The sequence below is a fragment of the Paraburkholderia sp. FW306-02-B genome (assembly GCF_058782725.1).
In genome coordinates this window covers 4,290,159-4,403,706 of the sequence record NZ_JBYSXZ010000001.1, presented here as the reverse complement: position 1 = coordinate 4,403,706, position 113,548 = coordinate 4,290,159, and the positions used below count along the sequence as shown (strand labels likewise).

General features: G+C 60.9%; 96 protein-coding genes, 6 tRNA genes, 3 rRNA genes, 2 pseudogenes and 1 riboswitch (2 of these 108 only partly in view). Of the genes and pseudogenes, 70 read left to right on the top strand and 37 right to left on the bottom strand.

Features of this window, described 5'->3' with window-relative positions:
• On the top strand, positions 1-473 hold the 3' portion of the coding sequence (locus tag AC3WOG_RS19820; RefSeq protein ID WP_492579497.1) for an LrgB family protein. Its footprint begins 250 nt before the window's first position; only the last 473 of its 723 coding nucleotides appear in the window; the start codon falls outside the window, past its left edge; its stop codon occupies positions 471-473.
• A 329-nt stretch (positions 474-802) separates the two neighbouring features.
• Here the strand turns inward: AC3WOG_RS19820 and AC3WOG_RS19815 are convergent, their stop codons facing one another.
• Genes AC3WOG_RS19815 through AC3WOG_RS19805 form a run of 3 tightly spaced genes read right to left on the bottom strand, consistent with a single transcriptional unit; the run spans position 803 to position 3,887 of the window.
• Complete coding sequence (locus AC3WOG_RS19815; protein WP_492579496.1) at positions 803-1,621, bottom strand: ankyrin repeat domain-containing protein; 819 nt, start codon at positions 1,619-1,621, stop codon at positions 803-805.
• A 10-nt stretch (positions 1,622-1,631) separates the two neighbouring features.
• Positions 1,632-2,447: an ankyrin repeat domain-containing protein gene (locus tag AC3WOG_RS19810; RefSeq protein WP_492579495.1), complete on the bottom strand. Its 816-nt coding sequence runs from the start codon at positions 2,445-2,447 to the stop codon at positions 1,632-1,634.
• Positions 2,448-2,450: 3 nt separating this feature from the next.
• Positions 2,451-3,887, bottom strand: coding sequence for a Tle-like phospholipase domain-containing protein (locus tag AC3WOG_RS19805; protein WP_492579494.1), 1,437 nt, complete (start codon positions 3,885-3,887; stop codon positions 2,451-2,453).
• A 410-nt stretch (positions 3,888-4,297) separates the two neighbouring features.
• Between AC3WOG_RS19805 and AC3WOG_RS19800 the strand changes: the two are divergent.
• The 11 genes and pseudogenes from AC3WOG_RS19800 to AC3WOG_RS19750 all read left to right on the top strand — a co-directional run.
• Positions 4,298-4,345, top strand: a pseudogene (locus AC3WOG_RS19800) (hypothetical protein); the annotation flags it as partial.
• Between the two features lie 143 nt (positions 4,346-4,488).
• Positions 4,489-4,625, top strand: a riboswitch (S-adenosyl-L-homocysteine riboswitch).
• A 33-nt stretch (positions 4,626-4,658) separates the two neighbouring features.
• Positions 4,659-6,080, top strand: a complete 1,422-nt coding sequence (gene ahcY, locus AC3WOG_RS19795; protein WP_492579493.1) for an adenosylhomocysteinase — start codon at positions 4,659-4,661, stop codon at positions 6,078-6,080.
• Positions 6,081-6,189: 109 nt separating this feature from the next.
• A complete protein-coding gene (locus AC3WOG_RS19790) occupies positions 6,190-6,543 on the top strand; it encodes a phage holin family protein (protein WP_492579492.1) in 354 nt (117 codons plus the stop codon).
• Between the two features lie 11 nt (positions 6,544-6,554).
• Positions 6,555-7,385 carry a methylenetetrahydrofolate reductase [NAD(P)H] gene (metF, locus tag AC3WOG_RS19785; protein ID WP_492579491.1) on the top strand — a complete coding sequence of 277 codons (831 nt, stop codon included), beginning with the start codon at positions 6,555-6,557 and terminating at the stop codon, positions 7,383-7,385.
• Positions 7,386-7,593: 208 nt separating this feature from the next.
• The gene (locus tag AC3WOG_RS19780) at positions 7,594-9,237 is read left to right on the top strand and encodes an ABC transporter substrate-binding protein (protein WP_492579490.1); all 1,644 of its coding nucleotides are present in this window, start codon (positions 7,594-7,596) and stop codon (positions 9,235-9,237) included.
• A gap of 194 nt (positions 9,238-9,431) precedes the next feature.
• Positions 9,432-11,060, top strand: coding sequence for an ABC transporter substrate-binding protein (locus tag AC3WOG_RS19775; RefSeq protein ID WP_492579489.1), 1,629 nt, complete (start codon positions 9,432-9,434; stop codon positions 11,058-11,060).
• A gap of 127 nt (positions 11,061-11,187) precedes the next feature.
• A complete protein-coding gene (locus AC3WOG_RS19770; protein WP_492579488.1) occupies positions 11,188-12,198 on the top strand; it encodes an ABC transporter permease subunit in 1,011 nt (336 codons plus the stop codon).
• A gap of 7 nt (positions 12,199-12,205) precedes the next feature.
• Positions 12,206-13,123, top strand: a complete 918-nt coding sequence (locus AC3WOG_RS19765) for an ABC transporter permease subunit (protein WP_341313983.1) — start codon at positions 12,206-12,208, stop codon at positions 13,121-13,123.
• Positions 13,124-13,217: 94 nt separating this feature from the next.
• Positions 13,218-14,210 (top strand): ABC transporter ATP-binding protein, encoded by a 993-nt coding sequence (locus tag AC3WOG_RS19760; RefSeq protein ID WP_492579844.1) that lies wholly within the window; start codon positions 13,218-13,220, stop codon positions 14,208-14,210.
• Positions 14,207-15,226, top strand: a complete 1,020-nt coding sequence (locus AC3WOG_RS19755) for a peptide ABC transporter ATP-binding protein (RefSeq protein WP_492579487.1) — start codon at positions 14,207-14,209, stop codon at positions 15,224-15,226. The genes AC3WOG_RS19760 and AC3WOG_RS19755 overlap by 4 nt, the downstream gene beginning before the upstream one ends.
• Positions 15,219-16,367: a TraB/GumN family protein gene (locus AC3WOG_RS19750; RefSeq protein ID WP_492579486.1), complete on the top strand. Its 1,149-nt coding sequence runs from the start codon at positions 15,219-15,221 to the stop codon at positions 16,365-16,367. Before AC3WOG_RS19755 ends, AC3WOG_RS19750 begins: the two co-directional genes overlap by 8 nt.
• Positions 16,368-16,444: 77 nt before the next feature.
• On the opposite strand, the gene AC3WOG_RS19745 is transcribed toward AC3WOG_RS19750, so the two are convergent.
• The 5 genes from AC3WOG_RS19745 to pxpB form a co-directional block, all read right to left on the bottom strand.
• The gene (locus AC3WOG_RS19745; protein ID WP_492579485.1) at positions 16,445-17,401 is read right to left on the bottom strand and encodes a DUF979 domain-containing protein; all 957 of its coding nucleotides are present in this window, start codon (positions 17,399-17,401) and stop codon (positions 16,445-16,447) included.
• Complete coding sequence (locus tag AC3WOG_RS19740; RefSeq protein WP_492579484.1) at positions 17,398-18,147, bottom strand: DUF969 domain-containing protein; 750 nt, start codon at positions 18,145-18,147, stop codon at positions 17,398-17,400. The genes AC3WOG_RS19745 and AC3WOG_RS19740 overlap by 4 nt, the downstream gene beginning before the upstream one ends.
• A 271-nt stretch (positions 18,148-18,418) precedes the next feature.
• A complete protein-coding gene (gene pxpA, locus AC3WOG_RS19735) occupies positions 18,419-19,171 on the bottom strand; it encodes a 5-oxoprolinase subunit PxpA (RefSeq protein WP_492579483.1) in 753 nt (250 codons plus the stop codon).
• 19 nt (positions 19,172-19,190) lie between these two features.
• Positions 19,191-20,243 carry a 5-oxoprolinase subunit C family protein gene (locus AC3WOG_RS19730; protein WP_492579482.1) on the bottom strand — a complete coding sequence of 351 codons (1,053 nt, stop codon included), beginning with the start codon at positions 20,241-20,243 and terminating at the stop codon, positions 19,191-19,193.
• Complete coding sequence (gene pxpB / locus AC3WOG_RS19725; RefSeq protein ID WP_492579481.1) at positions 20,240-20,893, bottom strand: 5-oxoprolinase subunit PxpB; 654 nt, start codon at positions 20,891-20,893, stop codon at positions 20,240-20,242. The genes AC3WOG_RS19730 and pxpB overlap by 4 nt, the downstream gene beginning before the upstream one ends.
• Before the next feature lie 205 nt (positions 20,894-21,098).
• Here pxpB and AC3WOG_RS19720 point away from each other — a divergent pair, with 205 nt between their 5' ends.
• Positions 21,099-21,611: a winged helix DNA-binding protein gene (locus AC3WOG_RS19720; protein ID WP_007179899.1), complete on the top strand. Its 513-nt coding sequence runs from the start codon at positions 21,099-21,101 to the stop codon at positions 21,609-21,611.
• A 59-nt stretch (positions 21,612-21,670) separates the two neighbouring features.
• Here AC3WOG_RS19720 and AC3WOG_RS19715 read toward each other — a convergent pair whose 3' ends face one another.
• On the bottom strand, positions 21,671-22,213 hold the full coding sequence (locus tag AC3WOG_RS19715; RefSeq protein WP_492579480.1) for a 5-formyltetrahydrofolate cyclo-ligase: 543 nt from the start codon (positions 22,211-22,213) through the stop codon (positions 21,671-21,673).
• A gap of 77 nt (positions 22,214-22,290) precedes the next feature.
• Between AC3WOG_RS19715 and AC3WOG_RS19710 the strand changes: the two genes are divergently transcribed.
• From AC3WOG_RS19710 to AC3WOG_RS19695, 4 genes are all read left to right on the top strand, one after another.
• Positions 22,291-24,258 carry a lytic transglycosylase domain-containing protein gene (locus AC3WOG_RS19710; protein WP_492579479.1) on the top strand — a complete coding sequence of 656 codons (1,968 nt, stop codon included), beginning with the start codon at positions 22,291-22,293 and terminating at the stop codon, positions 24,256-24,258.
• A gap of 80 nt (positions 24,259-24,338) precedes the next feature.
• Positions 24,339-25,292 carry a complex I NDUFA9 subunit family protein gene (locus AC3WOG_RS19705; protein ID WP_492579478.1) on the top strand — a complete coding sequence of 318 codons (954 nt, stop codon included), beginning with the start codon at positions 24,339-24,341 and terminating at the stop codon, positions 25,290-25,292.
• Between the two features lie 43 nt (positions 25,293-25,335).
• Complete coding sequence (locus AC3WOG_RS19700) at positions 25,336-25,989, top strand: glutathione S-transferase family protein (protein ID WP_492579477.1); 654 nt, start codon at positions 25,336-25,338, stop codon at positions 25,987-25,989.
• On the top strand, positions 25,986-27,218 hold the full coding sequence (locus AC3WOG_RS19695; protein WP_492579476.1) for a multifunctional CCA addition/repair protein: 1,233 nt from the start codon (positions 25,986-25,988) through the stop codon (positions 27,216-27,218). The genes AC3WOG_RS19700 and AC3WOG_RS19695 overlap by 4 nt, the downstream gene beginning before the upstream one ends.
• 896 nt (positions 27,219-28,114) lie before the next feature.
• Here AC3WOG_RS19695 and AC3WOG_RS19690 read toward each other — a convergent pair.
• Both AC3WOG_RS19690 and AC3WOG_RS19685 read right to left on the bottom strand, forming a co-directional pair.
• The gene (locus AC3WOG_RS19690) at positions 28,115-28,309 is read right to left on the bottom strand and encodes a DUF2905 domain-containing protein (RefSeq protein WP_492579475.1); all 195 of its coding nucleotides are present in this window, start codon (positions 28,307-28,309) and stop codon (positions 28,115-28,117) included.
• A gap of 22 nt (positions 28,310-28,331) precedes the next feature.
• A complete protein-coding gene (locus AC3WOG_RS19685) occupies positions 28,332-29,522 on the bottom strand; it encodes a class I SAM-dependent methyltransferase (RefSeq protein WP_492579474.1) in 1,191 nt (396 codons plus the stop codon).
• A gap of 13 nt (positions 29,523-29,535) precedes the next feature.
• Here AC3WOG_RS19685 and AC3WOG_RS19680 point away from each other — a divergent pair, with 13 nt between their 5' ends.
• The 5 genes from AC3WOG_RS19680 (at position 29,536) to glmS (ending at position 35,214) form a co-directional block, all read left to right on the top strand.
• Complete coding sequence (locus tag AC3WOG_RS19680; protein WP_492579473.1) at positions 29,536-30,354, top strand: SDR family oxidoreductase; 819 nt, start codon at positions 29,536-29,538, stop codon at positions 30,352-30,354.
• Positions 30,355-30,442: 88 nt separating this feature from the next.
• Positions 30,443-30,838, top strand: a complete 396-nt coding sequence (locus tag AC3WOG_RS19675) for a dihydroneopterin aldolase (protein WP_492579472.1) — start codon at positions 30,443-30,445, stop codon at positions 30,836-30,838.
• Positions 30,839-30,841: 3 nt separating this feature from the next.
• Positions 30,842-31,831 carry a tRNA 2-thiocytidine(32) synthetase TtcA gene (ttcA, locus tag AC3WOG_RS19670; protein WP_492579471.1) on the top strand — a complete coding sequence of 330 codons (990 nt, stop codon included), beginning with the start codon at positions 30,842-30,844 and terminating at the stop codon, positions 31,829-31,831.
• Positions 31,832-31,976: 145 nt separating this feature from the next.
• A complete protein-coding gene (glmU, locus tag AC3WOG_RS19665) occupies positions 31,977-33,338 on the top strand; it encodes a bifunctional UDP-N-acetylglucosamine diphosphorylase/glucosamine-1-phosphate N-acetyltransferase GlmU (RefSeq protein ID WP_492579470.1) in 1,362 nt (453 codons plus the stop codon).
• Between the two features lie 58 nt (positions 33,339-33,396).
• The gene (gene glmS / locus AC3WOG_RS19660) at positions 33,397-35,214 is read left to right on the top strand and encodes a glutamine--fructose-6-phosphate transaminase (isomerizing) (protein WP_492579469.1); all 1,818 of its coding nucleotides are present in this window, start codon (positions 33,397-33,399) and stop codon (positions 35,212-35,214) included.
• A 360-nt stretch (positions 35,215-35,574) separates the two neighbouring features.
• Here glmS and AC3WOG_RS19655 read toward each other — a convergent pair whose 3' ends face one another.
• From AC3WOG_RS19655 to AC3WOG_RS19645, 3 genes are all read right to left on the bottom strand, one after another.
• Entirely contained in the window at positions 35,575-36,309 is a 735-nt protein-coding gene (locus tag AC3WOG_RS19655; protein ID WP_492579468.1) for a hypothetical protein, read from the bottom strand.
• Positions 36,310-36,390: 81 nt separating this feature from the next.
• Positions 36,391-37,041 carry a DUF429 domain-containing protein gene (locus AC3WOG_RS19650; protein WP_492579467.1) on the bottom strand — a complete coding sequence of 217 codons (651 nt, stop codon included), beginning with the start codon at positions 37,039-37,041 and terminating at the stop codon, positions 36,391-36,393.
• Positions 37,042-37,630: 589 nt separating this feature from the next.
• The gene (locus AC3WOG_RS19645; protein WP_492579466.1) at positions 37,631-38,686 is read right to left on the bottom strand and encodes a LacI family DNA-binding transcriptional regulator; all 1,056 of its coding nucleotides are present in this window, start codon (positions 38,684-38,686) and stop codon (positions 37,631-37,633) included.
• Positions 38,687-38,909: 223 nt separating this feature from the next.
• On the opposite strand from AC3WOG_RS19645, the gene AC3WOG_RS19640 reads away from it, so the two are divergent.
• From AC3WOG_RS19640 to AC3WOG_RS19610, 7 genes are all read left to right on the top strand, one after another.
• Positions 38,910-39,902, top strand: coding sequence for a substrate-binding domain-containing protein (locus AC3WOG_RS19640; protein ID WP_492579465.1), 993 nt, complete (start codon positions 38,910-38,912; stop codon positions 39,900-39,902).
• Positions 39,903-40,018: 116 nt separating this feature from the next.
• Positions 40,019-41,587: a sugar ABC transporter ATP-binding protein gene (locus tag AC3WOG_RS19635; RefSeq protein WP_492579464.1), complete on the top strand. Its 1,569-nt coding sequence runs from the start codon at positions 40,019-40,021 to the stop codon at positions 41,585-41,587.
• Positions 41,580-42,593 (top strand): ABC transporter permease, encoded by a 1,014-nt coding sequence (locus tag AC3WOG_RS19630; protein ID WP_492579463.1) that lies wholly within the window; start codon positions 41,580-41,582, stop codon positions 42,591-42,593. The genes AC3WOG_RS19635 and AC3WOG_RS19630 overlap by 8 nt, the downstream gene beginning before the upstream one ends.
• Positions 42,590-43,621, top strand: coding sequence for an ABC transporter permease (locus AC3WOG_RS19625; RefSeq protein WP_492579462.1), 1,032 nt, complete (start codon positions 42,590-42,592; stop codon positions 43,619-43,621). The genes AC3WOG_RS19630 and AC3WOG_RS19625 overlap by 4 nt, the downstream gene beginning before the upstream one ends.
• On the top strand, positions 43,618-44,493 hold the full coding sequence (locus tag AC3WOG_RS19620) for a sugar phosphate isomerase/epimerase family protein (RefSeq protein ID WP_492579461.1): 876 nt from the start codon (positions 43,618-43,620) through the stop codon (positions 44,491-44,493). Before AC3WOG_RS19625 ends, AC3WOG_RS19620 begins: the two co-directional genes overlap by 4 nt.
• A gap of 136 nt (positions 44,494-44,629) precedes the next feature.
• Entirely contained in the window at positions 44,630-45,250 is a 621-nt protein-coding gene (locus AC3WOG_RS19615; protein ID WP_492579460.1) for a nucleoside/nucleotide kinase family protein, read from the top strand.
• A gap of 98 nt (positions 45,251-45,348) precedes the next feature.
• Positions 45,349-46,329: a hypothetical protein gene (locus tag AC3WOG_RS19610; RefSeq protein ID WP_492579459.1), complete on the top strand. Its 981-nt coding sequence runs from the start codon at positions 45,349-45,351 to the stop codon at positions 46,327-46,329.
• A 144-nt stretch (positions 46,330-46,473) separates the two neighbouring features.
• Here AC3WOG_RS19610 and chrA read toward each other — a convergent pair whose 3' ends face one another.
• From chrA to AC3WOG_RS19595, 3 genes are all read right to left on the bottom strand, one after another.
• The gene (gene chrA, locus AC3WOG_RS19605) at positions 46,474-47,826 is read right to left on the bottom strand and encodes a chromate efflux transporter (RefSeq protein WP_492579458.1); all 1,353 of its coding nucleotides are present in this window, start codon (positions 47,824-47,826) and stop codon (positions 46,474-46,476) included.
• Positions 47,827-47,945: 119 nt separating this feature from the next.
• On the bottom strand, positions 47,946-48,206 hold the full coding sequence (locus tag AC3WOG_RS19600) for a DUF6723 family protein (protein WP_492579457.1): 261 nt from the start codon (positions 48,204-48,206) through the stop codon (positions 47,946-47,948).
• A gap of 168 nt (positions 48,207-48,374) precedes the next feature.
• Complete coding sequence (locus AC3WOG_RS19595; RefSeq protein WP_492579456.1) at positions 48,375-49,022, bottom strand: glutathione S-transferase family protein; 648 nt, start codon at positions 49,020-49,022, stop codon at positions 48,375-48,377.
• Between the two features lie 117 nt (positions 49,023-49,139).
• Here AC3WOG_RS19595 and AC3WOG_RS19590 point away from each other — a divergent pair, with 117 nt between their 5' ends.
• From AC3WOG_RS19590 to AC3WOG_RS19570, 5 genes are all read left to right on the top strand, one after another.
• Positions 49,140-50,105: a helix-turn-helix transcriptional regulator gene (locus AC3WOG_RS19590; protein ID WP_492579455.1), complete on the top strand. Its 966-nt coding sequence runs from the start codon at positions 49,140-49,142 to the stop codon at positions 50,103-50,105.
• Positions 50,106-50,218: 113 nt separating this feature from the next.
• Positions 50,219-50,626 (top strand): hypothetical protein, encoded by a 408-nt coding sequence (locus AC3WOG_RS19585; RefSeq protein ID WP_492579454.1) that lies wholly within the window; start codon positions 50,219-50,221, stop codon positions 50,624-50,626.
• The gene (locus tag AC3WOG_RS19580; protein WP_492579453.1) at positions 50,623-51,273 is read left to right on the top strand and encodes a lytic transglycosylase domain-containing protein; all 651 of its coding nucleotides are present in this window, start codon (positions 50,623-50,625) and stop codon (positions 51,271-51,273) included. Before AC3WOG_RS19585 ends, AC3WOG_RS19580 begins: the two co-directional genes overlap by 4 nt.
• A 177-nt stretch (positions 51,274-51,450) precedes the next feature.
• Positions 51,451-52,134, top strand: coding sequence for a DUF2242 domain-containing protein (locus AC3WOG_RS19575; RefSeq protein ID WP_492579452.1), 684 nt, complete (start codon positions 51,451-51,453; stop codon positions 52,132-52,134).
• 786 nt (positions 52,135-52,920) lie between these two features.
• Complete coding sequence (locus AC3WOG_RS19570) at positions 52,921-53,172, top strand: hypothetical protein (protein WP_492579451.1); 252 nt, start codon at positions 52,921-52,923, stop codon at positions 53,170-53,172.
• Between the two features lie 115 nt (positions 53,173-53,287).
• On the opposite strand, the pseudogene AC3WOG_RS19565 reads toward AC3WOG_RS19570, so the two are convergent.
• A pseudogene (locus AC3WOG_RS19565) lies at positions 53,288-53,704 on the bottom strand (DMT family transporter); the annotation flags it as partial.
• A 240-nt stretch (positions 53,705-53,944) separates the two neighbouring features.
• Between AC3WOG_RS19565 and AC3WOG_RS19560 the strand changes: the two are divergent.
• The 3 genes from AC3WOG_RS19560 to AC3WOG_RS19550 all read left to right on the top strand — a co-directional run bounded on the left by AC3WOG_RS19560 (position 53,945) and on the right by AC3WOG_RS19550 (position 56,018).
• On the top strand, positions 53,945-54,676 hold the full coding sequence (locus tag AC3WOG_RS19560) for an SDR family oxidoreductase (protein ID WP_492579450.1): 732 nt from the start codon (positions 53,945-53,947) through the stop codon (positions 54,674-54,676).
• Positions 54,677-54,825: 149 nt separating this feature from the next.
• On the top strand, positions 54,826-55,578 hold the full coding sequence (locus AC3WOG_RS19555; RefSeq protein ID WP_492579449.1) for an IclR family transcriptional regulator domain-containing protein: 753 nt from the start codon (positions 54,826-54,828) through the stop codon (positions 55,576-55,578).
• Positions 55,579-55,805: 227 nt separating this feature from the next.
• Positions 55,806-56,018: a hypothetical protein gene (locus AC3WOG_RS19550; protein WP_492579448.1), complete on the top strand. Its 213-nt coding sequence runs from the start codon at positions 55,806-55,808 to the stop codon at positions 56,016-56,018.
• 193 nt (positions 56,019-56,211) lie between these two features.
• Here the strand turns inward: AC3WOG_RS19550 and AC3WOG_RS19545 are convergent, their stop codons facing one another.
• Both AC3WOG_RS19545 and AC3WOG_RS19540 read right to left on the bottom strand, forming a co-directional pair.
• Positions 56,212-56,490: a hypothetical protein gene (locus AC3WOG_RS19545; protein WP_434107582.1), complete on the bottom strand. Its 279-nt coding sequence runs from the start codon at positions 56,488-56,490 to the stop codon at positions 56,212-56,214.
• 67 nt (positions 56,491-56,557) lie between these two features.
• Positions 56,558-57,349, bottom strand: coding sequence for a Mut7-C RNAse domain-containing protein (locus tag AC3WOG_RS19540; protein ID WP_492579447.1), 792 nt, complete (start codon positions 57,347-57,349; stop codon positions 56,558-56,560).
• A 94-nt stretch (positions 57,350-57,443) separates the two neighbouring features.
• On the opposite strand from AC3WOG_RS19540, the gene AC3WOG_RS19535 reads away from it, so the two are divergent.
• Together AC3WOG_RS19535 and AC3WOG_RS19530 are read left to right on the top strand one after the other, a co-directional pair.
• The gene (locus tag AC3WOG_RS19535; protein WP_492579446.1) at positions 57,444-58,313 is read left to right on the top strand and encodes an NAD(P)-dependent oxidoreductase; all 870 of its coding nucleotides are present in this window, start codon (positions 57,444-57,446) and stop codon (positions 58,311-58,313) included.
• Between the two features lie 180 nt (positions 58,314-58,493).
• Complete coding sequence (locus tag AC3WOG_RS19530) at positions 58,494-59,129, top strand: LysE family translocator (RefSeq protein ID WP_492579445.1); 636 nt, start codon at positions 58,494-58,496, stop codon at positions 59,127-59,129.
• Positions 59,130-59,412: 283 nt separating this feature from the next.
• Here AC3WOG_RS19530 and AC3WOG_RS19525 read toward each other — a convergent pair whose 3' ends face one another.
• The 6 genes from AC3WOG_RS19525 to AC3WOG_RS19500 form a co-directional block, all read right to left on the bottom strand.
• On the bottom strand, positions 59,413-60,237 hold the full coding sequence (locus tag AC3WOG_RS19525) for an OmpW/AlkL family protein (protein WP_492579444.1): 825 nt from the start codon (positions 60,235-60,237) through the stop codon (positions 59,413-59,415).
• Between the two features lie 174 nt (positions 60,238-60,411).
• Positions 60,412-61,659: a DUF2957 domain-containing protein gene (locus tag AC3WOG_RS19520; RefSeq protein WP_492579443.1), complete on the bottom strand. Its 1,248-nt coding sequence runs from the start codon at positions 61,657-61,659 to the stop codon at positions 60,412-60,414.
• Between the two features lie 100 nt (positions 61,660-61,759).
• Positions 61,760-63,193: a DUF2957 domain-containing protein gene (locus AC3WOG_RS19515; protein ID WP_492579442.1), complete on the bottom strand. Its 1,434-nt coding sequence runs from the start codon at positions 63,191-63,193 to the stop codon at positions 61,760-61,762.
• A gap of 487 nt (positions 63,194-63,680) precedes the next feature.
• Complete coding sequence (gene argC, locus AC3WOG_RS19510) at positions 63,681-64,628, bottom strand: N-acetyl-gamma-glutamyl-phosphate reductase (protein ID WP_492579441.1); 948 nt, start codon at positions 64,626-64,628, stop codon at positions 63,681-63,683.
• A gap of 315 nt (positions 64,629-64,943) precedes the next feature.
• The gene (locus tag AC3WOG_RS19505; protein WP_341314073.1) at positions 64,944-65,513 is read right to left on the bottom strand and encodes a flavodoxin family protein; all 570 of its coding nucleotides are present in this window, start codon (positions 65,511-65,513) and stop codon (positions 64,944-64,946) included.
• 219 nt (positions 65,514-65,732) lie between these two features.
• Positions 65,733-66,335, bottom strand: coding sequence for a YbhB/YbcL family Raf kinase inhibitor-like protein (locus AC3WOG_RS19500; RefSeq protein WP_492579440.1), 603 nt, complete (start codon positions 66,333-66,335; stop codon positions 65,733-65,735).
• A 268-nt stretch (positions 66,336-66,603) separates the two neighbouring features.
• Here AC3WOG_RS19500 and AC3WOG_RS19495 point away from each other — a divergent pair, with 268 nt between their 5' ends.
• The gene (locus AC3WOG_RS19495) at positions 66,604-67,293 is read left to right on the top strand and encodes a response regulator (RefSeq protein ID WP_492579439.1); all 690 of its coding nucleotides are present in this window, start codon (positions 66,604-66,606) and stop codon (positions 67,291-67,293) included.
• 109 nt (positions 67,294-67,402) lie between these two features.
• Here AC3WOG_RS19495 and AC3WOG_RS19490 read toward each other — a convergent pair whose 3' ends face one another.
• Positions 67,403-68,089 carry an orotate phosphoribosyltransferase gene (locus AC3WOG_RS19490; RefSeq protein WP_341314076.1) on the bottom strand — a complete coding sequence of 229 codons (687 nt, stop codon included), beginning with the start codon at positions 68,087-68,089 and terminating at the stop codon, positions 67,403-67,405.
• 377 nt (positions 68,090-68,466) lie between these two features.
• On the opposite strand from AC3WOG_RS19490, the gene AC3WOG_RS19485 reads away from it, so the two are divergent.
• Together AC3WOG_RS19485 and AC3WOG_RS19480 are read left to right on the top strand one after the other, a co-directional pair.
• Positions 68,467-69,699, top strand: coding sequence for an MFS transporter (locus AC3WOG_RS19485; protein WP_492579438.1), 1,233 nt, complete (start codon positions 68,467-68,469; stop codon positions 69,697-69,699).
• Positions 69,700-69,990: 291 nt separating this feature from the next.
• On the top strand, positions 69,991-72,273 hold the full coding sequence (locus tag AC3WOG_RS19480) for an NADP-dependent malic enzyme (protein ID WP_492579437.1): 2,283 nt from the start codon (positions 69,991-69,993) through the stop codon (positions 72,271-72,273).
• A 130-nt stretch (positions 72,274-72,403) separates the two neighbouring features.
• On the opposite strand, the gene AC3WOG_RS19475 is transcribed toward AC3WOG_RS19480, so the two are convergent.
• Positions 72,404-76,003, bottom strand: a complete 3,600-nt coding sequence (locus AC3WOG_RS19475; RefSeq protein ID WP_492579436.1) for an indolepyruvate ferredoxin oxidoreductase family protein — start codon at positions 76,001-76,003, stop codon at positions 72,404-72,406.
• A gap of 358 nt (positions 76,004-76,361) precedes the next feature.
• On the opposite strand from AC3WOG_RS19475, the gene AC3WOG_RS19470 reads away from it, so the two are divergent.
• The gene (locus AC3WOG_RS19470; protein ID WP_492579435.1) at positions 76,362-76,559 is read left to right on the top strand and encodes a hypothetical protein; all 198 of its coding nucleotides are present in this window, start codon (positions 76,362-76,364) and stop codon (positions 76,557-76,559) included.
• A 135-nt stretch (positions 76,560-76,694) separates the two neighbouring features.
• On the opposite strand, the gene hppD is transcribed toward AC3WOG_RS19470, so the two are convergent.
• Positions 76,695-77,792 carry a 4-hydroxyphenylpyruvate dioxygenase gene (gene hppD / locus AC3WOG_RS19465; RefSeq protein WP_492579434.1) on the bottom strand — a complete coding sequence of 366 codons (1,098 nt, stop codon included), beginning with the start codon at positions 77,790-77,792 and terminating at the stop codon, positions 76,695-76,697.
• Between the two features lie 199 nt (positions 77,793-77,991).
• Here hppD and AC3WOG_RS19460 point away from each other — a divergent pair, with 199 nt between their 5' ends.
• Positions 77,992-78,489 (top strand): Lrp/AsnC family transcriptional regulator, encoded by a 498-nt coding sequence (locus AC3WOG_RS19460; protein ID WP_341314082.1) that lies wholly within the window; start codon positions 77,992-77,994, stop codon positions 78,487-78,489.
• 82 nt (positions 78,490-78,571) lie between these two features.
• Here AC3WOG_RS19460 and AC3WOG_RS19455 read toward each other — a convergent pair whose 3' ends face one another.
• The 8 genes from AC3WOG_RS19455 to paaA form a co-directional block, all read right to left on the bottom strand.
• Positions 78,572-79,240: a GNAT family N-acetyltransferase gene (locus tag AC3WOG_RS19455; protein ID WP_492579433.1), complete on the bottom strand. Its 669-nt coding sequence runs from the start codon at positions 79,238-79,240 to the stop codon at positions 78,572-78,574.
• Positions 79,241-79,472: 232 nt separating this feature from the next.
• Entirely contained in the window at positions 79,473-80,081 is a 609-nt protein-coding gene (locus AC3WOG_RS19450) for a TetR/AcrR family transcriptional regulator (RefSeq protein ID WP_492579432.1), read from the bottom strand.
• A gap of 14 nt (positions 80,082-80,095) precedes the next feature.
• Complete coding sequence (locus AC3WOG_RS19445; RefSeq protein WP_492579431.1) at positions 80,096-80,908, bottom strand: DUF1835 domain-containing protein; 813 nt, start codon at positions 80,906-80,908, stop codon at positions 80,096-80,098.
• 149 nt (positions 80,909-81,057) lie between these two features.
• Complete coding sequence (paaE, locus tag AC3WOG_RS19440; RefSeq protein WP_492579430.1) at positions 81,058-82,146, bottom strand: 1,2-phenylacetyl-CoA epoxidase subunit PaaE; 1,089 nt, start codon at positions 82,144-82,146, stop codon at positions 81,058-81,060.
• A 1-nt stretch (position 82,147) separates the two neighbouring features.
• Entirely contained in the window at positions 82,148-82,690 is a 543-nt protein-coding gene (gene paaD / locus AC3WOG_RS19435; protein ID WP_492579429.1) for a 1,2-phenylacetyl-CoA epoxidase subunit PaaD, read from the bottom strand.
• A 21-nt stretch (positions 82,691-82,711) separates the two neighbouring features.
• Positions 82,712-83,515, bottom strand: a complete 804-nt coding sequence (gene paaC, locus AC3WOG_RS19430; RefSeq protein WP_492579428.1) for a 1,2-phenylacetyl-CoA epoxidase subunit PaaC — start codon at positions 83,513-83,515, stop codon at positions 82,712-82,714.
• Between the two features lie 8 nt (positions 83,516-83,523).
• Positions 83,524-83,808, bottom strand: a complete 285-nt coding sequence (gene paaB / locus AC3WOG_RS19425) for a 1,2-phenylacetyl-CoA epoxidase subunit PaaB (RefSeq protein WP_007179854.1) — start codon at positions 83,806-83,808, stop codon at positions 83,524-83,526.
• Between the two features lie 38 nt (positions 83,809-83,846).
• The gene (paaA, locus tag AC3WOG_RS19420) at positions 83,847-84,845 is read right to left on the bottom strand and encodes a 1,2-phenylacetyl-CoA epoxidase subunit PaaA (protein ID WP_492579427.1); all 999 of its coding nucleotides are present in this window, start codon (positions 84,843-84,845) and stop codon (positions 83,847-83,849) included.
• A gap of 216 nt (positions 84,846-85,061) precedes the next feature.
• Between paaA and AC3WOG_RS19415 the strand changes: the two genes are divergently transcribed.
• The 26 genes from AC3WOG_RS19415 to fusA form a co-directional block, all read left to right on the top strand.
• On the top strand, positions 85,062-86,687 hold the full coding sequence (locus tag AC3WOG_RS19415) for an NAD(P)/FAD-dependent oxidoreductase (protein ID WP_492579426.1): 1,626 nt from the start codon (positions 85,062-85,064) through the stop codon (positions 86,685-86,687).
• Positions 86,688-86,759: 72 nt separating this feature from the next.
• A complete protein-coding gene (locus AC3WOG_RS19410) occupies positions 86,760-88,028 on the top strand; it encodes an SGNH/GDSL hydrolase family protein (protein WP_492579425.1) in 1,269 nt (422 codons plus the stop codon).
• A gap of 503 nt (positions 88,029-88,531) precedes the next feature.
• Positions 88,532-90,060, top strand: a 16S ribosomal RNA gene (locus tag AC3WOG_RS19405).
• A 76-nt stretch (positions 90,061-90,136) separates the two neighbouring features.
• A tRNA-Ile gene (locus AC3WOG_RS19400) sits at positions 90,137-90,213 on the top strand.
• 67 nt (positions 90,214-90,280) lie between these two features.
• Positions 90,281-90,356 (top strand) — tRNA-Ala (locus tag AC3WOG_RS19395).
• Between the two features lie 372 nt (positions 90,357-90,728).
• Positions 90,729-93,634, top strand: a 23S ribosomal RNA gene (locus AC3WOG_RS19390).
• Positions 93,635-93,904: 270 nt separating this feature from the next.
• Positions 93,905-94,017 (top strand): 5S ribosomal RNA (rrf, locus tag AC3WOG_RS19385).
• The 16S, 23S and 5S rRNA genes sit together here with 5 tRNA genes alongside, the layout of an rRNA operon.
• A gap of 155 nt (positions 94,018-94,172) precedes the next feature.
• Positions 94,173-94,258: transfer RNA gene (locus AC3WOG_RS19380), tRNA-Tyr, on the top strand.
• A gap of 41 nt (positions 94,259-94,299) precedes the next feature.
• Positions 94,300-94,373 (top strand) — tRNA-Gly (locus AC3WOG_RS19375).
• Positions 94,374-94,389: 16 nt separating this feature from the next.
• A tRNA-Thr gene (locus AC3WOG_RS19370) sits at positions 94,390-94,464 on the top strand.
• Between the two features lie 63 nt (positions 94,465-94,527).
• Complete coding sequence (gene tuf, locus AC3WOG_RS19365) at positions 94,528-95,718, top strand: elongation factor Tu (protein WP_063497539.1); 1,191 nt, start codon at positions 94,528-94,530, stop codon at positions 95,716-95,718.
• 65 nt (positions 95,719-95,783) lie between these two features.
• Positions 95,784-95,859: transfer RNA gene (locus AC3WOG_RS19360), tRNA-Trp, on the top strand.
• Between the two features lie 36 nt (positions 95,860-95,895).
• Positions 95,896-96,276, top strand: a complete 381-nt coding sequence (gene secE / locus AC3WOG_RS19355; protein WP_492579424.1) for a preprotein translocase subunit SecE — start codon at positions 95,896-95,898, stop codon at positions 96,274-96,276.
• A 1-nt stretch (position 96,277) separates the two neighbouring features.
• On the top strand, positions 96,278-96,835 hold the full coding sequence (nusG, locus tag AC3WOG_RS19350; RefSeq protein WP_007180147.1) for a transcription termination/antitermination protein NusG: 558 nt from the start codon (positions 96,278-96,280) through the stop codon (positions 96,833-96,835).
• Positions 96,836-97,000: 165 nt separating this feature from the next.
• Positions 97,001-97,432 (top strand): 50S ribosomal protein L11, encoded by a 432-nt coding sequence (rplK, locus tag AC3WOG_RS19345; RefSeq protein WP_111932936.1) that lies wholly within the window; start codon positions 97,001-97,003, stop codon positions 97,430-97,432.
• The gene (gene rplA / locus AC3WOG_RS19340; RefSeq protein ID WP_410838303.1) at positions 97,433-98,131 is read left to right on the top strand and encodes a 50S ribosomal protein L1; all 699 of its coding nucleotides are present in this window, start codon (positions 97,433-97,435) and stop codon (positions 98,129-98,131) included.
• Positions 98,132-98,433: 302 nt separating this feature from the next.
• Complete coding sequence (gene rplJ, locus AC3WOG_RS19335) at positions 98,434-98,937, top strand: 50S ribosomal protein L10 (RefSeq protein WP_492579423.1); 504 nt, start codon at positions 98,434-98,436, stop codon at positions 98,935-98,937.
• A 63-nt stretch (positions 98,938-99,000) separates the two neighbouring features.
• Positions 99,001-99,375, top strand: coding sequence for a 50S ribosomal protein L7/L12 (gene rplL / locus AC3WOG_RS19330; RefSeq protein ID WP_054043372.1), 375 nt, complete (start codon positions 99,001-99,003; stop codon positions 99,373-99,375).
• A 369-nt stretch (positions 99,376-99,744) separates the two neighbouring features.
• Entirely contained in the window at positions 99,745-103,851 is a 4,107-nt protein-coding gene (gene rpoB / locus AC3WOG_RS19325) for a DNA-directed RNA polymerase subunit beta (RefSeq protein WP_410838305.1), read from the top strand.
• 21 nt (positions 103,852-103,872) lie between these two features.
• On the top strand, positions 103,873-108,111 hold the full coding sequence (rpoC, locus tag AC3WOG_RS19320) for a DNA-directed RNA polymerase subunit beta' (protein WP_410838306.1): 4,239 nt from the start codon (positions 103,873-103,875) through the stop codon (positions 108,109-108,111).
• Positions 108,112-108,749: 638 nt separating this feature from the next.
• Positions 108,750-109,211, top strand: a complete 462-nt coding sequence (locus tag AC3WOG_RS19315; protein WP_492579422.1) for a BPSL0067 family protein — start codon at positions 108,750-108,752, stop codon at positions 109,209-109,211.
• On the top strand, positions 109,132-109,575 hold the full coding sequence (locus tag AC3WOG_RS19310) for an STY0301 family protein (protein ID WP_492579421.1): 444 nt from the start codon (positions 109,132-109,134) through the stop codon (positions 109,573-109,575). The genes AC3WOG_RS19315 and AC3WOG_RS19310 overlap by 80 nt, the downstream gene beginning before the upstream one ends.
• Positions 109,576-109,815: 240 nt before the next feature.
• Positions 109,816-111,663 (top strand): DNA helicase RecQ, encoded by a 1,848-nt coding sequence (gene recQ, locus AC3WOG_RS19305; protein ID WP_492579420.1) that lies wholly within the window; start codon positions 109,816-109,818, stop codon positions 111,661-111,663.
• Positions 111,664-111,872: 209 nt separating this feature from the next.
• A complete protein-coding gene (gene rpsL / locus AC3WOG_RS19300; protein ID WP_006998493.1) occupies positions 111,873-112,253 on the top strand; it encodes a 30S ribosomal protein S12 in 381 nt (126 codons plus the stop codon).
• Positions 112,254-112,432: 179 nt separating this feature from the next.
• Positions 112,433-112,903 carry a 30S ribosomal protein S7 gene (gene rpsG / locus AC3WOG_RS19295; RefSeq protein WP_006053291.1) on the top strand — a complete coding sequence of 157 codons (471 nt, stop codon included), beginning with the start codon at positions 112,433-112,435 and terminating at the stop codon, positions 112,901-112,903.
• A gap of 133 nt (positions 112,904-113,036) precedes the next feature.
• On the top strand, positions 113,037-113,548 hold the 5' end (the start) of the coding sequence (gene fusA / locus AC3WOG_RS19290) for an elongation factor G (RefSeq protein ID WP_492579419.1). 1,591 nt of this gene lie beyond the right edge of the window; only the first 512 of its 2,103 coding nucleotides appear in the window; it begins with the start codon at positions 113,037-113,039; the stop codon falls past the right edge of the window.

Here is a 113,548-nt window from a genome sequence, read left to right as displayed (position 1 = left end):
TCGCCTTCGCCGTGCCTATTTATGAATACCGCGAGTTGCTCAAACGGCACTGGATTTCGCTGACGGTCGGTGTGACGGTGGGCATTGTGGTGGCGGTCGGCGGCTCGCTAATGCTGGCGAAACTGCTGCATCTGTCGCCGGAATTGCAACGCAGTCTGATGACCCGCTCGGTATCGACGCCGTTTGCGCTGGCCGTCTCCGACAGGATTCACGCGCCGAAGGATCTGACCGCGCTGTTCGTGATCGCGACGGGCGTCTGCGGGATGCTGTTCGGCGAACTGGTGCTGGGCCTCGTGCCGCTGCGCACGCGGCTCGCGCGCGGCGCATTGTTCGGCGCGGCGGCGCACGGCGTGGGCACCGCGAAAGCGCGTGAACTCGGCAGCGAGGAAGGCGTGGTCGCCAGTTTGACGATGATGATCGCCGGCGTGGTGATGGTGCTGCTTGCACCGATGCTGGGGCTGTTGCCGATCTGACACGAGGGCGGCTTTCCGTGGGGCGGCCTTCCGGGGGCACAAGCCCCGTTTCTGATGGATGTCGCGGAATCGTTCCGGCTCTCTGGAGCGTTTGTCGAAACCCGCGGGCAGGCACGACGGAGTTGCGCATGGTGAGCGCGCTGCCTGCGCAGTAGGCGGTCCACGAACCGGCGACTGCCAGAAGCCGTACAACCTGCCAGCCGCCGGATGCAGGGACGCCCGGTCGCGAAAATTCACGAACACTTGCGTGCGGGCGCACGGGTTCACAATCAATCCGCGCATTGCACTACATGTCCTTTGATAGGAAACGTGGGTCGAAGCCTGTGTTTTCACCGAATGTGCCGGCTGTCGTCCACCCACCCGTCGGCATCGCCCCAGCGGGCGATCACCTGCTCTGGTGAGTCGGGTGGCCATTGCACCCCCATGCTGACAATGCGGTCGCGGATTTCGACCAGCTTCCTGTAGGTGAGCGAGTCGGGGGCCGAGGCGTTGATGTTGATGTCGTCCGATAGCACGAGCGGAAAGGACACGCCGTTGATATTCCAGGTGTTCGGGTTGGCGCCGTGATCGAGCAGGTAGTCGATCTGGTCCAGGGCATTGTGCATCAACGCCTGGTAAAGCGGCGTGTTGCGCAGGGAATCGCGTTTGTTGACGTCCGCGCCGCGCACGACCAGCAGCTCGAGCGACTCGAAGTTTTCTTCTGTCGTTACCTCGAAAACGATGGGTGTGTCCCCATAAAGTATCGTATTGGGATCAACACCAACATCAAGCAAGGCACGCAAGAAATCGGGTGACGGCGTATTCAGCGCCGCACCCAGCACGCTGGCGAAATCCGGCACACGCTGTTGCGGGTCGGCCCCCGCCCGGACAAGCTCCCCCATGATCGCAAGCTGCGTAGGATCGCGCCCGAGCGCCTCTTGGAGCGCGAAGAACAGGAGCGTCATCTTTTCGCGCCCAGGTGTGTTGAGGTCGGTCCTTGGGGCCAGGGCTCGCACCTGTGCGAGGTCGCCGCGCTCGATCGCCTGGGCCAGTACAAGCTGTGAGCCGGAAAAGAAATCGGTAGCGGGAAATTTTTTCATCGTGCAGCCGGGCGCAGCGGCCAGTAATAGGGTGAGCAACAGAAAGGCGGAGCGGATGAATCGGCCCATGTGTCATGCCTCACCGAATGTGCCGGCTGTCGTCCACCCACCCGTCGGCATCGCCCCAGCGGGCGATCACCTGCTCCGGCGAGTCGGGCGGCCATTGCACCCCCATGCCGACAATGCGGTCGCGGATTTCGACCAGCTTCCTGTAGGTGAGCGAGTCGGGGGCCGAGGCGTTGGTGTTGATGTCGTCCGATAGCACGAGCGGAAAGGACACGCCGTTGATATTCCAGGTGTCCGGGTTGGCACCTTGATCGAGCAGGTAGTCGATCTGGTCCAGGGCGTTGTTCATCAATGCCTCGTAGAGCGGCGTGTTGCGCAATGGGCTCCGTTTGTTGACGTCCGCGCCGCGCGCGACCAGCAGCTTGAGCGACTCGAAGTTTTCTTCTGTTGTCACGTCGAAAATGATCGGACGTCCGTCAAGGGTTATGTTGGGATCCACGCCTGCATCAAGCAAAGCCCGTAAAAATTCCGTCTGCGTAGCTGCCAGGGCGACACCTAGCACGCTGCCGAAATCCGGCACACGCTGTTGCGGGTCGGCCCCCGCCCGGACAAGCTCCTTCATGATTGCCAGTTGCGTCGGATCCCGCCCCACTGCCTTCTGAAACGCGAAGAACAGGAGCGTTATCTTTTCGCGCCCAGGCGTGTTGAGGTCGGTCCCTGGGGCCAGGGCTCGCACCTGGGCAAGGTCGCCATGCTCGACCGCCTGGGCCAGCGCAAGCTGTGAGCCGGAGAAGAAATCGGCAGCGGGAAATTTTTTCATCGTGCAGGCGGGCGCGGCGGCCAGTAATAGGGTGAGCAACAGAAAGGCGGAGCGGATGAATCGGCCCATGTGTCATATCTCTCTGAGCGAGGCGGACCATTTCCGTAAGGTCGACATGTCCTCCTCCTTCTGTTTTTCGATGCCGTCGATGACCTGATCGATGCGGTGCCGGCTGAGCGGCGAGCCTTCGCCCGGCAGCGGATAGGGGGTGCCCATCGCCTCCGGCAGGGCAGTCTGGCGCTGGATCGCGGTCAGGGCCTCGTCCTGGACGTGGTACGCATAAACACGGGCGGGTTGCGGAGTGCCGCCGTAGCGGACCACCGTCTCCGGATGGAGCCCGGCAGCGTTGAAGCTCCAGCAGTCCTTGCCGCTTGTGCTCGAGGCGGCGGAGCATAGTCCGCCCCCGAGCGAGTGGCCGGCCACGTCAACGGGCAAGGTGTCACGCCGCAGTTTCTTGCCGATATTTACCGCTATTCGGTAATACGCTGAATCCAGATTCAGCGCCTGGAAACCATTGTTTGCCCAATCCATCAGGCTGGTCATCTCCGTCCCCTTGAACAGCACCGTCGGCTTCATATCGTTGCCGAAGACGGCGCGCTCCGGCGCATAAAACTGAACACGGAAATCCGTACCTTGACTCGTGAAATCACGCACTTCAAATCCATACCGCTTAAGCACCGCAGCATCCCCGCTCACATTCCTCCACCCCTCGGGCACCGGCTGCGCCGGGTCATAAATGTGCTTTGCGAGCCGCGCCTTCTCCACCGCCACGTTATTGCGCGCGAGCCGCCCGGCCGCCTGCTTCGGACGGGGGGCCGCAGCGCCCCGCCCCCGGGCGATCAGCGCCTTGCGCTCCCGCCAGCGCTGCGCCTTGGTCAGCGCCGCGGGCTTCGGCCCAGCGCCCGGGCCGGCCACCTGCACGCCCGGCAACGGCTCATCGAATTGCGCCCGAAACGGCTCCCCCGACAACGGCGTCGTGCGCGCCATCGCCGGGCGCCGCCGATACACCGCGTCCAGCTGCCACCGCAACGCCCCGCCGATTTGCGATCTTTCCCCCTCGAGATTGACCTGCCAGCGGCCACCGTCCGGCAGCGCGGGATCGTCCACCCAGTCAACCAGCCCATTGCCCATGGTGAAACGTGATGAACGCAGCACGACCCAGCGGCCCCGCTCAATCTCATGGCGTAATGCTTCGAGCTGGTTATGATGAATCAGGCCATGAGCCGGTGCATCACGCCAGCACCGCGCGCCGAGCACGTCGTCCATGAATTCCGCAAGCTGAGAGCCGCTCACGTGATCCGGCTCGTAAGGGATGTTCATGTGGCCCAATCCCGCGCTGGCTTTTGTCTCTATCGCGCCCCACGCGAACAGCGGGTGGAGGACCCGGGGCGCCTGCTCCGGCGTCAACTCCCCCATGCGCAACAATGCTGGAGTCTCGTAGGCATCCGCCAGCAAACCCCGGCGGGCGTGGCCGGAATCGCGGGCGTTCGACCTTTCCCCCCCGCTCATCGGGCACACCGCCGGCAAGACGGGAGGGCGACATGGCGTCGAAACGGCCGGGCTTCAGCGAGCCGGATCGTGAACGGGTGTGTCGTGCGTTGTTTTGCGTTGTTCGGCGTGCGCATCCTCTCTCGTTCTCCTGTGATTGAACACCTCGGGGAACACAGCGTGGCCGAGAGGTTGTCAAGGAGATATAGGAGTAAGCCTAAATGTGATTATTGTTTCAAGATCGCTCAGTGCGATTGCATAAAACGTTACAGATGGTGTCGGAATCGTTGTAAACGCGGCGGAATGCGCATTTGCTGCAGCCTTTAATTCCTGGAAGAGGCGATGCAGGAAGACGTGCTGAGTATCGAAGAGGCGTTTGGCGATTTGCGCGATCCGCGCAGCCGCACGCGCCAGCTCATGATCTGACGGAGATGCTGGTGGTGGCGCTATGTGCGGTCCTGTCGGGCGCCGATAGCTGGGTGGCGATCCAGACAAGGGCCGAAGCGAAGCTGGACTGGCTCCAGGCCTTTATTCATGCCCTCTTCACGCGCAAGCCCTGCCCCCTGCTCCCTGCACCGAACCTGCACCCCGAAGCCATCTCGATTTGCTACAATCGCCGTTCGTCTTCGAGGAGCGTTGCGACGGGTACCGCGAATCAGCATATTCGCCGGCCGCCCGCCAGGCTCGAAGGCTTCAATCGGAGGGGCCGGATGCGCTTTGCGCTTTCCCATCCACCGCATCGAACCGCGCTCACGTCAAATTTCTAGTCAATTTCTTAGAAAGGAGGGCGTGATGAACGCCGCAGTTATCGATTCCCAAGCTTCCCAGGATTTCATCGTTGCCGACATGTCGCTTGCCGACTGGGGCCGCAAGGAACTCAACATCGCCGAGACGGAAATGCCCGGCCTCGTGCAAACGCGTGAAGAGTACAAGGCGCAGCAGCCGCTGAAGGGCGCGCGCATTGCAGGTTCGCTGCACATGACGATCCAGACCGGCGTGCTGATCGAAACGCTGACCGCGCTCGGCGCCGACGTCCGCTGGGCCTCGTGCAACATCTTCTCGACGCAGGACCATGCTGCCGCTGCGATCGCCAAGGCCGGCACGCCGGTGTTTGCATTCAAGGGCGAATCACTCGACGAATACTGGGAATTCTCGCACCGCATTTTCGAATGGCCGAACGGCGAATTCGCCAACATGATCCTCGACGACGGCGGCGACGCCACGTTGCTGCTGATCCTCGGCTCGAAGGCCGAGAAAGACCGCTCGGTGATCTCGAAGCCGACCAATGAAGAAGAGGTCGCACTGTATAAGTCGATCGCGTCGCACCTCGACGCGGATCCGGTCTGGTACTCGACGCGCCTCGCGCACATCAAGGGCGTGACCGAAGAAACCACGACCGGCGTGCACCGTCTGTATCAGATGGAAAAGGAAGGCCGTCTGCCGTTCCCGGCGATCAACGTCAACGACTCGGTCACCAAGTCGAAGTTCGACAACCTGTATGGCTGCCGTGAGTCGCTGGTCGACGGTATCAAGCGCGCGACCGACGTGATGATCGCGGGCAAGATCGCGGTCGTTGCCGGCTACGGCGACGTGGGCAAAGGCTGCGCGCAATCGCTGCGCGGTCTGGGTGCGACGGTATGGGTCACGGAAATCGATCCGATCTGCGCACTGCAAGCGGCCATGGAAGGTTACCGCGTCGTGACGATGGAATACGCGGCCGACAAGGCCGACATCTTCGTGACGGCGACCGGCAACTACCACGTGATCGGCCACGATCACATGAAGGCGATGCGCCACAACGCAATCGTCTGCAACATCGGTCACTTCGATTCGGAAATCGACGTCGCGTCGACCCGTCAGTACCAGTGGGACAACATCAAGCCGCAAGTCGACCACATCATTTTCCCGGACGGCAAGCGCGTGATCCTGCTGGCTGAAGGGCGTCTCGTGAACCTGGGTTGCGCGACGGGCCACCCGTCGTTCGTGATGTCGAACTCGTTCACCAACCAGACGCTCGCGCAGATCGAACTGTTTACGCAAGGCAACAAGTACGAGAACAAGGTGTACGTACTGCCGAAGCATCTCGACGAGAAGGTCGCACGCCTGCATCTGGCGCGCATCGGCGCGAATCTGACGGTGTTGTCCGACGCGCAGGCCGGCTACATCGGCGTCGACAAGAACGGTCCGTTCAAGCCGAACCACTACCGCTATTAAGCACGCGGGCGGTCTGACAGCATGAGCCAGGGTGGCGCACAAGGCGCCGCCTGGCTCAGCATGGCCGCCTCTTTCGTTCAACGGACATCCTGCTTACAAGGAGCTCTACATGACCGTGCTGCTGACCTGGCTGATCAACGCGCTTGCGCTCCTGATCATCACCTACCTCGTACCGTCGATTCATATCCGCAGTTTCGGCACCGCATTGATCGTCGCGGTGGTGCTCGGGTTGATCAATACGATCTTGCGACCGGTGCTGATCCTGTTGACGCTGCCCGTGACGATCCTCACGCTTGGAGTCTTCATTCTGGTGGTCAATGCGCTGTGTTTCTGGCTGTGCGCGTCGCTCCTGAAGGGCTTCGAAGTGTCGGGTTTCTGGTCGGCGTTCTTCGGCTCGATTCTGTACAGCATCGTTTCGTGGCTGCTGTCCGCGCTTGTTTTCGGCAACCGCAATATCGGTTGATCTACTGAACCATGAACCCGATCGAACTTTCATTCGAATTCTTCCCGCCGAAGACGCAGGAAGGTGTCGACAAGCTGCGCGCCACCCGTGCGCAGCTCGTGAAGCTCAAACCCAAGTTCGTATCCGTCACGTTCGGTGCGGGCGGCTCGACGCAACAGGGCACGCTCGATACCGTCGTCGAGATGGCGAAGGAAGGGCTCGAGGCAGCGCCGCACGTGTCGTGCATCGGCTCGTCGAAAGAGAGCCTGCGCGCGATTCTCAACGAGTACCGCGCGCACGGCATCCGCCATATCGTCGCGCTGCGCGGCGATCTGCCGTCCGGCATGGGCGAAGTCGGCGAACTGCGCTACGCGTCGGAGCTGGTGAGCTTTATCCGCGCCGAGTTCGGCGACTGGTTCTGGATCGAGGTGGCCGGCTATCCGGAGTACCACCCGCAGTCGCGCTCGCCGCGTCAAGATCTGGAAAACTTCGCCCGCAAGGTGAAGGCCGGCGCCAATTCGGCGATCACGCAGTATTTCTTCAACGGGGACGCGTATTTCCGTTTCGTCGAGGATGCAAGGAAGCTCGGCGTCGATGTGCCGATCGTGCCGGGCATCATGCCGATCACGAACTTTTCGCAGCTGATGCGTTTCTCGGAGATGTGCGGGGCGGAAGTGCCGCGCTGGGTCGCGCGCCGTCTGGAGAGCTTCGGCGACGACCGTGAGTCGATTCGCGCGTTCGGACTGGATGTGGTGACCGACCTGTGCGGACGCCTGATCGAAGCGAAAGTGCCGGGCCTGCATTTCTACACGCTGAACGGCGCTGCGGCAACCAAGGCGATCTGCGAGCGGCTGGGCGTTTAATACCGCTGACACCGCCGACGTGTTGTACGGAAACCGCACGGCTCATCCGGCCGCGCGGTTTTTTTTCGCCCGGTGAAAACCGTTGCTGCATTGCAACGGTGCGTGCCCTTGAGTATCTTGCTTGCGGCGTGTAAGCCCGCATTGAACCCGATTTTTGTGCTGTCTATGATCAAAGCGCAGCTGACGTGGCTGCTGTGCGGAGAACGTTATGACAGTATCCAAGTTGCTGTTTGCGGTTCGCCATGCCTGTCTTCCAGCCTTGAGCGCGTGTGCCGTTCTGGCTGCCGGCCTTTTGCCCGCCGCGGCCCAGTCGGCCACGCTGCCCGACAAAACCCTCGTGTTCTGCTCAGAGGGCAGCCCGGCGGGTTTCGACACCGCGCAATACACCACCAGCGTCGAGTTCAGCGCCGGCTCGTACACGGTCTATAACCGGCTCGTGGAGTTTGCGCACGGCAGCACCGATATCGAACCGGGCCTCGCTGAGAAATGGGATGTGTCGCAGGACGGGTTGCAATACACCTTTTATCTGCGCCACGGCGTGAAGTTTCAGACCACCTCGTTCTTCAAGCCGACGCGCGAATTCAACGCGGACGACGTCGTCTTCACCTATCAGCGGATGCTCGATCCGGAGCAGCCGTTCCGCAAGGCATACTCGGTGCCGTTTCCGTATTTCACCGACCTCGGCCTCGCGAAGAACATCACCAAGATCGAGAAGCTCGATCCCTACACGGTGCGTTTCACGCTGAAGGAAGTCGACGCGCCGTTTTTGCAGCAGATCGCGATGCCTTTCGCGTCGGTTCTGTCAGCCGAATACGGCGATCAGTTACTGAAAGCGGGTAAAGCGTCCGATATCAACCAATTTCCGGTCGGTACCGGCCCGTTTATTTTCCGCAGCTATACGAAAGACGACACGATTCGTTTCGACGGCAATCCCGATTACTGGAAACCGGGTGTCGTTAAAGTGAGCAAGCTGATATTCGCGATTACCGTCGACCCTGCAGTGCGGCTGCAAAAATTGAAGCGCGGCGAGTGCCAGGTGATGGCGTATCCGCGTCCCGCCGATATTCCCGCAGTCAAAGCCGATGCATCGCTCGCCATGCCGAGCCAAGTCGGTTTCAATCTCGGCTATATCGCTTACAACAACACCAGGAAGCCACTCGACAATGTGATGGTGCGCCGCGCGCTCGATATGTCGATCAATAAGAAAGCGATTATCGACTCGGTGTATCAGGGCGCCGGCCAGGCGGCGACCAATCCCATGCCGCCGACGCAATGGGGCTACGACAAGAATCTGAAGGACGCCCCGTACGACGTCGACAAAGCGAAAGCGCTGCTCAAGCAAGCGGGCTATCCCGACGGCTTCGATTTAACGCTGTGGGCCATGCCGGTTCAACGGCCTTATAACCCGAACGCGCGTCTGATGGCGGAAATGCTGCAAGCCGATTGGGCGAAGATCGGCGTCAAGGTGAAGATCGCCACCTATGAATGGGGTGAATATATTCGCCGTGGCCATTCGGGCGAGCATGAGGCAATGCTTATCGGCTGGACCGGCGATTATGGCGACCCGGATAACTGGTTGGGCGTATTGCTTGGCTGCGATGCAGTGAACGGCAGTAATTTTTCCAAATGGTGCTACAAGCCTTACGACGATTTGATCCGCAAAGGCCGCAGCACGACCGATCTTGCCGAGCGCACCAAGGCTTATACGGAAGCCCAGGAAATCTTCAAAGACCAGGTCCCGTTCACGCCGATCGCCCACTCCACGGTGTATCAGCCCATCAGCAAGCGCGTCACGGGCTTCAAGATCGACCCGTTCGGCCCGACGCAATTCATGAATGTCGGACTGAAATAACGGCAAACTGGCCGTTTTTGCCGAGCCCGCCCTCTAAAGCCGCACGCTCCGGCCAGCGCCGGCGTGCGGCTTTTTGTATGCCCAAATGGTTTCCGATCGTCAACAGAGGGAATTTCCTCCGCTTGTTGGTGTTAGCCAAGCTCAAGTAATATCGCGCTACGCCGGCGGGAGCCGGCTCCGAACCTGGAGGAAACATGAAGCAAAACAACCTGTTGCGCGCCGCGCGTGTTACGACGCTCGTCGCAGCTGCAGCGGCATCGATGCTGGGCGCTACGAGCGCGCATGCCGAGATTCCGAACAAAACACTCGTCTACTGCTCAGAAGGCAGTCCCGCGGGTTTCGATCCAGCCCAATACACGACTGGTGTCGACTTCACGGCTAACACGTTCACCGTCTATAACCGCCTCGTCGAATTCGAACGCGGCGGCACGAAAGTCGAACCGGGCCTCGCAGAAAAATGGGACGTCTCGCCGGACGGCAAGACCTACACGTTCCATTTGCGGCACGGCGTGAAGTTCCAGACCACCTCGTTCTTCAAGCCGACCCGCGAATTCAACGCGGACGACGTCGTGTTCACGTTCCAGCGCATGCTGGATACGAACCAGCCGTTCCGTAAGGCCTACCCGGTGCAGTTCCCGTACTTCACCGACATGGGCCTCGACAAGCTGATTACCAGCGTCGAAAGGGTCGATCCGTACACGGTCAAGTTCACGCTGAAGGAAGTCAACGCGCCGTTCATCCAGAATCTGGCGATGGAATACGCGTCGATTCTGTCGGGTGAATACGCGGACCAGCTGCTGAAGGCCGGCAAGGCCGCCGACATCAACCAGTTCCCGGTCGGCACGGGCCCGTTCATTTTCCGCAGCTATACGAAGGACGCGACGATCCGCTTCGACGGCAATCCGGATTACTGGAAGCCGAACACGGTGAAGATCTCGAAGCTGATCTTCTCGATTACGCCGGACGCCGGCGTGCGCGTGCAGAAGATCAAGCGCGACGAATGCCAGGTGATGAGCTATCCGCGTCCGGCCGACATCGCGCCGCTGAAGGCTGAAGCGAACATCGCGATGCCGTCGCAGCCGGGCTTCAACCTCGGCTACCTCGCGTACAACGTGACGCACAAGCCGGTCGACAAGGTCGAAGTGCGTCAGGCGCTCGATATGGCGATCAACAAGAAGGCGATCATCGAGTCGGTGTATCAGGGCGCGGGCCAGGCCGCGACGAATCCGATGCCGCCGACGCAATGGTCGTACGACAAGAACCTGAAGAACGCATCCTTCGACACGGACAAGGCCAAGGCGCTGCTGGCGAAGGCCGGCTATCCGAACGGCTTCGACATCACACTGTGGGCGATGCCGGTGCAACGCGCGTACAACCCGAACGCCCGTCTGATGGCGGAAATGATCCAGGCCGACTGGGCCAAGATCGGTGTGAAGGCGAAGATCGTCACGTATGAATGGGGCGAGTACATCAAGCGCGCGCACGCAGGCGAAGACGACACGATGCTGATCGGCTGGACCGGCGACAACGGCGATCCGGACAACTGGCTCGGCACGCTGCTCGGCTGCGAAGCGGTGAATGGCAACAACTTCTCGAAGTGGTGCTACAAACCGTTCGACGATCTGATCCAGAAGGGTCGCGTCACGGCCGATCAGGGCGCGCGCACGACCGCTTATATGCAAGCTCAGCAGATCTTCGCGCAACAGCTGCCGTTCTCGTCGATCGCTCACTCGACGGTGTACCAGCCTGTCAGCAAGAAGGTGGTCGACATGCGTATCGAGCCGCTCGGCTACGCGCGTTTCGACGGTGTTAGCGTCAAGTAATTCGTCAGGCTCACGCAGTACGCTTTTCGCACGGTTAGAAAACTGGTCGAAATGGTCCGGCGACCGGGGTCATGAGCCCTCGTCGCCGGTTGCGTTTTTTCTTCATCAAAGACCATAGGGACGAACCATGTTCCGCTTCGTTTTGCGCCGCGTCGGCATGGTGATACCGACTTTCATCGGCATTACCATCCTCGCGTTTGCGCTGATTCACCTGATACCGGGCGATCCCATCGAAGTGATGATGGGCGAGCGCGGTGTCGATCCGGCCATGCATGCTGCCGCGATGCACCGGCTGGGGCTCGATGAGCCGCTGCCGATGCAATACATCCACTACGTCGGCCGCGCCCTTCATGGCGATCTCGGCACCTCGATCATCACCAACACCAGCGTGATGGGCGAATTCCTCGCACGCTTTCCCGCCACCGTCGAACTGTCGATGTGCGCGATGCTGTTCGCGCTGATCGTCGGCTTGCCGGCGGGCGTGTTCGCGGCGCTCAGGCGCGGCACGGTGGTCGATCACGGTGTGATGGGCACGGCCCTGACTGGCTATTCGATGCCGATCTTCTGGTGGGGCTTGATCCTCATCATGATGTTCTCGGTGAAGCTCGGCTGGACGCCGGTGTCGGGCCGCATCGCGGTCGAATACGACATTCCGCACGTGACCGGCTTCATGCTGATCGACGCGATGATGTCCACCGACGAAGGCGCGTTCAAATCCGCGCTGAGCCATCTGATCCTGCCGGCGATCGTGCTCGGCACGATTCCGCTGGCGGTCGTCGCGCGGATGACACGTTCGTCGATGCTCGAAGTGCTGCGCGAAGACTACATTCGCACCGCGCGCGCGAAGGGCTTGTCGCCCGGGCGCGTGATCGTCGTGCATGCGTTGCGTAACGCGCTGATTCCAGTGGTGACCGTGATCGGCTTGCAGGTCGGCACGCTGCTGGCAGGTGCCGTGTTGACCGAGACGCTGTTCTCGTGGCCGGGTATCGGCAAATGGCTGATCGATGCGATCGGCCGGCGCGACTATCCGGTCGTGCAGGGCGGTATCCTGATGATCGCCACGCTGGTGATCGTCGTGAACCTCGTCGTCGATCTGTTGTACGGCGTGCTGAATCCGCGCATTCGCCATACGAGGTGAGCTGAACATGGCAGACATTCAAAATACAGTCCCCCAGGCAGTGACGCCGCCCAGCGGCCGCGCCATCGCCGCCCGCGAATTCTGGGCAAACTTCTCGCGTAACCGTGGCGCTGTCAGCGCCGGCATCGTCGTGCTGGTGCTGATCTTCGTCGCGATCTTCGCGCCGCTGATCGCGCCGCACAGCCCGATCGAACAGTACCGCGACTTCGTGAAGATTCCGCCCGCGTGGCTCGACGGCGGCAACTGGAAGTTCATTCTCGGCACCGACGAAGCGGGCCGCGACATCCTCTCGCGCCTGATGTACGGCGCGCGGCTGTCATTCTGGATCGGCTTCGTCTCGGTGGTGCTCGCGCTGATTCCGGGCATCGTGCTCGGTCTGATCGCGGCGTTCTTCGAGAAGTGGGCCGATACGCCGATCATGCGCATCATGGACGTGCTGCTTGCGTTGCCGTCGCTGTTGCTGGCAGTCGCGGTGGTGGCGATCATCGGTCCGGGTCTCGTCAATACGATGCTGGCGATCGCGATCGTCGCGTTGCCGGGCTATGTGCGTCTCACGCGTGCTTCGGCGCAGGGCGAGTTGCAGAAAGAGTACGTGACGGCTTCGCGCGTCGCGGGCGCCGGCACGCTGCGCTTGATGTTCTCGCAAGTGCTGCCGAACTGCACCGCGCCGTTGATCGTGCAGGCCACGCTGGGCTTTTCGTCGGCGATTCTCGATGCGGCCGCGCTCGGCTTTCTCGGGCTCGGCGTGCAGCCGCCGTCGGCGGAGTGGGGGGCGATGCTGGCCTCGGCGCGCGACTACATCGACAGCGCCTGGTGGATCGTCACGATGCCGGGTCTGTCCATCCTGATCTCGGTGCTCGCGATCAATCTGCTCGGCGACGGGCTGCGCGACGCACTCGATCCCAAACTGAAACGGATGGCCTGAAATGGAACAACCCCCACGCTCACTTCATTCGCTGCCCCCCGAGGGGGCGGGTCAGCACGCTTCGGGCGGCCGTGCGCGTACTGACAGCAATCTATTGACCATCCGCAATCTGGCGGTGAATTTCAACGGCCTGCCCGCGGTCGACCGGATCAACCTCGATGTCGCGCCGGGCGAAGTAGTCGGTGTGGTCGGCGAATCGGGCTCGGGCAAGAGCGTGACGATGATGGCGCTGATGGGCCTGATCGATGCGCCGGGCAAGGTCACTGCCGACGAAGTCACCTTCAACGGCAAGAACCTGCTGAAAGCATCGGCGAAGGAACGCCGCAAGATCATCGGCAAAGACATCGCGATGGTGTTCCAGGACGCGCTCACCAGTCTGAATCCGAGCTACACGGTCGGCTATCAGATCAAGGAAGTGCTGAAGCTGCACGAAGGGCTGCGCGGCAGCGAGCTGGACAGGCGCGCGATCGAATTGCTCGACCAGGTCGGCATTCCGGATGCGAAGAATCGCATCGGCTCGTTTCCGCATCAGATGTCGGGCGGGATGAACCAGCGCGTGATGATCGCCATGGCGATTGCCTGCAATCCGAAGCTGCTGATCGCCGACGAGCCGACCACCGCGCTCGACGTGACGATCCAGGCGCAGATCATGGAGCTGCTGATCAAGCTGCAGAAAGAGCGCGGCATGGCGCTCGTGCTGATCTCGCACGATCTTGCCGTGGTGTCGGAAGTCGCGCAGCGCGTCGCGGTCATGTACGCTGGCGAAGTGATCGAAACCAACCGCGTGCCCGATATCTTCGCCGCACCGCACCATCCGTACACGGAAGCGTTGCTGGCGGCGATTCCCGAGCACAATGTGGGCGCAGTGCGGCTCGCTGCGTTGCCGGGCATGGTGCCTGGGCGTGACGACCGGCCGAAAGGCTGCCTGTTCGCACCGCGCTGCAAGTATGTGGTCGACGACTGCATGAAGGCGCGGCCGGCACTGGCGCCGATGCAAGGTCACGCTGAAGTCGCGCGCGTGCGCTGCATCAAACCCCTGAACCTGAGCGGCGACGCCAACGTTCACACACATGGAGGCGCACGATGAACGCAGTACTCGAAACGCGGCGCCAGTCGGACCATGCGGGCGATCACGTGCTGGTCGCCGACAAGCTGGCGCGTTACTACACGGTGAAGCGCGGCATGTTCGCTCAGGGAACGGTGAAGGCGCTCAACGGCGTGTCGTTCGCGCTCGAACGCGGCAAGACGCTGGCGGTGGTCGGCGAATCCGGCTGCGGCAAATCGACGCTCGCACGTCAGCTGACGATGATCGAAGCGCCCACTGCGGGCCGCTTGCTGATCGACGGCGAAGATGTGGCCGGCGCCGATCACGCGAAGATCGCGGCGCTGCGCCGGCGCGTTCAGATGGTGTTCCAGAACCCGTTCGCGTCGCTCAATCCGCGCAAGACCGTCGAGCAGACGCTCGGCGAACCGCTTGCGATCAACACGCGGTTGAGCCCGATTGAACGCGCCGAACGGATCGCGCAGATGATGCGTACCGTCGGCCTGCGTCCGGAACATGCGAAGCGCTATCCGCATATGTTCTCCGGCGGCCAGCGGCAGCGGGTGGCGATTGCGCGCGCGATGATTCTCGATCCGCAGATTGTCGTCGCCGATGAGCCGGTGTCGGCGCTCGACGTGTCGATCCAGGCGCAGATTCTGAATCTGTTCATGGATCTGCAAGAGCAGTTCAAGACCAGCTACGTGTTCATCTCGCACAACCTGTCGGTGGTCGAGCATATCGCCGACGATGTGATGGTGATGTACTTCGGCGGCGTGGCGGAGCTCGGCGACAAGAAGCGGATTTTCTCGAAGCCGCGGCATCCGTACACGCGTGCGCTGATGTCGGCAACGCCGTCGATCTTCGAAGCGGATCGCAGCATCAAGATCAAGCTGCAAGGCGAGATGCCGTCGCCGCTGAATCCGCCGTCGGGTTGCACGTTCCATCAGCGCTGCCCGTATGCGATCGACCGGTGCCGCAGCGAAGAACCGAAGCTGCGCGAAGTAGATGGCCGTCAGGTGTCGTGTCACCGCGCCGAGGAGGTGGGGGACGTGGATGCCTGATGTGGCGGCGGCGCGTCGTATTACGCGCCGCTCGCGTGACGGCGGCTACGCCGCTTTCGCGGGGCGCTGGTGGGCGCGTGTACTGACGAGTGCCGCGCTCTTCGGCGTTTGTTCTGCTTTTCATCTGGCCGGTGGGCCGATCGTCGCGGCGTACGCCGCGGGGGCAGCCGCCAACTCGCCTGCTCAGGCGGGGCGGCCGGCATTGCCGGTGCCCAATCTGCCGGCACCGCCGCGTGCTACCTTGCCCGGCTTCAATCCGCCGCCCGCCGCGCCGGGCACCACGGCCAGCGGCCCGGTACGCATGCAACCGGCACGCATGCCGTTCTATGTCGCAACGCGCGGCACCACCACGATCTACGTGCTCGGCACGTTGCACGTAGGCGACCCCGCCGACTATCCTCCCGAGCAACCCTTCCGCCCGCCGATCCTCGGCGCACTCGCCGCCTCAGGGACGCTCGCGCTCGAACTATCACCCGACGAACTGCTGGTCTCGCAAGACGACGTGTCGAAATACGGCGTATGCCGGCGCGACTGCCTGCCCGGTCTGTTGCCCGATCCGCTGTGGCGCAAGCTTGCTTTTCGCTTGCGCGGCAATCCTGCCGCGCTGAATGAAATCAAGAAGATGCGGCCGTGGCTCGCGTCCTTGCTGGTCGAAACCTACGATTCGTTGAGTGCCGGCTTGCAGACCGAGTACGGCACGGAAGCGCAATTGCAGAACGTCTATATCAGGACGCGCGGCAAGATCGTAGGACTGGAGACCTTGTCACAGCAGATGCGCGCGTTCACGGGGCTGACGCTTGCGCAGCAGCGCGAAATGCTCGCGCAGGACCTGGTGCAGACGCCCGCGGAAAACGTCGACGACGTGCGGAGTTTGCATCGGCTGTGGAGAGTGGGCGATGCCGACGCGATCGCGGCGTGGCAGGCGGCGAAGTCGGAAAAGCTGGCGCGCGACAAGCGGATCTCCGATTCGATCGACAACAAGATCGTGTACGAGCGGAACCGGCGCTTCGTGTCGCGGATGCTGCTGATTGCCGCGCCGAACAAACCGGTGTTCGTGGCGATCGGCGCGTTGCATCTGGGTGGGCGAAAAGGCGTGCTGCAGCTTATGCGGCAGCACGGGTTTGTGGTCGAGGCGGGGTGAGGTTCGGCGGCGCGCTGCACGTCGAACGTCGCACGTGCAATGGCTGTTCCATGAGAACCCGCTGGAGAGCAACAGTCCTACATGAACATCAGGAAATTCAACAGGAAGATGTTCACGATCAGCAAGGTCAGCGCGGTCGGCACCTGCACCTTGATCACCGCATTCTTATCCGGCAACTCCAGCAGCGCAGCCGGCACCATGTTGAAGTTCGCGGCCATCGGCGTCATCAGCGTGCCGCAGTAGCCCGAGAACATGCCGATCGCGACCATCACCGCCGGATTGCCGTGAAACACGCCGACCAGAATCGGCACGCCGACGCCGCCGGTCATCACCGGGAACGCGGCGAAGCCGTTGCCCATCACCATCGTGAAAAGCGCCATGCCGATGCAGTACACGGCCACCGCGACAAACCGGTAGTCGAGGCTGATGTAGGCCGTGGTCACGTGAGCGACGGCTTTGCCGACGCCGGCGTCCGAGAACACGAGGCCGAGCATGCCGAGCATCTGCGGCAGCACCGCGGCCCACGACAACGCATCGACCAGCCGGCGCGCTTCCTTCATCGATTGGCCGACGGTGTCGCGCGTCAGCACACAGGCAATCGCGAGCGCGATCACGCAGCCGATCCCGAAGCCGATCAGCGTGACGTTGGCCTTTTCGATCAGCGGCATGCCCCCGAAGATCAGGTGGCTGGCCGACAGCGTGATGATCACGGTGATGACCGGAATCGTCAGCGCGGGCACGAACAGCTTGTTGCGCAGGCGCGCGGCGCTGGCCTTGCGCGCTTCGAGCGACAGCAGTATCGGCTTGGCCGCGCTCACGCCGCCGAAGCCGGCGATCAGCGCCATCGCGATCACCAGTACACCGACCACGGCGGGCGGCAGCTTGTCGCCGATCAGGAAGATCAGCGCGTAGAGAATCCAGAAGCCGCCGGCGGTGAAGCGGCGCGGGTGCGCCTTGTCCGTGACGATCATGCCGCCGATAACGAGCAGCACCACGCCCAGCAGCCAGAAGAGATAGGTAATCGTGAGCGTCATGCCTGGTCTCCTGCGGCGGGTTGCGTCGGCGTAACAGCAGCGGCGCTGGCGGGCGCATTGCCGCGTAACTCACGTTCGAGCTTGCGGTCGAGCAGATACAGGCGGAAGCCGTGAATGATGAACGCGCAGATCGCGGTCGGAATGCCCCAGACAGCCACGTGAATCGGCTCGACGACGATGCCCGCTTCTTTCAGGAAGGTCGTCATCAGCACGATCGCGCCGAAGGCGACGAAGATGTCCTCGCCGAAGAACAGGCCGACGTTGTCGGTCGCCGCGGAGAACGCGCGCAGCTTGAAACGCACCGCATCGCTGATTTTGCCGAAGCGGGTTTCGGTCGCGCCTTCGGCCATCGGCGCGATCAGCGGACGCACCATCTGCGGATGACCGCCGAGACCGGTCAGGCCGACGGCCGCGGTCAGTTCGCGCACCAGCAGATAGACGATCAGCAAACGTCCCGCGGTGGCGGCCTTGATGCCGCCGATCCACGCTTGCGCGCGCTCGCGCAGGCCATGCCGTTCGAGCAGACCGATCACGGCGAGCGGCAGCAGGATGATCAGCGGGATATTGCGCGTCTTGATGAAGCCGGTGCCGATTTCAGCGAGGATCTTTTCAGGCGGAAAGTGCGCGGCCAGACCCGTGACGATCGCGGCGACCGCCACGATCAACATTGGATTGAACCGTAATAAAAAGCCGACGATGATGACGGCCACGCCAATAAGCGGCCATAGACTGACTGTTGTCTGCATCTGGATCTCCAAACAGGGTTTCAACCTCGCCGCTTGTGGCGGCTAACGTGGGCCGGCGCCTGGGGGTCCACGCGCCGTTATGCTGCCGCGGCTCTTGATGGCCACGTTGCTTCGACTACACCTGCACCTGCATCTGCGCTTACACCTGCTGCTTTACCGCGGGTACTGCGATGTGAGTCCTGCACCTGGCGAACGCCCCGCATGGAGCGGGGCGTTCGGGGCTGCGCGAGGGTCGACTCGCGCTGTCTGTCTGGTTCGCCTTGGCCGACGCTCAGACGCGGGCGGCGCCGGCCGCGTGAACTTCAATGCCGGCGTCTTCCAGCGCGCGGCGGATGCGCCGCGCAAACGCCAGCGCGTGCGGACCGTCGCCGTGCAGGCAGATGGTTTGCGCGTTGAGCGGCACCCAGTGTCCGTCGACGGCCTGCACGCGGTGCTCGCGCACCATCGCGAGCGTACGGTTCAGCACCAGTTCTTCGTCGTCGAGCAGCGCGCCTGGCTCCTTGCGCGGCACCAGCGAGCCGTCGGCGCGATAGCCGCGGTCGGCGAATACTTCTTCGATTGCGGTCAGGCCCGCGTTGCGTGCCGCCGTCACGAGGCCGCTGTTGGCGAGCGCGAACACCGCCACCGACGGGTCGAAATCGTGGACCGCGGACACGATCGCGTCGGCGATCTTCGCGTCGCGCGCGGCCTGGTTGTAGAGCGCGCCATGCGGTTTGACGTGCGCGATGCGCCCGCCTTCGGCCTGCGCGATCGCCGACAGCGCGCCCAGCTGATACAGCACGCCCGCGTAAATGTCGTTGGCCGGCAGGTCCATTTCCTTGCGGCCGAAATTTTCCGGATCGTTAAAGCTTGGATGCGCGCCGATCGACACGCCTTTTTCCACCGCCCAGCGCACGCAGTCGCGCATGGCGTTGGCGCCGCCCGCGTGCCAGCCGCACGCGATGTTTGCCGAACTGACGAGGTCGAGCAGCGCCTCGTCGGAGCCGCAGCCTTCGCCGAGGTCGGCGTTCAAATCGATTTCCATGGTGTTCCCCTACTTCGTGTTACAGCGCTGCGATCGCCGGCCGGCGCGCGCAGCGTTCTTCGTGCATCGCGATCGCGGCGTCGATCTGCCGCAAATACGTGCGTTCTTCCAAGAGGGCCTGACGCGCCTCGTAAGGCGTTGTCGGGATGAAGCGGACCGCGGCGTTCAGGCGAACCTGGGCGAGCTTCCACAGATCGGCCTGAATCACCGCGCCGATCTTCGGATAACCGCCAGTGGTTTGCGCGTCGCTCATCAGCACGATCGGCTGGCCGTTGGGCGGGACCTGGATCGTGCCCGGCAACACCGCGTGCGACAGCAGATCGGTTTTGCTGGTGCGCTTCAGTTCAGTGCCCGCGAGGCGGTAGCCCATGCGGTTGCTGTTCGGCGTGACGAGCCATTCACCGGACCAGAAGCTTTCCTGCGCGTCGGGCGTAAAGCCGTCGTATTCCGGTCCTTGCAGCACGCGGATCGGCACGGCCCACGGCACGCCTGACGGATGCCGCCCGCGCCGCAGCGGCTCATGGATCAGCACGAACTTGCACCAGGCGGGCGCCTTCACGCCGAACTCCGGCGCCTCGGGGCTGAAGCCGACATGGCCGCGCTGCGGCGGCGCGCCGACCGGCAGACGGTCGCCGTCACGCAGCGCCCGGCCGCCGAGTCCGCCGAAATGGCCGGCGAGATCGGTGCTGCGCGAGCCGAGCATCGGCAATACATCGATGCCGCCGGCAATGCAGACGTAGCCGCGCATGCCGCGCCTGGCCGCTTGCAGCACCAGCTCCTGGCCTGCTTGCACCGGCAGGCTCCACCAGGAGTAAACCGGCTTGCCGTCGAGCGTCGCGCCGAATTCCGCGCCGGTGATCGCCACGCGTGCGGCGCGCAGAAAGCGCAGCACGGTGGGACCAAAGGTGATTTCCAGACCGGCGGCATCGGGCCGGTTGCCGACCAGCCGGTTGCCGACTTCGAGCGACAGGCGGTCGAGCGCACCGCCCATCGCGACGCCGAGATGCCGGTGGCCGTGACGGCCGAGATCCTGAATCGTGGTCAGGAGGCCCGCGCGAATCACATCGATCATGCGTGTATCCCCGCGATGGTGAAGCGCACCCGGTCGCCCGGTTGCAACAGCGTGGGCGGGCGGCGCGCCGGATCGAACAGCGGCAATTCGGTGCGTCCGATCAACTGCCAGCCGCCGGGCGAAGTGGCCGGATAAATGCCGGTCTGCTCGCCGCCGATGCCGACCGAACCCGCCGGCACTTCGAGCCGCGGCGACGAGCGGCGCGGCGTGTGCAGCGCGCCGTCGAGTCCGCCCATATAGGCGAAGCCCGGTTGGAAGCCGAGGAAGAACACGACGTATTCGCCTTCCGAATGACGCCGCACGACTTCCCGCACCGTCAAGCCGGTGTGATTGGCGACCACTTGCAGATCGGGGCCGAATTCACCGCCGTACTGCACCGGGATCTCGACTTCGCTGCCCAGTGCGGGCGTGTCGCCCCCTGCCTCCCAGGCGGCTCGCAACTGGCCGGCGAGCGTCTCGGGGTCGGCTTCGAGCGGATCGAAGACGAGCGTCAGGTTGTTCATACCCGGCACGACCTCCAGCACATGCGGCCAGTCGCGCGCAGCCTCGGCGGCCGCCCACACGCGCCGCTGGCATTCCAGCGTCGCAGGCGGCGGCGCCTCGCAGACGAGCGCGGCATCGCCGAGCAGAAAGATTCTTGGTTGGCTCATCGCTTGCTGGCCCAGGTCGAGTCGGAGAATTCGGGCACGTCGCCCCTATGGATGGTTATCGGCATCGGGTGCACGACATTTGAAGCGTACATTATCAATAAAATATCAACAAATTCTCAATAAGCGTTTTCGCCAGGCTCCCGGGAATCGGCGGCGCGTCGTACACTCCCGACACCTTCCCATCCTGTTTTCGAGAATCTTCACCATGTCGCGCCACCCCACCAAGATCGTCTCCTCGGAACATCTCGTGTCCGAGACGAGCGCGGAACTGTCCGAGCTGGAGTACGCGCTCATCATGGCGGGCAATGCATTCAACCGCTGGATGGTGCGCTGCATGTCGGCCGCCGGTGATAAGGACATGACCGCCATCGAAGTTTCGCTGCTGCACCACGTCAGTCATCGCGAGCGCCGCAAGAAACTGGCGGACATCTGCTTCGTGCTGAACATCGAGGACACCCACGTCGCCACCTACGCGTTGAAGAAGCTCGTAGCTAGAGGGTATGTAAAAAGCGAAAAGACCGGCAAGGAAGTGTTCTTCTCAGCGACCGAGGCGGGCCGTGAGCTCTGTCTGAAGTATCGTGAAGTGCGCGAAAGCTGCCTGATCTCGACGCTGAAGGAAAGCGGCTTGACCAATGAGCAGATCGGCGAGGCTGCGCAGTTGATGCGCAACGCCTCCGGACTGTACGACACGGCCGCGCGGGCGGCGGCGTCGTTATAACGGGTTTTCGTTGCTGCGTCCGGGCGCGGGTGCGGTGCGCCCGGCGAACGCTTAACCGTTTAATTCGCCGCGCGCGGATAGAGGCCCGCTTCGGTCACGATCATATCGAGCGGGATGTCATGGGCTTCGCGTTGCAGCGCTTCGGTGCGGCACGCTTCATAGGCGATGCCGACCGTGACCGGCTTCGTCGGACCCGGCCACGCGGCCAGCGTGCGGTCGTAATAGCCGCCGCCGTAACCCAACCGGTAACCGGCTTCGTCAAAGCCGACGCAAGGAACGAACAGCAGATCGGGAATCACGACACGCCCCGAAGCCGGCTCAGCGATCTTGTGATGGCCGATCTTCATCGGCGTATCAGGCGTCCATGCGTGGAATTCGAGCGGCGCGCCGCGGTCTTTGACGACCGGCAAACTCGCTTCGCGTGGTGCGCCCGCCGCGAGCCAGACCGCGATCGCGGCGCGTGCGTCGAATTCGCCCGCCAGCGGCCAGTAAAACCCCACGCCGTTCACGTTGTAGCGTTTGAGCGCATCGAGTATGCGGCGGCTCAGCGCGACATTGCGCGCGGGCTCGGAAGCCGCTTGCAGCCTTGCTTCCAATAGCATTCGACGCAGCGCCTTTTTCGATTCCGCGACAGGGTTGCATGCTATGCTTGGGTTCAATTCGCGCTCCAGAAACAACGATGTCAAAACGCCTTTACCGAGTATATCGCGCGGCCGGTCTTGCGCTTGCCGCCGCGGCGCTCGTCGCGTGCAGCACGGCTTCCGCCGTCAAGCCCGTTTCCCTTTCGCCACTCACGAACGACGACCAGATCTTCGTCCAGCTTCGCGAGGCCGCCCGCAATAACGATGCGGCGCGCGCAGCGCAGTTGGCGAGCATGATCCCGAGCTATCCGGCGCCGTCTTATCTGGAGTATTTCCAGATCAAGCCGCAGCTGTTCGATTCCACCGGCCATGCGCGAGTCGACGCGCCCGATGCGCCGGTGCTGGCGTTCCTGCAGAAGTACGACGGCCAGGCCATTGCCGATCGCCTGCGCAACGACTACCTCACCGTGCTCGGTACGCGTCACGACTGGCGCAACTTCGATCAGCAATATGCGCGCTTCGTGCTGAACGACGATACACAAGTGAAGTGCTACGCGCTCGAATCGCGCGCCTCGCGTGGCGAGAATGTCGCCGAGGCGGCGCGTGCGCTGCTGGTCGATCCGAAAGTGTATGGCGACGGCTGCGTCGATCTGATCACGGCGCTGGCAGCCAACCAGCAATTCAGCGCCGACGAGGTGTGGCAGCAGATCCGTCTCGCGTACGAGCAGAACTACACGGATACCGGCAGCAAGCTCGTCGACGCGCTCGGCAACCAGGCGCCCGATCCGGTGTTGTTCGGTCAGGCCACGAGCACGCCGCCGTTGCTGCTGGCGCGCGGCGTCGGTCCCGATTCGCAGTCGCATCAACTCGCGTTGCTGGCGATTACGCGGATGGCACGCAACGACCCCGCCATGGCGGCGGCCACGTTCGCGTCGGTGGCGCCGTCGCTGAGCTCGCCCGAGCGTGCGATCGGCTGGGGCACGATTGCCTATCAGGCCGCCGCCAGGCAGATGCCGGGCGCGGTCGACTGGTATCGGCTGTCGGCGAATGCGCCGCTGTCGAATCCCGCGTACGAATGGCGCACCCGTACCGCGCTGCTCGCGGTCGACTGGACGATGGTGCGCTGGTCGACGGAACAGATGCCGGCGCCGCTGCGCAATCAGCCGTCGTGGGTGTATTGGCATGCGCGGGCGCTGAAGCAGGGCGGCGACACGACGCAGGCCAACCAGGAATTCGAATCGATTTCTCAGGGCTTCAACTTCTACGGCCAGCTTGCCGCGGAAGAACTGGGCCAGAAGATCACGGTGCCGCCGAAAACCAGCGTGACCGATGCCGAAGTCCAGCAGGCGGGCACTACGTCGGGTTTCGATCTGGCGCAGCGTTTCTATGGGCTGAATCTGCGGCTCGAAGGCAATCGTGAATGGAACTGGCCGCTGCGCAATATGAGCGACCGGCAACTGCTCGCCGTCGCCGAATACGCGCGCCGGATCCAGCTGTATGACCGCACCGTCAACACGGCGGACCGCACGAAGAGCGAACACGATTTCTCGCTGCGCTATCTGTCGCCGTTCCGCGATATCGTCGAGCGCGATTCGCAGTCGAATGGGCTCGATGTCGAATGGGCGTATGGGCTGATTCGCCAGGAATCGCGCTTCATCATGAACGCGCGCTCGGAAGTCGGCGCGAGCGGCTTGATGCAGTTGATGCCGGGCACCGCGCAACTGGTCGCGAAGAAGATCGGCCTCGGTCCGATTTCGCGCGAGCAGATGAACGATATCAACACCAACATCCTGCTCGGCACCAACTATTTATCGATGATCTACAATCAGTTCGACGGATCCGCCGTGCTGGCAACCGCCGGTTACAACGCCGGGCCGGGCCGTCCGCGCAACTGGCGGGAGTCGTTGCAGCGTCCGGTGGAAGGCGCTATTTTCGCCGAGACGATTCCGTTCCAGGAAACTCGCGACTACGTTAAGAATGTGTTGTCCAACACGGTCTACTACGCGGCATTGTTCGAAGGCCGTCCGCAATCGCTGAAGGCGCGTCTGGGTTATATCGCACCGTAAGCGCCGTGCCGCCGCCGCATCCTTCGATGCGGTGGCGCGCCACGCCAGCCGTTGCCGCGGCTTCCACCAGGGAGTCGAAAATGCGACATCAAGCCATTGCGATCATCGGCGGCTCCGGTTTTATCGGCAGCCATCTCGTCAACGCCCTCGTCGAAATGGGCAAAGACGTGCGCATTGCCACCCGTCGGCGCTACAACGCCCGCCATCTCACACTGTTGCCCATTGATGTGATCGAAGCCGACGTGTTCGATCCGGTGCAACTCGCGCGTTTTGTCGAGAACGCCGATGCCGTGATCAACCTGGTCGGCACGTTGCATGGCAAACGCGGCAAGCCGTACGGCCCTGAGTTTGCAAGGGCGCACGTCGAACTGCCGACCAAAATCGTCGCGGCCTGTGAAGGCAAGGGCGTACATCGGCTGATTCATCTCAGCGCGCTCGGCGCCGATATGAACGGGCCGAGCATGTACTCGCGCTCGAAGGGCGACGGCGAAAAGGCCGTGCATGCAGCCAACGTGGCGTGGACGATCTTCCGGCCATCCGTGGTGTTCGGCCCGGAAGACGAATTCCTCAACAAGTTCGCATTCCTGCAGCGCGTCTTTCCGATCATTCCGCTTGCGATGCCCGATGCGAAGTTCCAGCCGGTGTACGTCGGCGACGTTGCCAAAGCGATCGTCAACGTGCTCGATCTCGATGCAGCCGGTGGCCATACCTACGAACTGGGCGGCCCCACCGTCTATGCGCTCGAAGACCTTGTCAAGTATTGCGGCGACGCGATCGGCCGTCATGCGCGAATCATCCGTCTGCCGGACGCGCTCGCGCGCTTGCAGGCGCTGACGTTTGAAATGGCGCCCGGCGAACCGGTCATCTCGCGCGACAATCTCGATTCGATGAAAGTCGACAATGTGATGAGTGGGCCGATTGCGCCTGAACTGGGCATCGAGCCGGCCAGCATCGAGACGATCGCGCCGGGGTATTTGACTGGCGCGTCGAGGCGCTCGCGCTTCAACACGTTTCGCGCGAACGCGGGACGCTGAACCTTTTTTCCCTTTCCATTTTCCCTTTCCATTGATACGAAGCATGAAACTGATTATCGGTGACAAGAACTATTCGTCATGGTCGATGCGTCCGTGGCTGCTGCTGAAGCATTTCGGCATTCCCTTTGAAGAAGTGTTGGTCCACTTGGGCGAGCCCGGTACGAAGGCCGCCATTCTGGCTCACGCGCCGACCGGTGCGGGCAAGGTGCCGTGTCTGGTCGATGGTGACGGGCTGTCCATCTGGGACTCGCTCGCGATCGCCGAGGCGCTGGCTGAGCGCTTCCCCCAACACACACTATGGCCTCGCGATGCGACGGCACGTGCACGCGCACGCAGCATCAGCGCTGAGATGCATTCGGGCTTCGGCGAATTGCGCTCGAACATGTGGATGAACATTCGCGCGTCATTTCCGGGCAAGAATGCGACGCCGGGCGCTCTGGCCGACATCGCCCGCGTCGACGCGCTCTGGCGCGAGTGCCTCGACGCACACGGCGGCCCGTTCCTGTTCGGCGAATTCACCATTGCGGACGCGATGTACGCACCGGTCGTGATGCGCTTTAACACGTGGCAACCGGCGCTATCGGAAGCCGCCGCGGCTTATGTCCGTCGCATGACGGCGTTGCCGGCGGTGAAGGCATGGATCGACGACGCGCTACGCGAAACGCACGCTATTCCCTATCAAGACGTATGCCCATGAAAATCTACGCGGTAGGCGGGGCGATTCGCGACGAGTTGGTGGGCGTGCCGGTGCAGGACCGCGATTACGTGGTAGTCGGTGCGACGCCCGAGCAGATGGTTGCGCAGGGCTACCGGCCGGTCGGCAAGGACTTCCCGGTGTTTCTGCATCCACAGACGCACGAGGAATATGCGCTCGCGCGCACCGAGCGCAAGACGGCGGCGGGCTATCACGGCTTCCAGTTCTTCTACGCGCCCGACGTCACGCTTGAAGAAGACCTTGCACGCCGCGACTTGACGATCAACGCGATGGCGCGCGAGGTGCGGCCGGACGGCGAGTTGACCGGACCGGTGATCGACCCGTTCAACGGCCAGGCCGATTTGCGGGCACGGCTGTTCCGTCATGTCAGTGATGCGTTTCTTGAAGATCCCGTGCGGATTTTGCGGATTGCGCGGTTCGCGGCGCGGTTTGTCGATTTCACTGCGGCGCCCGAGACGATGGCGCTGATGCGCAAGATGGTCGCCGATGGCGAAGTGGATGCGCTGGTGGCCGAGCGCGTGTGGCAGGAAGTGTCGCGCGGCTTAATGGAGAAGAAGCCTTCGCGGATGTTCGAAGTGCTGCGCGAGTGCGGTGCGTTGGCGCGGATTCTGCCGGAGATCGATGCGTTGTTCGGCGTGCCGCAGCGGGCTGATTATCACCCTGAGATTGATACGGGTGTGCATGTGATGATGGTGGTCGATCATGCTGCGCAGCAGGGGTATGCATTGGCGGTTCGGTTTGCTGCTCTTACGCATGATCTCGGTAAGGCGACGACGCCGGAGGATGTGTTGCCGCGGCATATCGGGCATGAGGGGCGCAGTGTGGATTTACTGAAGCCTTTATGCGAGCGGCTGCGGGTGCCCAATGAGTGTCGCGATCTGGCGCTGCTGGTCGCGCGGGAGCATGGGAATATCCATCGCGTGATGGAGATGGGCGCTGGCGCGCTGGTGAGGTTGCTCGAGCGCAGTGATGCTATTCGGAAACCTGCGAGGTTCGCGGAAGCCTTGCAGGCTTGTGAGGCTGATGGCCGTGGCAGGCTTGGATTTGAGATGCGGGAGTATCCGCAGGCTGAGCGCTTGCGAATTGCTCTTTTGGCTGCGCGTGCTGTTGATGCTGGGGCCGTGGCTGAGCGGCTCGTCGACTCGCCTGGTGGGATTAAGGATGCTGTGCATCAGGAGAGAGTTCGGGCTGTTGAAATGGCGATTGCTTAAGCTGTTTTTCTTGCGTGGCGCTTAGTTGGGTTGTGTGCCTACGGCGTTGGTGTTACTTGCTTTGTTTGCCTGCGCGGCGCTTTCTTCTGTGTGCCTATGGCGTTGCCTTTCCTTGCTTTCTTAGTGGTCTATTAGCGTCGCCCCTGTGCGGGGCAGGCACTTACTTTCTTTGCCGCCGCAAAGAAAGTAAGCAAAGAAAGCGGCTTCACACCGCTAACTTTGAAGCGGGTCCCCTGGCTTGGAGGAGGTAGTGGCGCATCTGGAATTGGTGTTCTCGCACACTCCCGCGCTGGTGACAAGGCCGTCATACTTCCGGCGGCGCTGCGCGCGCCGTGGCGGTACTTCATCAAACCGCCTGGCGGTTTGGGCGCCTGCGCCTGGTTCGGCGCGGTGGCTCGCCCTCGCGTCCCCAATGCCTCGCGAAGGCAATAGCGTCTCACTCGGAGTGGTGGCCCGCACTCGCACACCGAGGCGCTTCGCCGAGGCGAAGCCGATGGCTCTCACCAAACCAAACCAAAACCACTGGTTTCCCATGCGGACCGTTCCGGCGAGGACGTAGTGCGAGGCGGGAAGGATGGTGCCGGAAGCGCATACGCCCCATCGGTTTTGAGAAGTACCGCTACGGCGCGCGCAGCGCCGCCGGAAGAATGACGGCCTTGTCACCCGCGCTGAGTGCGCGGGAACACCGATTCCAGATGCTCCACTACCTCCTCCAAGCCGGGGGACCCGCTTAAGAATTAGCGGTGTGAAGCCGCTTTCTTTGCTTACTTTCTTTGCGGCGGCAAAGAAAGTAAGTGCCTGCCCCGCACAGGGGCGACGCTAATGGACCACTAAGAAAGCAAGGAAAGGCAACGCCATAGGCACACAACCAATGCCGCCGCCAAAGGCAAAAAACCCTACAAAACCCTGGCAAGAAGCGACAACACCATCGACAAAACAAGCGTAGACATAAAAGGAAAAGGATACTCGCGCCCGAAGAAGCGCAAAGTCACATCACCGGGCATCCGTCCAATTCCGATCTTCCTGAGCCACGGCCAGCAGGCCGACAACACCGCCACGGCAACAAACGTAGTCAACAGCCAGCGGATCATCGCGAATCCTTAAGGCAAAAAATCAAAGCGTATGTGACCGGTCGCCACTCGAAAAAGCCATCAGCGTGTCATCCAGCCCACGCGAAAACGCGATCACCTTGAACAGCTCCCCCATCTCCGCCTCGGACAACAACTTCTGCACCGCATTCGCCGCAGGCAAAAACCGCGTCGCATCTGAAGGATCGATCTCCGACAACGCCTCGGTAATCCCGGCATTCAACAAAAACCGCGCTTGCGATGTAAACCCCAACAAATCCGCCCCAGCGTCAACCCCAGCTTCGGCGATGCCGGTAAACTCCACGTGCGCGGTAATGTCCTGCAAGCCTGGATACACAAACGGATCACCATGCGCCCGGTGCCGGTAATGGCACATCAACGTGCCCTGCGCACGCTGCGCATGGTAGTACTCGTGACGCGGAAATCCATAATCGATGAAAAAGGCCGCGCCGCGCGTCAGCATCGTGCAAATGGTGCGCGTGAAAGCCGACGCCGCTTCGTGCGTCTCGGTCACGTAACCGTCGCCGGCAGTTTCGATCCCGGCGAGAAACGCAACGTCCGCAGCCGCGGAAACAGGACGGTCTTCGAAGGCAAAAGCCTCATCGCGCCAAACCACGCCGCGCTCGTACCGGGCGCCGCCGGCAAAAGCAAACAGCCGTACCGGCATCGCGTCCAGCACCTCGTTGCCGATCACCACGCCCTCGAACCGCTCAGGCAACGCGTCGAGCCAGCGCACCTTCGCGGCCAGCGCCGGCGCGGCGGCTTCGATCGTTTCGCGTTGGCGCTCACGCAATTCGCCCGACAAGTCCACGATCGAGTAGCTATCGAGCGCTACGTCCAGTGCATCGAGCGCGTTCAGCAACCCGGCGGCCAGTTTGCCCGTGCCGGCGCCGAATTCCATCACGTCGCGCGTGCCGCTCGCCTGCAAGGCTTCGGCGAGCGGGCGCGCCAATGTCGTTGCAAACAGCGGCGACAGCTCCGGCGCGGTGACGAAGTCGCTGCCATCGTCGGCGCGGCGGCCGAATTTGCGGGCGCCGCCGCTGTAATAACCGAGCCCCGGCGCGTACAGCGCGCGCTCCATGTAGCGGTCGAACGGCAGCCAGCCGCCGGCGGCTTCGAGCTCCGTCCGGATCTGCGCGACCAGCGCTTCGGACTGCGCAAGCGCGCTCGGGCCGGGAGCAGGTAAACTATCGGGTTGGTGAGCTTTCGGATTCATCCCCGCATTGTAAATGACCGCCTCTTTCGACACCGCCGCCGCCCGCGCGCCTGAAACGCCGCGCGTCGTGCTGATTACCGGCGCCGCCCGGCGCATCGGCCGGGCGCTCGCGCTCGGCTTTGCCGCGCGCGGCTGGGACGTGGCGGTCCACTACGGCGCGTCGCAAACGGATGCCGATGATCTGGTCGCGGAAATCGTCGCCCTGGGCCGGCGGGCGGTCGCCTTGCACGCGGAACTGGCCGACGAGGCTCAGGTCGAGCGGCTGCTGCCGGACTGTATCGCCGCGCTGGGCCGCCCGACGTGTATTGTCAACAATGCGTCGCGCTTCGAAGAAGACACGGCGCAGGACGTCGGCTACGAGCGTCTCCTGAAGCTGACGGCGATCAATCTCGGCGCGCCGCTCGTGCTGGCGCGTATGCTGTTCGAGGCGACGCCCGAGGCGGCGCGCGCCGACGAAAGCCTGCGCGGCGTCGTGATCAATGTGCTGGACCAGAAGCTGTACAACATGAACCCGGATTACCTGTCGTACACGCTGTCGAAGGCGGCGTTGCAGGCGGCGACGGTTGCGCTCGCGCAGGCGTTGGCGCCGAAAGTGCGCGTGGTCGGGCTCGCGCCCGGTCTGACAATGCAATCCGGCGATCAGACACCGGCCGGTTTTGCGGAAGCTCACCGTACAACGCCTTTGGGCCGCGCGTCGCGGCCGGAGGATATTGTCGCCGCCGCGCTGTATCTCGCCGATGCCGCGGGCGTCACCGGAGCGACGCTGGTGGTCGACGGCGGGCAGCACCTCGTGCCGCTGCCGCGCGACGTAATGTTTTTGACGGGCGCCTGAAGCGCGCGCTGCCTGCCGACAATGGCGGCTGCCGCGCTGTGAAGCGTCCCCTTGCGTGCCCCGCACGCTTTTTTCGACTGGAACGAACATGTTTGCCGCTCTTTCGCATCCCCGGCTCGCCGATTGCCGCCGGCTCTTTCTGCGCAATTACGAAGTGCACATCAACATCGGCGTGCACGACTTCGAAAAGCGCGGCGAACAGCGCGTCGTGATCAACGTCGAACTGTTCGTGCCGCTCGCGCTGTCCACGCCGCTCGAGGACAAGCTGCACGAAGTCGTCGACTACGACTTCATGCGTTCGACCATCGCGCGCCGCGTCGAGCAAGGGCATATCCACTTGCAGGAAACGCTCTGCGACGACCTCGTCAAGACGATGCTCGAACATCCGCAAGTGCGGGCGGCGCGTGTATCGACCGAAAAACCGGACGTTTATCCTGACTGCGACGCGGTGGGCGTCGAAGTCTTCCGCATCAAAGAGGATTGAGCCATGAATGCTCAGGAGATCCTGAACGACACCGCGGTCACTGAGACCGCGCAGGCCCCAGCGGGCAAAACGCCGCTCACGCGCCGCGAGCAGAAAGAAGCGTACGAGAACAACAAGCTGTTCAAGCGGCTTGCGCGCCAGGTCGGCGAGGCGATCGGCGACTTCAACATGATCGAGGACGGCGACAAGGTGATGGTCTGCCTGTCGGGCGGCAAGGATAGCTACGCAATGCTCGACATCCTGATGCGGCTGCGCGAACGCGCGCCGATCAATTTCGACATTGTCGCGGTGAATCTCGATCAGAAGCAGCCCGGCTTTCCGGAGCATGTGCTGCCCGAGTACCTGAAGCAACTCGACATTCCGTTTCACATCGAGAACCAGGACACGTACAGCATCGTCAAGCGGCTGGTGCCGGAAGGCAAGACCACCTGTTCGCTGTGCTCGCGGCTGCGCCGCGGCATCCTGTACCGCGTCGCCGGCGAGCTCGGTGCGACCAAGATCGCGCTCGGCCATCATCGCGACGACATCCTGCAAACGCTGCTGCTCAACCTGTTCTACGGCGGCAAGCTGAAGGGCATGCCGCCCAAGCTGCAATCGGACGACGGCAAGAACATCGTGATCCGGCCGCTCGCCTACGTGAAAGAGACCGATCTGGAAAAGTACGCGGAATTGCGCGAATTTCCGATCATTCCGTGCAATCTGTGCGGCAGCCAGCCGAACCTGAAGCGCGCGGAAATGAAGGCGCTGATCCGCGATTGGGAAAAGCGCTTCCCGGGCCGCGTCGAGAACATGTTCAATGCATTGTCGAACATCGTGCCGTCGCATCTGATGGATCACAAGTTGTTCCCGTTCGCCGGTCTGCGCGCGAGCGGCGAGGCCGACCCGCAAGGCGATATCGCGTTCGACGAAGAACCGTGTTCGACCGATGCCGGCGACGGCGCAACGCTTAACGGATCGAAGCCGATCTCGATCGTCCAGTTCGACGATCTTTGAGCGGCTCGGAATAGCCAGGGAACCGCGGCCCGGAAACCGCGTGTTTCCGGCTATTTCAGCCTGTAACAAGGCCTTGCGGGCGGCCTTGCCGTCAGAAGCTGCATGATAGAATTGGCGGCTCCAAACTCGTCTCTTTGCCGACGCCATGAACATCGTGATTTTGGCGGCAGGCACCGGTAAGCGCATGCGGTCCGCGCTTCCCAAGGTGCTCCATCCCCTGGCCGGCCGGCCACTCCTCGCTCATGTCATCGACACAGCTCGCACGCTCAAGCCCACGCGTCTTGTCGTGGTGATCGGCCATGGCGCCGAAGCGGTGCGTCAAGCGGTGGCGGCGCCGGACGTCCAGTTCGCCGTGCAGGAGCAACAGCTCGGCACCGGCCACGCGGTCCAGCAGGCGCTGCCGCTGCTCGATCCTGCCGTGCCCACGCTCGTGCTGTACGGCGACGTGCCGCTGACCCGCGCCAGCACGCTGCAGGTGTTGACCGACCGTGCGGGGCTGGGCGGCTACGGCGTCCTCACCGTTACGCTCGACGACCCGAGCGGCTATGGCCGTATCGTGCGCGACGCGCAGGGCAAGGTCTCGCGCATCGTCGAACAGAAAGACGCGACGCCTGAACAACTGGGCATCGCCGAAATCAATACCGGCATCATCGTCGCGCCGACCGGGCGCTTCGGCGGCTGGCTCGCGTCGCTGAAGAACGACAATGCACAAGGCGAGTTCTACCTGACCGACGCCGTCGAACTCGCGATCGAAGCAGGACTTGAAGTCGTCACCACGCAGCCGGACGAAGCGTGGGAAACGCTCGGCGTGAACAGCAAGCAGCAGCTTGCCGAACTCGAACGGATTCATCAGCACAACGTCGCCGATGCGTTGCTGGTCGCGGGCGTCACGCTTGCCGATCCGGCGCGGCTCGACGTGCGCGGCACGCTCGAATGCGGGCGCGATGTGTCGATCGACGTCAACTGCGTGTTCGAAGGCCGCGTGACGCTGGCCGACAACGTGACGATCGGACCGAACTGCGTGATCCGCAATGCGACCATCGGAGCCGGGACGCGCGTCGATGCGTTTACGCATATCGAGGGTGCCGAAGTCGGCGCGAACGTCGTGCTCGGGCCGTATGCGCGGCTGCGTCCTGGCGCGTCGTTGCAGGACGAATCGCACGTCGGCAATTTCGTCGAGGTGAAAAACGCGGTGCTCGGTCACGGTTCGAAGGCGAATCACCTGACCTACATCGGCGACGCGGATATCGGCGCGCGCGTGAATATTGGCGCAGGCACCATCACCTGTAATTACGACGGCGCAAACAAGTTCCGCACGATCATCGAAGACGATGTGTTCGTCGGCTCCGATACGCAACTCGTTGCGCCGGTGCGCGTGAAGCGTGGCGTGACGATCGCGGCGGGCACGACCGTCTGGAAAGACGTCGAAGAAGACATGCTGGTCCTGAACGACAAGACTCAAACAAGCAAGACGGGCTATGTCCGTCCGACCAGGAAGAAAAGTTGATGGGCACGACGCGCGTGAGGCGCGCCCCTGAAACCCGCCCTTGAAAAGGAATTAAGCCATGTGTGGCATTGTCGGCGCGGTTGCGCAACGTAATATCGTTCCCGTCCTGATCGAAGGACTGCGTCGCCTCGAGTATCGCGGCTACGACTCGTGCGGCGTCGCCGTGCTCGGAAACGACGGGCCGCGCCGCGCACGCAGCGTTGCGCGCGTGGCGGATCTCGACGAGCAGGTGCATGAAAGCCGTCTTGAAGGCATCACCGGGATCGCGCACACGCGCTGGGCGACGCACGGCGCGCCGGTGACGGACAACGCGCACCCGATCTTCTCGAAAGATGCGCTCGCGTTGGTACACAACGGCATCATCGAGAACTACGAATCATTGCGCGAAATGCTGCGGGGCAAGGGTTACGCGTTCGTGTCGCAGACCGATACAGAGGTTATTGCGCACCTGATCCACAGCCTGTATCGCGGCGACCTGTTCGCCGCCGTACGCGAGGCCGTCGGGCAGTTGCACGGCGCGTACGCGATCGCGGTGCTGCACAAGGATCAGCCGCATACGGTGATCGGCGCGCGGCAAGGTTCGCCGCTGGTCGTGGGTTTGGGTAACGGCGAGAATTTCCTCGCTTCGGATGCGTTGGCGCTGGCCGGCAGCACCGAACGCTTCATCTTCCTCGAAGAAGGCGACGTTTGCGAACTGTCGCTCGACGGCGTTCGCATTGCCGATCGCGACGGCAACGAAGCGCGGCGCGACGTGCGTCAAGTTGCTGCGTATGGCGGCGCGGTCGAACTCGGCCCGTATCGTCACTTCATGCAAAAGGAAATTTTCGAGCAGCCGCGCGCGATCACCGACACGATCCCGCAAGCCGATTCGTTCGACGCTTCGCTATTCGGCGAGGGCGCGGACAAGGTGTTCGCGGACATCGACAGCCTGCTGATTCTGGCGTGCGGCACGAGCTACTACTCGGGGCTGACCGCGAAGTACTGGCTCGAATCGATCGCGAAGATTCCGACCCAGGTTGAGATTGCGAGCGAGTATCGTTATCGGGAGTCGGTGCCGAATCCGAAATCGCTGGTGGTGGTGATTTCGCAGTCGGGCGAGACGGCGGATACGCTGGCCGCGCTGAAGCATGCGCAGGCGTTGGGGCATAAACATACGCTGGCGGTGTGCAATGTGGGCACGAGCGCGATGGTACGCCAGACCGAGTTGTCGTTCCTGACGCATGCGGGGCGCGAGATCGGTGTGGCGTCGACCAAGGCGTTCACGACGCAGCTGGTTGCGCTGTTCGTGCTGGCTGTGACGCTCGCGAAGCTGCGTGGGCATGTGAATGCGGCGCAGGAGGCGGATTATTTCAAGCAGTTGCGCCACTTGCCGGCCGCGCTGAATAGCGTGCTGGCGCTGGAGCCGCAGATCATCGCATGGTCGGAAGAGTTTTCGCGCAAGGAGCATGCGTTGTTCCTCGGGCGTGGGTTGCATTACCCGATCGCGCTTGAAGGCGCGTTGAAGCTCAAGGAGATTTCCTATATTCACGCGGAAGCGTATCCGGCCGGTGAGCTGAAGCATGGACCGTTGGCGCTTGTGACCGAAGCCATGCCGGTTGTGACCGTGGCGCCGAATGACGCGCTACTGGAAAAGCTGAAGTCGAATATTCAGGAAGTGCGGGCGCGCGGCGGTCAGCTTTATGTGTTCGCGGATGCGGATACGAGGATCGTGAATGATGAAGGGCTGCATGTGATCCGGATGCCGGAGCACTATGGCTTGCTGTCGCCGATTCTGCACGTGGTGCCGTTGCAGTTGCTGGCTTATCACACGGCTTGTGCGAGGGGCACGGATGTGGATAAACCGAGGAATCTGGCTAAGTCGGTTACGGTGGAGTGAAGGGCGGGGCGCTGGTCGCCCAGCATGCTGACATGGATTAGTTTCGTTTTCGCTCCCGCGAAAAGTTTCGCTTACGGGGGCGTAAACAGCCGCCTGGCCTTACCCGGCAACGCGTAAGCGGAACTAATCGGCGAAGGGAACTGAAAGCATTTTCAGCGCCATATGTTTGCAAACGCTCCTTCAAATTTGCCCTCAGGACGCCCTCGGGGCTACTCGGCATGACAAGACTGACCTCCTTATGAACGTGGCCGCAATATGCCACGGTCGCGCTAGAAAAGGCTAGTGCATTGACTGAAGCGGCGCCTCACTGAAAATCACAACACTGCATCGCCGCGCTCCTCGCCCCTCAGTGTGGTCCGCTCAAGGCTTGTCCTTGTCGCGAATATTACTTGGTGGTTCCCCGGTGCTTCCACTGTTCCTCTTTCGGCGTTGGAAGAGAACGCCGAATCCAACCGCTACAATCAGCGCGGCCATCAGGCCCCCGCTCATGCCGGCTGTGCCACGCGATTCACTCGCGCTCAAGGGAGCAGAAGCGACCGTAGGTGAAGAGGCTTGTGTCTCCACGGGTTTCGGAAGCGCCACGCCGGCGGCACTCCCTTGGCGCACCAGAGATGCTTCCGAAGTCGGCAAGGCTTGGGATGCGGGAAGGACGATTGCTTCCGACGTAGGTCCGACAGGGGCCATGGCAGTAGCCGAGGCCATAACCGGAGCCACTGCAGCGCGGGAATTGGTTTCGACAGACTTGGCCATCGCCGCCCACCGAGCAAATACGCCGTCGATGCAGTGGACGTCACTGCAGGCGTTGCGCGATTGCCGCCACTGAGCGAGTTGTTCGTGTGAGAGCTTTCCACTGCTCAGCAGAGCCTGCTGCTGCGCGAAGACATCGTCGTATTCATTGTTCAGGATGGCGTGGTCGCATATCACGCGTTCCGCCGGTTGTCGCGTGGTCGCACATTGAATATCGCTCGCCCATGCCGCGGTCGAACCAAACGCTGCCATTGCCAGCAACAAGACCAAATGTCGTCTCAGATACACCAGTCCTCCTGGAATGTGATTGCCGCTATTACAACTGCCGTCACCTGTGAGGGAACTCAAGTCTGTGCCTAAAGGACTCAAGCGACACTTGGCGCCGCTATTGCATCAGCCGTATTAGTTCAGTCGTGGGAAAGGTCTGAACTAACTCCGCCTATCGTGAACAGCGGGAGTAGGCACCACGATGAATCCCCCTAGCTCATCGCCATACGCTTCGACTCTTCCGTCAAGTAGATAATTTGCCGTCAACGCGCACAGCGCCGCGTCAACGTCGTCGATAGACCTCAGTGACGTTATTTCGACTCCTTCACGTTGGAGGATTTCCCGCCGCTGAGTTCCCTTTTTCTTCGCAGATGCGACTTCCTTCCCAAAGAAGGCACAAGTTATTGCGTGGGGAAACGTCTCAAAGCACACCCGGCCGCCGATTTCTTCACCATTCTTGAAAAGAGGAAAGTTTGGGGCAAATGCGTCATATACACGCTCGCCGTTGAACATCCACCCGTAGAACCCGCTTTTACTGGCCGTGGCCAGTTCGCGAGTCGGTGTGGCAAACGAAAAGATTCGTTGTTGCGCAAGAGCCTTCTCAGCTTGTCTGCCGGCCTCGCCGATTCGCCACTGACAGGGGGCGTCAATGCCCACCGCTGCTACCTCAAATTGGAGACACTTTTCGAGCATATACTCCGGCGCCTCCTTGCGGAGGTTGCACACAATCTGGGTGCCACGCAGGATAACCAGATGATTTCCCTTCCGGTCGCCGCCAATATCGATCCCAGCTACAGCTCGTCTCGACCTCATAGTGCAATTGCCCTTTTAGATAAGTCCCGGTGTTCGCAGAGGAGGAACGCAAAATAGACCGGTGCTTTGTCGTCGTTGAACAGCATGGGCGCCGCCACGCGATTTTCTCGACGCTGTACCCATCGCAGCGTCCTTCCGATTTGGAGAAATCCAGGCGTGAGGCCCCTCGCGCTCTTTCGAGTATGAGCGAGCGTTGCGTTAATGTTGGCCGGCGTTCAGCAACATCCAAATCCGCGGCGTCGGCGGCCCGGCGAGAATGCGTGCAAACACCGCGCGGCACCGAACGCAGGTGTAGTGCGCTTCGACTCGCGCATCTTTCACCGCGCCGACGCCGTTGAGCGTGAGGTTTTGGTGCGGAGGCTCAGCGGCCGACTTTCCGTAAAGGTCAGCGCGCCGCGCGCAGGGTTGAATCCAAAGGTCCATTCGTCTGTCGCCGATGATTACGAGCGGCTAAGCAGTCAACCGGTGTTCATAGTACGGCCGGGCTCTGTCATCATTTCGACCGTAGTAGGCTCCGATGGCCCAACCTGTTGTGCGCCGGTCTAGCTCGCAGATGGGTCAGACATTGACACCCATTTTCGGACCAGAGTTAGCGGTCAAATTCCTTCGTTTGCTCGGCTTCTTCAAACTTCTTGCCTAGACCTGTTGGCACGAGAATCAGAGACCGGTCCGTCGGGTCATAGTTTTCGGCCAACGTGAACGCTTCAGAAATGAGTGTTTGCACGTCCTGCCGCAACATGGTCACGTCGAAAGGTAGATTTGCCGCGAATGGGTCCCAGTCGAAGCAGCCAACAACCGCAGACTTCCACGCGTCGGGCGACAACGTCGACGTGAACTGAACCACCCCTTCAAACGCGGTAATCGAATTCATCAGCAAACCGGCTGGAAGTCGCCCAAGTTTTTCATAGCGAATTGAAAGTGCGCGTTTGGCAGCAGCGGCGTTATATCCACAGCAGTCGATTGCATCTGCAGCAGGCGTCATTTGACGAGCTTCGAAAGCGTCTCTGAATCCTGCGATACGCATCTCGGTCGCATATTCATCCGCTACACCTCCTAGCAATACCAACTCGTCTGGCGCCGCGCCGCGTGCTAGCAGCTTTTCAATCAGCACGTCCGTAATAGCTTGAGCGCCTTTGCGGTTATCGGAAACGACCGACGGCGCACCGTCTCCTGGCAGGTCCAGATTGATGGAAGGAACACCTGCAGCCGAACAGAGCTCGTTCAGTGGTGTTGGGTTACGCACGCCGGCGATAAATAGCAGCTCAACCCGCTGCGATAGAAGTGTTTCAGTAACGCTCGCCTCGACTGCAGGGTCGCGCTGAGTGCCCACAACTATTGGGCAAAGCCCACGACTACGAGCTTGCTCTTCGAAGGTCTCGGCGAGTCCCGCAAAAAAACGGTTCCGATAATGGGGAAGAATCATGCCGACCAGCCCTGAGCGCGACAGCCGCAGTCCTCGAGCTTTCATGTTGACGTTATACCCAAGCTGGCGGGCGCTTTCGAGTATTCGGTTTGCGGTCTCCTCTTTGATTCGATAGCGGACCCAACTGCCGTTCAGCACCATGCTGACCGTAGCCGTCGAGGAACCCGTCGCTTTTGCGACGTCATAAATCGTGGACTTGCGTCCTGGGTTGCTGCTTGCCATCAAGTTGCTCCGAGGACATTGCGCCGTTATGTCCCGAAAAGGTAGCCGTTTCGCGACAGTACCCAATACCAGGGTTTATCCGAGTCGACCGAGCTGCTAAATAGATTCAGCATACACCCACCCGAACTGCTAAATGGATTTAGCAACTTTAGCAAAATACGAAGTCGGGCCTTTTAACACTCATTTAGGGCGTCTGCGTGCCCAGGCGTCTACCGGAGGAGACATGTTCAAGAACATCATCCGCACTTTGGGTGCCGGCGCAGTCGCGCTCGCTTTGACGACGAATTTCGCATCGGCCTCGCCTGACAAGCCTGTAATCGGTGTTGTTGTGAAGATTGGAGGCATTCCATGGTTCAACGCCATGGAAGCGGGAATCAAGAAGCGCGCTGACCAGCTCGGCGTCAAGGCATTCATGGTCGGGCCAACGAGCGCTGACCCTGCGCTTCAGGTACGAGCAATCGAGGATTTGATTGCGCAGCACGTAGACGTCATCGGCGTCGTGCCGAACGACGCACAGGTTTTGGAACCCGTTCTTCAGCGCGCCAGAGCCGCCGGTATCAAGGTCATCACCCACGAGTCCCCGAAGCAGCAGAACGTGGACTGGGACTTTGAACTGGCATCGTCCAAAGGTTTCGGCGAAGCCTACGGAAAACGCCTTGGTGAGGCGTTGGGCGGGAAGGGCGAATACGCCGTTTTCGTCGGTTCGCTGACGGTGCCGCTCCATAACGCCTGGGCGGATGCGGCAATCGCCTATATCAAAGTCAACTATCCCGGGATGACGCTCGTTGGGGACCGCTACGGCGTCGCTGAAGACGTGGACGCGTCGCGCAAGACTGCGCTCGACCTGATGCGCGCTCATCCTAACTTGAAAGGCATCCTTGCGTTCGGTAGCCAGGGCCCCATTGGGGCAGCTCGCGCCGTCGCGGAGCAGCAGGCGAAAGGAAAGGTCCTGGTTCTCGGGCCGTTTTCGCCTGGACAGGGCCGAAAGCTCGTCCACGATGGCGTGTTGAGCGGCGGGTACATGTGGAATCCGGAAGTAGCTGGCGAAGTGTTTGTGACGCTGGGCACTATGCTCGCAAAGGGGCAGCCGGTTAAGGATGGCACGAGTATTCCGGGGCTGGGCGTTGTTCACCCCGACGGTCACAACCTGATTGTCGACCAACTGGTGGACCTCAACGCCAAAACCGTTGACGACCTCGCAAAGATGGGCCTCTGACCGCAATCCTTTTGCAGAACGGGTGAGCGCAGCGGTAGCGCCGCTCACCCGGAAGTCAACGGTACGACACATCTGGTCGGAAGCCGGCCACGTGCAAGTGCCATCGGAGCGTTTCCATGAGTCAACCAGCTTCCACCAACACCCTTCGTTCTCATCGAGGTGATGCGAACACGGCATCGGTCGCGCTCGACGCCGACCGCACGCCGCTGCTCAAGCTCGAGAACATCTCCAAAATCTTTGGCGGTGTTAAGGCGCTGCGAGCCGTGAAGTTTGACATCATGCCCGGCGAAGTTCTCTGCCTTGCTGGCGAGAACGGCTGCGGCAAGAGCACCATTATCAAGATTATCAGTGGGGTCTATCAACCGGAGCCTGGCGCAGTGATGCTCATGGACGGTGAGTCAATCGAGGGTCTCGACCCGGCCAGGGCCCGTGACCTCGGTATTCAGGTCATCTGGCAGGACTTGGCGCTTTTCCCCGAAATGACCGTCGCGGAAAACATCGCCTTCGAGCAGAACTTGGGGTCTCGTCCGCGCATCGTTAACTACGGAAAGATGAAAGAGGCGGCACGCCGAATTCTTGAGCGCCTTGGAGTCTCCATCGACCTCAACCGCTCTGTTCGCTCGCTATCAATCGCCCAGCGCCAGGTCGTGGCAATCGCCAGAGCGCTGGTTCGCGACGCACGTCTCGTTTTCATGGACGAGCCGACTGCCTCGCTCAGCCATGCTGAGACCGAAGCTCTGCTGAAAATTGTCCGGCGACTTTCCGCGGATGGAATTGCCGTGGTGTTCGTGAGCCATCGGCTCGCTGAAGTGCTCGACGTTTGCACTCGCGTGACCGTTTTCCGCGACGGACAGTACGTCGGCACTTTTCCCACCGAAGGGATGACGCAAACCCGCCTTACGGAATTGATGACGGGCCGCACGTTCGACTATGAAGTACGCACGACAGACCTGTCGAAAGCGCCGGTCGTGCTGGAGGTACAGGGGTTGTCACGAGCACGTCAATACCATGACGTGTCGTTCAAAGTGCGACGAGGCGAGATTCTTGGTGTCACCGGACGCCTTGGCGCAGGACGAACGGAAGTTGCATTGTCGCTTTTCGGAATGACGCGGCCAGGTGCCGGTTCGATCCAGCTCGACGGAAAAGAGGTTTCGCTGCGCACAAATCGAGATGCAATCCGAGCAGGCATAGCCTACGTGTCTGAAGACCGACTCCAACTCGGACTGGTGCAGCCGCAGTCAATCGGCGACAACACGGTGGCGGCGGTGCTGGACGACCTTCTGGACGGCACCCATCTCATAGCCGCCAAAAAGCGAAACGCGCTGATTCAAGACTGGATTCAGCAACTGGCCGTGAAAATCGGGAAACCGGACGACGCGGTCTCAACACTGTCCGGTGGGAATCAGCAGCGCATCGTGCTCGCCAAGTGGCTGGCAACAAACCCGAAGCTCCTGATTCTGGATTCGCCCACCGTAGGCGTCGACGTCGGCGCCCGGGCTGGCATCTTCGCCATCATTCACAAGCTCGCTGCTGAGGGTATGGCCATCTTGCTGATATCGGATGAGATTCCGGAGGTCTACTTCAACTCCGACCGAATTCTGCATATGCGCGACGGCCGCATTGTTAAAGAGTACGTGCCAGGAACGACAACGATGGAACAAATCGAGCGAGACGTTCATGCCTGATTTTCGCAAACTCGGAATCGGTTCGATTGAGGCCCTGCTGATTCTCGTTATCGCCATCATGGTGATTGGCCTCAGTCTTTCCTCCTCGACATTCCTTACTCTGCCAAACCTGTTCGACCTGCTTAACCAGAGTTCCGTCAACATCATTTTTGCAGTCGGGCTGCTTGTCGTGCTGATTGCTGGCGGCATCGATATCTCATTCGCCGTCGGCGCATCGGTGGTTCAGTACCTCACTGCGTTGACCGTGATGCGACTCGGCGGTGGCAACTGGGCGCTCGGCTTCATCGTGTCTGCGTTTTTCGGGCTCCTGCTTGGCTCAATCAACGCCACAATTATCTACAGATTTCGCATCGTTTCAATTGTGGTGACGATTGCCACGTTCAATGTGTTCTTCGGTGGGTTGATGTTTCTCACGGGCGGGGTCTCTATCTACGACCTGCCGGACTGGTGGACGGACAGAGTTTCCCTCATCCATTTCAACACCGCGAGTGGCAATGCGAATCTCGCACTGCCTGTGGCCGTGATGGTCGTCATGGTCACCGCAACCTGGTTTCTGCTGCGACGCACGACAACAGGTCGACAGCTCTACGCAATGGGCGACAACCCCGAGGCAGCGCGACGCGTGGGGGTCAACATAGGTGCGATGCATTACATCGCCTTTGGCTGGCTCGGCATGATGGCCGGCATTGCCGGACTCATGCAAGCCCACTACGTGCAGGAAGTCGTTCCGAACGCATTTTACGGCCGTGAACTGGATGTGCTCGCAGCCGTGGTACTAGGTGGAGCAAGGTTAGGCGGTGGGCGCGGCACGATTCTCGGCGCCATCCTCGGCATCCTCCTGACCGCTATCACCGCCAACGGCTTGAACCTGCTGGGCATCTCGCCGTATGCGTTCAAGATGATTATCGGAGCCATCATTCTCATAGCCATTACCTTGTCGAGCGGCGGCTTCGCCAAGCTCGTCGGAGCGCGATTCACGTCACAAAGCGTAAAGGCCTCGTCATGAAAATGTCTTCATCTCAACGCGCGGCCGGGCCGCTCGTACCGGCAGACGTCGCCGGGTTGCTTGGTTTTCTGGTCCTGGTCATCGCAGTCCTGAGCTTTGCATCTGAACGCTTTTTCTCGGCGAGCACATTTGTGTCGGTAGCTTTCCAGTTGCCGGAACTCGGGTTCTTTACGCTGGCGATGTTGATGCCCCTGATTTCCGGTGGCTTCAATCTCGCGGTGACTTTCACTGCGAACATATCGGGGTTGGCGATGGCGTGGGTGCTTCATACGTACGGCGGAGCGGACGCCGGCGCCGTAGCCATCGTCCTCGGCATTGCTGCCGCATTGGCCACCGGCTCCGCAGCCGGTTGGGTGATGGGTGCCGTCATCGCGCGCACCGGAGCAAGCCCAATCCTCGTGTCTTTGTCGATGATGATTTTCTTGCGCGGATTAGGGGAGTTCCTCACACGTGGAGGCGACATCTCCGGGTTCCCGCCGTTTGTTCGAGAAATGGGCAACGGTGTCTTCCTCGGCGTACCGATTCCCCTCCTGATCTTTCTCGGCTGCGCATTACTTTGGCACGTTGTCATGACACGGTCGCGGCTGGGCTTCGCCACACGCATGATCGGGTCGAATCTCGAGGCGACGCGGTACTCCGGCATCGCGACAACGCGCGCCGTCACCCGAATCTACATGCTATCGGGGTTGATGTGCGGTGTCGCGGGCGTGGTGATGGCGGCCCGGTTCAACTCGGTCCGCGTTGGCCATGGCGAGGCATTTCTGCTCATTTCCGTGCTTGCGTGTTTCCTTGGTCGCGTGGACCCATTCGGCGGTTTTGGCCGCGTGGTACCGGTCGTGATTGCACTTGTGATTCTGCAGGTTATCGCTTCTGGCCTCAATTTGCTCGGTGCCAACCAACACCTGGCTACTGCGTTGTGGGGCGTCTTCTTGCTTGCTGTGATGCTCTTCCGTTGGGCATGGGCGAACGGCATTTCGAAAAATTTGGTCCGCAGGCGCGTGACCGCATCTGAAGGAGTTACACAATGAATAAGCTTGGCGTACACGCACTGGTATGGGCTGGCGACCTCACCCCCGAATCGACTCGCAAGGTTTTGAGCCAGACCAAAGCCGCTGGGTTCGACCTGGCTGAACTGTCCTTGCATGGTCCGAAGGTCATGGACCTGGCGATCACGCGGGATTTGCTGCAAGAGCATGAGCTGGATATCGGTTGCTCGCGCGGTCTCACCTTTGATGCGGACGTGTCCAGCGAGGATTCTGCTACGGTCGCACGCGGGGTTTCGATGCTGGAGGAAGGTATCAGCGTCACGGCAGAGCTGGGTGGAGGCTACTTCGGCGGGATTCTTTACGGCGCGATGGGAAAATACAACGCACCGGTTACCACGCAAGGCCGCCGTAACGCAATTGATTCGCTCAAGCGCATTGCCGATTTCGCGTTGAAGAAGAACGTGACGCTTGGGCTTGAAGTGGTAAATCGCTACGAGAGCAATTTGCTGAACACCGCATCGCAGGCGCTTGCCATGATTGACGAAGTCGATGCGCCCAATATTGTCGTTCATCTCGATACGTATCACATGAACATTGAGGAGTCCGATTTCATGCAACCGGTTCTGCGATGTGGCAAGCGTCTTGGCTACGTTCATATCGGGGAAAGCAATCGCGGGTACCTCGGGTCGGGAACTATCGACTTCTCCCAGTTCTTCCATGCACTCGCCATGATTGATTACAAGGGCGTTGTGACATTTGAAAGTTTTTCGTCGACGGTCGTCAACGAGCAACTGTCCAACGCGCTGGCAATCTGGCGCAACTTGTGGGACGACGGCATGGACCTGGCGACCCATGCGCGCGAGTTCATCGCGGGCGGCATCAACGCTGCCGCGAAAGCAAAGGCGCATCACTAAACGCCTACGAGACGAAGTGGGTAGCGCGGCATAAAGCGCGTCGGGAATTCCTGACACGAGCCGTCAATCTGGTGTCGGCGAGGGCAATGAGCGCTCTCGCCGAACGCCACTTTCCCGGAACCTCTGGATTATGTCGATGATTGAAGCCCCCTATCTCAGCCGTCTACGCCAGTTGACCGCCGAGGGACGTCGCCGCATTCTCGGCCTGGTTGGCGCACCGGGAGCCGGCAAATCGACGCTTGCGCAAGCAATCCTTGATGCCTTTCCTGGGAAGGCAGTGATTGTGCCGATGGACGGGTTCCATCTTGCGAATGTCGAACTCGCGCGACTCGGTCGTGCATCACGCAAAGGCGCTGAAGATACGTTTGACAGCGCGGGCTATGTTGCACTTCTGAGACGCTTGCGTGAGCAGCGCGATGACGAAACAATCTACGCTCCCACTTTTCGCCGCGAAATTGAAGAGCCAGTCGCCAGCGCAATTCCCGTGGCGTTCGACGTGCCGCTCGTCATCACCGAAGGGAATTACCTTCTTCTTGAACACGGGCACTGGAAAGGTGTGCGTCCGCTGCTTGACGAAGTCTGGTACGTCAACGTCGATTCAGCGCTACGGAAGCAGCGCCTTGTTACCCGGCACATGAGCTTCGGCCGCAACGAGGTCGCAGCGAAACGGTGGGTTCAGCAGACTGACGAGGTGAACGCGACCCTCATTGGTTCGACGCGGGAGCGCGCCGACCTTCAGTTCCATTGGTCATCGTAATGCACTCGCGGTTCATGGGCCGCCCATGAGGCGATGCGCCGTGCATTGCTCTTACGAGCATTCACGGGTTCCTGGTTGGACATTGGTGAAACTGCACGATGGAAGCAATCGAGCGCTGGAAGTTGAGATGGGCACACGGTGAGGCGGAGGTCCAGTCACTTGGTGGAATGCTTGCGCCGGTGCGATTTGACATCGGAGGCGGACGTTCTGTCTCTCCGCTGCAAGTCGCTCCGTGGGTGGATGACGGGCGCTGGCCGGGGCTCATGCGCGCGTTGCGCGGGGAATGGCCTTGCCTGCCCTTCGGAATGGTCGACGCTCCTCCCGGCCTTCCTGCTGATTTTCGTCTTCGAGACGCCAGTGATGATTGGGTTCACGGGTATGGCGCGAACCAAATTTGGCAGTTGGTGGAGAAAGGCGAGCACGTACTCAAGCTTCAAATCGCTTACCCCGCTGGCAGCGAGATTGAAAAGCTTGAACGCACAATTAAAGTCGAGCGTGACGCTCCTGCGCTGGTCGTCTCAATTACCGTCCATGCCCGGCGTGACGCGATTTTGCCGTTCGCTCTTCACCCAACTTTTGCTGTTCCGGTTGGGGGCGTTGAAATCCTCGCTTGCGCGTACGAGACCATCCACAGTTACCCCGTTCCGCAGGAGCCCGGCGTCTCGCGATTTCTCCCAAATCGCACCATCTCGACCCTGAAGGAAATCCCGACCACGCAGGGGCTTATAGACGCGACCCGCCTGCCATTGTCTGACCCGACCGAAGAGTTGTTGCAAATCTCAGGATGTAAGCCGCCGTTTGTGTTGCGGTACCCGGAGCAGCACGCCGATGTATCTCTTGACTGGGATGCAGAAGAACTTCCGGACGCGCTGCTCTGGATTAGCAACGGTGGGCGTACGCACGAACCATGGTCAGGACGACACTTCGCTGTCGGAGTAGAGCCGGCCAACAGCTTTTTTGACCTCGGGCGGGTGGCGATTCCGCCTGCCAATCATCCGCTCGCTGGCCGCTCCGGATTGGCTTTCAGGGCAGGAATGTCGCGGACCATTTCGTACCGTCTGTCGGCACGGGCGCTGTGAAGTCTGATTAGCGGCTGCGAGCGCAGCCCTGCGCTGTTATGCAGTTACCGAATCATTGATGGTGCGTGAGCGCGACAATTGAAACCAGGAGACGCATCAGTTGTCGCAAGCAACTCCGCAGCTAGCGCCGCTCAAACCGCCCCCTCAAAAACCGACCAACTGCAGCGCAAGGCCGATGACGCCGCACATCAGGACAACCGGTATCACGCCGACCTTGAATCGAAACAACGCGACGCCTGCAGCCAGCCCGATAAGCAGCGACCACCACTCGAAGCCGCCTTGCACGCCATGCGGCCACAACACGTGAACGGCGAAGAACACGGCAAGATTGACGATAACGCCAACCACGGCGGCAGTGATAGCAGTCAGCGGCGCAGTGAATTTCAGATTGCCGTGAGTCGTCTCGATGAACGGGCCGCCGAGGAAAATGAACAGGAAAGACGGCAGGAACGTAAAAAACGTCACGATGATCGACGCGACGACGGCGGATGCAAAAACGGCATGCGGCCCGAACACTGCCTTTGTCCATCCTCCAACGAACCCGACGAAGGAGACAACCATGATGAGCGGCCCAGGTGTCGTCTCGCCGAGCGCCAGGCCATCTATCATCTGAAGTCCGCTCAACCAGTGGTAATGATCCACGGCTCCCTGGTACACGTACGGCAACACTGCGTATGCGCCGCCGAAAGTCAGCAAGGCGGCTTTCGTGAAAAACCAGGCCATTTGCGTAAGCGTTCCGGCCCAGCCGTACATCAACGTAAGGGTCGCGATGGCCGTGAGCCATATGAGCATGAAGACAGCAAGCACGGCAGTGAAACGCTTCCATGTGAACAGTGCGTGTCGCGGGGTGGGTGTGTCATCGTCGAGGATTGCTGGACCAAACGCCTTGTCGCCGTCCTGGTGCCCGCCGCCAACGGCGAATTTCGCTGCAGCGTACTTTCCTCCAAAGTGCCCGATGACGCCGGCGACCAGCACGATGAGGGGAAACGGGACGTTGGCTGCGAAGATAGCGAGAAAGGCGGCCGCAGCGATTGTGTACAGCCAAGCGTTCTTCAGTGCGCGAGAGCCGATCCTGTATGCGGCGAAAACCACGATGGCTGTGACCGCCGGTTTGACGCCATACAGCACGCCTGCGACTGCCGGCACGCTGCCAAAGGCCATGTAGACCCAGGAAAGTCCGATCAGGATGAACAGTGACGGAAGGACGAACAATCCTCCGGCAATCAAGCCGCCCCACGTACGATGCATCAACCAGCCGATGTACGTGGCGAGTTGCTGCGCCTCCGGTCCGGGGAGGACCATGCAATAGTTCAATGCGTGCAAAAAACGCTTTTCGGAAATCCAGCGTTTTCGCTCGACCAGGTCCTGATGCATGATGGCAATCTGCCCGGCCGGGCCTCCGAAGCTGATCAAGCCAAGCTTCAGCCAGTACCACAACGCCTGGCCGAAGGTCACCGACTCGACTGCCTCGCCCGCTTCGACGCGGTGGTTGCTCATTTCATTTCCCGGCGCGAGTCGACTTTGTTGCACTTGAAACTCCGGACGCTACAGACTTCGATTGGATGCTCCGCGGTAAGCAGATACTCAAGAAACGAAACCCAGCGCCGCTTCAGCGTCTACAACTCCGGACGCGCCAGATCGCTGCTCACGATATGTTCGCCATACACTTGCGCCGCCGCGACCGCTTCCAGCCTGGTCGCGAACGGCCCAAGTTCCGGCGCGCCGTCGAATGGGAACAGCACGCGGCCATCGGTGGTTCGAACCACTTTCAACACGCCGAAGAAGCGCCGATAGCCAGCCAGTTTCGACGTCGCCGAAACTTCAAAGTCCTCCTCGGACGTCGCGGGTACGCTGGGAATAAATGCGTTCTTGCTCATACCTGAAAACATCTCTCGTTCGATAGGGCAGCGCCTGCCCGGAAGGCAAGCGTTTCACCCGGTTGTCCCGGAGAAGGCAATTCACCGGCGGCGTTCATTGTCTCAAATCTCAACGGATTCAACCCGATACGTAACAAGCCGGCCGCACCGGGCCCACCGCGCAACGCGTCACGCGCCCTTGAGCGCCGCCTCATGTTCGGCCGCGAGCGCCACGTCCATCTCGCTCACCTTCACGAAACTCGGCCGCGAACAAATGCGCCTGGCGTACTCGAGCACCACCGGCGTTTCCGGCACCAGCTTGAACATCATCCCCCAATGCAGCGCGATGCCCCACAAGATATCCGCGGCGGAAATCCTGTCCCCGAGCAAATAGGGAGACGCTTGCAGCTGGCCGGCCACCGTCCCGATCATCGAATCGAAATCGCCGTAAGGTGAGGTGGCCAACGGCGCCGGTTCACGCTTCATCGACTTGTCGACCAGCGCCGGCTCGTAGCACGCCGCGTAATACACCAGCCATCGAAGATACGGCCCGCGCGACGGATCGTCGAACGCCGGCGCGAGGCCGGCTTCGGGAAACAGGTCGGCCAGATAGATAAAGATGGCGACCTGCTCGGTGACCAGCGCGTCGCCATGATAAATCGCCGGTACCTTGCCAAGCGGGTTGATCGCGAGATACGGCGCCTTGCGCTGCTCGCCGGCCTTCATGTTCAGCACCTTCAGCTGATACGGGGCGCCGAGTTCTTCAAGCAGCGTGAGCGCGCTGACGGAGCGGCATTGCGGTGAATGGAACAGCGTGATCGTGCGGTCTGTGGTCATGGCGAGGCCCCTTGGTTAAACGTCTTAAGGAACGGCAACGGCATACGGTGCCGGGTCCACCCATCCTAAGCGCCCATACCTGTCAGTTTGTGTCAGGTATGACCTACACTTGTCCGCATGCGAGCCAGCCGTCTACTTTCCATCCTGATGACGTTACAAGCGCGCGGGCAGGTCACTGCCCAGTCGCTCGCCGACGAATGCGCGGTCTCGCTGCGCACCATCTATCGCGACATCGACGCGTTGAGCGCCGCAGGCGTGCCCGTGCATAGCGAGCGCGGCGCGGAAGGCGGCTACCGTTTGCTCGACGGTTACCGGACGCGGCTCAACGGTCTGTCGTCGCAAGAAGCCGAGGCGCTGTTCCTCGCCGGATTGCCGGGGCCGGTGCAAGCGCTGGGTCTCGGGGCGGTGATGGCGGGCGCGCAGACCAAGCTGCTCGCCGCGTTGCCCGTGGAACTGCGCTCGACCGCCGAGCGCATGCGCTCGCGTTTTCACCTCGACGCCCCCGCCTGGTTCTCCGATGCCGACCAGCCTGTGCATCTGCCGTTGATCGCCAACGCGGTCTGGGCGCAGCACGCGTTGCAGATTCGTTATCAAAGCTGGAAGGCCGAAAAGTTTCGCCGGATCGAACCGCTCGGCATCGTGCTGAAAAGCGGCGCGTGGTATGTGGTCGGGCGCGTAGCTACGGATATCCGCATCTACCGCATCTCTCGCATTCGAGATTTGAGCGTGCTGGACGAAACCTTCGAGCGCCCGTGCGCCTTCGATCTGGCGACGTTCTGGCAAGACAGCACGCAGCGTCTTTCCGAAGAGATGCATGCAAGCAAGGCGACGCTGCGCCTGTCGCCGTGGGGTATGAAAATGCTCGAAGCCTTCACGTCGCCATTCGCGCGCGCCGCGGCCACGATAAGCGAGCCGGATGCTGCGGACGGCTGGTGCACCGTCACGCTGCCGGTCGGCTCGGTGAGGCAGGCGTGTGCGGAGTTGTTGCGCTTCGGCACCGAGGCCGAAGTGCTGGCGCCGCCCGAATTGCGCGCGCAGATGGCGGAGGTTGCTGCCGCCTTGCATCGTCGCTACGGGCAATGATGCCGCCGCGTGGCTTTCTCAACGGACGATACGCGGCACGCTTCAAGGAAGTATTCGGTCAGAACATCTTCGCCGATCGGACCAAGGCGTTCACGCAAGCAATGTACGCGACCATGCGCTTCGAACTCGAAGACCCGAGTTTTCACCCGTACACCAGCAAGTTCGATTACTACTTCGACGGAAAAGTGCAACTAACGGCACAAGAGCTGCGAGGCAAAAAGCTGTTCGACAATCCGGCGGGAAGCAATTGCGCGTCATGTCATATCGACCAGCCGGGCGTCGACAGTTCACATCTGCTCTTCACCGGCTTCAATTTCCAGGCACTCGGTGTGCCTCGTAATACCGAGTTGCGAGCGAACGCGGATCCGAACTACTTCGATATGGGTTTGTGCGGGCCGCTGCGCACCGATCAGTCGAGCGACAAGAACACGCCAAAACACCGACCGGCCCGCTTTGGTCAGACGAATTTTGGGCAACGCTATAATGCGCGAATCCTTTTCCTTCTCCGTCCTCCGCCATGAGCCGGTTACTTTGCCTGATCGTGCTTTCGCTCGGCCTGATGCAAGCCGCAATGGCCGAGGAAAATATTGACCGCACGTCCGCGTATCTGATGCACAAGTTCGGTCTGACGGGGGACAAGGCTCAAAAGATTTCGGACGCGGTGCAATCCGCCGCTTCGAAGTATTCACTCCCGCCGGCACTGCTGCTGGCGATCATCTCGATCGAATCCCGCTTCAAGGAAAAAGCCAAGGGCGCCAACGGCGCAACCGGGCTGATGCAGGTCGTGCCGGGTGCACACAGAGGGCTGCTGAGAAACGTCAAGGACCTCACCGAGCCGACCACCAACATCGAAGTCGGTTCGGCGATCCTGTACGGCTACATGCGCTCGGCCAATGGCGACCTGAACGCGGCGCTCAAGAGCTACGGCGGGTCGCGAGCATACGCGCAGAAGGTGAGCTTGCGCGTGGAAGACTTCGCTGCAGCAGCCGGCTCGCAGGACGCGGCGCGGCACCCGGACGCGCAGGCCGGCGTGTGCGAGGCTCGCCTGGCCGATCGTTGTGCGGCGCCGGGCAATTGGGCCAATTCCTTTGCGATGCCGACCGGCAACGCTGCCGGGGCGATCAGCGCGCCGGGGTCGTTGAACGGATTGCCCGCCGCGTCGAACTGAGCGCCTGCTTCCTTTCCCTTTTTCCATTTACGTTGCAGCGGACCTCGGCGCTGTAACGGGCGATCACGTTGTGTAAGTCGGCGCGAGGCGTGGGCTGCACGCTTTTTACGCAGCTTGCGCAACGCGCTCTACAATGCATCTCCATTCGAGTTCACGTAGTGCCCCTTCCGATCGACCATGTTCACCTCGTTTTTCAAAACCACCACCGCCTCGCTGTTTGGGTTGCTCACGCTTGCGGCTTGCAGCAGCGCTCCGCAGCCGAAATTCCAGCAGGAATTGTTCGAAACGGGCGCGAGCCCTTACGCACGCAATTTCAACTCGAATACCACCGATACCTGCGAGGCCGCGCGCCGCGCTTTGCTGAGCCAGGGCTATCTGACGACCATGACGCGCACCGACACCGTCGACGGTACGAAGAATTTCCAGCCCACCGGAGATTCGCACGTCGTCGTGGAGTTTCATGTCGTCTGTACGCCGGGTGAAGAGGCGAGCGATACGAGCATCGTCTACGTGAACGCTGTGCAAAACGGCTTTGCTCTGAAGAAAAGCGATACGTCGGCCAGCGTCGGGCTGAGCGTGCTGGGATCGTTATCGCTGCCGATCCGTTCGAACAGCGACGCGATGGTCAAGATTTCAAGCGAGACCATTCCGTCGGGCAAGTTCTACGACCGCTTCTTTGGACTCGTCGACCACTATCTGCAGACGGTAGTGCGCACTCAGCCGGTGGCTAACAGCCGCATCGAGACGCGCATATTGCCGATGCCTGTCGAAGCCACGGTTCCAGCGCCCGCTCCAGCGCTACCAGTTGCGGTGGGGCAGGCTGCTTCCGTACAACCTGCAAGCGGGAGCGTGGTGCCCTGATCGCATCCGGCTGCGGCTATGTCGTAGCTGCGCTCAGCGCCCGCTCAGCCTTTGATTTCAGCGTGCAGCGATACTTGTCCTATGTCTTTTACTTCATACGTATATATATGTGTAGTAATAGTTAACAAGGGTTAACCCCTTCTGTGGATAAGTCTCAAATTTCCCGCCGCATCAACAGCATGCGAAAACGATAACCTTGCGGAACACGTCTGTAGAAAAACTACAAAGGTGGGATAACTTTGGCGGTGCTCGCGAACCGTCCCGCTTTATCAAGATTCCGCGCACAGGCTGTCCGACGCCCTATCCCGAAGTTATCCATAGGCAGATGTGGATAACTCAAGCGCTTCGCAGTGCCTCAGCATGCCGCTTCCCACCGGTTTTTCATCCATGCATCCGCTCGCCACCGTACAGACTTCGACGCCCGCATGCGCGCACATTGAAGACGGACGGTACGAAGATTGCGTGTCTCTTTTTGCAAGCGCAACTGTTGCTATTTAGTCAAAACCATTTCAGCAACGGCCGATCCAGGCATAAAGTTAAAGTGTTTTCTGAAGTTATTGGTGCAGTGCGGGGGTGTGCGATGAAACGCAGAACAGCACGACAGCTAGTCCGTCTTCTTTCGGATATCAGACATGCCGCTCATTGCAGCACGCTGCGGGCGGCGGCAACCAACCGGGCCATCGCCCTCGCATCCACGGAACACGACGCGGACGCAGCCGGCGAGAGTGACGAAAGCACCGAGGCCGCGCGCGAATCGCGTCACGACAAACCGGCCCGGGGCGAATCATGAGATCCGCGAGCGAACAATCGCTGCGTTTCCTTGTCGAGAAATGGCTGGCGCCCGGACCGTCGAGTCCGGTTCACGTTACCGAATTCAGCCGTACCCGTCTGGGTGGCAGGCGTTATGTACGCGTCGAGGCGTCATTGGAAACCGGCTCGCGTGGTTTGTTTTTCTTTCGTCACGACGACGGCTGCTGGTGCGTTTTTCCACCCACCGCGGACACCCCAAAAATTTTCACCCAGCCGCGCGCGGCTTAGCGTCGAAGCGCGCGGAGAACGATCCGCGCGCTATCGCTATTCCTATCCCTTCAGGCACACCACTTTCGCTTCGGCGTGGAATGGGGCGACTGGCTACGCGCTCAGGATGGATGACTCAGGAAGCTTGAGGCAGCCGCTCGCCTCCGCGACGCCACGCCGGCATCACCTGACACACGATCAAACCCGCCAGCATGAGCGCGCATCCGAACAGCGCCCGCGCCGATAGCGTCTCGCCGAGCACGAGCCATCCCGCCAGCGCGGCGAACACACCTTCCATGCTGAAGATCACCGCGGCATGCGAGGGCGCCGCATGCTTCTGCGCGATCACCTGGATCGTATAAGCGACGCCGACCGACAACGCACCGCCATAAAGAATCGTCGGCGCGGCGCGCACGATTACCGCGAGATTGATCGGCTCGATCGCGAGCCCGACCAGCAGACACGCGAGCCCGCAAGTCACGAACTGCACGAGCGCCAACATCAGCGGATCGTGCCGCGACGCGAAGCGGCCGACCAGCATCATCTGAACTGCGCAAGGCGATCGTCATCCTCGATCAGCGGCACGCTGGTTTTGAGGGGGCTTCGTTCATGTCGGTCTCCACTATCAGGCGCCGATTCTATCCGTGCGCGCACGTGCCCGATACGCCGTAGACACTCGTGAACACTTGAACACAATTGCGCACACATTCCCCCAACTTCAGGACAGACGCGGCGAGGCGGCGTCCCTGGACTGCGGCTTCCATCCCAATGAAAAGTCCTGATCGACACGAATGTGCGCGACACCTTACGCTTCGCGTCGCGCTTTGCCGACAGCAAAACACTGCGGCGCTTTTTGCACGTGAGCACGGCCATGGCGTGCGGCATGCAATGCGGCGCGAACGTGCACGAGTCGCCGTTCGGCTATGGCGAAACGCAGCACCTCGTGCCGTACACGCAAAGCAAGCGCGAAGTCGAACGGCTGTTGCGCACGACGTATCCGCGCTTGCCGCTGGTGGTGGTACGGCCATCGATCGTGGTCGGTCATACGGTGCTCGGCACGTTGCCTTCGGCGAGCCTGTTCTGGGTGTTTCGCGTGGTGCACGGCGCGCGGCGCTGCACGGCGCGGGCGATGAACCGCATCGACGTCGTGTCCGCCGACGACTGCGCGCGTGCGCTCGCGCTGCTGGCAGTGAAGCCGTCGCTGGCCTTCGATACCTATCACGTGTCGGCCGGTTCCGACGCGCCGACCGTCGGCCAGATCATCAGCGCAATGGACGAAGCCACCGGCACCTCGGGTCGCCGCTATTCGATGTGCCGTGTGCGCGACTTCGGCAGGATCGCGCGCGAGGTGGTCGGCCGCGACCGTTGCGGCAGCGGCCGCCTGATCGAACACGCGTTGCGTTTGTACGCCGGTTTCGCGGAACTGGACTACACCTTCGACAATCGCGCGTCTGCGCGACGAAATCGGTTTCGCGCCGCTGCCGTTCACGGACTACGTCAGCGAATGCGTGCGGACGTCGCGTAGCGTAGGCATCGTCGAACAGATGCGTTGGGACTTCAAATGAGCCGACGTCGAATCCCACGCCGGGCGGCTGCTGCGCGATAATCGCGCAACGGCCATGCGGCTCACGGGACGACTGCGCCGCCTGGCCGACCGATTTTCAGGCAAGCACAATGGATGAGAAAGACTGGATCGCCGGCGCCGCGAAGGCGCTTGCGATCATCGAAGCATTCGACGAAGAGCACACGCGCATGACCCCGACCATGGTAGCCTCGCGCGCCGCGCTGTCGCGCACGGCGGCGCGCCGCTATCTGTTGACGCTGCGCGAACTCGGCTACGTGGATACCGATGGCAAGTTGTTCTGGCTGGCACCGCGAGTGCTGCGGCTCGGTCAGTCCTATCTGGATTCGGCGCGTTTGCCGCGCACCGTGCAGCCGTTCCTGCAGCGCATTACGGCGACCGTGCAGGAAACCGCGCTGGTCGCGATTCTCGACGAACATGACGTGGTCTACGTCGCGCGCAATGGCGTGAACCGGGCGATGGCGGTCGGCTTTGTGCTCGGCTCGCGGGCGCCCGCGCCGTTGTCGTCGGCGGGCCTGGTTCTGCTGGCGTTTCGCGCGCCGGAGGACATCGAGCAGTGGCTCGCCTCGTATCCGATCAAGGTATTCACGCCGCACACGTATTCCACCATCGAGAAGTTACGCGAGGTGCTCGGCGAAATCCGCCGCAATGGCTATGTCGTTACCGACCAGCAACTGGAGTTGGGGATGCGCGGCGTCGCGGTGCCGCTGCGTGACCGGCACGGCTCGGTAGTGGCGGCGATCAGTGTCAGCATGCCGATCGGCCAGGAGTCGGCGAACGCCGCGCTGCACCGGGTGCTGCCGACCTTGCAGGAAACCGCCAGCCTGCTGCGTAATCTGGTCTAAAGCGACAATCTAGGTAATTGCCCTAATACGGCGTGCTTAATGAGTGAAAGCATCGCGAAAGCAACGTGTCTCCCGGAAAATACATATCGAGTTTTGGGCATGACAAACCGCCTACACTGCGTAATACTCTCCCGCGGGGAGCGGGAAGGCGCCTCAAGCCATGTCTGCTTCACCGTGCAGCTATTTCATTCACATTGACTCAGTCGTCCAGGTTTGGGGAACAACACATGAAAAAAGTTATCGCCTCGCTCGCAGCCGCATCGATCGCGCTGGTTTCGGTTCAAGCTTTCGCACAAGCTTCTGACGCTGCTCCGGCCATGGCAGCACCGGCTAGCGCCACGAAGCATCACATCAAGAAGCTGAAGACGCACGGCAAGCGCGCTCCGGTTTCGGCAGCAGCTTCGGCAGCTGGCACGAACGACAAGGGCACGGCGAACTAAGCTGACGCTTGGGTTCGTCGGGCGAGTCTCTCCGGTTCGCGTCTGTGCGCCGCTAGTCGGCCAGTGCAGGGCGGTTCCGGTTCAGCGTCGCCAGCAAAAAGGCCAGAGCTCATGCTCTGGCCTTTTTGTATCTGAGCAGCGGTTTGCCGGCCGTGATGCGGACAAAACGCTGCAACGGCGCGCTCGACAGCGCTTAGCCAGCGAGGCCGCGCTTGATGACCTCGTTCAGCAGTCCGCTCATGCCTTCCGGATGCGTGGCAGCCCGCTCTTTCAGTTCAGCGACCAGTTCGCCGTTCAGCTTGCAGGCAAACGCGACCAGGCCCTGTGCCTGATCGAGCTTGCGCTGCTCGCGGCGGTCGAGCTTCGGCTCGGCAGCGGCGGCTTTGCCGAAGCGGTCGGCGGTCGACAGCTTCATTGCGTTGTTCAGTTTGAGTGCCTTGTTCTTTTCAAGGTCGGTTTTTTTCATCGCCATACGGAAGGCCTCTGCCAGATAAGTAATCCCGCATTGTACGCATCGCGCCTACGTATCGCGCCGCGCGTTACGCGAGCGGCGGCGCTCGCTGCTCAGACGGGGGGTAAGCGGACCGGCTCTGCGTACCGGCCACGCTGTCCATCAAGGCGCGCATTCTTTGCCAGTGCGTGCCTTCCCAGAACACGCGCCGGCAGACGTCGCAAGTGACGAATTGCGTATGCCGTTCCAGCACGCCTTCAGGCGCGCGGCCGGCGACATCTTCTTTGGCGATACGCCGCAGCGGCGCATTGCACATCAGGCACAAACGAAACGGCTGCGCGCTGCCGGCCAGATCGAGCCGTTCGAACACTTCGCGCAATTGCTCGCGGGGCCGCAAGGTACGCACGTAGCAGCCGTGCGTGATGGTGCGCCGTTTTAATAACTCACGGTCGCGTGTCAAAACGATGCGCTGTTGTTCGACGGCGAGCGCTTCGATATCGGCGTCGGGATAATGGTTGTCGTAGAGCGTATCGAAGCCTGCCAGCCGCAACAGCGGAGCGAGACCGCCCAGATGCGCGTCGGCGATGAAGCGCATGACGCGCAGCGGCCGTTCGCGCACGCGTAAGAGCGGCTGGATGTCGAGCGCTTCAAACTTGGGATAAACGGCAATGCGGTCGCCGTCTGACAGCGGGTGATTGAAACCGACCGATTCTCCGTTCACCAGAATCAGCTCGACTTCGGTATGCGGTACGCCGAGCGCCTCGATCATGTGCTTCGCGGTGGCGCCGCGCGCGCAGGCGCAACTAAACGCGCGCCGACGCAGCGGCCGGGCGAGAAAATCGTTCAGCTCCTCATAGAAGCGGAAAGTCGCGGTGACCATCGCATCAGTATCGCACCGTGTTTCAATGCGCGCTGTCCTGCACGTGTAGCGTGGGTGTGCTTTACTTCCAGTCCTTTAGAAGATGGAGCGACAGATGGACATCGGTTTTATCGGTCTCGGCGAGATGGGCGCCGCAATGGTTGCAAACATTTTGAAAGCCGGACATCAGGTGCGTGTGTGGAATCGCTCGCCGGATCGCGCGCAGCCGCTCGTCGACGCAGGCGCGCGGATCGTCGCGACGGCGGCCGAAGCGTTTGCTGGCGACGCCGTGTTCTCGATGCTCGCCGACGATGCCGCGCTGCGCGAAGTCATCACTGCGTCGCTGCTGGAACACGCTCCGCGCGGGTTGATCCACGTGAACATGGCAACGATCTCGGTGGCGCTGGCCGAGGAACTGGCGACGGCGCACGCGTCGCGCGGCGTCAACTATGTCGCCGCGCCGGTGATGGGACGGCCGGACGTCGCGGCGGCGGGCAAGCTGACGATCGTCGCCGGCGGTCCGGCTGAGGCGATTGACCGCGTGCAGCCGATTTTCGACGCCATCGGCCAGAAAACGTGGCGCATCGGTTCACTGCCGCAGCAGGCGAACGTGATGAAGCTGGCGGCGAACTTCATGCTGGCCGCGGCCGTCGAGACGCTCGGCGAGGCGGCCACGCTGGTGACCGGCCACGGCCTCGCCATGCAGGATTTCCTCGATGTGATCACGAGCGGCCTTTTCCCGGGGCCGGTCTATCAGGGCTACGGCAAGATGATCGCCGAGCAGCGCTACGAGCCGGCGCTGTTCAAGGCGCGCCTCGGGCTGAAGGACGTGCGCCTTGCGCTGGCAGCCGCCGACGCGGTGACGACCCCGCTGCCGATCGCAAGCGTCGTGCGCGACAGCCTGCTGGAAGCAGTGGCTCATGGCGACGGCGAGAAAGATTTCGCGGTGCTGGGCGAGGTGGCGGCGCGGCGGGCAGGGCGCTGAGCATCTGCGTGCGGGCGTAGCGCAAAGGCGCGCCCGCGAGGCGTCGCAGGCTTCGTACCCGGGCGCTGAGCCGCCGTGGGCTTCCCGCTGCGAAGCGGCAGCACTGCGGTGCCGTGGATCCGCGTGGGCGGGCATAATAGCCGCCCGATCCTCTTTCCCGCGCTTCCCGCGCCGATCCATATGAGTCTGCATACCTGGTGGCTGTTCGCCGCCACCGTCTTCGTCGTTTCCGCGATTCCCGGTCCGAACATGCTGCTGGTCATGACGCACGGCGCCCAGCACGGCCTGCGCCGCTGCAGTGCGACCATGGCCGGCTGCCTGTCGGCGCTGGTGCTGATGCTGGCAGTGTCGGCGGCGGGCCTTGGCGTGTTTCTCGAAGCATGGCCGGCGATGTTCAACGCGCTGCGCATGATCGGCGCGGCGTACCTCGTCTATCTGGGCATCAAGGCATGGCGCGCACCGGCCGACGAAGCCGCCGCGGGCGTTGCCGACGAGCTGGCCGCAAAACCCGTGCGTTCGCGCATCGCGCTGTTTCGCAATGGCTTCCTGGTGGCTGGCAGCAACCCGAAAGCCATCCTGTTCGCCGCTGCGCTGCTGCCGCAATTCATCGACGCCGCGCAGCCAAAACTGCTGCAGTTCGGCGTACTCGTTGCCACGTTCGCGACGATCGAGGTGAGCTGGTATCTCGTGTATGCCGGCTTCGGCACGCGGATCGGCGCGAAATTGAAGAGCCGCAGCGTCGCGAAGATGTTCAATCGTCTGACGGGCGGTGTGTTTGTCGGCTTCGGCGCGATGATGGCGCTGGTGCGCCACTAGGCGCATACAGGGTGCCGGCGCGAATTCGGCCGGTAAAACGTTGCGTATAAGCAACGCTGAGGGTCAACCCTAATTCTAATGTTGCGCCGCACCAAACCATTTGCTATAGTTCGTCTTGTCTCCTCCATGTCTCCTCTGATATGGATTCAGCCCGCCAGCTTAGGCGGGCTTTTTTTTGCCCTGAATTTCGCGTTTCTCCCAGAACCAGAAACGACAAAGCCGGCTGGCCCCGTGAACGGGCCGCCGGCTTTTTTCGCGTCGGCGTTTGCGTCGAACCTGGAACTTAGAACTTGTACGAGACGGCCAGGAACGAAATGATCGGATCGGCTTTCAGCTCCGCCTTGGAGACACTCAGTTCCGTGCCGTCCGCCGCCTTGATGATGACCGACGAGGTCGTCTTCAGCGGGATGTACGTGACCGAGGCCACCATGCCCCAGTGATCGGTGATGTTGTACGACAGACCCGCATTGAACACCGGCTGCCATGACGACGAAGCCTTTGCCGACACCTGCGTCTGCCCTGGCTTGCCAGCGCCCGCTGCCAGCACCGCGCCGAGGTTGTTCTGCGTCGAGGTCACGAAGTTCGGGCTCAACTGGATATCGGAGAACCAGTTGTAGGACACGCCGATACCGACGAACGGCCTGAACTTCGCGGTCGGCGCATTGAAGTAGTACTGGAACAGCAGCGCCGGGCTCCACTGGCGCACGTTCTTTACGATCGGATTGGCCTGCGGATCGCCGAGATTCTGCTGGCCGAGCGCGCCTGCCGGTCCAGGCGGCTTGATGGTGCCGTGCCCGTAGATCTTGAAGACCGGCGGCACGCCCGCCACCGTCGATACCGCAATGTGATCGGTGAGGTAATGGCTGAACACGAGGCCGACCGTATTGGCGCTATTGGTCGACAACCCCGTGCCGGACGACGTGAAGGAGCTCGGCAGACGCAGCGGCGTGTTGATCGGCGTCGGCGCGACGTTGGTGGTGAGCGGCGTGCTCGAATCCTGCGGCATCACGTGGAACCAGCCGAGCACGGCGACGTTGTCGCCCGCATGTTGCGCGTGGGCACTGGCGGACAGGCAAGCGGCCAGTACCGCGAGATAGATTTTTTTCATGTTGTTCCTCCTCCGGAAGCGCGCGCCTCGCAAGACGCGCGGCGGCGGCCCGGTTACCCGGCCGTTGCGCTGAATACGCTGTGCTCTGTGAGCACCGGCTGCCGCGTTGATGCTGTACGCAGCAGCCGGGACGCGAACGCCTCGGTGCGTGTCGCCGACGCGTGGCTTTGCCCGTTACTGGACGAAGGCGCCGATCGTGAAGTACGGCGAAGCCGCGTTGGTCAGATCGAGGTAGCCGAACACGCCGCCCGTGAAGATCATCTTTCCGGTCGGTGTGGTGCCAGTCGAAGCGCCCACTTGCGTCGTCGTCACCACACCCGGTACGGCTTGCGTGAAGTCCAGATTCAGCGCCGTCGCGAGCGATGCCTGCGACGCGTTGAACGGATCGAGCAGCGTCGCCTGCGTGCCTTCCAGAGCGGTGGTGCGATAGTTGAACTGGCTATCCACGCCGATGTACTCACCGTTTTGCGAGTTCACCGCGATCGAGCTTTGCGGCGCCAGAATCGAGATGCCCGATTCGTCATCCGCATACGGTCCGAGTTCGCCGTTTTGCGGCACGGTGACCGACGAGTTCGCCGCGCCGGCGCGAACCAGGATCGGCACCAGCTGGTTGCGCAGCTTGCCGACGATCATGTAGCCCCTGGCTTTCGGCGTAGTGGCGAGCGTCGGCTTTGCCTGGCCCAGGAACTTGTCGGTTTCGAACGCGCCGCTGCCGTCGGGCGACTGCACGAAGTTCGTGCCCGGCTGCTGGCATTTGCCCGCGTTGACGCCGGAGTTGTCGCATTCGCTCCACGTGCCGTCCGCGTTGATGGTGATCTTCGAATCGACCGCGACCGGCGCGAAGTTCTGCGACGGAACCTGGTGATAGCCGAGCTGGTTGTAGGTGCCGACCACGTTCGCGAGGTTCGTTTCAATCGACGAGAAGCCAATGAACGGGTAGTACGGGAACTTGGTATCGGGCACCGCGCCCACGCCGAGGATGCCGCCGAACGAAATTTCCGCGCCCGGAATCGTGCCGCCCGCCACGCCTTCGCCGACGAAAATACGCGCCGGACGATTCGGGTCGAGGCTCGCGCCGTTCAGACGGAACGCGCACTGATTGAGCTTGTTCGTCGGCAGCAGGGTTTCCTGAGTCAGCGTGCCGCTCGCGCTCTGGCCCGCACGCGTCGGTACAACGGTGCCGGTGGTCGCCGGAATCGGCGATTCGATGTAGTTGACCTGCCAGGTCATCCTGGTCGTATCGAGCTGCAGCTTGACCAGTTCGCCGTCACCGCCGCCGCCCGTAAACACCGTGCCGTAATCGAGCGCAGCGGGACACAAACGAACTTCAGTCACCGGTCCATCGCCGCCGCCACCACCACCACCGCACGCCCCCAGCAACGGTGCCGCAAGAGCAAGCACCGAAAGGAATTTCCATTTCATACTGCCTCCTGAATTTTCTCGTTGTGTGTGGCCGGCTCCCAGTCCAGCCACCTTTTGCTCTATTTATTTCTCGTACTGCGAACTACTGTTTAGCTGTCCCTTATTTGCTGATCTGTGCTCCGACGCCGAAGTACGGCGCGCTGGAGGCGGTGCTGTTGAGCTGCGAAGTCGGTGCTACGCCACCATTCATCGTGTCCTGAATGGCGATCGCATACAGGCCGCCGGAGGCAATCGCGAAACCGGTCTTGCCGTTCTTGTCCTGCACACCGACCAGCCCCGGGCTCGGCAGGCTGTAGCCCAAACCGAAGCCGTCTTCCGCCGTGGAAGTGGTCGGATTGATGAAGGTGCCGACGCCGCCCTGAATCAACGTTGCGGTGTACTTGAAGTTCGAATCCGCGCCGACATAGCCGCCGTCGAAGCCGCCAGATGCGAGCGGTGTGGCTGCAGCGAGCATGGCGATGCCGGATTCGTCGTCGACCTTGGCGTCGAGATGCAACGGCGGAGTGCCGAGGTTGACCGAGCCGGTGCGGATGACCAGCGGCACGGTTGCGCCGTTGATCTGGCCGAGAATCATGTGTGCCTGAGCCGACTTGCCGCTCGGCTGATTAAACGGCGGCAGCTTCAGTTGCGCACCGATCTGCGGCGCCTGCTGACTGTCGAAATAGCCGCTGCTGTTGACGGTCCACGCCGTACCGGTCGACAGGCATCCGCTCGTACTCGGATTGAAGGCGGCGTTTGCCGGATTGGAGCCGGTGCAGTTGCCGCTTGCGTCGAAGGTTTCAACCGTGTTGGTGGCCGTTGCCGCGTAAGAACCCGAGGGCACGATGTGGTAGAGCAGGCCGTTGTAGGTGCCCGCCAGCTTGGTGAGGTCCGTTGTCGTGCTGGCAAAACCGAGGAACGGATAGAAGTCGAAATGCCGCTTGGGCACGGCACCGATGTTCTGCAGGCCCGGCAACGGAGCAATGGTCAGCCCGGCGTACTCGACCGTCGCGCCTGGAATGCCGCCGCCGGCTACGCCCAGGCCGACCAGGATCATCGGTGGGTTCGGATTGTTGACGAAGTCCGGCGTCGTGTAAGTCGTGCCGTCGGCGGCCGCGGTGCCGGTGCCTTTGCCGAGGATGAACGCGCAACGTGTTTGTTCCGCGGTCGGCAGCATGCCGGTCGGCGGATGGATCACCGCGCCGGTGATCTGCGTGCCTTCACGCGTCACCGTGACGTCGGCGCTGGTCAACGGGATCGGCGATTTGAGCCACTTCAGCGTGTAGGTCATCGCGGTGGCGTCGATGTTCAACTGCACCACTTCGCCGCTGCCTGCGCCACCGAGGAACGTGGTCTTGACAATGTCGGCATTGGCCGGACACAGCGGGGCAGCGCCCGCGCCCTGGGCCGGCGGACCCTGGACGCCGCAGCTCGAACCCGAGCATTGCGCCGAATTGATCGGGCCAGGATTGTCCGCTTTGCCGCCGCCGCAAGCGATGAGAAATGGGACCGTGGCAATGGCCATTGCCAAGCCTCGATTAATGGCGTCCGACATGCTGCTGTCTCCCTTCATGTAATTGTGCGAAGTAATTTCGCTGCGCTGTTAATGCCTGTCAATTGAAAGAACCGTCTAAAAAGACTGATTCAAACAGCGCATTTTTTGCGGGACGCATGCAGGGTGGACGCTGGCGGTCCTTTTAAACAAAAAAGGAAATTTCGCTGCTGCTGCGGTACCGTTGCTTCGCCGCACACGCTTACCAGGCAAGCGTCACAGCAAAAAGGCTCTATCATGTTCGAACGACCGTTCGCGAAAAAATCAGGTGTTTCCCCAGGCGGAAAACTATGCTGTACGGGTCAATTACGGGAATGATTTACCGGCCGATGATGAGCAGTCCGATTTTTATTTTTGAAGTAATGCGGGCTACTACCGATTAACTGCGAAAGATAGATTTGATGCGCGGGTTTTTAAAACAGAAAAGCCGGTCTTTGCAAACCGGCTTTTCTGTGGATTGACGGTCGATGCCGTCAGGATCGCGGACGTATTAGCGTTTCAATCCGCTTTCCTCAGCGGCGCCGATCGCGAGGTTCATACACTGGATCGCCGCGCCCGATGCGCCTTTACCCAGGTTGTCCAGACGCGCGACGGTCACGAAGCGCTCTGCGTTGCCGAACGCGAACAGGTCGACGCGGTTGGTGTCGTTGTTCGCCTGCACGTCGAAGAAGCCGCTGTCGAGGTTTGCGTCCGCATCGAACGGGGCAACGTGCACGAACGCCTCGCCCGCGTAGTATTCGGCGAACAGTGCCTGCACGTCTTGCGGCGTTGCGTGCTTGGCCAGCTGATTCGGCGAGAAGAAAGTGGTGACCGCCAGACCCTTGTAAAAGTCGCCGACGATCGGCGTGAACACCGGTGCCGACTTCAGGCCGGTATGCGCCGCCATTTCCGGCAGATGCTTGTGCGTGAGACCGAGCGCATAGGGACGTGGGCTTTTGAGCTTGTTGTCACCGCCTGCCTCGTAGTCGGCAATCATCTTTTTTCCGCCGCCGCTGTAGCCGGTGATCGAGTATGCGTGCGCGGCGAAGTCCGGCGCCACGACGCCCGCTTCGACGAGCGGACGCATTGCCAGCACGAAGGCCGACGCGTGGCAGCCCGGCACGGCGATGCGTTTCGCGGTGCGCAGACGTTCGCGTTGCGAGCGAGCCAGTTCGGGCAGACCGTAAGCCCAGTCGGCGGAAGTACGGAACGCCGTGCTGGCATCGATCAGCACGGTGCGATCGTTGTCCACCAGCGAGGCGGATTCGCGCGAGGCGACGTCCGGCAGGCACAGGAACGTGACGTCCGAGGCGTTGATGAGACGACGGCGCTCGTCGAGGTCCTTGCGCTTCGCTTCTTCGATGCGCAGGATCTCCACGTCGGCGCGTTGCGACAGGTATTCGAAAATCTTCAGGCCGGTCGTGCCTTCCTGTCCGTCGACAAAAACTTTCGTGCTCATCTCGATCTCACTGACTTGCTTGCTGGAAATGGGGCGCGGCACCGCGCCGGAACGTTATTTTAAGACCTGATGGCGGCGGCCGTGCAAAACGGGGTGAAAAAACGACGATGCGCGCCAAACATGACATCGGAGTGACCGGTTATGCGGCAGATGCAAGCCGTTGACCGTGGGTTCTGAGCAGATTGTCGGGCGGAGTGTGCGGGGGCGCACCGCGCGCCTGTCAAAGCGCGCGGCGCCTGCGGCAAAGGCCCGCCCCGCAGGCGCCGCGGCTTCGGGACGCAAGCGGCTCGAGCTGACGCGCTAGCGGGCTGCCAGCTAACGGGCAGCAATCCACCGTGCCGTGACCCCGGCGATGCGGGCACCGAACATCCGCGCCGTTTCCAGATCGCCCGCGGGCGGCGCTTCTTCCGGCGAAGCATCCGCCGGCGATTGCGCCAGCAGACCGGTGAATCCGCCCACATAGTTCAGATCGTTGCGGGTCGCGGCCTTGGTGTTCGACGGCATCATGCCGGTACCTGCCCAGATCATGCTGTGTTGCATGGCGAGTGTGACGAAATACTGGATGGTCGAGAACTTGTCGCCGTTCATGGTCGCCGAGTTGGTGAAGCCAGCGGCGATTTTGTCCTTCCATGTCTGGCCGAACCACGGTTTCGAGCTGGCGTCGGCGAATTTCTTGAAATCGGCGGAAGGGCCGCCCATGTAGGTCGGCGCGCCGAAGATGATCGCGTCGGCTGCAGCCAGCTCGGCCCAGCCTGCGTCGTCGATTTCTCCGACCGGCATCAGCCGGCCGTCCGCGCCGGCTTCGACGGTGCCCGCCAGCACGGCCTCGGCGACTTTCTTCGTGTGGCCGTAACCGCTGTGATAAACGATGACGATCTTCGACATGGCACTCTCCGGCAAGGTGAAAAAGGGAATGGGTCAAGCACGGCAAAGGTGCGCGCATGCGTCGGCGCGACATCGGCAAGCATCGCGTACACCGGTCTGCTGCACATTAGCGTGCGCGGATGACAGAATTTCCGCTCGGGTGGCAATCCGATGCAAGCCGTGCGCCCATTCGCGCACCGGCTCGACGATCCGTGAACTCGAGCATGAGGACGGCCGGCGCTACCGCCCGTAATTGACCACCATCCGCGCACTGCCGAGCGTCGCGGTGCCGATCTCGTGATCGAACATCAGCGCGGGGCGCCCTTGCGCGAGCCGCAGGTCGGCGGTGCTCAGCGCATAAACGGTGATCACATAGCGATGTGGCTTGCCGGGTGGCGGGCAAGGGCCGCCGTAACCGTCGATGTCGAAGTCGTTGCGCGCTTCGACCGCGCCGAGTTTTTTTAGGAAGCCGGACGAACTGGCGTTTTCAGGCAAGCGGTCGACGGTGGCGGGAATGCCCGCCACCGCCCAATGCCACCAGCCGCGGCCGGGCGCATCCCCATCGAATATCGTGACCGCGAAGCTGCGCGTGCCGGTTGGCGCGTCGTGCCACGTCAATTGAGGCGAGCGGTTGCCGCCTTTGCAGTCGTCCTGATTGAAAACCTGCGCGGTATCCACCGTGCCGCCCGCACGGAAGCTGGCACTGGTGAGCGCGAATGCGCCTTCGGCGAGCGCGTGAGGGCCATGCGCCGCCACTAGCGCGAGACTCAGCATCGCGCAGGTGAAGGACGGTAGACGGCGGTGGGGCGAAGCAAGCGAAACAACCAGGCAACGCGAGCGCATGTGCCGGTTCTCCTGTCAGGGCGCGAGGCGGTCGTCCTCGCAATCATTATTGTCCCTATTTTTTGCCCCAAGGTCGAATCAAGTCTAACATTAGCCCCCGTTGATCGTTGGGTACCCAGTTCGCGGGCTTGGTTTGGGGGAAATCGGCTATAGTCGGAGGAAATTGTCTGCGTGGACAAAAGACAGCGCACCCGAATAGTTCGAATACACAGAATAGAAAGGCATGGCGGAAGTTTGGGAGAGTGGTTTATCAGTCGAGGGGAAAGCAATGCCTGATCTAGTCAGGGTCGTGGTGGCCGATGACCATCCGGTGATTCTGTTCGCCGCCGAACAAGCTTTGCTCAAGATTTCAGGGATGCAGGTGGTCGCGCGTGCGCGCCAGTCGACCGAGTTGGTGAAGGTGCTGCAGACGGTTGCCTGCGACGTGCTCGTGACGGATCTGGCGATGCCAGGTGGCCAATACGGCGACGGTCTGCCATTGATCGGCTATTTGCGCCGCAATTTCCCCAACCTTCCCATCGTCGTGCTGACGATGCTGGAGAACGCCGCGTTGCTCAAGCGGCTGAGCGAACTCGGCGTGACCTCGGTCGTCAACAAATCGGACGATCTGAGCCATATCGGGCTCGCAGTGCAGCACGTCAGCCGTAACCTCGAATACATGAGCCCGTCGGTCAAGGCGGCGCTCGATACGCTGCGCATGAACGCCGGCGGCAAGAGCGACGAGGTCATGCTGTCGAGGCGTGAACTCGAGGTGGTGCGCCTGTTCGTATCCGGCATGACGATCAAGGAAATCTCGGCGCAGCTCAATCGCAGCATCAAGACGATCAGCACGCAGAAGAACACGGCGATGCGCAAGCTCGGCATCGATCGCGATTCGGAGTTGTTCCAGTATGCGCAGAGCAACGGCTTGCTGAATCTGTCGTCACACTCGGTGGATGGTACTGGCGGCGCGTCCTAGCTGCTGCTGTGCTTTAGTCCCGCGGGGCGAGGCCGATGAAAAAAGGCCGCCTGTCTTTCCGACAGGCGGCCTTTTTTATTCCATCCGCGTCGAGCGGCTACGCTGCAGCTTACTGCGGCGTCGAGGTTGCGCCGCCGTGCGCCGCCGACCATTCGGCCGGTGCGTGGAGGAATTTTTCCACTTCGTCGAGCGTCTTGGTGTCGAAGTAACCCGCTTGCTTGGCGACGCGCAGGACGTCCCACCACGTGGCAAGCGCGTGCAGATCGACGTCGATGTCTTTCAGCACCGACACGCTTTCCTTGAAGATGTTGTAGTGGAACAGCACGAAGCAGTGGTTAACCGTGGCGCCGGCGGTGCGCAGCGCGTTGATGAAGTTGATCTTGCTGCGGCTGTCGGTGGTCAGGTCTTCGACCAGCAGCACGCGTTGGCCTTCGGTCAGCAAACCTTCGATCTGCGCGTTGCGGCCGAAACCCTTCGGCTTCTTGCGCACGTATTGCATCGGCACCATCAGGCGGTCGGAGAGCCATGCCGCGAACGGGATGCCGGCGGTTTCGCCACCGGCGACCGCGTCGATCTGCTCATAGCCGACGTCGCGCAGGATGGTGGCTTCGGCCATTTCCATCAGACCGCGGCGCACACGCGGATACGAGATCAGCTTGCGGCAGTCGATATAAACCGGGCTCGCCCAGCCGGACGTAAAAATGTACGGTTTCTCCGCGTTGAAGTGCACTGCTTGCACTTCCAGCAGCATCTTGGCGGTGGTGTCGGAGATCGTCTGGCGATCGAAGCCTGTCATGGGCGGATCCTTGGGTGTGAGCGGGGGAAGGCGGGCGCGGAGCCCGGTGGCGCAGCAAGCGGCGTATGCCGCGCCGTTGTGACCGAAATGCCGGGCGGAATACGCAACCGGTCAGTGGAGTGCGGGCCGGTGTTTGCTGCGCGCGTAGCCCGACATTTTACCCGAATTGGGCCCTGCCGAGGAGGCCGTCGTGCGTGCCGACGGCGAATGGCGGTCATAACGGTCTCGCTGAACGAGCCTTTCAAGCTTCTGTTGGGCTCGCTTCGCTGCTCGCTTTTTGGCTTGCTTGTGAGCGGCCAGGCCCGCCTTTACACTCACGCGAATTTCCCGGGCGGCCGTGCGTCGATGCCGCCCCTATGGCCTACGGAACGCTTTCAATGACAGCCGCATCTTCTGCTACCGACACCCGTGCACCCGTCAAAAGTGGCTACGCCGGCCGCGCGTTGATCGCCTCGGTGCTCGGTTACGCGATGGACGGCTTCGATTTGCTGATCCTCGGTTTCATGCTGCCGGTGATTGCCGCCGATCTGCATCTGTCGTCCGCGCAGGCCGGCTCGCTAGTCACGTGGACGCTGATCGGCGCCGTGGCCGGCGGGCTGATCTTCGGCGTATTGAGCGACTATTTCGGCCGCGTGCGCATGCTCACGTGGACGATCCTGATCTTCGCCGTGTTCACCGGCTTGTGCGCCGTGGCGCAAGGCTACGCCGACTTGCTTGCCTACAGGACGATTGCCGGGGTTGGCCTCGGCGGTGAGTTCGGTATCGGTATGACGCTGGTGGCCGAAGCGTGGCCGGCTTCGCAGCGGGCGCGCGTGTCGTCGTATGTCGGGCTCGGTTGGCAACTCGGGGTGCTGGCGGCCGCGTTGCTGACGCCGCTGCTGTTGCCGGTGATCGGCTGGCGCGGCATGTTCGCGCTCGGTTTGCTGCCGGCGGTGGTGTCGTTTTTTGTGCGGCGGCGGGTCGAGGAACCGGCGCTGTTCGCCGAGCGCGTGGCGCGCGGGATGCGCAAGCTGCCGCTGAAACTGCTGGTGACGGATGCACGCACGACGCGCGCCAGCATCGGCGTGGCGATTCTTTGTTCGGTGCAGAACTTCGGCTATTACGGTCTGATGATCTGGCTTCCGAGCTATTTGTCGACGACCTTCGGCTATTCGCTGACGAAGTCCGGACTGTGGACTTCCGCGACGGTTCTCGGCATGGCGTGCGGCATCTGGCTGTTCGGCATCGCCGCCGACCGCTTCGGTCGCAAGCCGACCTTCCTGGTCTACCAGGCGGGCGCCGTCGTGATGGTGTTCGTCTACGCCCATCTGACGACGCCGATGGCGTTGTTGATCGGCGGCGCGGCAATGGGCGTGTTCGTCAACGGGATGATCGGCGGCTATGGCGCGCTGATCTCCGAGCTTTATCCGACCGATGCACGCGCCACCGCGCAGAACGTGCTGTTCAACGTCGGACGGGCGGTAGGCGGCTTCGGTCCGGTCGTCGTGGGCGCGTTGGCGGCACGCTATTCGTTCGGCGCAGCGCTCGTGTTGCTCGCGTCGATCTATCTGCTCGACATCTTCGCTACGCTGTTTCTGATCCCCGAACGACGCGGCGCCGCGCTCGAATGACACGCGCGCGGCAGCGAGCAAAACGCCCGCTGGATGCGGCGCTGCAGCATGGCGGCGCCCTGTTTCGCCGATGGTGAGCCGCGTTAACCACTCAGTGCATCGACGCATTCGGGGTGTACACTAACCGACCCGCGTAGCACTCCGCACCGTCTTGTCCTCCGCCGAGGTTCGACGCCGCGCCCAACCGGCGCATGTGAAAACCGCCGCAGTCGATTATCTATTCGATAGACGCAAGCGACGCCTACGGTGCAGTGTGCCGGGCCCAATTTCTTACGTCTCGCAGGCCAAAAAATGGACGAACAACTTAAGCAAAGCGCTCTCGCATACCACCAGAATCCGAAACCCGGCAAGATTTCGGTCACGCCCACCAAGCCGCTGTCGAACCAGCTCGACCTGTCGCTCGCGTACTCGCCGGGCGTCGCCGCGGCCTGTATGGCGATTTACGAAGAACCGCTCGACGCGCAGAAGTACACCTCGCGCGGCAACCTCGTCGGCGTGATCACGAACGGCACAGCCGTGCTGGGCCTCGGCAACATCGGTCCGCTCGCCGCGAAGCCGGTGATGGAAGGCAAGGGCTGTCTCTTCAAGAAGTTTGCCGGCATCGACGTGTTCGACATCGAACTCAGCGAATCCGATCCGGACAAGCTGGTTGAAGCGATCGCCATGCTCGAGCCGACTTTGGGCGGCATCAACCTCGAAGACATCAAGGCGCCGGAATGCTTCTACATCGAGAAGAAGCTGCGTGAGCGCATGAAGATTCCAGTCTTCCACGACGATCAGCACGGCACCGCGATCATCGCTTCGGCGGCGATCCTGAACGGCCTGAAAGTGGTCGGCAAGAAGCTCGACGAAGTGAAACTGGTGTGTTCGGGCGCGGGCGCTGCGGCGATCGCGTGTCTGGATCTGCTGGTCAACCTCGGCCTGTCGAAGAAGAACGTGCTCGTCGCGGATTCGAAGGGCGTCATCTACGAAGGCCGCGGCAACCTCGATCCGTCGAAGGAACGCTACGCGGCGAACACCGAAGCGCGCTCGCTGGCTGACGCGATCCGCGGCGCCGACGTGTTCCTCGGCTGCTCGAGCGCCGGCGTGTTGAAGCCGGAAATGGTCGCCGAAATGGGCACGCAGCCGCTGATTCTCGCGCTGGCGAATCCGGAACCGGAAATCCGCCCGGAAGACGCGAAGAAAGTGCGCCCGGACTGCATCATCGCGACTGGCCGTTCGGATTACCCGAACCAGGTCAACAACGTGCTGTGCTTCCCCTTCATCTTCCGCGGCGCGCTGGATGTCGGCGCGACCACGATCACCGAAGAAATGAAGCTCGCGTGCGTGCGCGCCATTGCAGAGCTGGCCGAAGAAACCGATCAGGGCGATGAAGTCGCCAAGGCTTACGAAGGTCACTCGCTCGAATTCGGTCCTGAATACCTGATTCCGAAGCCGTTCGATCCGCGCCTGATCATCAAGATCGCGCCGGCTGTCGCGCAAGCCGCGATGGACTCGGGCGTCGCGACCCGTCCGATCAAGGACATGGACGCGTACCGTGAAGAACTCGGCACGACCGTGTACCGCACCGGCATGGTGATGCGTCCGGTGTTCGCCGCGGCGAAGTCGGAGCCGGGGCGCATCGTGTTCGCCGAAGGTGAAGACGAGCGCGTGCTGCGCGCCGCGCAATTCGTGCTGCTGGAAAAGATCGCCAAGCCGATTCTGGTCGGCCGTCCGTCGGTGATCGCGATGCGTCTGAAGAAGATGGGCTCGAAGCTCAAGTGTGGCGAAGATTTCGAGGTCGTCGATCCGGAAGACGATCCGCGCTATCAGCAATGCTGGCAGGCATACCACGAACTCGGCGCGCGCGAAGGCGTGACGCCGGACGTCGCGAAGGCCGCGATGCGCAAGTTCAACACGCTGATCGGCGCAATCCTGGTGCGTCTCGGCGAAGCGGACGGCATGATCTGCGGGATGATCGGCCAGTACCACACGCACCTGAAGTTCATCGAGCAAGTGCTGGGTAAGGCGGAAAACGTGGAGAACTTCGCCGCGATGAATCTGCTGATGCTGCCGGGCCGCAACCTGTTCATCTGCGACACGTACGTGAATGAAACGCCGACCGCCGAACAGCTCGCCGACATGACAATGTTGGCATCGCGCGAGATCGAGAAGTTCGGCATCACGCCGAAGGTCGCGTTGCTGTCGAATTCGAACTTCGGCAGCGCGCCGTCTGCGTCGTCGCAACGCATGACGGCGGCACGCAAGCTGATCACCGAACGTGCGCCTTCGCTCGAGATCGACGGTGAAATGCACGGCGATGCTGCGTTGTCGGAAGTGGTCCGCAAGGCCGCGTTCCCGGGCACGACGCTGACCGGCGAAGCTAACCTGCTGATCATGCCGAACGTCGAAGCGGCGAACATCGCGTACAACCTGCTGAAGATGGTCGGTGGCGAAGGCGTGACGGTTGGTCCGTTCCTGCTGGGCGCGGAAAAGCCAGTGCACGTCCTGACGCCGGCTGCGACCGTGCGGCGCATCATCAACATGACGGCAGTGGCTTCGGCTAATGCGCGTAAGCGGGTGAACGCACAGTAATGCGGATGGGTTGACGGTCGAGGCGGCGCCGCATCGCGGCGTTCGCAGCAAGCCTGCAAGAGCGCCACGGAAGCGGATTCCGTGGCGTTTTTTTATTTCAGACTCATGCAAGCCGATTAAGTCAGCGGGATCACGCCGCGTGCTGAGTCTTTCCTGCTTCCGGCGAGCGCCAACGCGTCAGCAACTCGTTCCACTTGACCCGCACGCCCTTCAGGTTGTTTTCCTTAATGTGGCCATAGCCGCGGATGCCGTCCGGCAGATTCGCCAGTTCGATTGCCAGTTCCCGCTTCGTCGCCGTCAGGCCGCCGATCAGCTCGCGCACCAGTGCCTCGTATTCGACAATCAGCGCGCGTTCGGTGCGACGTTCCTCCGTCTTGCCGAACGGGTCGAGCGCCGTGCCGCGCAGGAACTTGAGCCTGGCCAGCAAGTGCATTGCGTTGAACACCCACGGGCCGTACTTCTTCTTCACCAGGTGGCCTTGAGCATCCTTCTTCGAGAACGTTGGCGGCGCGAGGTGGATGTGCAGCTTCCAGTCGCCTTCGAAATTCGCCTTCAGTTTTTCGATGAACGCCGGATCGCTGTACAGACGCGCGACTTCATACTCGTCCTTGTACGCCATCAGCTTATGCAGATTCTTCGCGACGGCTTCAGTCAACGGCAACTGGCCGTCGATCGAATCGAGCGCCGATTCCGCCACCCGCACTTGCGACACCAGTGCGCGATAACGGTCCGCGTACGCGGCGTTTTGCCATGCGGCGAGGTAGTCGGCGCGCTTGTCGATCAGCGTGTCGAGCGCCTTCGGCGTGTGCAGCGAGACGATCTTGCTGCTCGCCGTTTCCGCGGCGTCGCCGCGTCCTTGCGACTGCGCGAGCTTGCGCACGGCAGCCAGATCGTGCGCGGCGCGACGGCCCCATTCGAACGCCGCACGATTTTTCTCGACCTGCACGTTGTTCAGTTCGATCGCGCGCATCAGCGACTGATACGTCAGCGGTACCCAGCCGCGTTGCCATGCGTAACCGAGCACGAAGGGGTTCGTATAGATTGCGTCGCCGAGCAGCGCGACGGCGAAGTGATTCGCGTCGACCGTATCGACACCCTCGTCGCCGGCGCCGGCGCGCACATCTGCTTCCGTGCTGCTGCCCGGGAAGCGCCAGTTCGGGTTCTTGATGAGCTCGGCCGTCGGCGTGTGTGCGCTATTCAGCACGACGCGCGTGCGGCCCACCTGCATCCGCGAGACGCATTCGTCGCTAGCGGTGACGATTGCATCGCAGCCGATCACGAGACTGGCTTCGCCCATCGCGATGCGTGTCGCGTGGATGTCGGCTGGCTGGTTGGCGATCTGCACGTGGCTCATCACGGCGCCGCCTTTTTGCGCGAGGCCGGTGACGTCGAGTACCGTGACGCCCTTATTCTCGAGATGCGCGGCCATACCGAGCAGCGCGCCGATCGTCACGACGCCGGTGCCGCCGACGCCCGTCACCAGTACCCCGTAAGGACGTGCGATAGACGGCAGTTGGGGTTCCGGCACCGGTGGCATCGCATCGCCGACAATGCCTGAGGCTGCCTTCGGCTTACGCAGTTGCCCGCCTTCCACCGACACAAAGCTCGGGCAAAACCCGTTCACGCACGAGAAGTCTTTGTTGCAGGTCGACTGATTGATCTGGCGCTTGGTGCCGAACTCGGTATCGAGCGGCTCGACCGACAGGCAATTCGACTTCACCGAGCAATCGCCGCAGCCTTCGCACACGGCCTCGTTGATCACGACGCGGCGCGCCGGATCCGGATACGTGCCGCGTTTCCTGCGACGGCGCTTTTCAGTCGCGCAGGTCTGGTCGTAGATCAGGATCGTCGTGCCGGAAATCTCGCGAAGCTGGCGCTGCACCTCATCGAGTTTGTCGCGATGATGGATGTCGGTGCCCGGGGCGAGGCCGACGTTCGCGCTGTACTTCTCCGGTTCGTCCGTGACGATCACGATCTTCGTCGCGCCTTCGGCGGCAAGTTGATGCGTGATTTGCGGCACGGTCAGCACGCCGTCGACCGGCTGGCCGCCCGTCATGGCGACCGCGTCGTTATAGAGAATCTTGTAGGTGATGTTCGCTTTCGACGCGATTGCCGCGCGAATGGCCAGCAGGCCCGAGTGGAAGTAGGTGCCGTCGCCGAGGTTGGCGAACACATGCTTGTCGTTGGTGAACGGCGCCTGGCCGATCCACGCGACGCCTTCGCCGCCCATCTGGCTGAAGGTGCTGGTGCTGCGGTCCATCCACACGGTCATATAGTGACAGCCGATGCCGGCCATCGCGCGTGAGCCTTCCGGCACATTGGTCGACGTGTTGTGTGGGCAACCCGAGCAGAACCACGGCTTGCGCTCGGCTTCGACGCGCGGCCGCGCCAATGCTTTTTCCTTCGCTTCGATCACGGCGATACGCGTGGCGATGCGAGCGCGCACGTCGGACGGCAGGTCGAATTTGTCGAGCCGCGTGGCGATCGCCTTGGCGATGATCGCGGGCGACAACTCGTAATGCGCCGGCAGCAGCCAGTTGCCCATCGGCACCGACCATTCGCCGCCCGCGCCGTCTTTTTCGTCGAACTTGCCGAACACCCGCGGACGTTGCGCGTCCGGCCAGTTGTACAGCTCTTCCTTGATCGCGTACTCGAGAATCTGGCGCTTCTCTTCGACCACCAGAATTTCGTCGAGGCCGCGTGCGAAGGCGTGCGCGCCTTGCGCTTCGAGCGGCCATACGCAACCGACCTTGTATAGACGGACGCCGATACGCGAACAGGTGTCGTCGTCGAGACCAAGATCGGTCAGCGCCTGACGTACGTCGAGATAGGCCTTGCCGCCCGTCATGATGCCGAAGCGCGCATTCGGCGAATCGATTTCGACGCGATCCAGTTTGTTCGCGCGCACGTAGGCGAGCGCCGCGTACCATTTGTAGTCGAGAAGACGTGCTTCCTGGACCAGCGGCGGATCCGGCCAACGGATGTTGAGGCCGCCCGCGGGCATCGCGAAGTCGTCCGGCAGAATGATTTTCGTGCGGTGCGGATCGATATCGACCGAGGCCGACGATTCGACCACGTCGGTCACGCACTTCATCGCGACCCACAAGCCGGAATAGCGGCTCATCGCCCAGCCGTGCAGGCCGAAGTCGAGATATTCCTGCACGTTCGACGGGAACAGCACCGGCAGACCGCAAGCCTTGAAGATGTGTTCGGACTGGTGCGCGAGCGTCGAGGATTTGGCCGCGTGGTCGTCGCCTGCCAGTACGAGAACGCCGCCGTGCGGCGAGGAGCCGGCCGAGTTGCCGTGCTTGAAAACGTCGCCGCTGCGGTCGACGCCCGGGCCTTTGCCGTACCACATCGAGAACACGCCATCGTACTTGGCGCTCGGGTACAGATTGACCTGCTGCGAGCCCCACACGGCGGTCGCCGCCAGGTCTTCGTTGACGCCGGGCTGGAACACGACCTGGTGTGCGGCGAGATGCTTTTGTGCCTTCCACAACGACTGGTCGAGTCCGCCGAGCGGCGATCCGCGATAACCGGAGATGAAGCCGGCGGTATTGAGTCCCGCAGTCCGGTCGCGTTCCTGCTGCAGCATCGGCAGACGCACCAGCGCCTGGATGCCGCTCATATAGGCGCGGCCGCGTTCGAGGGTGTATTTGTCGTCGAGCGTGACGGAAGACAACGCGGCTTCGAGCGAGGCTCGCTGACCTGCGTCTAGCGGGGCATTCATTATGTGTACTCCTCCACCGAGTTTGGGATCGCCAAAACTTTTTTTGACCGCCGCATCTTGTGAATGCGTAAGGCCGGGGTCGCCATATTGACGTGTTTTAAGCGATGGTAGCACTGGTGAAAACCCGCCGCTTTGGGGCAAAAATGCGGCGCCGCAGCGCGCTTTGCGAGGCGTTGCGCCGGATTGCCTTCACCGCCGGCTGCGTGGGTCTCGCCGCTGTAACAAGCTGTAAAATCTTCAAAACTGCGGAACCGAGGTTGAAATGTCTGTCTAATCCCCCACCTGTGAGCAATGTCCGCGCAACGCTCCGCATTCGGTGGAGCTTCACGGCAGCAGGGCAGTCAGAAAAGGAGTACGCATGAACACGAGAAATATCCAGACGTTCCTGATGGTCTCGGCCGCATTCTTCGCAATGAGCGCACCGGTGCGCTCGGGCAGCGCAGGGACGCTGTCGTCGAACGCAGTCACCCGCACAGCTCAAGTCGCGCCGGCACGCATGGCGGTGGGGCGGGTAACACCATCCACGAAGGCCGACGAGGAAGAGCAGAATTCGTGATGCGTCGCTGATGCGATGTGTCGGTTGAAAATCCGGCCGTTGTCTGGCTGCGGACAACGGCGCAAACGACAAAGGGCGAAGATCTTGCGATCTTCGCCCTTTTTATTTCAGCAGACCCGCCTTGCTACAGGGACGTTAAACCTTGTCCTGCACCACGCCGCGGCGGATCTGATCCAGTTCGATCGATTCGAACAACGCCTTGAAGTTGCCCTCGCCAAAGCCCTGGTTGCCCTTGCGCTGGATGATCTCGAAGAAGATCGGGCCGATCTGGTTTTCGGTGAAGATCTGCAGCAGCAGGTCATCCGGTGCGCCGTCGATCAGGATCTTGCGCTTGCGCAATTCGTCGAGCGGCTCGCCGTGATTCGGCACGCGGCGGTCGACCAGTTCATAGTACGTGTCGATCGTGTCGAGCAGCGAGATGTTCGCCGCGCGCAAGCCGTCCACCGTACGATAGATGTCGTTGCTACCGAGCGCGATGTGCTGGATACCTTCACCGTGATACGCGTCGAGGTATTCCTGGATCTGGCCGGCCGTGTCCGACCCTTCTTCGTTGATCGGAATGCGGATCTTGCCGCACGGCGAGGTCATCGCCTTCGACTTCACGCCCGTCACCTTGCCTTCAATGTCGAAGTAACGCACTTCGCGGAAGTTGAACAAACGCTCGTAGAACTCCGCCCATTCCTGCATGCGGCCGCGGTGGACGTTGTGCGTCAGATGGTCGATGTAGGTGAGGCCATGGCCGACCGGGTTCGGGTTCGCGCCCGCAATCGGCTCGAAGTCGACGTCGTAAATGTCGATGTTGCCGATGCTGTTCGACTCAGCGCCGTTCTTGCCGCGCCAGCGGTCGACGAAATAGATCAGCGAGTCGCCGATGCCCTTGATCGCCGGGATGTTCAGTTCCATCGGACCGGTTTTGTTGTCGAAGCCCCAGGCGCCTTTTTCCAGGGCCAGCTTGTAGGCCTTTGCGGCGTCCTGCACACGGAAGGCAATCGCGCAGATCGACGGGCCATGCAGGCGCGTGAAACGTTGCGCGAATGAATCCGGTTCTGCGTTGACGATGAAGTTGATTTCGCCTTGGCGATACAGCGTCACATCTTTATGACGATGCCGCGCGACGGCCGTGAAGCCCATTTGTTCGAACAGCTTGCCGAGCGCCTTCGGATCTGGCGCGGTGTATTCGATGAATTCGAAGCCGTCGGTACCGACCGGGTTGTCCCAAGTTGAAACCTGCATTGTCTGTCTCCTGTGTCGACCAGAGTTAGCGCTTTAGCGCTTACTCTGGTCCCATGCAAAGCTAAGGGGCAGGGCGCACATGACGCGACTGAATGACGCAAGTGTAAAGGCGGACCCGCGGCGAAAACTTGCGAACTTAATCGCATGCCGATACGCTGGCGCTATTTTCTAGCTCAATTTTTCACGTGGACAGCAGAAAATGGCCAATATAGAGATAGACGCTATCGACCGGCGTATTCTGGCGATCCTTCAGGAGAATGGCCGGTTGTCGAATCAGGAGATCGCGGAGCGTGTCAACCTGTCGCCTAGCCCATGTTTGCGGCGTATCCGCAGGCTGGAGGAGAGCGGGGTAATTCGCGGTTATGTCGCGCTGCTTGACGCACAAAAGCTTGGGCTCGATCTGCTCGCCTACGTCAATGTGCGGCTGGAAAAGCGCCGCGGTCCGGCGCTCAGTCCGCGCGGCGACGCCACGCATGCCGATCTGTTCCGCGCAGCGGTGCAGACGTGGCCGGAAGTGGTCGCATGTCACGCGATGACTGGCGACATGGATTACCTGCTGCGTGTGCAGGTTGAGGATATGGCGCACTTTTCACGTTTCGTGCAGGACCAGTTGCTGCACCATCCATCTGTAATCGATGTGAAGACGAGCTTTTCGCTCGAAAAGTTCAAGGAGACGACGGCGCTGCCGATTTTGTAAGTGCCGGGCGCCACGCGCGGCAGGAAAACAAAGAGGGCGGCCTTGACCGCCCTCTTTGTCATTTCCGCCCGAAGTAGGCCGCTTACGCTGCGGCTGCTGCCGGCATAAACGATTCGAAAAGCTTCGATGTCTGACGTGCCTGACGCTTGAGCGCGTAGTCGAACACCGCAGCTTGCTCCTGCAGCATTTCCGCGATGATGCTCGATTGATCCGCCGGCGGCAGCGTCAGATAGGCGTCGGCTTCACCGTACGCGTATTCGATCTTCATGCCGGCCTTCTTCGCGATGTGCATCATGGTCGAATTGCGCGACAGGCAGTGCATATAGAGCGTGGTGACATGCGTATTGCGGCTGCGGATGGCGGCGCGCTCGAAGAGCTTGGAGCCGATACCTTGACCGCGCACACTTTCCAGCACAGACACGCCGAACTCGGCCGTGCGCTTATCGCCTTCGGCCGGCAGGTAAGCCAGATGGCCGACGCCGGTCAGTTGCAACTGACCGTTGAACACGCCGAAGACGGTGTCGCGCGTGAAATCGATTGCGCGGACGTAGTTTTCGATGACGTGGTCCGGCACGATCTGACCGAAGCGCAGCAAGCGATCGTCTTCGTCGAGTGCGAGGAAGTGGGTGAGTAGCCGTTCGCGGTCGACGGCGGTGAGTTCCCGAACCAGAGCAGGCACGCGACCAGCTGGCTGCAACGGGCGATCGTCTGCAACGATCGGCTCAGCGGCACGGGGTGTAAGCATGTTCATGGTCAGGTTCTCCTTGTGATCAAGCGGTTTGGTGCACCGCAAAAGCGATTTTAGCGGAAACGCATATCGCACACTAGGGAAAACCCGTATCAAAATTTGAGCGGATTGCCTAAAAAGTTTGCTCCCTATTTTTAGGTAATTGATTTTCAAGGAAAAATTAATTGAACGAGCGTTCGTGGCAAAGTGTCGCGTATCGGCGACTATTTCGTCGCAACATTGTTGCCGTGCGCAATCACGCCTGCGCTGCGCTCAATCCGTGGTCCACCATGCCGACCACCTGCTCGGCAAATTCCCGATAGCCCATCCGCCCGTCTGGCTTGAGCCAGGTGAAGGTCCAGTTGATCATGCCGAACACCATCATCGTGAGGGCGGTCTGGTTTTCGCGCGTTGCGCGCTCCGGATAGGCGCGCGCCAGTTGCCGCGCGAAAGCCGCGACCACGTCGCGCTGGCGGTTCAAAATGACCTCGCGCTGGGTGTCGACCAGATATTTCACGTCATTCAGGAGAGCGACGTGCCGGCTGTGCGACGTCTCGTACTCCGACAGAAACGCGCGGATCAATTCGGCGAACGTTTCCCGTTCCGTCAATCCACGGCGTTGGCTCGCGCCTTCTACCTCGGCGATGATCAGCATCAGCCGCTTCGTGTAACGGTCCAGCAGATCGAACAGGATCGCTTCCTTGCTGGCGTAGTAGTGGTACAGGCGCGCTTTCGAAGTGCCGCTCGCGGCGGCGAGATCGGCCATCGACGTGCTCGGATAGCTGGTTTGGGCGAATTTCGCTGCGGCTAATTCGAGAATCTGGTCGCGCTGGGTTTCGTGGTCGGGGGCTCGGGTGCGGGCCATAGTCGTTGATTTTATTAGTGTGGACAGGGAGTCAGAGCGGCGCACAGCTCCAGCGTGCGCCACGCGGTCGCGTCGCCGCGCAGCTTGATGCGCCTGCTCGCGGCCAGTTCGCGCAAGCGCCACAGCACAATGCTGTCGCTGACCAGGAACCAGAGTTCGGCGGTCATCAATTCGGCGGCAATTCGTGCGGCCGGCTGCCAGGCGTCGCTCGCGTGCTCAAGAATCAGCGCGTCGAGGTCAGCGAAGCTGCCGCTCGTGAACGTGTTGTCGCGCCAGCGCCGCGTCTCGCCGTTCGCCTGTTTGACTTCCTGCCATTCGAGCGCGAGCCGGCTGATCCGTAGCACCGAGATCGGCGCGGCGTCCAACAGACGGGCTTGCAGTACGGTCGGCGGGAACATGCCGACGGACGTCGCGCGGTCCCTCCGGCTGTGCGCCCACGCGCCCGGATCGGTGAGGTCGTGAATCGACAGGCGCACGTCGTTGACCCGCTGCGGGCTGTTACGCAAGTGATAGCAGACGCGGCGCAGCATCAGTTGATCGGACGCGCTTTCGCCGTGCCAGACCACCAGATTCGCGTCGCCGCCCGCGATCGTTTCCAGCGCGGCCGTCTGCTCGCGGAATTCTTGAAGGAAATCACGCTTCGTGTCGGCGCTGACGCGATCCCAGAAGTCTGCCCGCACGTCAGGCGCGTCGTCGACGCCGCGTAGCGGGCCGACTGCCAGATCGTCACGCAGCGCGTGCACGCGTTCGTCGCGGCCCGTCTCGTGCAGCGCGGTGCGCAGTGACTCGGCGGCAACATCGCCGTTGGTGAGGTGGATCGTGCTCATCGGCTGTGGCTCGGACTGGCAAATAACAAAAAGGGGCCGCTCGTCGATGCGGACGATTGTCCGATCAATGAGCGGTCCCTAGTGTAAGCGGATCGCGGACCTGCTGAAAGCACTACGGCCGTCACATGTCAGCCGCGCTGTGTCCCAATTTAACGCTCGTCGTAGCTCACCACGACGCGATCGCTGATCGGATGGCATTGGCAGGTGAGCACAAAACCGTCGCGAATTTCGTGTTCTTCCAACGTGTAGTTCTTTTCCATCTTGACCTCGCCCTCCAGCACTTTTGCGCGGCAAGTGCAGCAGACTCCGCCCTTGCATGCGTAAGGCAACGCGAGGCCGGCGCGCAAGCCGACGTCGAGCACGCTCACGCCCTGATACGGCAGACGCAGTTTGCGCTTCTTGCCGTCGAGGACGATTTCGAGGTCCGCGGCGGGGGTGTCGTCGGTGATTTCGACTGGCGGCACGCCGGCTTGCGGCAGCGGCGAGCCGAAGCGTTCGACGTGCACCTTCTCAGGCGGCACACCGGCGGCTTTCAATGCGGCTTCGGCGGCGTCCATCATCGGGGCGGGGCCACAGATGAAGGCTTCGTCGATCGCATCCGCCGGCAACAGGTTCTCGATGAAGGCCGCGCATTTTTCCTGATCGAGCACGCCGTTAAACAACTCGACGTCCTGCAGGTCGTCGGACAGCACGTGATAAAGCACGAAGCGGTTCATGAAGCGATTCTTCAGATCTTCAAGCTCTTCCGCGAACATGATCTGATCGACGCTACGGTTGCCGTACACCAGCGTGAACGTGCTGCGCGGCTCGATCTCCAGGGTCGTCTTGATGATCGCGAGCACCGGCGTGATGCCCGAGCCGCCGGAAAACGCGATGTACTGCTGGCCCTGGTCCGCGTTCAGATGCGTGAAAAAACGGCCGTCCGGCGTCATAACGTCGATCGTGTGGCCGGGTTGCAGCGTGTCGAATGCGAAGTTCGAGAAACGCCCGCCGCGCACGCGCTTGATGCCGATGCGCAGTTCGCCGTCCCGATCGTAATCGGTGACGCCGACGCAGATCGAATACGAACGGCGCATTTCCTCGCCGTCGATGTGCGTTTTCAGCGTGACGAACTGGCCCTGCGTGAAGCGGTATTGATCGCGCAGTTCGACAGGAACTTCGAAAGCGACCGAAACCGCGTCGGCGGTTTCGGGCCGCACTTCGCGGATACGCAGCGGGTGAAATTGCGGGGTAGCCATATCAGTATGGTTTGAAGTAGTCGAAGGGTTCGCGGCAGTCGAGGCAGCGGTACAACGCCTTGCAGGCCGTCGAGCCGAATTGCGCGAGGCGTTCGGTATGGGCCGAGCCGCAACGCGGGCAGCAGGGCGCCGGTAGGGCGCGCGGCATGAAGCGAACCACGTTTTCCCGGGACGGCGCGGTGCTGCCGCAGTTGCCGGTAGGCGGAGCGATACCGTAGGCGCGCAGCTTTTCGCGCGCGTCCGCGGTCATCCAGTCGGTGGTCCATGCCGGCGCGAGCACGGTGGTGATCCGGTAGGGCTTGAGCTCCGCCACTTCGAGCGCATGGGCGACGTCTTCCGCGATCTGCGACATGGCCGGGCAGCCGGAGTAGGTCGGTGTGATGACGACTTCCAGCGCGCCGTCGGTGGCACGGCGCACGTCGCGCAGAATGCCGAGCTCACGAATCGACACCACCGGGATTTCCGGATCAGGCACCGTTTCGAGCACGGCCCATGCGCGTTCAAGCGCGGCGTCGGCGGTGAATATGGCAGTCGAGGTCGTCATCGTCAGGTTCCGTTGAAGCGCTTACCAGGTGGCGCCGGGATGCTGGCGCGCGAGGCTCTGCATTTCGGCCAGCACGAAGCCCATGTGCTCTGAATGCTCGCCGTGCTTGCCGGTCGTGACGTGCTTCACCGCTTCGGGCAGCGTCAGCGTGGCTTCCTCGAGCGTGGCGCGCACGTCGTCGAGCCATGCCGCCTCGAGTTCCGACGTTCGCGGGCCGATCCCGGCGGCGGCGATGGTCTCCTCCACGGCGTCCGCGCTGAAGAACTCACGCGTGTACGGCAGCAGATAATCGAGCGCGGCTTGTGCGCGGCGATGCGATTCGTCGGTGCCGTCGCCGAAACGGATCAGCCATTCGCCGGCGTGATGCACGTGATAGCTGGTTTCCTTGATCGATTTCGACGCGATCGCCGCGAGCTGCTCGTCCGTCGACGTGGTGAGCGCCGTCCACAGATGTGCCATCAGCGTCGAGTACAGAAAATTGCGCACGATCGTGACCGCGTAGTCCTTCTCCGCTTGCGCGGTGCCGGCGAGCGGGCCGTAATGCGGCAACTCGGCCAGCGTGTAGTTGGCGAACTCGCGTTCGGCGCGGAAGTACGCGTAGTCGTCTTCGGTGCGGCTGTTACCCGTGAGCTGCTGTTCCAGCGAGGCGGCGTGCGTGTACAGCAGGCGCGCCTGGCCGATCAGATCGAGGCTCATGTTCGACAGCGCGATGTCTTCTTCGAGGATCGGGCCGTGGCCGCACCATTCGGAATTGCGCTGACCGAGGACCAGCGCGGTATCCGCGAGGCGCAGCACGTATGACAGATGTTGGGGCGTGATGTTCATGTCCGCGCTTACATATGGTTGACTTCGTCGGGGAGCGTGTAGAACGTCGGGTGGCGGTAAATCTTGTCGCCAGCCGGTTCAAACAGCTCCGCCTTGTCTTCGGGCGCGGAAGCCGTAATCGCCGACGATGGCACCACCCAGATGCTCACGCCTTCCTGGCGGCGCGTGTAGACGTCGCGCGCCATGCGCAGCGCCATCGGCGCGTCGGCGGCGTGCAGACTGCCGCAATGCTTGTGGTCGAGTCCCTGCTTGCTGCGCACGAAGACTTCCCAAATCGGCCATTCCTTGTTCATGCTGATCTCCTGATTCTTTGCCTGGTTTGTCGCCCGGTTCAGGCGGCGTGCTGCTGCGCACGCTGGCGCTGCTTTTCGGCGTGGGCGAGGGCGGCTTCGCGCACCCAGGCGCCGTCGTCGTGTGCTTTCACGCGGGTGGCGAGGCGTTCGCGATTACATGGGCCGTCGCCATTCACGACGCGCCAGAATTCTTCCCAGTCGATGTCGCCATAGTCGTAATGGCCGCGTGCTTCGTTCCACTTCAGGTCCGGGTCCGGCAGCGTGACGCCGAGCACCTTGGCCTGGTCGACGGTGGCGTCGACGAATTTCTGGCGCAGATCGTCGTTGGAAATGCGCTTGATGCCCCATTGCGACGACTGATTGCTATGGATCGAGTCTTTGTCGCTCGGGCCGAACATCATCAGCACCGGCCACCACCAGCGGTTCACGGCCTGCTGGACCAATTCGCGTTGTGCTTCGGTGCCGCTCATCATCGATATCAGCGCGTCGAAACCCTGGCGCTGATGGAACGACTCTTCCTTGCAGATGCGGATCATCGCGCGAGCGTAGGGGCCGTAGGTGCAGCGGCACAGCGGAATCTGGTTCATGATTGCCGCGCCGTCGACCAGCCAGCCGATCACGCCGACGTCTGCCCACGTGGGCGTTGGGTAATTGAAGATGCTCGAATATTTGGCTTTGCCCGAGTGCAGTGCGGCGATCAGCTGGTCGCGCGACACGCCGAGCGTTTCGGCCGCGCTATATAGATATAGGCCGTGGCCGGCTTCGTCCTGCACTTTGGCGAGCAGGATCGCCTTACGCTTCAGGCTGGGCGCGCGCGTGATCCAGTTGCCTTCCGGCAGCATGCCGACGATCTCCGAATGCGCGTGCTGCGAGATTTGCCGCACCAGCGTTTTGCGGTAGGCCTCAGGCATCCAGTCCTGCGGCTCAATCTTGCCGTCGGCGGCCATGACCGCATCGAATTGAGCCTGCTCGGGCGCACTCGCACCCGCATCGAGCGGGGCGACGTTGCCGGGGATATCCAGGGATTGCGTGTACATAGGGACGCTCTCAGCGGAAGTTGTCTGTGTCTGCGCAGTATAAATCAACCGACCGGTCGGTTAATAAATTTTTTAGGATGAAGTGAGTGTCTCGATAGAGGGCTACTGGCGCCGCGCACGACGCGTTTCGCGACGGCCGCCGCCCCGCGCCGACGCATAACCTATAAAATTATGAATTGGCCGCGATTTGCGGCCTTCCTGCATCCCCCGGTACTCATGCTACGTCTAAGCGAAATCAAACTCCCGCTCGACCATCCCGAAAGCGATCTCGAAGCAGCGATCCTCGCGCGCCTCGCAGAACTCGGTGTGGCTGCGGACGGCCTCCTCCGATACACCGTGTTTCGCCGTGCGCACGATGCGCGCAAGCGCGCCGACATCAAGCTGACGTATATCGTCGATGTCGAGGTGAAAGATGAGGCGGCCGCACTGAAGCGGCTCACCGCCGTCCCGCACTGTGGCGTGACGCCGGATATGACGTACCATTTCGTCGCCAAAGCGCCGACACAATTGACCACGCCGCGCCCGGTCGTGATCGGCATGGGCCCGTGTGGCCTGTTTGCTGGCCTGATCCTCGCGCAAATGGGCTTCCGGCCGATCATCCTGGAGCGCGGCAAGGCGGTGCGCGAGCGCACCAAGGATACTTTCGGCCTGTGGCGCAAATCGGTACTGAATCCCGAATCCAATGTGCAGTTCGGCGAAGGCGGCGCGGGTACGTTTTCGGACGGCAAGCTTTATAGCCAGATCAAGGACCCGAAGCATTACGGCCGCAAGGTGCTCGATGAATTCGTCAGGGCAGGCGCGCCGGAGGACATCCTTTATCTGAGCCGCCCGCATATCGGCACCTTCCGGCTCGTCAGCATGGTCGAAAAGATGCGCGCGACCATTCATGAACTCGGCGGCGAGGTTCGATTCGAGACGCGGGTCGACGATATCGAGATCGATCAGGGCAAAGTGCGCGGGCTGAAGTTGTCGACCGGCGAAACCTTGCGCTGCGATCACGTGGTGCTGGCGGTCGGCCATAGCGCGCGGGACACCTTCCAGATGCTGCACGATCGCGGCGTCTATCTTGAAGCGAAGCCGTTTTCGCTTGGTTTCCGGATCGAGCATCCGCAGGGTTTGATCGATCGCAGCCGTTTTGGCAAGTTCGCGGGCCACAAGCAGCTGGGCGCCGCCGACTATAAGGTGGTGCATCACTGTAGCAACGGGCGAGCGGTCTACAGCTTCTGTATGTGTCCAGGCGGCACCGTAGTGGCGGCAACTTCCGAGCCTGGCCGCGTGGTCACTAATGGCATGAGCCAGTACTCACGGGCGGAGCGCAATGCAAACGCGGGGATTGTCGTCGGCATTACGCCGGACGATTATCCGGGCGGCCCACTCGCTGGCATCGCCTTTCAGCGCAAGTGGGAAGAGCGGGCGTTCGAGCTGGGCGGTGGGAATTATCAGGCGCCGGGTCAACTGGTCGGCGACTTTATTGCTGGCCGGCCGTCCACGTCGCTGGGTTCGGTGGTGCCGTCATACAAGCCTGGCGTACATCCGACCGATCTCAGCACCGCGCTGCCCGATTACGTGATCGAAGCGATTCGTGAAGCGCTGCCGCAGATGGACAAGAAGATTGCCGGATTTGCGATGCATGATGCCGTGCTCACGGGCGTTGAGACGAGAACGTCATCGCCGATTCGGGTGCGTCGCCGGGACGATTATCAGAGTATGAATGTCGAGGGGCTGTATCCGGCCGGCGAGGGAGCAGGGTATGCCGGCGGGATCTACTCGGCAGCGATCGACGGGATCGAGGTGGCAGAAGCATTGGCGCTGAAGATGACCGGGGCGCAGACCGCCGTGTGAGTGGGGCGGGGCGACCGCGGTGGCCGGGGCGATCGGGCACAATGCACGTTTCGCCTCGAACCGACCACCCGAATGACCATTCGCATCCTGGCCGCCGCATGTGGCGCGGCGCTGCTGTCTCAATTTGCCGTTTCCCCGACTGCTTTCGCCGCCGACGCCCCTGCGCACTGGGTCACCACTTGGGCGACGGCGCTGCAACCCATTCCCCAGCGAGCGGATTTACCGCCGTTGTACTGGGCTCCGGAGGTGGCAGGGCGTACGGTTCGCCAGATCGTCTACCCGACGCTGTCGGGAAAATCCGCACGAATCCATCTCAGCAACGAGTACGGTAAGACGCCGCTGGTCATCGACGATCTACGGATTGCGCGCTCGGCCGGCGGTGCAGCGGCGCAAGGCAATGGTGACGCGCGCGTGACATTTGGCGGCAGGACGGCCGTGAGTATCCCGGCCGGCGCCGAGCTGGATAGCGATCCGGTGGTGATCGACATCGCTGAAGGCGCGCCATACGCGATCAGCGCGTTCATGGGGCCGGAGCAGCGAATCGCGGCGTGGCATAGGGTATCGAGCCAGGTGAATTACGTTTCTGCCCCGGGCAATCACACCGCCGACCCTTCCGCCGATTCATTTCGTGGCCGTTTTACGCACTACGTGTGGGTGACCGGCTTGTCGGTGGAGGCGCCTGCATCGGCTACTGTTGCGGCGATCGGCGATTCGATCACCGACGGTATGCGCTCCAGCCTCAATCAGAATCGTCGCTGGCCGGACGCGCTGGCACGCCGGGTCGCCAGTACCGGCGATCGGTCGACTGCGATCGTCAATCTCGGTATCAGCGGCAACCGTTTGCTTAGCGACTCCCCTTGCTACGGCGACGCGCTCGTCAAGCGCTTCGATCGCGACGTGTTCGAACACCCGGGCGTCAAGACGGCGATTCTGCTGATCGGCATCAACGACATCAACTTTGCAGAGATGCCTGCTCACAGTGGTCTCGACTGCGATTTCCCGCATACCTCAGTGACGGCCGCTGATCTGATTGCCGGCTATCAAAGGGTGGTCGCTGCCGCACGGCAACGCGGCGTGAAAGTATTCGGCGCGACGCTAACGCCGGCATCCTTGCCGGCGCCGCGCGAAAGTATTCGGCTTGCTGTCAACCAATGGATCCGAACCAGCCGCGCGTTCGACGGCGTGGTGGATTTCGACGCCGCGCTGCGCGACCCGGCACAGCCGGAACGTCTGCAACGAGCCTACGATAGCGGCGACCACATCCATCCCAGCGACGCAGGCTACGCAGCAATGGCTCAGGCGGTCCCGCTGGACGCCGTGGCGAATTCAACCCGGAAATGACTCGTCAAAAAAATATCTTGGTCAAACCCTTGTCACATTGCTGATGTTCGCCTAATATTCGCCTCCTCGTTTGCGAACGAGCGCCGCTGCAGAAGCCAGCGGCCGTAGCGCCAACAAGGTTTTAAGCGAAAGCGGAAAAAAGTTGTTGACGAAACGAAAAAGAGTCTTCATAATCTCGTTTCTCTGCTGCTGATGCAGCGACGCAGAACGAAGCGGTGCCGGGTGGTTGTGAGGTTGACGACGCGCGGTGCTGTGACGGTGGTGAATGCGTAATCGATCTTTAAAAATTAACAGCCGATAAGTGTGGGCGCTTGATGCGCGACGCGCGCCGGGTCTTTCGGGGTCCGGCATAAGCGAAAGTATCAAGTCTCACACTAGTATTAAAGGAAGGTTTTCCTGCTGGGGTGGATTCACGCCGGCAGGTTGATCATTCGTCAGTACGTTGAGTGAGCGACCGGTTCATAAGCAGGCAACTGCGAGAACCGAAAAACAGTAACAGGTTTGAACTGAAGAGTTTGATCCTGGCTCAGATTGAACGCTGGCGGCATGCCTTACACATGCAAGTCGAACGGCAGCACGGGAGCAATCCTGGTGGCGAGTGGCGAACGGGTGAGTAATACATCGGAACGTGTCCTGTAGTGGGGGATAGCCCGGCGAAAGCCGGATTAATACCGCATACGCTCTACGGAGGAAAGGGGGGATCTTCGGACCTCCCGCTACAGGGGCGGCCGATGGCAGATTAGCTAGTTGGTGGGGTAAAGGCCTACCAAGGCGACGATCTGTAGCTGGTCTGAGAGGACGACCAGCCACACTGGGACTGAGACACGGCCCAGACTCCTACGGGAGGCAGCAGTGGGGAATTTTGGACAATGGGGGCAACCCTGATCCAGCAATGCCGCGTGTGTGAAGAAGGCCTTCGGGTTGTAAAGCACTTTTGTCCGGAAAGAAAACTTCTGCCCTAATACGGCGGGGGGATGACGGTACCGGAAGAATAAGCACCGGCTAACTACGTGCCAGCAGCCGCGGTAATACGTAGGGTGCAAGCGTTAATCGGAATTACTGGGCGTAAAGCGTGCGCAGGCGGTTCGCTAAGACAGATGTGAAATCCCCGGGCTTAACCTGGGAACTGCATTTGTGACTGGCGGGCTAGAGTATGGCAGAGGGGGTAGAATTCCACGTGTAGCAGTGAAATGCGTAGAGATGTGGAGGAATACCGATGGCGAAGGCAGCCCCCTGGGCCAATACTGACGCTCATGCACGAAAGCGTGGGGAGCAAACAGGATTAGATACCCTGGTAGTCCACGCCCTAAACGATGTCAACTAGTTGTCGGGTCTTCATTGACTTGGTAACGTAGCTAACGCGTGAAGTTGACCGCCTGGGGAGTACGGTCGCAAGATTAAAACTCAAAGGAATTGACGGGGACCCGCACAAGCGGTGGATGATGTGGATTAATTCGATGCAACGCGAAAAACCTTACCTACCCTTGACATGTATGGAACCTGGCCGAGAGGTCGGGGTGCCCGAAAGGGAGCCATAACACAGGTGCTGCATGGCTGTCGTCAGCTCGTGTCGTGAGATGTTGGGTTAAGTCCCGCAACGAGCGCAACCCTTGTCCCTAGTTGCTACGCAAGAGCACTCTAGGGAGACTGCCGGTGACAAACCGGAGGAAGGTGGGGATGACGTCAAGTCCTCATGGCCCTTATGGGTAGGGCTTCACACGTCATACAATGGTCGGAACAGAGGGTCGCCAACCCGCGAGGGGGAGCCAATCCCAGAAAACCGATCGTAGTCCGGATCGCACTCTGCAACTCGAGTGCGTGAAGCTGGAATCGCTAGTAATCGCGGATCAGCATGCCGCGGTGAATACGTTCCCGGGTCTTGTACACACCGCCCGTCACACCATGGGAGTGGGTTTTACCAGAAGTGGCTAGTCTAACCGCAAGGAGGACGGTCACCACGGTAGGATTCATGACTGGGGTGAAGTCGTAACAAGGTAGCCGTATCGGAAGGTGCGGCTGGATCACCTCCTTTCTCGAGCTAACGTGTCAAACGTTGAGCGCTCACGCTTATCGGCTGTGAATTAGGACAGTAAGTCAGACAGACTGAGGGGTCTGTAGCTCAGTCGGTTAGAGCACCGTCTTGATAAGGCGGGGGTCGATGGTTCGAATCCATCCAGACCCACCATTGTCTTGTCTGCGATGGCTGCGCTAATCGATGAACCCCGAAGTAGGGTGATTATCTGTGCATGACTGGGGGATTAGCTCAGCTGGGAGAGCACCTGCTTTGCAAGCAGGGGGTCGTCGGTTCGATCCCGTCATCCTCCACCAATCTTCAATGCGCAGGGTTCTGTGTTTAAAAGCACAGAGCGTTTCGCATTGGCGATTGAGCCAGTCAGAGTGATACGTGGTTATAGCAACTGCGATATCGGCTGTCGTTCTTTAACAATCAGGAAGAAGTAGTAAAGAGATTCACGAAAGGCACTTAGAGATGGGTGCTGAGTAGGTGAATCAGGGTTGTGATTGTATCAATGTATGAAAAGAGAGATCGAAAGATTGCTCTTGGAATACGGCGCAACACGAATACTCAACCTGTAGCGATTGTGAATTGGTCAGTCCTTCGGGAACCTGTCCCCTTCGGGGATGGGACCAGAGTAAGCGCTAAAGCGCCAACTCTGGTCGACAGAGACACACCCGTTATAGGGTCAAGCGAACAAGTGCATGTGGTGGATGCCTTGGCGATCACAGGCGATGAAGGACGCGGTAGCCTGCGAAAAGCGGTGGGGAGCTGGCAAACGAGCTTTGATCCACCGATATCCGAATGGGGAAACCCGGCCCGTATGGGTCATCCGTAGCTGAATACATAGGCTACGTGAAGCGAACGCGGTGAACTGAAACATCTAAGTAACCGCAGGAAAAGAAATCAACCGAGATTCCCAGAGTAGTGGCGAGCGAAATGGGACCAGCCTGTACTCTTTATCCGTACTGTTAGTCGAAGGCTCTGGAAAGTGCTGCCATAGCAGGTGATAGCCCTGTAGACGAAAACAGAATGGAAGAACTGGGTGTACGACAAGTAGGGCGGGACACGTGAAATCCTGTCTGAAGATGGGGGGACCATCCTCCAAGGCTAAATACTCGTGATCGACCGATAGTGAACCAGTACCGTGAGGGAAAGGCGAAAAGAACCCCGGGAGGGGAGTGAAATAGATCCTGAAACCGCATGCATACAAACAGTCGGAGCCTCTGCGAAGGGGTGACGGCGTACCTTTTGTATAATGGGTCAGCGACTTACATTCAGTGGCAAGCTTAACCGATTAGGGCAGGCGTAGCGAAAGCGAGTCCGAACAGGGCGATTCAGTCGCTGGGTGTAGACCCGAAACCAGGTGATCTATCCATGGCCAGGATGAAGGTGCGGTAACACGTACTGGAGGTCCGAACCCACTAACGTTGAAAAGTTAGGGGATGAGCTGTGGATAGGGGTGAAAGGCTAAACAAACCTGGAAATAGCTGGTTCTCTCCGAAAACTATTTAGGTAGTGCCTCGTGTATCACCTTCGGGGGTAGAGCACTGTCATGGTTGTGGGGTCCATTGCGGATTACTACGCCATAGCAAACTCCGAATACCGAAGAGTGCAATCACGGGAGACAGACATCGGGTGCTAACGTCCGGTGTCAAGAGGGAAACAACCCAGACCGCCAGCTAAGGTCCCCAAATATTGCTAAGTGGGAAACGAAGTGGGAAGGCTAAAACAGTCAGGAGGTTGGCTTAGAAGCAGCCATCCTTTAAAGAAAGCGTAATAGCTCACTGATCGAGTCGTCCTGCGCGGAAGATGTAACGGGGCTAAGCAATATACCGAAGCTGCGGATGCACAGTAATGTGCATGGTAGGAGAGCGTTCCGTAAGCCTGCGAAGGTGCATTGAAAAGTGCGCTGGAGGTATCGGAAGTGCGAATGCTGACATGAGTAGCGATAAAGGGGGTGAAAGGCCCCCTCGCCGTAAGCCCAAGGTTTCCTACGCAACGTTCATCGGCGTAGGGTGAGTCGGCCCCTAAGGCGAGGCAGAAATGCGTAGCTGATGGGAAGCAGGTTAATATTCCTGCACCATTGTTAAATGCGATGGGGGGACGGATCGCGGAAGGTTGTCCGGGTGTTGGAAGTCCCGGTCCTTGCATTGGAGAAGGCGCTCAGGCAAATCCGGGCGCGGAATTCAAGGGTGCGAGGCCATTCACTTCGGTGAAGAAGCAATCGGAAGTGGTTCCAAGAAAAGCCTCTAAGCTTCAGTTTAACAGGACCGTACCGCAAACCGACACAGGTGGGCGAGATGAGTATTCTAAGGCGCTTGAGAGAACTCGGGAGAAGGAACTCGGCAAATTGGTACCGTAACTTCGGGATAAGGTACGCCCCTGTAGCCTGACTGGCCTGCGCCAGGAGGGTGAAGGGGTTGCAATAAACTGGTGGCTGCGACTGTTTAATAAAAACACAGCACTCTGCAAACACGAAAGTGGACGTATAGGGTGTGACGCCTGCCCGGTGCCGGAAGATTAAATGATGGGGTGCAAGCTCTTGATTGAAGTCCCGGTAAACGGCGGCCGTAACTATAACGGTCCTAAGGTAGCGAAATTCCTTGTCGGGTAAGTTCCGACCTGCACGAATGGCGTAACGATGGCCACACTGTCTCCTCCCGAGACTCAGCGAAGTTGAAGTGTTTGTGATGATGCAATCTCCCGCGGCTAGACTGATGCAATCTCCCCACAGCTGACAGGAAAGACCCCATGAACCTTTACTGTAGCTTTGCATTGGACTTTGAACCGATCTGTGTAGGATAGGTGGGAGGCTATGAAGCGGGAACGCCAGTTTCCGTGGAGCCGTCCTTGAAATACCACCCTGGTTTGTTTGAGGTTCTAACCTTGGTCCGTGATCCGGACTGGGGACAGTGCATGGTAGGCAGTTTGACTGGGGCGGTCTCCTCCCAAAGTGTAACGGAGGAGTACGAAGGTACGCTAGGTACGGTCGGAAATCGTGCTGATAGTGCAATGGCATAAGCGTGCTTAACTGCGAGACCGACAAGTCGAGCAGGTGCGAAAGCAGGTCATAGTGATCCGGTGGTTCTGTATGGAAGGGCCATCGCTCAACGGATAAAAGGTACTCTGGGGATAACAGGCTGATACCGCCCAAGAGTTCATATCGACGGCGGTGTTTGGCACCTCGATGTCGGCTCATCTCATCCTGGGGCTGTAGCCGGTCCCAAGGGTATGGCTGTTCGCCATTTAAAGAGGTACGTGAGCTGGGTTTAAAACGTCGTGAGACAGTTTGGTCCCTATCTGCCGTGGGCGCTGGATATTTGAAGGGGGCTGCTCCTAGTACGAGAGGACCGGAGTGGACGAACCTCTGGTGTACCGGTTGTCACGCCAGTGGCATCGCCGGGTAGCTATGTTCGGAAGAGATAACCGCTGAAAGCATCTAAGCGGGAAACTCGCCTTAAGATGAGATATCCCCGGGGCTTCGAGCCCCTTGAAGGGTCGTTCAAGACCAGGACGTTGATAGGTCAGGTGTGGAAGCGCAGTAATGCGTTAAGCTAACTGATACTAATTGCCCGTAAGGCTTGATCCTATAACAGGTGTGTCTCGACCAGCGTTAGCGCTTTAGCTGTCGGCCGGAGGTGAGTGCTTTAGCACTTGCTCCGGGCCCATGCAAAGCCCTTACGCTGGTCCGATCCCCGACGGGGATGCGTGTGAACCCCCAGATGGGGTAGCAGAACACACAGGTTGAGATCGATGTTGTGCCGGAAACAACACAACTCCCTCTGGTGAGCATCACCAGAAACTACTTCTTCCCGATTGGTTGTGCTGTTCCCAAAGAACAGCACGGCAACAAGTCATGCCTGATGACCATAGCGAGTCGGTCCCACCCCTTCCCATCCCGAACAGGACCGTGAAACGACTCCACGCCGATGATAGTGCGGATTCCCGTGTGAAAGTAGGTAATCGTCAGGCTCCCATGCAGCAACAGAAACCCCACCCCGCAACGGTGGGGTTTCTGCGTTTACGGCGGCGTCAGAATCACTATATAAGTGAGAGCTATGAGTTTGGGGCAGTCAAGCAAGCCTTGACAACAAGCGGTTGTTCCCTCATAATCATCAGTTCTCTGCGGAGGGGTGCCCGAGTGGCTAAAGGGGGCAGACTGTAAATCTGTTGGCTTACGCCTACGTTGGTTCGAATCCAACCTCCTCCACCAGAATGCAAGCTGTGGCAGTAGTCGGGAATCCATGGATCCTTGCGGGTGTAGCTCAATGGTAGAGCAGAAGCCTTCCAAGCTTACGACGAGGGTTCGATTCCCTTCACCCGCTCCAGCAACACAGAAGTAGCGCCCATGTGGCTCAGTGGTAGAGCACTCCCTTGGTAAGGGAGAGGTCGGCAGTTCGATCCTGCCCATGGGCACCAGAAGTACTCGGTGATTGTTTGCGCGCGGCGCAACGTACGGATAAATCCTCTTAGGAGTCGAAAATGGCCAAGGGTAAGTTTGAGCGGACCAAGCCGCACGTGAACGTCGGCACGATCGGTCACGTTGACCACGGCAAGACCACGCTGACGGCAGCGATCACGACGGTGCTGACCAAGAAGTTTGGCGGCGAAGCGAAGGCATACGACCAGATCGACGCGGCGCCGGAAGAAAAGGCACGTGGTATCACGATCAACACGGCACACGTCGAGTACGAAACGGCTAACCGCCACTACGCACACGTCGACTGCCCGGGCCACGCTGACTATGTGAAGAACATGATCACGGGCGCAGCGCAGATGGACGGCGCGATCCTGGTGTGCTCGGCAGCAGACGGCCCGATGCCGCAAACGCGTGAGCACATCCTGCTGGCGCGTCAGGTTGGCGTTCCGTACATCATCGTGTTCCTGAACAAGTGCGACATGGTGGACGACGCTGAGCTGCTGGAACTGGTCGAAATGGAAGTTCGCGAACTTCTGTCGAAGTACGACTTCCCGGGCGACGATACGCCGATCATCAAGGGTTCGGCCAAGCTGGCGCTGGAAGGCGACACGGGCGAGCTGGGCGAAGTGGCGATCATGAACCTGGCCGACGCGCTGGACACGTACATCCCGACGCCGGAGCGCGCAGTTGACGGTGCGTTCCTGATGCCGGTGGAAGATGTGTTCTCGATCTCGGGTCGTGGCACGGTGGTGACGGGTCGCGTTGAGCGCGGCGTCGTGAAGGTCGGCGAGGAAATCGAAATTGTCGGTATCAAGCCGACGGTGAAGACGACCTGCACGGGCGTGGAAATGTTCCGCAAGCTGCTCGACCAGGGTCAGGCGGGCGACAACGTTGGTATCCTGCTGCGCGGCACGAAGCGTGAAGACGTGGAGCGTGGCCAGGTTCTGGCCAAGCCGGGTTCGATCAACCCGCACACGCACTTCACGGCCGAAGTGTATGTGCTGAGCAAGGACGAAGGCGGCCGCCACACGCCGTTCTTCAACAACTATCGTCCGCAGTTCTACTTCCGTACGACGGACGTGACGGGCTCGATCGAGTTGCCGAAGGACAAGGAAATGGTCATGCCGGGCGACAACGTGTCGATTACGGTGAAGCTGATCAACCCGATCGCGATGGAAGAAGGTCTGCGTTTCGCAATCCGCGAAGGCGGCCGTACCGTCGGCGCAGGTGTCGTTGCCAAGATTCTCGAGTAACGCCAGATAGTTCTCGTTAATCGGTAGTTTCGGGGTTGGCGGTGTCGTCAACCCCAAAATGGTTTAGGGGTATAGCTCAACTGGCAGAGCGTCGGTCTCCAAAACCGAAGGTTGGGGGTTCGATTCCCTCTGCCCCTGCCAACTCTCGCGCCGTATGTGGCGCTTCGTTAAGGTGTTATGGCGAATCCTTCCGTCGAAACTGTAAATACATCCGGCGACAAGCTGATGCTCGTCGCGGGCGTATTCTTGGTCTTGGCCGGGTTCGTGGGATTCTTCTGGCTCAGTGGCCAGGAATGGTACGTCCGCGGAGCCGCCTTGGCTGTTGGCGCGATCGCGGGTGTTGCAGTCGGTCTTCTCTCCGCGCCTGGCAAGGGTTTCATCGCTTTCGCCAAAGACTCGTATAAAGAAGTCCGTAAGGTTGTCTGGCCGACTCGCAAAGAGGCCACTCAGACAACGCTGGTGGTGTTCGGCTTCGTGTTCGTCATGGCGATCTTTCTTTGGGTTAGCGATAAATCCATCGAATGGGCGATTTTCTCGGTGATTCTGGGTTGGAAATGATATGAGCGATACTCCGGCATCCCCGAGCGGCAAACGTTGGTACGTCGTGCACGCCTACTCCGGCATGGAGAAGAGCGTGCAACGCGCGCTTCAGGAGCGTATCGAACGTGCTGGCATGCAAGACCAGTTTGGTCAAATCCTCGTTCCGACTGAAGAAGTGGTTGAGGTGAAAGGCGGTCACAAGTCGGTGACCGAGCGTCGTTTCTTCCCGGGCTATGTGCTCGTGGAAATGGAAATGACCGACGAAACGTGGCACCTCGTGAAAAACACGGCAAAGGTGACGGGCTTCGTTGGCGGTGCGCGTAATCGCCCGAGCCCGATTTCCCCGCGGGAAGTCGAGAAGATCATGTCGCAAATGCAGGAAGGCGTGGAGAAGCCACGTCCGAAGACCCTGTTCGAAGTAGGCGAGATGGTGCGGGTGAAGGACGGTCCGTTCACGGATTTCAACGGCAGCGTCGAGGAAGTGAACTACGAAAAGTCGCGCGTCCGTGTTTCCGTTACAATCTTCGGCCGCGCAACGCCGGTCGAACTGGAATTCGGCCAGGTCGAAAAGCTGTAATCCAGAATTCTACGGGACGCACCAATCGGTGCGTCCCGTATTTCGCGCTTACGGTCCGCGCAATGGCCGTTGAGGAGCGTAAGTAGTCAGTTTTTCGGCGAACGCGCGCTACTACTCACTGAATGTCCGCTTGTACTACGGCGGCGTTCCTAAGAGGTTTTCAAAATGGCAAAGAAAATCATCGGCTTTATCAAGCTGCAGATTCCTGCAGGTAAAGCCAACCCGTCGCCGCCGGTCGGTCCGGCACTGGGCCAACGCGGCCTGAACATCATGGAGTTCTGCAAGGCGTTCAACGCGCAGACTCAGGCAATGGAACCGGGTCTGCCGATTCCCGTCGTGATCACCGCGTTCGCGGACAAGAGCTTCACGTTCGTTCTGAAGACGCCGCCGGCTACGGTTCTGATCAAGAAGGCAGCGAAGATCGACAAGGGTTCGAGCAAGCCGCATACCGACAAGGTCGGCAAGATCACGCGCGCTCAAGCTGAAGACATCGCTAAGGCCAAGATGCCCGATCTGACGGCAGCTGACCTGGATGCAGCGGTTCGTACGATCGCTGGTAGCGCCCGCTCGATGGGCATCACCGTGGAGGGCGTGTAAATGGCTAAGCTTTCAAAGCGTCTGCAGGCATTTGCAGCCAAGGTCGATCGTCAAAAGCTGTACGCGATCGACGAAGCTCTGTCGATCGTGAAAGAGTGCGCAAGCGCGAAGTTCGACGAGTCGATCGACGTCGCAGTGCAACTCGGCATCGATGCGAAGAAGTCGGACCAAGTGGTTCGTGGCTCGGTCGTGCTGCCGGCTGGTACCGGTAAGTCGGTTCGCGTGGCCGTGTTTGCGCAAGGCGAAAAGGCTGAGCAAGCTCGTGCAGCTGGCGCCGAAATCGTCGGTATGGAAGACCTGGCTGAACAAGTCAAGGCCGGCAATCTGAACTTCGACATCGTGATCGCTTCGCCGGATACGATGCGCGTCGTCGGTACGCTGGGTCAGATCCTCGGCCCGCGCGGCCTGATGCCGAACCCGAAGGTCGGTACGGTTACGCCGGATGTCGCAACCGCGGTCAAGAACGCCAAGGCTGGTCAGGTGCAATTCCGTGTCGACAAGGCCGGTATTATCCACGCCACCATCGGCCGTGCTTCGTTCGAGCCGACGGCTCTGCGTAGCAACCTGAACGCTCTCGTCGACGCGCTGCAAAAGGCGAAGCCGGCAACGAGCAAGGGCGTGTACCTGCGCAAGGTTGCGCTGTCGAGCACGATGGGCGTTGGCGTTCGCGTCGACCAGGCATCGATCGCAGCACAGTAAGAAATTTCATCGCCTCGATGTGAGTCGAGGCGGTTTTATGGGCTTTGGGCGGTCGCAAGATGGCAGTCTGCATCGTGCGACCGGTTGTCAAAGACCGTTGGCGGGAACGCAGCAGGTAGGCGAACCCTTAATGCAAAGCCAACGCAGATGGCGAACCCGAAAAGGTTTTGTAGTGATGAAACCGTTCGATCTCCGCAGCAATGTGGGCGTTGGGCGGTCGAAATACTCCTGACTGGTCGGACGCCGTTATTGAACGCGGTACACAAGGCGCACGCTGCGTGTATCGAATCTGGAGGTTAACCGTGCCACTCAACAAAGAAAGCAAGCAGGCCGTCGTCGCTGAGGTTGCCGCGCAAGTCGCGAAAGCCCAGACCGTGGTTCTGGCTGAGTATCGTGGGATCACGGTTGGCGATCTGACCAAGCTGCGCGCGAAAGCGCGTGAGCAACAGGTTTACCTTCGCGTGTTGAAAAACACGCTGGCGCGTCGCGCTGTCGAAGGTACCCCGTTTGCTCCTTTGGCAGAGCAGATGACCGGTCCCCTGATCTACGGCATCTCGGAAGATGCCATTGCTGCTGCTAAGGTCGTCAACGACTTCGGCAAGAGCAATGACAAGTTGATCATCAAGGCTGGTTCCTACGAAGGCAAGGTGATGGACAAGGCTGGCGTGCAAACGCTGGCAAACATCCCGAGCCGCGAAGAACTGCTCTCCAAGCTGTTGTACGTTATGCAAGCACCTGTTTCCGGCTTTGCGCGCGCTCTGGCCGCGCTGGCAGAAAAGAAACAAGGCGAAGAAACCGCTGCGTAACGCACTTCAGTCGAGCGTGATTGATCGCTGACTGTATCCGAATTCAATTTAGGAGTATTTCAAATGGCAATCGCAAAAGATGACATCCTCGAGGCAGTAAGCTCGATGTCGGTTCTGGAACTGAACGAGCTGGTCAAGGCGTTCGAAGAAAAGTTTGGCGTGTCGGCAGCTGCTGTTGCAGTGGCAGGCCCGGCAGGTGGCGGCGCTGCAGCTGCTGCTGAAGAGCAAACCGAATTCACGGTCAACCTGACGGAAGTCGGCGCGAACAAGGTTTCGGTCATTAAGGCTGTTCGCGAACTGACGGGTCTTGGCCTGAAGGAAGCGAAGGACCTGGTCGACGGTGCACCGAAGCCTGTTAAGGAATCGGTACCGAAGGCTGCTGCTGAAGAAGCCAAGAAGAAGCTGGAAGAAGCCGGCGCGAAGGCTGAAATCAAGTAAGTTTCAGCGCGTTGTGCGAAGGCTGGCGGTTTTCCACCGCCGGCCTTTTTGTGCTTTGTGGAGATCACGTTTCTGCCGGGTAGTTTCGGCAAGAACATGACCTCAGAAGCCAAAGAAAACCGCCTTTCGGCAACATTGACCGGCGTTTCTCTTTGTCTTCTGAAGCGACTGCAGAAGGCAAGTTTGGTCGGGTAGCGGGCAACACAGGCATCCGCTGCCGTCAGCCAGCGGTTGGTAGCGGCCAACCACCAAGCTTCTAGGCTCGTTCAAGCCATCGGACGGCCATCGGGTCTCAGTCGGTGAACACTCGGGTTGTCTCATCAAGGTATCCTGCCTCGACAACAATGCCCGCCGTGATTCGGAGATCGTATGCAATATTCCTTCACCGAGAAGAAGCGTATTCGCAAGAGTTTTGCGAAGCGCCCCATCGTTCACCAAGTACCTTTCCTGCTGGCTACCCAGCTTGAATCATTCAGCACGTTTCTGCAAGCAGACACGTCGTCCACGCAACGCAAGCCGGAAGGCCTGCAAGCTGCATTCACGTCCGTTTTCCCGATTGTTTCGCATAACGGTTTCGCTCGTCTGGAGTTCGTCAGCTACATGCTGTCGCCGCCGGCATTCAACATCAAGGAATGTCAGCAGCGCGGTTTGACGTACTGCTCCGCACTGCGCGCGAAAGTGCGCCTGGTGCTGCTCGACAAGGAATCGCCGAGCAAGCCGGTCGTCAAGGAAGTGAAGGAACAGGAAGTGTACATGGGCGAAATTCCGCTCATGACGCCGACCGGTTCGTTCGTCATCAACGGCACGGAGCGCGTGATCGTTTCGCAGCTGCACCGTTCGCCGGGCGTGTTCTTCGAACACGACAAGGGCAAGACGCACAGCTCGGGCAAGCTCCTGTTCTCGGCACGTATCATTCCTTACCGCGGTTCGTGGCTCGATTTCGAATTCGATCCGAAGGACGTGCTGTATTTCCGCGTCGACCGTCGCCGTAAGATGCCGGTCACGATCCTGCTGAAGGCGATCGGCCTGACGCCGGAACAGATCCTCGCGAACTTCTTCGTGTTCGACAATTTCACGCTGATGCCGGAAGGCGCACAGATGGAATTCGTTCCGGAGCGTCTGCGTGGCGAAGTCGCACGTTTCGACATTTCGGATCGCGACGGCAACGTGATCGTCCAGAAGGACAAGCGGATCAACGCCAAGCACATTCGCGATCTCGACAACGCGAAGACGAAATTCATTTCGGTGCCGGAAGACTATCTGCTCGGCCGCGTGCTGGCGAAGAACGTCGTTGACGGCGACACCGGTGAAGTCATCGCTAACGCGAACGACGAAATCACCGAAACCGTCCTCGAAAAGCTCCGCGAGTCGAAGATCAAAGATATCCAGACGCTCTACACGAACGATCTGGATCAAGGCCCGTACATTTCGTCGACGCTGCGCATCGACGAAACTGCGGACCGCATGGCTGCACGCATCGCGATCTACCGCATGATGCGCCCGGGCGAACCGCCGACCGAAGAAGCGGTCGAGGCGCTGTTCAACCGCCTGTTCTACAGCGAAGACGCATACGACCTGTCCAAGGTGGGTCGTATGAAGTTCAATCGTCGCGTGGGCCGCGACGAAATCGTCGGACCGATGACGCTGCAAGACGACGACATCCTCGCAACGATCAAGATCCTGGTCGAACTGCGCAACGGCAAGGGCGAAGTGGACGATATCGACCACTTGGGCAATCGTCGTGTGCGTTGCGTCGGCGAACTGGCGGAAAACCAGTTCCGCGCAGGTCTCGTGCGTGTCGAGCGTGCTGTGAAGGAACGCCTCGGCCAGGCCGAAAGCGAAAACCTGATGCCGCACGACCTGATCAACTCGAAGCCGATTTCGTCGGCGATTCGCGAGTTCTTCGGTTCGTCGCAGTTGTCGCAGTTCATGGACCAAACGAACCCGCTGTCGGAAATCACCCACAAGCGCCGTGTTTCGGCACTTGGCCCGGGCGGTTTGACGCGTGAGCGCGCTGGCTTTGAAGTTCGCGACGTGCACCCGACCCACTACGGCCGTGTGTGTCCGATTGAAACGCCGGAAGGTCCGAACATCGGCCTGATCAACTCGCTGGCACTGTACGCGCACCTGAACGAATACGGCTTCCTCGAAACGCCGTATCGCAAGGTCGTCGACAGCAAGGTGACCGATCAGATCGACTATCTGTCGGCGATCGAAGAAGGCCGCTACGTGATCGCTCAGGCGAACGCGGCTGTGGCAGCTGACGGCTCGCTGACCGACGAACTGGTGTCGTCGCGTGAAGCAGGCGAAACGCTGATGGTCACGCCGGACCGCATCCAGTACATGGACGTGGCGCCGTCGCAGATCGTGTCGGTGGCTGCATCGCTGATTCCGTTCCTCGAGCACGATGACGCGAACCGCGCGTTGATGGGTTCGAACATGCAGCGTCAGGCTGTGCCGTGTTTGCGTCCTGAAAAGGCCGTGGTCGGTACGGGTATCGAACGCACGGTGGCAGTCGACTCGGGTACGACGGTTCAGGCATTCCGCGGTGGTGTGGTCGATTACGTCGACGCTGGCCGTATGGTGATTCGCGTGAACGACGATGAAGCCGTTGCTGGCGACGTCGGCGTGGACATCTACAACCTGATCAAGTACACGCGTTCGAACCAGAACACGAACATCAACCAGCGCCCGATCGTGAAGGTCGGCGATATCGTGTCGCGTGGCGACGTGCTGGCTGACGGCGCATCGACCGACCTCGGCGAACTGGCTCTCGGCCAGAACATGCTGGTCGCGTTCATGCCGTGGAACGGCTACAACTTCGAAGACTCGATTTTGATCTCGGAGAAGGTGGTTGCTGATGACCGTTACACGTCGATCCACATCGAAGAACTGAACGTCGTTGCTCGCGATACGAAGCTCGGACCGGAAGAAATCACGCGCGACATCTCGAACCTGGCTGAAGTGCAACTCGGCCGTCTCGACGAGTCGGGCATCGTCTACATCGGCGCTGAAGTCGAAGCAGGCGACGTACTGGTCGGTAAGGTGACGCCGAAGGGCGAAACCCAGCTGACGCCGGAAGAAAAGCTCCTGCGCGCGATCTTCGGCGAGAAGGCTTCGGACGTGAAGGACACGTCGCTGCGCGTGCCGTCGGGCATGAGCGGCACGGTCATCGACGTTCAAGTGTTCACGCGTGAAGGTATTCAGCGCGACAAGCGTGCGCAACAGATCATCGATGATGAACTGAAGCGTTATCGCCTCGACCTGAACGACCAGCTGCGTATCGTGGAAGGCGATGCATTCCAGCGTCTCGCACGTATGCTGACCGGCAAGGTCGCGAACGGCGGTCCGAAGAAGCTCGCGAAGGGTACGAAGATCGAACAGGCTTACCTGGAAGATCTCGACCATTACCACTGGTTCGACATCCGCCTCGCGGACGAGGAAGCAGCGGCACAGCTCGAAGCGATCAAGGACTCGATCGAACAGAAGCGTCACCAGTTCGATCTCGCGTTCGAAGAAAAGCGCAAGAAGCTCACGCAAGGCGACGAACTGCCGCCGGGCGTGCTGAAGATGGTCAAGGTGTATCTGGCAGTCAAGCGCCGTTTGCAGCCTGGCGACAAGATGGCCGGCCGTCACGGTAACAAGGGTGTGGTGTCGAAGATCGTTCCGATCGAAGACATGCCGTACATGGCCGATGGCCGTCCTGCTGACGTCGTGCTCAATCCGCTCGGCGTGCCGTCGCGGATGAACGTGGGTCAGGTTCTCGAAGTGCATCTGGGCTGGGCCGCGAAGGGTCTCGGCTGGCGTATCGGCGAAATGCTGCAACGTCAGGCGAAGATCGCTGAACTGCGCGAATTCCTGACCAAGATCTACAACGAGTCGGGCCGCGCTGAAGAGCTGGACAGCTTCACTGACGACGAAATCGTCGAGTTGGCGAAGAACCTGCGCGAAGGCGTGCCGTTCGCTACGCCGGTGTTCGACGGTGCGACGGAAGAAGAAATGTCGCGCGCGCTGGATCTGGCATTCCCGGACGACATCGCGAAGCAGCTCGGCATGACGCCGTCGAAGAACCAGGTGCGTCTGTACGACGGCCGCACGGGTGAGATGTTCGAACGTACGGTGACGGTCGGCTACATGCATTACCTGAAACTGCACCACTTGGTCGACGACAAGATGCACGCGCGTTCCACGGGCCCGTACTCGCTCGTGACGCAGCAGCCGTTGGGCGGTAAGGCGCAGTTCGGTGGCCAGCGTTTCGGTGAAATGGAAGTGTGGGCGCTCGAAGCGTACGGCGCATCGTACGTGCTGCAAGAAATGCTGACGGTGAAGTCGGACGACGTGACCGGCCGGACCAAGGTGTATGAGAACCTGGTCAAGGGCGATCACGTGATCGACGCCGGCATGCCGGAATCCTTCAACGTGCTCGTGAAGGAAATCCGCTCGCTCGGTATCGACATCGACCTCGACCGCAACTAATCGGACTACGGAGAGAAAGCAATGAAAGCTCTGCTCGATCTATTCAAGCAAGTCCAACAGCCTGAAGTTTTTGACGCGATCAAGATCGGTCTGGCCTCGCCCGACAAGATCCGTTCGTGGTCGTTCGGTGAAGTGAAGAAGCCGGAAACCATCAACTACCGGACGTTCAAGCCGGAACGCGATGGTCTGTTCTGCGCGAAGATCTTCGGGCCGATCAAAGACTACGAATGCCTTTGCGGCAAGTACAAGCGCCTGAAGCATCGTGGCGTGATCTGTGAAAAGTGCGGCGTCGAAGTGACGCTCGCCAAGGTGCGTCGCGAACGGATGGGCCACATTGAGTTGGCCTCGCCGGTTGCGCACATCTGGTTCCTGAAGTCGCTGCCGTCGCGTCTGGGCATGGTGCTCGACATGACGCTGCGTGACATCGAACGCGTGCTGTACTTCGAAGCATACGTGGTGATCGATCCGGGCATGACGCCGCTGAAAGCGCGGCAGATCATGACCGAAGAGGATTACTACAACAAGGTCGAAGAGTACGGTGACGAATTCCGTGCCGAGATGGGCGCGGAAGGCGTGCGCGAACTGCTGCGTGCGATCAACATCGACGAGCAGGTCGAGATGCTGCGTACCGAACTCAAGAACACGGGTTCGGAAGCGAAGATCAAGAAGTACGCGAAGCGCCTGAAGGTGCTCGAGGCTTTCCAGCGTTCGGGCATCAAGCCTGACTGGATGGTGCTCGAAGTGCTGCCGGTGCTGCCGCCGGAACTGCGTCCGCTGGTGCCGCTGGATGGCGGCCGCTTCGCGACGTCGGACCTGAACGACCTGTATCGTCGCGTGATCAACCGTAATAACCGGTTGAAGCGTCTGCTCGAACTGAAGGCGCCTGAAATCATCGTCCGCAACGAAAAGCGGATGCTGCAGGAAGCCGTCGATTCGCTGCTCGATAACGGTCGCCGCGGTAAGGCGATGACCGGCGCGAACAAGCGTCCGCTGAAGTCGCTCGCTGACATGATCAAGGGTAAGGGCGGTCGTTTCCGTCAGAACTTGCTCGGTAAGCGCGTTGACTACTCGGGCCGCTCGGTGATCGTGGTCGGCCCGACGCTCAAGCTGCATCAGTGCGGTCTGCCGAAGCTGATGGCGCTCGAACTGTTCAAGCCGTTCATCTTCAACAAGCTGGAAGTGATGGGTGTCGCTACCACCATCAAGGCTGCGAAGAAGGAAGTCGAGAACCAGACACCGGTGGTGTGGGACATCCTGGAAGAGGTGATCCGCGAGCATCCGGTGATGCTGAACCGTGCGCCGACGCTGCACCGTCTTGGCATTCAGGCTTTCGAGCCGGTGCTGATCGAAGGTAAGGCAATCCAGCTGCATCCGCTCGTTTGCGCGGCGTTCAACGCCGACTTCGACGGGGACCAGATGGCTGTGCACGTGCCGCTGTCGCTCGAAGCGCAGATGGAAGCGCGTACGCTGATGCTGGCGTCGAACAACGTCCTGTTCCCGGCCAACGGCGATCCGTCGATCGTGCCGTCGCAGGATATCGTGCTCGGCCTGTACTACGCGACCCGTGAAGCAGTGAACGCCAAGGGTGAAGGCCTGACGTTCACCGGCGTCTCGGAAGCGCTGCGTGCGTACGAGAACAAGGAAGTCGAGCTGGCCTCGCGCGTCAACGTGCGGATCACGGAAATGGTCCACAACGAAGACACGTCGGAAGGCGCGCCGAAGTTCGTGCCGAAGATCACGCTGTATGCGACGACCGTCGGCCGTTCGATCCTGTCGGAAATCCTGCCGCCGGGCCTGCCGTTCTCGGTGCTGAACAAGCCGCTGAAGAAGAAGGAGATCTCGCGCCTCATCAACACCGCATTCCGCAAGTGCGGTCTGCGTGAAACGGTGATTTTCGCCGACCAGTTGATGCAGTCGGGTTTCCGTCTGGCAACGCGCGCTGGTATCTCGATCTGCGTCGACGACATGCTCGTGCCGCCGCAGAAGGAAACCATCGTCGGCGACGCCGCGAAGAAGGTGAAGGAATACGACCGTCAGTACATGTCGGGTCTCGTCACGTCGCAAGAACGCTACAACAACGTGGTCGACATCTGGTCGGCAACATCGGAAGCGGTCGGCAAGGCGATGATGGAGCAACTGTCGACGGAACCGGTGGTCGATCGCGACGGTAACCAGACGCGTCAGGAGTCGTTCAACTCCATCTATATGATGGCCGACTCGGGTGCTCGGGGTTCCGCAGTCCAGATTCGTCAGCTGGCCGGCATGCGTGGCCTGATGGCGAAGCCGGACGGCTCGATCATCGAGACGCCGATTACGGCGAACTTCCGTGAAGGCCTGAACGTGTTGCAGTACTTCATCTCGACCCACGGTGCACGTAAGGGTCTGGCTGATACGGCACTGAAGACGGCGAACTCGGGTTACCTGACGCGTCGTCTCGTCGACGTCACGCAAGACCTGGTGGTGGTCGAGGACGATTGCGGTACGTCCAACGGCGTCGCCATGAAGGCGTTGGTCGAAGGCGGTGAAGTCGTCGAGGCGCTGCGTGACCGTATCCTCGGTCGAGTGACGGTGGCTGACGTCGTCAATCCGGAATCGCAGGAAACGCTGTACGAAACGGGCACGTTGCTCGACGAAGACGCGGTCGAAGAAATCGAACGCCTCGGCATCGACGAAGTGCGCGTGCGTACGCCGCTGACTTGCGAAACGCGTTACGGTCTGTGCGCAGCCTGCTACGGTCGCGACCTGGGTCGTGGCTCGTCGGTGAACGTCGGTGAAGCGGTCGGCGTGATCGCTGCTCAGTCGATTGGTGAACCGGGCACGCAGCTCACGATGCGTACGTTCCACATCGGTGGTGCGGCATCGCGTGCAGCGGTGGCTTCGTCGGTCGAAGCCAAGTCCAACGGTACGGTTCGTTTCACGGCGACGATGCGTTACGTCACCAACGCGAAGGGCGAGCAGATCGTCATCTCGCGTTCGGGCGAAGCGATGATCACCGACGACCACGGCCGCGAGCGCGAACGTCACAAGGTGCCGTACGGCGCGACGCTGTTGCAACTGGACGGCGCGCAGATCAAGGCCGGCACGCAACTGGCGACGTGGGATCCGATGACGCGTCCGATCATCACCGAGTACGGTGGTACGGTGAAGTTCGAAAACGTCGAAGAAGGCGTGACGGTTGCCAAGCAGATCGACGATGTGACGGGTCTCTCGACGCTGGTCGTGATCGACGTGAAGCGCCGTGGTTCGCAAGCGTCGAAGACGGTGCGCCCGCAGGTCAAGCTGCTCGATGCGAACGGCGAAGAAGTCAAGATCCCGAACACCGAGCACTCGGTGCAGATCGGCTTCCAGGTCGGCGCTCTGATCACCGTGAAGGACGGTCAGCAAGTGCAGGTCGGTGAAGTGCTCGCACGTATCCCGACTGAATCGCAGAAGACGCGTGACATTACCGGCGGTCTGCCGCGTGTGGCGGAACTGTTCGAAGCACGTTCGCCGAAGGACGCAGGTATCCTGGCGGAAGTCACGGGTACGACGTCGTTCGGTAAGGACACGAAGGGCAAGCAGCGTCTCGTTATCACGGACCTCGAAGGCAATCAGCACGAGTTCCTGATCGCGAAGGAAAAGCAGGTTCTGGTGCACGATGGTCAAGTCGTCAACAAGGGCGAAATGATCGTCGACGGGCCGGCGGATCCGCACGACATCCTGCGTTTGCAGGGCGTCGAAGCGCTGTCGCGTTACATCGTGGACGAAGTGCAGGACGTGTACCGTCTGCAAGGTGTGAAGATCAACGACAAGCACATTGAAGTGATCGTTCGTCAGATGCTGCGCCGCGTGCAGATTACGGACAACGGCGATACGCGTTTCATCCCGGGCGAACAGGTCGAGCGGTCGGATATGCTCGACGAGAACGACCGTATGATCGCGGAAGACAAGCGTCCGGCAACGTACGAAAACGTCTTGCTCGGTATCACGAAGGCGTCGCTGTCGACCGATTCGTTCATCTCCGCGGCGTCGTTCCAGGAAACGACCCGCGTGCTGACCGAAGCGGCGATCATGGGCAAGCGCGACGATCTGCGCGGGCTGAAGGAAAACGTGATCGTCGGCCGTCTGATTCCGGCCGGTACGGGTCTCGCGTTCCACAAGGCACGCAAGAGCAAGGAACTGTCCGACCGCGAGCGTTTCGATCAGATCGCAGCGGAAGAGTCGTTCGAATTCGGTACGCCGGAAACCCCGGCCGCCGAACAGCACCACTCAGGCGAGTAAGTCCCGGCGGCGCAAGCCGCTTGGGCTCACCAGCCAGCGAAGCCGCTCAGTTTCGACTGAGCGGCTTTTTTATGTGCGCCGAGCATGCGCAACAGCTTGGGGGTGCAAGTCCCCTGTCCAGCCTGATGGTGGTGAAGGACTAGCGAAACGCAAGGGCGTCGTCGCGAGGCGGGGTCTGAAGGAAGCGTGTAGCAAAGCCACGACCTGACGAACAGAAACCAGATACGAGGCCTACCCGGCCGGCCGGACCCGGTTCCGGGAACTGACAGCGCGCGGTGTGAACCGCAATCTCGCTGCGCAAGCGACCGGTTCGTCCCACGGTGTCTGGCGCTTGAGTTGTAGTCCTGCGCTGAGCATCGCGCTGTCCAAGCGTTACTTCCGCTCCCTCGGCCTTCCATCGGTGGGGCCGTAGCCGATCAACCAATCCGAACCGCCGTGTACGGACCCGTACGCACGGTGGTGTGGGAGGGGTCGGGCCGCGAGGCCTGCCCCTATCCCGATATGTGACCCGCGCCAGATAGTAGTACTTCGCTCCTCCTATTCTTTTTTCGGACTTCTCCAATGGTCCGCGTTCAATTTCTCAAATACCGTGAGTTATTGATCTGGCACCGTCCGCTGGACGAAGCAAGGAGAAATCAATGTCTTACATGTACGAAAAAGCAGAATCTCTGGAAAAATTGCCTGTCGTCGGGACGAAACAATGCGTTGCGTTGGTTAAGCAATTTTCAAAGGCACCTGCATCTTCGCTATGGCGAGAAGGGGCGGCGGTAAAAGGAAATTCTGCGATTAAAAAGGGAACGGCGATAGCCACATTCGTAAAGGCCGTTATCCAAATTGGTCGCATGGAAATCATGCTGCTCTTTACGTTAGTCAAGACAGTTCCGGCTTTGTCGTTATCGATCAGTGGTCAACAAGCGGAACAATTAGAAAAAGACGCCTCCCGTTTCTTGGTAAGGATAAGACTGGACATTTCGTCACGCCCAGTAATAATGGCGATGCGTTGTCGGTTGTCGAGTAATCATGAAAGCACATCGCATTTTCATTTTCCTGGCGGCGCTCCTGACAACGGGTTCGGTTTCTCTGTCCGTTATTGCAGATGAAAGGCCGCTATGTCCGTCTAAGATATCTGTTGTGCAGAGTCTGCGCGGCAAGGCGCCCGACGGCTGGTCAAACTACGATGCGAAGGATGACTACCCGGTTGTCGGCGTATCCTTCTGGTCTGGCGCGCCTAGCAGGAAAGCACTGCTGACTCCGTCGAAGGAAGCGCGTAACAGTAAGGGCACTGTTGCAACCTGGATATTTCCAAAGTCCGATACCGACTACTGGGTTGCTTGCGAATATTCGGGTACGAGCGTCGTGTTGGCGAAGCCACTTGGGACCAAAGCCAGTAGCTGCACGGTGGAATACGACAATCGCTTCTCCAGCCCCGTGGCAAGGAGCTGGAATTGCAAGGCTGAGCCTTGAGTCGATTGGCTGCTCCGTGGCCCAGGCTTAGGCCATGGAGCAGCCCTGCCCAGCAATTTCGCCTGCGAGACCGGCGGAGTGCGCCCAGATAGGGGCGCTCCACCGAGCCCATCCAATGCGTTTCGCTACCCGGCCATCGAATACTGGCCAATCAGCTAATGTTCGCGCTCGGTACGGGTAAAGCCGCGATGCGTTGGTAGAATTCGGGTTCCAGGCAGTCCGCCGTTCTCTTCCAGCTCCATGTCGCGCGCCCTTGAAATCCTCATCGAAGTTTTTGGCTACCCCACATTCCGGGGGCAGCAGCGCGACATCGTCGAGCACGTCGCCGACGGCGGTGATTGTCTCGTACTGATGCCCACAGGCGGTGGTAAATCACTGTGTTACCAGATTCCGTCGCTGGTGCGGCGCGAGGCAGGGCTTGGCGCCGGCATCGTCGTGTCGCCCTTGATCGCGCTGATGCAAGACCAGGTCGCTGCGCTCAAGGAAGTTGGCGTGAGGGCGGCGTATCTGAATTCGACGTTGTCCGGTCCCGAAGCGGCAGCGACCGAGCGGGCATTGCGCGAAGGCGAGATCGATCTGCTCTACGTGGCGCCTGAGCGGCTGATGACCGCCCGCTTCCAGGAGTTGCTCGAGCGCACGCGCATCGGCCTGTTCGCAATCGACGAAGCGCATTGCGTGTCGCAGTGGGGACACGATTTCCGTCCTGAGTATATTCAGCTGTCGGTGCTGCACGAGCGCTTCCCGAACGTGCCGCGCATTGCGCTCACCGCCACTGCCGATGCAATCACGCGTGACGAAATCATCCACCGTCTGGCGCTGGACGATGCGCGCATCTTTGTTTCGAGTTTCGATCGGCCGAACATTCGCTACCGCATCGTCGAAAAAGACAATGCGCGCACGCAACTGCTCGACTTCATTCGCGCGGAACACTCGAAGCCGGACGGCACGACCGACGCCGGCGTGGTCTATTGCCTGTCGCGCCGCAAGGTTGAAGAAACGGCGGAGTGGCTGAAAGAAAAGGGTATGCGCGCGTTGCCGTACCACGCCGGCATGGAGTTCGAAATCCGCCAGAAGCATCAGGAGATGTTTCAGCGCGAGGAGGGCATCGTGATGTGCGCGACGATCGCGTTCGGCATGGGTATCGACAAACCCGACGTACGCTTTGTGGCTCACCTTGATCTGCCGAAGAGTGTCGAAGGGTACTACCAGGAAACAGGCCGTGCGGGCCGCGATGGCATGCCGGCCAATGCCTGGATGGCGTACGGTCTCGGCGACGTCGTGCAGCAGCGCAAGATGATCGAAGAATCCGACGCCGATGACGCGCATAAGCGCGTGCAGACCGGCAAACTCGACGCCTTGCTCGGTTTGTGCGAGGCGGCGACCTGCCGGCGCGTGCGGCTGCTTGCGTACTTCGGCGAGTCGAGCAAGCCGTGCGGCAACTGTGATAACTGTCTGGAGCCGCCAGACACATGGGATGCGACGCGTGAAGCACAGATGGCGTTGTCATGCGTGTTCCGCGCGCAGCGCGCAAGTGGTTTTCACTTCGGCGCCGGTCACCTGATCGATATCCTGCGGGGCAACCGCAGCGAGAAGATTATGCAACGTGGTCACGAGAAGCTGACCACGTTCGGGATCGGCGCGGCGCTCGGTGAGCCGGAGTGGCGCGCCGTGTTTCGCCAGCTCGTCGCGTTCGGCTATCTGAGCGTCGACCACGAAGGATTTGGCTCGCTGGTGCTCACTGAGGCCAGTAAAGCGGTGTTGAAGGGCGAGCAGAACGTCACGATGCGCCGCTACGTAAAGCCGACGCGCACTCGCCAGTCGTCTGGACGAACCAGTGAGCGAGCCGACCCGACGATCGGCATGGGGCCGCGCGAACGTGCCCGCTGGGACCGCCTGCGGGCCTGGCGCACCGAAACCGCGAAAAGCGACGGTGTGCCGGCCTACGTCATTTTCCACGACGCCACGCTAGCGGAAATTGCCCGTAACGGTCCCGATTCGATCGAAGATTTGCGCGGCATTCCAGGCATGGGCGCACGCAAACTCGACCGTTTCGGCGACGAGTTGCTGGAAGTCGTCGGCGCCGACTGAGCCGTGTGCGGGTTGGCAGGCGTGCGAAACATTGCAACCTGTTGACTCGCTTAGTGTTTTCGGAATATTATGCTAGGTTCCGGTTCTTGGAATGCCCGCGCGCGGAGTCAATTCATGCGTGACAGTCTGGTCCGGAAGTTCGATGCGCAATCGTTTCTGCTTTGCCCGGAAACAGATGCGTCGATTTTGTTCAATTTCAGGAATAAACAATGCCAACCATCAATCAACTGGTTCGCAAAGGCCGCGCGTCGGAAACGACGAAGAGCAAGAGCCCGGCTTTGCAGGACTGCCCCCAGCGTCGCGGCGTGTGCACCCGTGTGTACACCACGACGCCTAAGAAGCCGAACTCGGCACTTCGTAAGGTTGCTAAGGTGCGCCTGACGAACGGCTTCGAAGTCATCTCGTACATCGGTGGTGAAGGCCACAACCTGCAGGAACACTCGGTCGTGCTGATTCGCGGCGGCCGTGTTAAGGACTTGCCGGGTGTGCGTTACCACATGGTTCGCGGCTCGCTGGATACCCAGGGCGTCAAGGATCGTAAGCAAGCTCGCTCGAAGTACGGTGCGAAGCGTGCCAAGGCTGGCAAGTAATAGCCGGTCAGTGTAGTTTCAGGTCGCCTGCAAAGGCGGTAATAGCGGTGGTGCCGGAATCGCCGGTGCTGTCGAGTAAGTGGTCACCCGACCAGGCTGGTAAGTCGTTAGAGATGAATCGGGTTAGTTGGTGGCCGCGGGGCTAAAAATAGCTCCAACTGAAAAGTAAAGGAAGAAACATGCCGCGTCGTCGCGAAGTCCCCAAGCGGGAAGTGTTGCCGGATCCGAAGTTCGGTAACGTAGATGTAGCTAAGTTCATGAACGTGCTGATGCTCTCCGGCAAGAAGTCGGTTGCCGAGCGCATCGTGTACGGCGCTTTCGAACAGATCCAGACCAAGGGTGGCAAGGACCCGCTGGAAGTGTTCACGGTGGCGCTCAACAACGTCAAGCCGGTGGTGGAAGTTAAGAGCCGCCGCGTTGGTGGTGCGAACTATCAGGTTCCGGTCGAAGTGCGTCCGTCGCGTCGTATGGCATTGGCGATGCGTTGGTTGCGTGAAGCCGCGAAGAAGCGCAGCGAAAAATCGATGGCCCTGCGTTTGGCAGGTGAGCTCTCCGAAGCGGCCGAAGGCCGTGGCGGCGCGATGAAGAAGCGCGACGAAGTTCACCGGATGGCAGAAGCCAACAAGGCGTTCTCGCACTTCCGTTTCTAAGCTTCCCGAACCCGGGTTAGCAGAAAAAGCGGAAAGAAATTCCGGGCGGGTGCGCTTACAAAGCGCCTCGCCCGTTTGTGTTACAGCGCGATGGGTATTTTCTCGCATCGCGTCATCCCAATAGAGGATCAAAGTGGCTCGCAAGACACCTATCGAGCGCTACCGTAACATCGGTATTAGCGCTCACATCGACGCCGGCAAAACGACGACGACCGAGCGCATCCTGTTCTATACCGGCGTGAACCACAAGATTGGTGAAGTTCACGACGGCGCTGCCACCATGGACTGGATGGAGCAGGAGCAGGAACGCGGCATCACGATCACGTCCGCTGCTACCACGGCATTCTGGAAAGGCATGGCCGGCGACCGCGCTGAGCACCGCATCAACATCATCGACACGCCGGGCCACGTCGACTTCACGATTGAAGTTGAGCGCTCGATGCGCGTGCTCGACGGCGCATGCATGGTGTACTGCGCAGTGGGCGGCGTGCAGCCGCAGTCGGAAACCGTGTGGCGTCAGGCTAACAAGTACAAGGTTCCCCGTCTCGCGTTCATCAACAAGATGGACCGTACCGGTGCGAACTTTTTCAAGGTCTACGACCAGCTCAAGCTGCGTCTGAAGGCGAACCCGGTTCCGGTCGTGGT

What these genes read in the sequence shown, in the direction of transcription:
- paaA (WP_492579427.1), bottom strand. Translation starts at nt 84,845, where the DNA reads ATGTACACGCAATCCCTGGATATCCCCGGCAACGTCGCCCCGCTCGAT.
- rplL (WP_054043372.1), top strand. Translation starts at nt 99,001, where the DNA reads ATGGCAATCGCAAAAGATGACATCCTCGAGGCAGTAAGCTCGATGTCG.
- ttcA (WP_492579471.1), top strand. Translation starts at nt 30,842, where the DNA reads ATGAATGCTCAGGAGATCCTGAACGACACCGCGGTCACTGAGACCGCG.
- AC3WOG_RS19535 (WP_492579446.1), top strand. Translation starts at nt 57,444, where the DNA reads ATGGACATCGGTTTTATCGGTCTCGGCGAGATGGGCGCCGCAATGGTT.
- AC3WOG_RS19810 (WP_492579495.1), bottom strand. Translation starts at nt 2,447, where the DNA reads ATGGGCCGATTCATCCGCTCCGCCTTTCTGTTGCTCACCCTATTACTG.
- AC3WOG_RS19635 (WP_492579464.1), top strand. Translation starts at nt 40,019, where the DNA reads ATGAGTCAACCAGCTTCCACCAACACCCTTCGTTCTCATCGAGGTGAT.
- paaD (WP_492579429.1), bottom strand. Translation starts at nt 82,690, where the DNA reads ATGACGACCTCGACTGCCATATTCACCGCCGACGCCGCGCTTGAACGC.
- AC3WOG_RS19515 (WP_492579442.1), bottom strand. Translation starts at nt 63,193, where the DNA reads ATGTCGGACGCCATTAATCGAGGCTTGGCAATGGCCATTGCCACGGTC.
- rpoB (WP_410838305.1), top strand. Translation starts at nt 99,745, where the DNA reads ATGCAATATTCCTTCACCGAGAAGAAGCGTATTCGCAAGAGTTTTGCG.
- AC3WOG_RS19415 (WP_492579426.1), top strand. Translation starts at nt 85,062, where the DNA reads ATGCTACGTCTAAGCGAAATCAAACTCCCGCTCGACCATCCCGAAAGC.
- AC3WOG_RS19505 (WP_341314073.1), bottom strand. Translation starts at nt 65,513, where the DNA reads ATGTCGAAGATCGTCATCGTTTATCACAGCGGTTACGGCCACACGAAG.
- AC3WOG_RS19480 (WP_492579437.1), top strand. Translation starts at nt 69,991, where the DNA reads ATGGACGAACAACTTAAGCAAAGCGCTCTCGCATACCACCAGAATCCG.
- recQ (WP_492579420.1), top strand. Translation starts at nt 109,816, where the DNA reads ATGTCGCGCGCCCTTGAAATCCTCATCGAAGTTTTTGGCTACCCCACA.
- chrA (WP_492579458.1), bottom strand. Translation starts at nt 47,826, where the DNA reads ATGAGCAACCACCGCGTCGAAGCGGGCGAGGCAGTCGAGTCGGTGACC.
- rpoC (WP_410838306.1), top strand. Translation starts at nt 103,873, where the DNA reads ATGAAAGCTCTGCTCGATCTATTCAAGCAAGTCCAACAGCCTGAAGTT.
- paaB (WP_007179854.1), bottom strand. Translation starts at nt 83,808, where the DNA reads ATGAACAAGGAATGGCCGATTTGGGAAGTCTTCGTGCGCAGCAAGCAG.
- AC3WOG_RS19610 (WP_492579459.1), top strand. Translation starts at nt 45,349, where the DNA reads ATGGAAGCAATCGAGCGCTGGAAGTTGAGATGGGCACACGGTGAGGCG.
- AC3WOG_RS19805 (WP_492579494.1), bottom strand. Translation starts at nt 3,887, where the DNA reads ATGAGCGGGGGGGAAAGGTCGAACGCCCGCGATTCCGGCCACGCCCGC.
- AC3WOG_RS19525 (WP_492579444.1), bottom strand. Translation starts at nt 60,237, where the DNA reads ATGAAAAAAATCTATCTCGCGGTACTGGCCGCTTGCCTGTCCGCCAGT.
- AC3WOG_RS19815 (WP_492579496.1), bottom strand. Translation starts at nt 1,621, where the DNA reads ATGGGCCGATTCATCCGCTCCGCCTTTCTGTTGCTCACCCTATTACTG.
- glmS (WP_492579469.1), top strand. Translation starts at nt 33,397, where the DNA reads ATGTGTGGCATTGTCGGCGCGGTTGCGCAACGTAATATCGTTCCCGTC.
- AC3WOG_RS19645 (WP_492579466.1), bottom strand. Translation starts at nt 38,686, where the DNA reads ATGGCAAGCAGCAACCCAGGACGCAAGTCCACGATTTATGACGTCGCA.
- AC3WOG_RS19590 (WP_492579455.1), top strand. Translation starts at nt 49,140, where the DNA reads ATGCGAGCCAGCCGTCTACTTTCCATCCTGATGACGTTACAAGCGCGC.
- AC3WOG_RS19750 (WP_492579486.1), top strand. Translation starts at nt 15,219, where the DNA reads ATGCCTGATGTGGCGGCGGCGCGTCGTATTACGCGCCGCTCGCGTGAC.
- rpsG (WP_006053291.1), top strand. Translation starts at nt 112,433, where the DNA reads ATGCCGCGTCGTCGCGAAGTCCCCAAGCGGGAAGTGTTGCCGGATCCG.
- paaC (WP_492579428.1), bottom strand. Translation starts at nt 83,515, where the DNA reads ATGAACATCACGCCCCAACATCTGTCATACGTGCTGCGCCTCGCGGAT.
- AC3WOG_RS19715 (WP_492579480.1), bottom strand. Translation starts at nt 22,213, where the DNA reads ATGCTATTGGAAGCAAGGCTGCAAGCGGCTTCCGAGCCCGCGCGCAAT.
- rplK (WP_111932936.1), top strand. Translation starts at nt 97,001, where the DNA reads ATGGCAAAGAAAATCATCGGCTTTATCAAGCTGCAGATTCCTGCAGGT.
- AC3WOG_RS19555 (WP_492579449.1), top strand. Translation starts at nt 54,826, where the DNA reads ATGGATGAGAAAGACTGGATCGCCGGCGCCGCGAAGGCGCTTGCGATC.
- AC3WOG_RS19575 (WP_492579452.1), top strand. Translation starts at nt 51,451, where the DNA reads ATGTTCACCTCGTTTTTCAAAACCACCACCGCCTCGCTGTTTGGGTTG.
- AC3WOG_RS19700 (WP_492579477.1), top strand. Translation starts at nt 25,336, where the DNA reads ATGAAACTGATTATCGGTGACAAGAACTATTCGTCATGGTCGATGCGT.
- AC3WOG_RS19675 (WP_492579472.1), top strand. Translation starts at nt 30,443, where the DNA reads ATGTTTGCCGCTCTTTCGCATCCCCGGCTCGCCGATTGCCGCCGGCTC.
- pxpA (WP_492579483.1), bottom strand. Translation starts at nt 19,171, where the DNA reads ATGGAAATCGATTTGAACGCCGACCTCGGCGAAGGCTGCGGCTCCGAC.
- AC3WOG_RS19650 (WP_492579467.1), bottom strand. Translation starts at nt 37,041, where the DNA reads ATGAGGTCGAGACGAGCTGTAGCTGGGATCGATATTGGCGGCGACCGG.
- AC3WOG_RS19770 (WP_492579488.1), top strand. Translation starts at nt 11,188, where the DNA reads ATGTTCCGCTTCGTTTTGCGCCGCGTCGGCATGGTGATACCGACTTTC.
- pxpB (WP_492579481.1), bottom strand. Translation starts at nt 20,893, where the DNA reads ATGAGCCAACCAAGAATCTTTCTGCTCGGCGATGCCGCGCTCGTCTGC.
- AC3WOG_RS19455 (WP_492579433.1), bottom strand. Translation starts at nt 79,240, where the DNA reads ATGAACATGCTTACACCCCGTGCCGCTGAGCCGATCGTTGCAGACGAT.
- AC3WOG_RS19470 (WP_492579435.1), top strand. Translation starts at nt 76,362, where the DNA reads ATGAACACGAGAAATATCCAGACGTTCCTGATGGTCTCGGCCGCATTC.
- AC3WOG_RS19540 (WP_492579447.1), bottom strand. Translation starts at nt 57,349, where the DNA reads ATGGTCACCGCGACTTTCCGCTTCTATGAGGAGCTGAACGATTTTCTC.
- tuf (WP_063497539.1), top strand. Translation starts at nt 94,528, where the DNA reads ATGGCCAAGGGTAAGTTTGAGCGGACCAAGCCGCACGTGAACGTCGGC.
- AC3WOG_RS19685 (WP_492579474.1), bottom strand. Translation starts at nt 29,522, where the DNA reads ATGAATCCGAAAGCTCACCAACCCGATAGTTTACCTGCTCCCGGCCCG.
- AC3WOG_RS19780 (WP_492579490.1), top strand. Translation starts at nt 7,594, where the DNA reads ATGACAGTATCCAAGTTGCTGTTTGCGGTTCGCCATGCCTGTCTTCCA.
- AC3WOG_RS19475 (WP_492579436.1), bottom strand. Translation starts at nt 76,003, where the DNA reads ATGAATGCCCCGCTAGACGCAGGTCAGCGAGCCTCGCTCGAAGCCGCG.
- AC3WOG_RS19570 (WP_492579451.1), top strand. Translation starts at nt 52,921, where the DNA reads ATGAGATCCGCGAGCGAACAATCGCTGCGTTTCCTTGTCGAGAAATGG.
- AC3WOG_RS19530 (WP_492579445.1), top strand. Translation starts at nt 58,494, where the DNA reads ATGAGTCTGCATACCTGGTGGCTGTTCGCCGCCACCGTCTTCGTCGTT.
- nusG (WP_007180147.1), top strand. Translation starts at nt 96,278, where the DNA reads ATGAGCGATACTCCGGCATCCCCGAGCGGCAAACGTTGGTACGTCGTG.
- AC3WOG_RS19720 (WP_007179899.1), top strand. Translation starts at nt 21,099, where the DNA reads ATGTCGCGCCACCCCACCAAGATCGTCTCCTCGGAACATCTCGTGTCC.
- AC3WOG_RS19445 (WP_492579431.1), bottom strand. Translation starts at nt 80,908, where the DNA reads ATGAGCACGATCCACCTCACCAACGGCGATGTTGCCGCCGAGTCACTG.
- ahcY (WP_492579493.1), top strand. Translation starts at nt 4,659, where the DNA reads ATGAACGCCGCAGTTATCGATTCCCAAGCTTCCCAGGATTTCATCGTT.
- AC3WOG_RS19640 (WP_492579465.1), top strand. Translation starts at nt 38,910, where the DNA reads ATGTTCAAGAACATCATCCGCACTTTGGGTGCCGGCGCAGTCGCGCTC.
- AC3WOG_RS19485 (WP_492579438.1), top strand. Translation starts at nt 68,467, where the DNA reads ATGACAGCCGCATCTTCTGCTACCGACACCCGTGCACCCGTCAAAAGT.
- glmU (WP_492579470.1), top strand. Translation starts at nt 31,977, where the DNA reads ATGAACATCGTGATTTTGGCGGCAGGCACCGGTAAGCGCATGCGGTCC.
- AC3WOG_RS19775 (WP_492579489.1), top strand. Translation starts at nt 9,432, where the DNA reads ATGAAGCAAAACAACCTGTTGCGCGCCGCGCGTGTTACGACGCTCGTC.
- AC3WOG_RS19585 (WP_492579454.1), top strand. Translation starts at nt 50,219, where the DNA reads ATGCGCTTCGAACTCGAAGACCCGAGTTTTCACCCGTACACCAGCAAG.
- AC3WOG_RS19595 (WP_492579456.1), bottom strand. Translation starts at nt 49,022, where the DNA reads ATGACCACAGACCGCACGATCACGCTGTTCCATTCACCGCAATGCCGC.
- AC3WOG_RS19710 (WP_492579479.1), top strand. Translation starts at nt 22,291, where the DNA reads ATGTCAAAACGCCTTTACCGAGTATATCGCGCGGCCGGTCTTGCGCTT.
- secE (WP_492579424.1), top strand. Translation starts at nt 95,896, where the DNA reads ATGGCGAATCCTTCCGTCGAAACTGTAAATACATCCGGCGACAAGCTG.
- AC3WOG_RS19310 (WP_492579421.1), top strand. Translation starts at nt 109,132, where the DNA reads ATGAAAGCACATCGCATTTTCATTTTCCTGGCGGCGCTCCTGACAACG.
- AC3WOG_RS19745 (WP_492579485.1), bottom strand. Translation starts at nt 17,401, where the DNA reads ATGACGCTCACGATTACCTATCTCTTCTGGCTGCTGGGCGTGGTGCTG.
- AC3WOG_RS19615 (WP_492579460.1), top strand. Translation starts at nt 44,630, where the DNA reads ATGATTGAAGCCCCCTATCTCAGCCGTCTACGCCAGTTGACCGCCGAG.
- AC3WOG_RS19755 (WP_492579487.1), top strand. Translation starts at nt 14,207, where the DNA reads ATGAACGCAGTACTCGAAACGCGGCGCCAGTCGGACCATGCGGGCGAT.
- AC3WOG_RS19460 (WP_341314082.1), top strand. Translation starts at nt 77,992, where the DNA reads ATGGCCAATATAGAGATAGACGCTATCGACCGGCGTATTCTGGCGATC.
- AC3WOG_RS19705 (WP_492579478.1), top strand. Translation starts at nt 24,339, where the DNA reads ATGCGACATCAAGCCATTGCGATCATCGGCGGCTCCGGTTTTATCGGC.
- rplA (WP_410838303.1), top strand. Translation starts at nt 97,433, where the DNA reads ATGGCTAAGCTTTCAAAGCGTCTGCAGGCATTTGCAGCCAAGGTCGAT.
- AC3WOG_RS19545 (WP_434107582.1), bottom strand. Translation starts at nt 56,490, where the DNA reads ATGGCGATGAAAAAAACCGACCTTGAAAAGAACAAGGCACTCAAACTG.
- AC3WOG_RS19490 (WP_341314076.1), bottom strand. Translation starts at nt 68,089, where the DNA reads ATGACAGGCTTCGATCGCCAGACGATCTCCGACACCACCGCCAAGATG.
- AC3WOG_RS19765 (WP_341313983.1), top strand. Translation starts at nt 12,206, where the DNA reads ATGGCAGACATTCAAAATACAGTCCCCCAGGCAGTGACGCCGCCCAGC.
- AC3WOG_RS19740 (WP_492579484.1), bottom strand. Translation starts at nt 18,147, where the DNA reads ATGCAGACAACAGTCAGTCTATGGCCGCTTATTGGCGTGGCCGTCATC.
- hppD (WP_492579434.1), bottom strand. Translation starts at nt 77,792, where the DNA reads ATGCAGGTTTCAACTTGGGACAACCCGGTCGGTACCGACGGCTTCGAA.
- AC3WOG_RS19500 (WP_492579440.1), bottom strand. Translation starts at nt 66,335, where the DNA reads ATGCGCTCGCGTTGCCTGGTTGTTTCGCTTGCTTCGCCCCACCGCCGT.
- AC3WOG_RS19410 (WP_492579425.1), top strand. Translation starts at nt 86,760, where the DNA reads ATGACCATTCGCATCCTGGCCGCCGCATGTGGCGCGGCGCTGCTGTCT.
- AC3WOG_RS19550 (WP_492579448.1), top strand. Translation starts at nt 55,806, where the DNA reads ATGAAAAAAGTTATCGCCTCGCTCGCAGCCGCATCGATCGCGCTGGTT.
- AC3WOG_RS19680 (WP_492579473.1), top strand. Translation starts at nt 29,536, where the DNA reads ATGACCGCCTCTTTCGACACCGCCGCCGCCCGCGCGCCTGAAACGCCG.
- paaE (WP_492579430.1), bottom strand. Translation starts at nt 82,146, where the DNA reads ATGGCTACCCCGCAATTTCACCCGCTGCGTATCCGCGAAGTGCGGCCC.
- AC3WOG_RS19730 (WP_492579482.1), bottom strand. Translation starts at nt 20,243, where the DNA reads ATGATCGATGTGATTCGCGCGGGCCTCCTGACCACGATTCAGGATCTC.
- AC3WOG_RS19790 (WP_492579492.1), top strand. Translation starts at nt 6,190, where the DNA reads ATGACCGTGCTGCTGACCTGGCTGATCAACGCGCTTGCGCTCCTGATC.
- rpsL (WP_006998493.1), top strand. Translation starts at nt 111,873, where the DNA reads ATGCCAACCATCAATCAACTGGTTCGCAAAGGCCGCGCGTCGGAAACG.
- AC3WOG_RS19695 (WP_492579476.1), top strand. Translation starts at nt 25,986, where the DNA reads ATGAAAATCTACGCGGTAGGCGGGGCGATTCGCGACGAGTTGGTGGGC.
- AC3WOG_RS19580 (WP_492579453.1), top strand. Translation starts at nt 50,623, where the DNA reads ATGAGCCGGTTACTTTGCCTGATCGTGCTTTCGCTCGGCCTGATGCAA.
- metF (WP_492579491.1), top strand. Translation starts at nt 6,555, where the DNA reads ATGAACCCGATCGAACTTTCATTCGAATTCTTCCCGCCGAAGACGCAG.
- AC3WOG_RS19630 (WP_492579463.1), top strand. Translation starts at nt 41,580, where the DNA reads ATGCCTGATTTTCGCAAACTCGGAATCGGTTCGATTGAGGCCCTGCTG.
- AC3WOG_RS19520 (WP_492579443.1), bottom strand. Translation starts at nt 61,659, where the DNA reads ATGAAATGGAAATTCCTTTCGGTGCTTGCTCTTGCGGCACCGTTGCTG.
- AC3WOG_RS19495 (WP_492579439.1), top strand. Translation starts at nt 66,604, where the DNA reads ATGCCTGATCTAGTCAGGGTCGTGGTGGCCGATGACCATCCGGTGATT.
- AC3WOG_RS19315 (WP_492579422.1), top strand. Translation starts at nt 108,750, where the DNA reads ATGTCTTACATGTACGAAAAAGCAGAATCTCTGGAAAAATTGCCTGTC.
- AC3WOG_RS19690 (WP_492579475.1), bottom strand. Translation starts at nt 28,309, where the DNA reads ATGATCCGCTGGCTGTTGACTACGTTTGTTGCCGTGGCGGTGTTGTCG.
- AC3WOG_RS19625 (WP_492579462.1), top strand. Translation starts at nt 42,590, where the DNA reads ATGAAAATGTCTTCATCTCAACGCGCGGCCGGGCCGCTCGTACCGGCA.
- AC3WOG_RS19620 (WP_492579461.1), top strand. Translation starts at nt 43,618, where the DNA reads ATGAATAAGCTTGGCGTACACGCACTGGTATGGGCTGGCGACCTCACC.
- argC (WP_492579441.1), bottom strand. Translation starts at nt 64,628, where the DNA reads ATGAGCACGAAAGTTTTTGTCGACGGACAGGAAGGCACGACCGGCCTG.
- AC3WOG_RS19600 (WP_492579457.1), bottom strand. Translation starts at nt 48,206, where the DNA reads ATGAGCAAGAACGCATTTATTCCCAGCGTACCCGCGACGTCCGAGGAG.
- AC3WOG_RS19450 (WP_492579432.1), bottom strand. Translation starts at nt 80,081, where the DNA reads ATGGCCCGCACCCGAGCCCCCGACCACGAAACCCAGCGCGACCAGATT.